A 115,343-nucleotide genomic window follows, 5' to 3' on the forward strand; every position below is an offset into this window, starting at 1 on the left:
GCAAAGCGGTGAGAGCAAGCCTATTTCGCAGCAAACTCTGCTGGGCTCAGCTTTGCAGCAAGTGGGCTTTAAGCTTTTACATACTAAAGAATTAACTCATAAAAAATACTCCCCTGAAGAGGTGGCCTACTATACCGCCAAGTATGGGCAGCGGATTTTTAACCTAGTTTTTAGCGGGAATCAAGCAGCATTTACTCAAGAGCTTATAAAAGCTTTAGCCAAAGGCAAAAAAAAGAAGAATCTGCCGAAATTTACCTATCTTAAATCTAAGCAGGTAAGACAAAACGCTTATAGCACTTTAAAAAAGGAGGAGTTGACCCTTTTAAACCATCAAGCAGAAATTGTGCATCGCATCAAATCGGACAACAAGACTTTAGACGCCGAAAAGCCTAAAAAAACGCTTGAGCTCATCCAAAAATTATATCCTTTCTCAAATGAGGAGGAAAAAAAGCGCTACTTTGAAGAAGAGAAAAAGCTTTATCTGTCGCTTAGCGCTAAATTAATCGGCCTAGTTTGTGCTTCTAGGTTAGAGAAAAAAGGGCATCTATGGGGACAAAATCCAAGCCTCCCTTTAAGGCCTAAAGCTGAAGAAAAGAAAGAGGTAGAAGATTCAACACCTGCTATTTCCCATCCAGAGCCTTGCCAGAATTCCAACTTTTCCGAATCTAGCAGTGGAGGAATTGCTAAAGATGAATATCGTCAGCTAGGCGAAGATGCCACACACTTGGTGATGGCTTCGCAAGGAGGAAGAGCAACGGTAAGCCACATGACACAGGGCCCCCGTTCTCAATCCGCCGTCGTGGCAGGTGCATCTGAAGAAGTGTCTAATAAGTTAGCTGAAGGAGTGTTTAGCAAAATCCCAAAGTAAATTGCCTATCAGAAAAACGTTTTCTTGATGGGCCTAATTGCTGTGAGCATACTCTTAAAGATTATAGGGTTCTTTATCCCGCTTTTCGAACCAAGCCCGGACCTATTAACGTCCAGGCTAGTGCTAGCCAAGTTCATTTAGGGGAAAATGCGACCCTGCTTATAAATCCCGTCGTTCAATACCATGAAGCAGCGCTGTCTACTAAGTTGACAGCAGGGGAGCTTAACAAACGTCTAAAGGACTTGCTGCATTTGGAGTGCCCCTGCTGCATAAAAGATTTAATTGTGCAAGGGCATAAATATTTAAAAGAAGTAGAAGAGGAAGCTGCTCTGCATGGGGTCTTTTATCTAGCCACGGCTTATGAATTACATCACAACCTTAACATCCAAGAATATAGTTTTGATCGGCAGGCACTCGATGAATACCTGGACAGCCTGGAGGAAAAGTTAGAGAATGGAAAAAGCTTACTCCATTATTTTGCAGAACTGGAAAATAGCAGTATTTTTATCTATCTCTTTAAGGAAAGGCAAAAGGCGAAATCTCAGCTCGACACCTTAACTGGAAAAGTGATCAAAGAAACCCCTTTACATTTAGCTATCAAGAGGGGATGTACCTCTGTGGCCCAATTTTTGCTTGAGCAAGGAGCAGATATCAAAAAAGGGCGATATGGTGAACATGCTAAAACCGTGTTGCATGGAGCTGCAGAATATGGGCGAGAGGAAATTGTCGACCTTTTGCTTCAGCACAAGGATATTCAAGAAATCTTGAACCTACCGCAAGGAGATAAAAAGTATACCGCTTTGCATTTAGCAGCTGTCAAAGGACATTTTTCCATTTTGCGCAAGCTTATTGATTGTGGCGCGCATACTGAACAGCAAGACCTGCTTTCTCGTACTCCTTTAGAAGTTTTGCTTGAACATGAGAGCTTAGATTTTAAGGTGCAAGAGGAATGCGCTTGCCTTTTATTAAGCAAAAAAACGCCCCCTTTTTTCCAGCTAGATAATCCTAAACTCACACAGTGTTTTATCAATGCTCTTAAGCAGGGTCTGTTATTCGTCGCGCAAAGATTGGCGGAGAATGGATTGCCCCCCTTAAAAGAGCAAGAGCACTCGTTTTTAGAAATTGCTGCACACGGGGCCTTTCAAAAAACATATACCCTGTCCCCAGAGCCTATAGAGATCCCTCAGGAGAAGCGCTCTGCTTATATTCGCATGATTCGCTGGCTGCTTGCGGAAAAGAAGGTAGATCCCAATCAGCCATTCAAAGACCGCTCTGATTTTTTGATCCATCAGGTTTGTTATGCGGGCTGCAGTGAGCTTCTTTCGCTTCTTATTGAATTGAAAGCAGATTTGAAAAAACTCGACAGCTCGAGCTCGCAAAACAGTGCTTTGCATCATGCTTGTCAATCGCTCACAGATTGTGTGGGGATCGTGCGCCTTTTGCTGGGATATGACCCAGCTCTTCTGGAAGCCAAAAATATTTATGGCCAAACGCCTTTACACCTAGCAGCCCTTAGAGGAAATGTAAAAAGTGCGGAATACTTGCTAAATCAAATTGCCGAACAAAGAGAGCTAAATCAGCAAGACTACCAGGGAAATACCCCTTTGCATTTAGCTGTGATTGGTGAGAGGACAGCATTTAATCTAGCTAAAGAGAATTATGTTAAAATTGTTGAAGCTTTATTAAAAAAAGGGGCCAACCTAAATATCTTAAATCGGGAGCAAAAAACGGCCTTAATGCTTGCTTTTGCAAGTGGAAGCGAAGCTCTTATACAGGTGTTATCCCAAGCAGCTCTACTTCCACAACAGCTGATTAACTCTCTTCGGAAACTTTATCTTTCGCAAAAAAAATTATCGATTTTTAGAATCAAGGCAGAGGAAGAGTGGGAATTTGAAGTGCCTTTGGAAGAAATTTATGTGCGTTTAGGCATGATTGAGCGTGAAGAAAGAAAAGCACGCGACCAGGCACTTGGTAAGCATTCTGATTACCTACAAGATGGCCGCATCCAGACTTATGAAACTATCTTCGAGCCTAAGCAAAATATTGAGCTTGAAAAGCTTTTCGAACACCAAAGCCTTGCAAAAAGAGGCCCTAAAAGAATTTACCTCCAAGGAGCTGCAGGAAGTGGTAAAAGCACCTTATGCCATTATATCGCTTATCGCTGGGCCAAAGGAGATCTTTGGCAGGAAATTTTTTCTTACCTCTTTTGGATTCCTTTAAGAAATTTTACTAAAGAGAAATATCCCGCTGATAAAGAGTATACTCCTGCTGATCTGATTGCTAGAGAATATGCTGGCAAAATCGATCCAGGGGTGATCGAAGCTTGCATACACAATTCTGCTCTTCAAGAAAAAACACTGCTTATTTTAGATGGTTATGATGAGCTTAGTGCAGATGCCCAACGAAACATCAGTCTTGCTAAAGCCTTCAAGGAGTTAAAAGTTTTATTTCCCCATATTTTAATCACCTCAAGGCCTGGAGGCTGCTCTTTTAACCGCTCTTGTGATCTAGAGCTTTTAGGGTTTGATAAAGAAGGGATTGGCCGTTATATCGATAGATTTTTTAAAGAAGTTCAAGCAGAAGAGAAAAAAGTAAAACTCTATCATCTATTAAACACTTCTCCGCAGGTTTTGAGTCTAGCGCATACTCCTATTAACTTAGCTCTGCTTTGTTGCCTCTTTAACGAAGACCCAGGATTTTTTGATTCTAATCATTCCATTACGATGACTGCCATTTATGAGCGGATGGTTAACTGGATGTATAAATGGTTTCTCTTACGAAGGGTTGATCTGAGTCAATCTAAACAAACCAAGGAGAAAATCTTTGAAGAGAAAGACCTACGCCATAATTCAGAAGTGTCCACAATTGCCACTGCTTTTGAAGACATGGCTTTTTTTGCCATGGAAAAAGATAGCCTTTATTTAAGCAGGGAAAAAATTGATGAAGTTAGAGGCGACAGTATCACCTCTAACGAGCTTACAGATTGCGGGCTTATGCGTATCCCTGCAGCTGAAGAAAAAGGGTATTTTATTCACTTAACCTTCCAAGAATTTTTAACCGCTTCGAAAATTGCCAATCAATACCTCAAGGGAGAAAGACAAGCATGCCGCAACTTTGTACGTCAGTATAAGTTTGAGCCTCGCTATAGCCTAGTTTTACGTATGATTGCTGGCTATCTTTCTAACTCTACACCAAGCGAGGGGGGTTATTCGGATTATAGTGCCCTCCAGGCCTTTTTCGATGATCTTTTTGCTGAGCCTCACGACCTAGCTGTCAGAAGCGAACTCCATTTGATTGCCGAGTGTTTTGAGGAATGTCAAAATCCAAAAGAGGTGAGGCAGTATAAAGGCTTTATTAAGATGGTAATAGAGTATATTAAACATCTCTCCTTGATAGGTTTAAATTTTGAACGGTTGCTCAGGAATAAAAATATTCTTAATCATCCTAAGATGATCGGTTCTATCGGAAGATTGCTATCTGGCCCACAGACCAGGAAAAACATGCTAAGTAACTTAGCAAGCATCATAAAGACAGGGAGCAAGCTAGCCTCAGAAACAGTGGGATTTATTACTGAAGTTCTCAAGGACCCTGATAGTGGTTCTACTGCCAAATGTTGGGCTGCAGATATTCTAAGCACAATGACAGAGCAAGGAGAGGAGCTTCCTAAGGAATCGGTAGATTCTCTCATTCAAATTTCCAAGGAGAGCAATCAAATTTCCAAGGAGAGCAATTCTTTTGTCAAGATGCCTTTTACCAATGCTCTAGGAACTGTGGTGCAACAAGGAGGTAAGCTTGCTAAGGAGGCGCTAATAGCCCTTACCCAAATTCTCAAAGAGGGCGATTTTGGGGATAAATTTTGGGCTGCCTATGTTCTAGAAGACATAGCAAAGCAAGGAGGCAAATTCGCTAAGGAGGCGTTAACAATCCTTGCCACAATTCTCACAGAAGGCGATATTGAGGACAAAATTTTTGCTGCCTCTTCTCTAGCAGCAGTAGGAGGAGAGCTTGCTGAGAATGGGCTAGATGCCCTCATTCAAATTTTCAAAGAGGGCAGTGTGGATGACAAACTTTCTGCCGTACATGGCCTAGAAAAGGTGGCAAAGCAAAGAGGCAAACTGGCTAAGAAGGCGCTAGCTGTCTTTGCCCAAATTCTCAAAGAGGAAGAGCCCGCTGTTAAAATTTCTACTCTCAATTCTCTAAGAATGATGGCAATGGATGGAAACAAGTTGTCTAAAGAAGTTTTAGATGCACTCCTCCAAGCCCTCAAAGAAGGAGATTCTGATGCCAAACGCTCTATTGCCATTACCCTCAGTAAAGTGGCAGAGCAAGGAGGTAAGCTCTCTGAAGAAATGCTAGCTGCCCTTTTCCAATTTCTTGAGGAAGGGGATTCAACTGCCAAAATATATGCTGCCGAGGCTTTAAAAAAACTGGCCGAGCAAGGAGATAGATTTCCTAAAAAAGTGCTAGCTGCCTTTTTCCAAATCTTCAAGAAGGGCGATGCTTTTGTTGCGCATTCTGCTGCCCCTGCCCTAGCAGCGTTGGTAAGCCAAGGAGAGGTGCTGGCTAAGGAGGGGCTAACTGCTCTCATTCAAATTCTCAAGGAAGCTAAAGGGGAAGATGCCTTTGCCATAGATTATGCTGCCTCCGCCGTTCTAGCAATAGCGGTAGAGCAAGGAGGAGAGCTAGCTAAGGAGAGTCTAGCTGCTCTCATTCAAATCCTCAGGGAGGGCGACGATATTGCTAAATATTATGCTGTCTCTTTTCTAGAAGCGGTGGCAAAGCAAGGAGGAGAGCTGGCTAAGGAGAGCCTAGCTGCTCTCATTCAAATCCTCAAGGAGGGTGACGATACTGCTAAATATTGTGCTGTTTCTGTTCTAACAACGGTGGCAAAGCAAGGAGGAGAACTGGCTGAGGAAGCGCTAGCTATTCTCATTCAAATTTCTCAGAAGGGCGATGATCCTGCCAAATCTGATGCTGCCTGTGCCCTAGCAAAAGTGGTGAACGAAGAGGGAGAATTTGCTAAAAAGGCGTTAGCTGCTCTCATGCAGATTTTCAAGGGAGGAGACGATCCTATCAAGGGCTCTATTGTCTCTGTTTTAGCAGCGGTAAACGAAAGATGTGAGCTTGCTAAAGGAGTGTTAGCAACCTTTATTCAAATACTCAAGGAGGGAAATGATTTTGCCAAATATTATGCTGCCGGTGCTTTAAAAAAAGTGGCCATGCAAGGCGGCAAGCTTTCTAAAGAGGCGGTAGACGTTCTCATTCGCGTTCTCGCGGAGGGTCGTGCTCTTCCCGCATGTTCTGCGGCTTCTGCCTTAGCTGCTGTGGCGATCCAGGGAGGGAAATTTGCCAAAAAGGCGTTAGCTGCCCTCACGAGAATTTCCAAGGAGGGGAATTTTTTTTCCAAATTTTATGCTGCCGATGCTCTAGAAACAGTGGCAAAACAAGGAGGCAAGGTCCCTAAGGAAGCGGCAGAGGCGGCCATCCGCATTCATAATAAGAAGGATGGCAAAAACAAGTATGCTATTGATTTTTCAAAAATGATAAAGCCTATTGATTTTCTAGGAAGAATGATAGAGCAAGGAGGTGAGCTTGCTAAGGAGGCGTTAGCTGCTCTCATGCGCATATTCGAGGAGGATGAGAGTTCCAGAATTTCAATTGTCTATACTTTAGAAAAAGTTGATAGAAATACTTTATTAAAAATCAGTATCGAAGCATTTCCTTTAGTTGCTATGGTTTGTTTCTTGACTGCAGATAGTTTTTCAGTTAAAGATTTACAACTTCAAATTACGGACAAAAGAACCACTTATTTATCCAAGCCTATCCGAAAGCTTAGCTATGAGCAAATAAGAGAAAAATTACCTACAGAGCTTGGTGAATGGCGGAAACGATTAGACATTCTTAGCCAAAGGGGTAGTTTTAAAAAGCACTAGCCAAACCTAATGCTAAAGGGGATGGTTGGGGTTATTCTTAAAGTATGGCCCAAAGACCGAACCTTTTTAAACCGATTAGCCTTCTTTCCCACCTACAACCGCCTTTTAGTTCGTCTCTACTTACCAAACAAGGCGGAGACGAAAAAGAAAATAAAAGTTTAAGGCTTGAAAAGCGAAAAATGATGGCTTAAAAACGCGCTTAGAGAGCTGCCACTAAAGCAAAACCAGGCTGAATTCAGCCTGGTTTTAGTAGGAAAATTAAGAATGAGGGGTTTTCTTCCCTTCGCGTGGGCGATAAGGGGCTCCTGAGGAACGGGAGTGTGGACGGCGCCTATCACGGAATCTGTTAGTAGATTCTCTGGAAAATCCGCTTCTTTTTCTCTTATGCTGAGAGCCTGTTCTTTCGATGTCTTGAGGAGAAATTCCAATATGCTCAGGTCCTTCCACTTTTTTATAGTCTAGCAATAACGAAAGCAGATTGACGCTGATCTCTTCTATAGGCATTTCTTTTTGCAATTCTGTCAAAAGCGCATGGGCTTCTTGATCGAAATGGCGCTGTTGTACTTTTTTCAGGAACTTTTCTGCGAATTTGCGTTTTACTTCTTGGAGGGTAGGAATGGCTTGGTATTCAATATTTCCGCCGTGTTCCCGGAAAATATGCTTTAAGCTGCTGACTTCGCGAGGATTCAAGAGGGTAATGGCCACCCCTTTATTGCCTGCGCGTCCTGTGCGCCCAATGCGGTGCACATAACTTTCTGTTTCGTAAGGGAGGTGATAGTTGTAAACATGGGTGACGTCCAAAACATTTAATCCGCGGGCGGCTACATCTGTGGCGGCTAATATTTGAAAGTCATTTTGCCTGAAACCATCGATAACTCGTTGTCGTTGGGGTTGTTCCATGTCACCATGCAATCCTCTTGCCGCATACCCTCGGCTGGTTAAAAAAGAGGAAACGCGGTCGACATCTTTTTTAGTTCGGCAAAAGATGATAGACTTAGCTTCTTCTTGGGCATCTAACAGGCGGACAAGCGCGTCGTCCCTTTCAGATTCATGGATCACATAACAAAGTTGCTTAATGTTTTGGCTAGCTGTTTCTTTTTTGGTGATTTTGACAAATTCAGGTTCGTGCAAGAATGTTTTAGCCAATTTTTGAATAGGAAGGGGCATAGTGGCGGAAAATAGAAGCGTTTGTCTTTTTTTTGGCAAGAAGGTGAAAATTTCTTGGATATCTTCCAAGAAGCCCATATTTAACATTTCGTCAGCTTCGTCAAGCACTACAATCGGAGGAGAAAAGTGGCTTAAACGTTTGGATTTAAGCAAATCTAAAAGCCTACCAGGAGTAGCGACAACCACTTGTGCGCCCCTTTCAATTCCCTCGATTTGCCGTTGGATCGATTGTCCTCCATAAACGGCGATGGTGCGGATTCCGCAATACTTGCCCAAACGATAGAGTTCGTCGCTAACTTGAACCGCAAGTTCACGCGTGGGAGTCACTACAAGCAGGCCCACACCTGCGGATTTATCTAAGCTATTGAGGGAAGGAATCCCAAAGGCAGCGGTTTTTCCAGTCCCTGTCTGGGCTTGAGCCACCACATCTTGCCCGGTGAGAAGAAGGGGGATAACTTTTTCTTGAACAGGGCTAGGATGCGTGAAATTTGCTTCAGCAATTGCTTTCAGCAAAGAATCTTTGAGGCCAAAATCGGTAAAAAGCATTGTCGATTGAGGAATTTGTGAAGACGTTGTATCTTTCATTGTAACCATTTTTCCTTTAAAGTGGTTTTTACGAGGCGTAATATCTCCTCCTAGCGAAAGGAGTTGCGCTTCCTGTTTGAACCTCTTGGTGATCAAGGGACATCTGGGTTGACTCGCTGAGTTCGCGAGAGTCGTGTGAGAATTACGATTTATTTTGATGTAAGAAATAATCTTACAAGGTTCTTTAATTTTTTTAAATACTTTTTTTCTTGTTTTCTTATTAAAAAAATTAAGTAAATTAATTGAGTTTTTTTATTGGGAATTAAAATTCCTCTGTTAGAAGAAAATTAGAGAGAGGACAGCTAGAATCTGACTTGAAAAATCATGGTGGACAAAGGAGCCAGTTGAAAGCTAATTCCCTCTCTTTTTCCACGCGCGTCTAGATGAATACGGGGGTGGGGATTTAGTTTTCCGGAACCCCCATATTTTTCATGATCCGTATTGAAACATTCTGTAATCCAGCTCACATTGGGTAACCGGATAAAATAATCGGAATGATAAGCGGGGGTAAAGTTATGGACACATAGCAGCACGCCCTGATGACTTTTGCGCAAATAGCAAATCACACTATTTTGCGTATCGCTAAAATCGACCCACTCAAATCCGGTGAAATCGAGATCTCTTTCCCATAACTCTGGGGAAGAAAGATAAAAATGGTTCAGCTCTTTTACTAAGGTTTGCATGCCTTGATGAAAAGGATAGCGCAATAGATCCCATTCAATTTCACCTTTGCAAGCCCATTCATTCCATTGGCCGATTTCGCCTCCCATGAAAAATAATTTTTTGCCAGGCTGGCACATGGTATAACTAAATAAAAGGCGCAAGTTGGCAAACTTCTGCCAAATGTCTCCAGGCATTTTGCTAAGAAGGCTATTTTTCCCATGCACTACCTCATCATGAGATAAAACAAGGATAAATTTTTCTGTAAAAGCGTATAAAAGTCCAAAGGTAAGATCGCGGTGGTGATGACTTCTGAAAATCATATCTTTGGAAAAATAGCGCAAGGTATCATTCATCCATCCCATGTTCCATTTAAAATCAAATCCTAGCCCCCCCTGTGCCACCGGATAGGTGACCGCAGGGAAAGCGGTAGATTCTTCGGCAATGGTATAGACACCGGGGAAAAATTGATGGACAACCGAATTAAGGTGTTTAAGAAATTCGATAGCTTCTAGATTTTCTTTTCCCCCATACTGGTTGGGAATCCATTCTTGTGGTTCTCGCCCATAGTCTAAGTAAAGCATGGAGGCCACTGCGTCCACACGCAATCCATCCACATGCATTTTGTCAAACCAGAAAAGGGCATTGGCGATCAAAAAGTTAGAAACTTCATGTCGGCCAAAATTAAAGATATAGGTATTCCAATGAGGGTGAAGGCCTTGGCGAGGGTCGGCGTGTTCATAAAGAGAAGTGCCATCGAAACTTCCTAAAGAAAAATCGTCGGTCGGAAAATGGCCCGGCACCCAATCGAGAATGACCCCAATCTGATGCTGGTGGAGATGATTGACAAACCACTGAAAATCTTCAGGGGTGCCATAGCGGCTCGTCACTGCGTAAAATCCAGACACCTGATAACCCCATGATTCATCTAAAGGGTGCTCTTGGATGGGCAAAAGCTCTACATGCGTATAGCTCATCTCTCGGCAATAATCTGCGAGTTTGACGGCTAACTCTCGATAATTTAAAAAATAGCCATCCCTTGTCTTCCAGGATCCTAAATGAACTTCGTAAATATTAAAAGGGCGGGGGGCATTTTTCTTTTGGACGCGCTGTTCCATCCATTGTTGATCTTGCCATTCAAAACGATCCACATCGACAATTACAGAAGCTGTGGCAGGACGCAGCTCATTCCCTAAAGCAAAAGGGTCAGCTTTAAGTTTTAACTCTCCTGCTTGAGTGCGGATTTCAAATTTATATTTTTCCCCTTCCTCAATGCCGGGAATGAATAATTCCCAAATTCCGGAGTCGCCTAAGGCTCGCATCGGATTTGTGCGCCCATCCCAATGGTTGAAATCCCCCACCACCGACACAGAACGGGCAGAAGGAGCCCATACTGCAAATCTTGTGCCTTTGTATCCTTGATGTTTGATTAAGCGGGCACCCATCATTTGATAGAGCTTATAATGGACCCCTTTACTAAACAGGTACTGATCCACTTCCCCAATGGTAGGTGCAAAAGTATAAGGGTCGCCTCCACTTAAACCATTTTGATGAAAAACTTGGTAATCTGTGGGGTGAAGCGTATTTGGCACAGTTAATTCAAAAAGGCCAGCTTGATGGATTTGCACGGCAGAAACAGCTTGGTCTTGAATTTTCAAATGAATGTCTTTAGCCCCTGGCCTCCATACTCGGATCACTTGGCGGTCATTTGATAAGCGGTGCAATCCTAAAAATTGATGGGGATCATACGCCTCGCCAGCGAGTAAAGAATCGAATTGAGGGTGAGTAAAAGGAGAGATGAGGGTGTCCATGCTTTTTCCATTTGATTAACTTAAGCCGCAGGTTAGCTTATTTTTGAAAATTATCAAAGAGATAAAGTTGGTCTGACAAGACTTCAAGAGGAGCGTGGCAGGAAATAAAAGAGCCTTTTTCTGCAGGAGTAGTGCGCAAACGCATTCTTTTTAAGGGGCTTTGCAAATTAAAATGGAGGGTTTGGTTCGCACTCGAATATAAAATGACCCGTCTTAAAGTTTTTTTGCTCCATTCAAAATGGATAGTGCCAATCCCTTCAGCCTGCCAATTAACAGCTCTTCCACAATGAAATTCGGGAGGAAGAGAAGGGAGCAAGGAAAGGGTATTTGGCTCTATTTTCATAAAAAGAGACCGGATCAGTTGGGCCCCTTGTTTTAGCAAATAAAGGGGGGACAAATGAGAAGGGATGGGAGGAGATTTAAATCCGAGATGCTCTAAGTCTTGTGAGCGAGGAGAAAGGATCCCTTCAAAGCCAGCAGCGAAAAGAGGGAAAAAGGCTTTCAAGATTTTTTCTGGTTGCTGTTGGAGGGCATTTTCGCATGCTTGTAGCAAGGAGGGGTGAGGATTTTCTGGAATCTCTGAGAAGGGGACAAGGGAGCCAAGTCGAAACCAATGGGGAAAAATTTCGGCAAAATTTTTGCGTCTTTTAATTAAGTCCCAATCTTGCGCTTTATGATTGCCAAGCGAGAGTCTTTCCGTTGGTGGATGAGGTGCGAGCCAAACAGAAGATTTAAAAACAATGGCTTTTGGTTGGCTTTGACAATCAAAAGAGGGAGAAAAATTTAATTCAAAGCCTCTCTCTTGAACAATTTTAATAGAGCCATCGTTTTCAGCAAAAATGCGATAGTCGAAGTATCCTTCGCTGGCATGGCCCCAAACCTTGATTTCTCCTTTTTCCAAGTCTTGTTGAATGGTAAATTCTTCCACAGGACCTGTTAAATCCAATTTGACCCGCCCAATATATTCAGGGGAGCTATTAGCGAGAGAGCTAATATGAATCAAAGTGGGAAAAATTTGAAACCGCAAGGCGGTGTAGGGAAGGAGACAAAAAGTTCCGGGAAGATGTGAAAAGGGACGCAGCCGCTCAGCGATCGAAATTTTCATGGGTTAGACTTTGCGTACAAATTTTCCAATAAGGCCTTGTGGGGTGTTTTCTACTAAATCTACTTCTAAAAGTTCATTAGCTTGAAAATCGCCAGCTACCCAAACATTTAAAAAGTTTTCGGTATGTCCCGATATTTCTCCAGGGCGAGAGGCATGTCCAGCTTCCGTTAGCAGGGTCATCCTTTTTCCGATAAAACGTTCTCGAAGCAAGTAAGCTTGGTGCTCTGCTGCACGCAAAAGTTCTTGTTTACGCTTTTTTATGATATCGACAGGCACTTTATTGGGCATTAAGGCCGCGCGGGTGCGCTTTCGCTCGCTATAGGGGAACATATGAACCTTCGCAAACTGAACTTCGCGCATAATTTCCAGCGTCTCTTCAAAATCTGTCTCCGTTTCTCCTGGAAAACCGACAATAATGTCGGTAGTGAAAGTAAAGTCAGGGTCTGCTTGTCGCAGACGATCAATGGTATTGAGAAAGATTTGCCGTGTATATTTACGATTCATCCGTTTAAGGATCACGTTTGATCCTGATTGTAAGACAATATGCATCGAATGGCATGTTTTTGACCCGTTTAAGACCGCTTCAGCTAATTCATCGTCAATTTCGTCTGGATCAATGGAAGAAATACGCAATCGTTCCAAGCCAGGCACTTGATCGACAGCTTTGACTAAATCCACTAGGCGATAAGGGGGCATCCCTTCAGCTGGATTGCCATCAAAATCCCCAATATTGATCCCTGTTAAAACAATTTCTTTGTAACCGTTAGAAATAAGTTCTTTCACCTCAGCCACAATCTCCGGAATAGTGCGCGAGCGAGAGCGGCCTCTGACATAGGGAATGATGCAATAAGTGCAAAATTCATTACACCCGTCTTGAACTTTGACGAAGGCGCGCGTATGGGCGTCAAAATTTTTTATCGAAAATTCCGGGACTTCCTCTTCAGGAAAAAGAGTCTGGATAAGCTGTTCTTTTTCTTTGTTAAGAACAACGTGTTCCACTCCTTGAATCGATTTAAAAATTTGGGCGTTTTGTTCGGCTGCGCAACCGGTGACCACAATCTTTGCCTGGGGGTTTTCTTTAGATAACTGGCGGACGTCGTGTTTGCTTTGCGAATCAGCTGTTTCTGTCACCGTGCAAGTGTTGACAATGCAAACATCTGCTTCTTCGCCTTCCCTAGCCGGGCGGTATCCTAGCGCAATTAATTGATCTTGATAGGCTTGGGATTCGTATTGATTTGTGCGGCAGCCTAAGGTCGCAATTTTAAATGTTTTTTGGGGTGAAGTAGATTCGTTCATTCAATCAAAAAGTTCTCAAATTAAAAAGATTACAGCATAGCAGAGATGAACCGAGGGTGCAAGATAAAATTGAATATATTTAGAAATTTATATCAATAATTTGATAAAATATAAATTAGTTAAATAGAGGCAACTATGAGCGATAATTTAGATATATTATTTAGTACAAAAATTGACCAAGACGTTTTAAAAACCCACCGGTTGTGTGTGCATAAAATAAAAAACCAAGGGCGTGTAATAGAGCTTTTACCTAACAAAAAATTAAGCTTAGGAGAAAAAATACGTTCAATTTTTGATTCCCTCTTTGGCATCCAGCAGCGCCAAGTTGTTAAATTTTGCCTTTCTTCCCCAGCCTTAGAGAAAAAAATAGTGGCTATAGCTATTCCGGAAGAATTAGAAACTTTCAAAAAGAATGTGGCTTGCATCCAAGATTGGATTACAGCTTATAATAAGCGCATAGGAATCTTTAAATTTCTTCTTGGGATTCGGCCTATGCCACCTCTTACCCAAAGATTGAATGCTAAATTATCCACATTAAAAGGGGATAATTTACCTGAGCCTCTCCCTTCGCCTGATTTTAAAGCTCACCAAGTATCCTTAGCCTCTCCTCAAAAAGAAGCCTATGCCATTTTAAAAAGTTTTTTAAGAGGAGAAGGAAAAAATAGGGGAGGGCACCCTGTCACAATAGAGGAGATCCATCGCTATACTTACGAAGAAAAAGAAGAAAAGCATGATTTTATTCAATGGCTTTTTCCTTCCTCACAACCGTCTGCTTATAACCCCCACGCACCCGTTTTAACCGAAGACCTTCTGGACGAGTTGGTGCGAGACGAGGAGGTGATGAAAAACCTTAAAAAATCCTTTCTGGTCATGTTAGATTTTTATGGATTAAAGTACGAAAAGGGAAAAGTGGACAAAGCCTCCCATTTTGAGACGCGCACTTTTTGGATTCGCCCCGGGGATCATAACCATCAACGCATCACCCGCATATTAGAATGTTTAGGTAACTTTGGTTTGATTGAAGAAAAAAAGAGTTTTCTAGATTTTTTGAGAACTTTAAAAAATGAATTTCCGCACGGAATTTCGGAGGTAAGTTTCAAATATTGGGAAGCAGCATAAATAAGAGGGGAGGGCTTGCTCCAAGGAGTCGTTTAAAATCTTTCAGCCTTGTGTGTAAAGCATCGGTTGGAAGGCAAAATAGAACCTTCTCTATATATTTATTCACCATCACCCTTGAAAATTTCCTTTTCCTCTGCCTTATCTCAAATTTTTCTAAACATCCTCGCCATGCTTGCCAGGCATTCCATTTGTCGCCAAAGGAAGATTCCGTCTGCGTATCATAGGCGGACCTATAATAGGGGATAGGAGGGGAATCACTAAGCAAGAAAAATCAAATCAAGGCTCTTTTTATGGAAAGCTAAGGGTTCAAATCCCCCTCGCCTAAAAAGACTTACGCACAACAGCTACGCCAAAGCTTTCATAGTCCTCAAGATGTTCGAAGACACAGAGGCCGTCAGGAGAAAAATTTCCAATCACTATTTGCCCGCCGCGGCTGGTCATTTCTTTGCAACGTGTATGGCCCCCTCGACTCTGCGTTAAATATGCGCTCCCCAGAACTAATATATCGTATAAAGATACAAACGGCAGCGTCTAATACATTGGGGAGTTCATATTGTTTGGCTAATGGAACGATAAGGGGGTGTTGATCGATCTCGCTCCTTTCGATTGGATTTTTTGTCATGAGTACCCATTGAGATTTGGGAGCCGCTTGGTGGCCATATTCTTTAATTACAAGTTCCCAAATATCCTTAAATTGGATGGCATATCCTTCTTTAGGAGCCCTAACAAGCTCTCCCAAAGTTGCTAAAGTAAGCGGCTTCCCATTCAGGGTTTCAGGGATGAGAACAAGAAGGTGAGTTTCTTCGATTTTTTTTTCCGGCCAAAAGGGACAGGGATTTTTGAGGACCTTATGGATCTCTCTTGGGAGGGGTGGCACTTGCCCAACATCTCCGAAATATCTTGCCCATTGTTTTTTACCAAAGGCAATTCTGGAAAGCAGGGTGTCCCATAGGTTTTCATCATTTGCTAACATTTTCCAATTTGTGCTCACTCGAAGGCACCTTCCGAGCTGGGCACTATTCAAAAAAGAAAAAACTTTGAGGCTTATCTCTTGAGGAAGTAAATAGGTAAAATCCACTTTAGCCTCTTTGTCATTTTCGAATGGCACAGGGTGCTTTCCTTCCTCCCCAAACTCTCTAATGGTATAATTAAACATTTTAAGGCTTCCTTAATAAAGTATACCCCTATTTTAAAGCTTTGAGCTTTAAGTTTGAATAGGGAATGAAGAAACAAAGATCCACAACTCTTTTTATTTTCCGGTTTAGCCCCATGAGTTTTAGGCTGGTCTAAGGGGGACGTGGATAAACACAGCTGCTCTTCAGCTTTTTTGAAATTTACTTGAGTCAATAATCTTGTAAGTTTTACAAGGCGGTTTTCATGATTAGGGTGTCCGGCTTACCGTTAAAAGGCTTTTTTACTTTCTCTGCCTCTTCTACGCTTCTATTTTTTTAGAAAGTTGCTCGTTTGACGCTTGCAAATCCATAAGTATTTCTAATGTTTCTTGCTTTGTAGCTAAGATATTTTAAATTTTAACCATTGTAACATTTATTCTTAGCTATTAAGGTTCTAATAGTAAATTGTTTTACAGTTGTCTAGATTTAAACGAGGATTTTAAAAAAAATAAAATTGTGAATTAATTAAAATTAACAGGATACATTAATTATTTGATTAATATAAAAAGAGTTGATAGAAACTAAGATTTTAATTAGGCTTATTTATAAACGACTAAGAGAATAAGAGCACATCAGAAAAACAGCTCGTCTAATTTCTAACCTTCCTTATCTCCTTTGCCATCGAAAAGCCATATAGCGGAATTAAAATAAGGTCTATTTCTTTCCATAAAATAAGATGGAATCCAATTTTAGGGGGGGAGGTATGTTTCCACAAGATTATTCTGCCATCCAACGGTTAGAAAATACCGATTGGGAAACTCTTAAAAGAAAATATGTCATGTCTATACGCCCGGAAGGGTCACAGCTGCAGGCTGCCCAGCAGATGCAAAAACATATAGAGGATCGTGATATAGTCGACTATGCCAGCTATCGAGAAGCGATCTTGAGAATATTTCCCGCCTCTTACTTTAATTTAGCTGCCGAAATAGCAGGTGACATCGCAAAAACAGGGGACGGGGGTTATACCTTTACGGCCACCTGGTACCAATTTATCGTCACTCAGAAACCAGCTCAGCTGCCTACAGCTCTAGAAAAGTCGCAAAAATGTATCGTGATGATTAAAGCTCCGGGAAGTCGCAAATTAAGCTCCGACATCGACACTTCTATTTTTACTGCCTTTGAAGGAGAAAGTGCCTTTTTTGAGCGGGCTGCCGAAAGAATTAAAGCGCGAGGGCCCGATTTTAAAGGGCGGATCACCAACGCGGTGATTGAGGGTTTTTATACCATTTCCGAAGAGCTCTTTAAGAAGACTTCTGCTTCCCATCGAGATTCCAATGCCTACTTAGATGCGCTCGCAAATGATCAAGAAAACTATCCAAAATTTCTGAACGACAATGAAAATAACCCTTCCATTCAAGGAAAGAGGCTTTTTTCGGAAGAGGAATTTACCTCAATATTTAAAGAGTTTAAATATAAAAAGCACGTGCAAGAAATGGCTGCCAGTTTATTTTCTCTGCGCTGCGGCTTGGAAAAAGAGGAATGGCAAGCCTTTAAAGAGCTGGTCAAGAAAAAGCTAGGCAAAATTCTCCGATCAGAATTGCCTAAACAGGAAGGAGAAGCCCATATTGCCAGCTGTCAGCACGATTACGACACAATTTTTCAAGAGGTAGAAAAATTACATGAGAATCATTTAGCAAGCCTAAATGCTAAAATTCAAGAGTTAAACCAATTGGATCCCCTACCGGTATGCGGGCAAGACATCCCTATTGCGGCTCGGAATAGACTCTATGTGGAGTATTTAGAAAAGTGCGCAGAGTGCTATGAAAAAATCCTCGCTTTAAAAAGCGCAAAAGGGCCTTTAAAAAATGAGCTAGAGGCAAAAAAGCAAGCCTTAGATGAGGAGTTAAATGCATTAGAAAAATTAGATAAAAAGAGTTCACATCGGCGTATCGTAGAGCTTGTTAAAGAATTTCAAACCAACTGCGCTTTATTAGAAAAAAGGTGCCAAGAGTTAAAAGCTTCCCTGCAGCAGAATATTCTAGACATAGCTCAGTTGCAAGTAAGTTATCAATTTTCTCAAATCTTAGCCAGCACATTTGCCTATGAAGCCTATGTGGGCCGTTCAGCTATCTACCATGTGGTGAATGAGCAAAGCGGCAAAAGCTTGCCCATCTCGCAGCAGACTCTCCTCGGTTCAGCCTTGCAGCAAGTGGGCTTTAAGCTTTTACATACTAAGGAATTAACTCCTAAAAAATATCCTCCTGAAGAGATTGCTTATTATACCGCCAAGTATGGAAAAAGACTTTTTAGCTTAGTCTTTAGCAGCCGCCATGCGGAACTTGAGGAGGATATCCTCAAACTTTTAGTGAAAGGGAGAACAGGAGAGGATTTCCCTAAATTTACCTATCTTAAATCTAAACAGGTAAGGCGCAATGCCTATAGCACTTTTACCCGAAAAGAGTTAGCTCTGCTAAACAGCCAAGCAAAGATCATTAATCAAATAAAACTAAACGAGGCGATTTTAGAGGCGGAAAAGCCTCGAAGAACGCTTGAACTCATCCAAACATTATGCCCTTTTGCTACTGAAGAAGAAAAAAAGCGTTACTTTGAAAAGGAAAAAAAACTTTACCTATCGATTAGCGCTAAATTAATCGGCCTGGTATGCGCTTCTAGATTAAAGAGCAAAGGCTACTTATGGGGTAAAAACCCGCTGATCCCTTTACCACATACAACAGAAGAAAAGAAAGAGGAAGAAGCTTCCTCCCCTGCTATTTTCAACCCACAGCCTTTTCAAAATTCCAATTTTCCCCCATCTAGCGGAGGGGGAATTTCTAAAGATGAGTATCATCAGTTGGGCGAAGATGCCAAAAACTTAGTGGCGGCTTTTTCAGAAGGTGAAGCACAGGTCAGCCACATGGAACAGGCCCCTCGCTCTCAATCCGCTGTTGTGGCAGGCGCTTCCGAAGAAGGGTTTAGCAAGTTAGTGGAAGGAATGTTTAAAAAAAGCCCAAAGTAAAGCGCCCATCAGAAAAACATTTTTTTGATGGGCCTAATTGCTATGAGCACACCCTTAAAGATTATAAGGCGCTTTATCCCGCTTTTCAAACCAAGCCAGGACCTATTAAAGTCCAGGTTAGGGGTAGTCAAATCCGCGTAGAGGAAAAAGCCAGCCTGTTTATGCAATCTAATCCCGTCATTCAATACCATGAAGCAGCACTGCCTGCTAGGTTGGCAGCAGGGGAGCTTAACCAACGCTTAAAGGATTTGCTGCAACTCAAGTGCCCCTCCTGTCTGAAAGATTTAATTGTTCAAGGGCATAAATTTTTAAAAGAAGCCCAAGGAGAAGCTTTATTGCATGGCGTTTTTTATCTAGCTACCGCTTATGAGTTGTATAGCACGCTTAACATACAGGAATATAAATTTGATCACCAACCACTCGATCAATATCTGGACACATTAGAGAAAAGTTTAAAAGAAGGTGAAAACTTACTGCATTATTTTGCGGCCCAGGAAAATCTCAGCATTTTTGGCTATCTTTTCTCTGAAAGACCAAGCATAAAATCTCAGCTCAATGACTTAGCAGGAGAGGTGATCAAAGAGACACCTTTACATGTGGCTATCAGGATGGGATCTATCTCGATTGCGCAGTTTCTGCAGGAACAGGGAGCAGATATCAAAAAAGTCGGGGATGGCCAATACGCTAAGACTGTGCTACATGTGGCTGTTGAATATGGACAAGAGGAAATCGTCGACCTTTTGCTTAAACATAAAGACATTCCAGAAATTTTAAATGCCTCCCAAGGGGAGAAGGGGTATACTGCTCTGCATCTAGCAGCTGCTAAGGGGCATTTTGCCATTTTGCTTAAACTTATTAACTGCGGGGCACATACTGAATTGCAAGATGTATTCCATCTTACCCCTTTAGAAGTTCTACTTGAGCGAGAAAGCCTAGATTTTAAGATGCAAGATAAATGCGCTTGCATTTTATTAAGCAAAAAAGGGCCCTCTTTTTTCCAGTTAGATAATCCCTCACTTAAAATATGCTTTAGGAATGTTCTTAAGCATGGCTTGCTCAATATCGCCAAAAAACTTGCTGCTAATGGGCTGCCACAACCGGAAGAACAAGAATGCTCGTTTCTAGAAATCGCCGCCGAGGGAGCTTTTCCACAAACAGATGCTCATCCTAAAGGGATTTTTCAAGAGAAGCACACGGCCTATATTAAACTGATTTATTGGTTACTTAGAGAAAAGAGGATGGACCCTAATCAAAAATTCAAAAGCCGCTCTGACTTTTTGATCCACCAAATTTGTTATGCAGGCTGTAGCGAACTACTTTCTCTTTTTATTGAGTTAAAAGCAGATTTAAAAATACTCGATAGCTCTCAGAATAATGCCTTACACTACGCTTGTCGCTCTCCCACAGATTGCGCCGATATTGTCCGCATTTTGATGGGGTACGATCCTGCTTTTGTGGAAGCTAAAAATAGCGACGAGCGTTTACCTTTACATTTAGCGGCAATGACAGGAAATGAAAAGAGCGTTCAATGCTTATTACGCCAGCCGCCAAATCAAATCCAGCTTGATCAACAAGATAAAAATGGAAATACCCCTTTGCATCTAGCTGTCATGGCGGGAGGGGTAGCTTCCCCTAAAGCCAAAGTTCATTACTGCCAAATCATTGCAGCTTTGGTGGAAAAAGGGGCTAACACAAATACCTTAAATAAGGAGAAAAAAACGGCATTAGAGCTTGCTTTAAAAAATGGAAACGATGTCCTTATACAAGCTTTAGTCCAGGCAATCCAAAATCCACAATATGTGGCTAATTCTCTTCGGAATCTTTATCTTTCTCAAGAAACCCTGTCTATTTTTAGAATTAAAGCGCAGCAAGACTGGGAGTTTAGAGTTCCTTTAGAAGAGATCTATGTGCGTTTAGAAATTATTGAGACACAAGAAAGAAAAACACGCGACCAAGCTCTTGATAAACATTCTGATTATATCCACGATGAGCGCATTCCGATAGGTATTATTGAGACTCAAGAAAGAAAAGCACGCGACCAAGCTCTTGATAAACATTCTGATTATATCCACGATGAGCGCATTCCGATAGGTATTATTGAGACTCAAGAAAGAAAAGCATGCGACCAAGCCATTAATGAATATTCTTATTATAGTTATTTTTACGATAAACATTCTGATTATATCTACGATGAGCGCATTCCGTCTTTTGAGACCGTCCTCGAACCTGAGAAAAGTATCGAAATCGAGCAGCTCTTTGAGCACAAAAGTCTTAAAAAAGAAAAAGCTAAAAGGATTTATATCCAAGGTGCTGCTGGAATTGGCAAGAGCACTTTATGCCACTACATCGCTTATCGCTGGGCAAAAAAGGATTTGTGGCAAGGCCTCTTTTCCTATCTTTTTTGGATTCCTTTAAGAAATTTTACTCTAGGAAAGTATCCTGCTAATCAAGACTATACTCCCGCTGATCTGATTGCGAGAGAATATGCAGGCAAAATTGAGCATAGGGCCATCGAAGCTTGCCTCAACGATACTACTTTCCGAGAAAAAACCCTGCTTGTATTGGATGGTTATGATGAACTCTCCTCAGACGCCCAAGCAAATACCAGTCTTGCTAAAGCCTTTAATGAGCTAAAAGAGTTATTTCCCCATATTCTGATCACCTCAAGGCCAGGCAGCTGCTCTTTTAAACGCTCTTGTGAGTTAGAACTATTAGGCTTTGATAAAAAAAGGATCGATCATTACATCGATCGGTTTTTCACCCAAGTGCAAGCAGAAGAGAAAAAAGCAAAACTTCACCGCCTATTAAAGAGCTCTCCTCAAGTTTTAAGCCTTGCGCACACTCCGATTAACTTAACCCTGCTTTGTTGCCTTTTTAATGAAGATCCAGAGTTTTTCGATGCTAATCAACCCATTACCATGACTGCTATTTATGAACGGATGGTTAATTGGATGCATAAATGGTTTATGTTGAGAAGAATTGACCAAGGCCACTCCACGCAAAAGAAAGAGGATATTCTGAGATGGAAAAATTTGCGCGACAATGGAGAAGTGAAAGAAATTGCCGCTGCTTTTGAAGACATGGCTTTTTTTGCTATGGAAAAAGATACCCTTTATTTGGAGAAGGGAGAAATCGAGGAATTTATAGGTAACGCAGCAATCACCTCCAATGAGCTCATAGATTGCGGACTGATGCGCATCCCTGAAGAAAAAGGGTACTTTATTCACTTAACCTTGCAAGAGTTCCTAACCGCTTCAAAATTTGCTAATCAATACCTTAAAGGAGAAAGAAAAGCATGCCAAAAATTTGTACAAGGCTGCAAGTTTGAGCCTCGCTATGCCCTGGTTTTGCGCATGATTGCGGGCTGTCTTTCCCTTGCTATCTCAAGTAATCGGCGTTATTCAGATTCAAATCCGCTACAGCCCTTTTTTGATGACCTTTTTGCTGCGCCTCAAGACTTTACTGTCAGGAGCGAACTCCATTTGATTGCAGGCTGCTTTGAGGAGTGCCAAAATCCGTCTATAGTGAAGCAGTATGGTGGCTTTATTGAGCTTGCGAAAGACTACATTATCCATCTCTCTTGCTTAGGTTTAGACTATGGACGGTTGCTTAGAAATAAAAACCTCCTTAATCACCCTCAGGTGAAATGTGCGATCGGAAAATTGTTATCCGATCCTCAGGACAGAGAAAATATGCTAAGGAACTTACTAGAAATCATACGAACTGGGCAAACGTTAGCTCCAGAAATAATGAAATTCATTGTTCGAATTCTTAAAAAGCCGGATCGCGGATTTGCTGCTTTCGATGTTTTAGAAGAAGTGGTAAAGCAAGGAGGAGAGCTTTCAGAAAAAGCACTAGATACTCTCATCTCACTTCTTAAAAAGGGCGGCTTTGATGCCCCAAGCTCTGCTGCTCGTGCTGCCCGTGCTCTAGGAAAAGTTGTGCATCAAGGAGGCGAATTTGCTGAAAAAGCGGTAACTGCTCTCATTCGAATTCTTGAGGAAGGCAAGCCTGTAGCCTATCATCTAGCAGAAGTAGCAAAACAAGAGGGCAAGCTTGCTGAGAAAGCGCTAGCAGCTCTCATCCAACTACTTGAGAAGGGAGATTTTAATGCCAAATGCTCTGCTGCTAATGCTCTGAAAGAAGTGGCAAAGCGGGGAGGAGCGCTTCCAGAAAAAGCGCTAGCAGCTCTCATCCAACTACTTGAGAAGGGAGATTTTAATGCCAAATGCTCTGCTGCTAATGCTCTGGAAGAAGTGGCAAAGCGGGGAGGAGAGCTTCCAGAAAAAGCGCTAGCAGTCCTCATCCAACTTTTTGAAGAGGGCGATTCTAATGCCAAATGCTCTGCTGCTAATGCTCTAGGAGAAGTAACAAAACAAGGGGGCAAATTTGCTGAGAAAGCGGTAGCAGCTCTCATCCAAGTCCTCCAGGAGGAGGGCGGCTTTGCTGCCAAATGCTCTGCTGCTAATGCTCTAGGAGAAGTAGCAAAACAAGGGGGCAAGTTTGCTGAGAAAGCGGTAACTGCTCTCATCCAATCCCTCCAGAAGGAGGGCGACTTTGCTGCCAAATGCCCTGCTCCTAATGCTCTTGGAGAAGTAGCAAAACAAGGGGGCAAGTTTGCTGCGAAAGCGGTAACTGCTCTCATCCAAGTCCTCCAGGAGGAGGGCGGCTTTGCTGCCAAATGCTCTGCTGCTAATGCTCTAGGAGAAGTAGCAAAACAAGGGGGCAAGTTTGCTGAGAAAGCGGTAACTGCTCTCATCCAAGTCCTCCAGGAGGAGGGCGGCTTTGCTGTCAAATGCCCTGCTGCTAATGCTCTTGGAGAAGTAGCAAAACAAGGGGGCAAGTTTGCTGAGAAAGCGGTAACTGCTCTCATTCGGATCCTTGAGGAGGGCAAGCCTGTAGCCTATCATCTAGCAGAAGTAGCAAAACAAGAGGGCAAGCTTGCTGAGAAAGCGCTAGCAGCCCTCATCCAAGTTCTCCACGAAGAGCTGGAGAAGGACGATTATGAAATCATATGTTCTGTTGTCAATGCCCTAGGAAGAGTTGCAGAGCAGGGAGGAGGGCTTTCTGAGAAAGCGCTAGCAGCTCTCATCCAAGTTCTCCAGGATGAGGTCGAGTTTATGGCCAGACTTCTTGATGCCAATGTCCCTCTGGAGAAGGACGATTATGAAATCATACGTTCTGCTGTCAATGCTCTAAAAAGAGTGGCAGGGCAGGGAAGAGAGCTTCCAAAGAAAGCGTTAGCAGTTCTCATCCAAATTCTCCAGGAGGAGGTCGAGTTTATGGCCAGACTTCCTGATGCCAATGTCCCTCCGGAGAAGTACGATTATGAAATCATATGTTCTTCTGTCAGTACTCTAGGAGAAGCGGTAAAGCGGGGAGGAGAGCTTCCAGAGAAAGTGCTAGCAGCTCTCATCCAAGTTCTCCAGGAGGAGGGCGAGTTTATGGCCAGACTTCTTGATGCCAATGTCCCTCTTGAGAAGGGCGATTATGAAATCATACGTTCTGCTGTCAATGCTCTAGAAAGAATGACAAAGCGGGGAGGAGAGCTTCCAGAGAAAGCGCTAGCAGCTCTCATCCAAATCCTTGAAGAGGGCGATTCTAATGCCAAATGCTCTGCAGTTAATGCTCTAGGAGAAGTGGCAAAGCGGGGAGGAGAGCTTTCTAAGAAAGCGCTAGCAGCTCTCATCCAACTTCTTGAGGAGGGCGATTTTTCTGCCAAATGCTCCGCTGCTAATGCTCTAGGAGAAGTGGCAAAGCGGGGAGGAGGGCTTCCAGAGAAGGCGCTAGCAGCTCTCATCCAACTTCTTGAGAAGGGCGATTCTAATGCCAACTGCTCCGCTGCTAATGCTCTAAAAGAAGTGGCAAAGCGGGGAGGAGAGCTTCCAGAGAAAGCGCTAGCAGCTCTCATCCAACTTGTTGAGAAGGGCGATTCTAATGCCAAATGCTCTGCTGCTAATGCTCTAAAAGAAGTGGCAAAGCGGGGAGGAGAGCTTCCAGAGAAAGCGCTAGCAGCTCTCATCCAACTTGTTGAAAAGGGCGATTTTTCTGCCAAATGCTCCGCTGCTAATGCTCTAGGAGAAGTGGCAAAGCGGGGAGGAGGGTTTCCAGAGAAAGCGCTAGCAGCTCTCATCCAACTTGTTGAAGAGGGCGATTCTAATGCCAAATGCTCCGCTGTTAATGCTCTAGGAGAAGTGGCAAAGCGGGGAGAAGGGCTTCCAGAGAAAGCGCTAGCAGCTCTCGTCCAAATTCTCCAGGAGGAGGGCTATTTTGCTGCCAAATGCTCCGCTGCTAATGCTCTAAAAGAAGTGGCAAAGCGGGGAGGAGAGCTTCCAGAGAAAGCGCTAGCAGCTCTCATCCAACTTGTTGAGAAGGGCGATTCTAATGCCAAATGCTCCGCTGCTAATGCTCTAGGAGAAGTGGCAAAGCGGGGAGGAGAGCTTGCTGAGAAAGCGCTAGCAGCTCTCATCCAACTTGTTGAGAAGGGCGATTCTAATGCCAAATGCTCCGCTGTTAATGCTCTAGGAGAAGTGGCAAAGCGGGGAGGAGAGCTTTCTAAGAAAGCGCTAGCAGCTCTCGTCCAAATTCTCCAGGAGGAGGGCTATTTTGCTGCCAAATGCTCCGCTGCTAATGCTCTAAAAGAAGTGGCAAAGCGGGGAGGAGAGCTTCCAGAGAAAGCGCTAGCAGCTCTCGTCCAAATTCTCCAGGAGGAGGGCTATTTTGCTGCCAAATGCTCCGCTGCTAATGCTCTAGGAGAAGTGGCAAAGCGGGGAGGAGAGCTTGCTGAGAAAGCGCTAGCAGCTCTCATCCAAATCCTTGAAGAGGGCGATTCTGATGCCAAAAAATATGCTATTGATGCTCTAAAAGAAGTAGCAAAGCGGGGAGGAGAGCTTTCAGAGAAAGCTCAAGCAGCTCTCATCCAACTTGTTGAAAAGGGCGATTCTAATGCCAAATGCTCCGCTGCTAATGCTCTAGGAGAAGTGGCAAAACAAGAGGGCAAGCTTGCTGAGAAAGCGCTAGCAGCTCTCATCCAACTTGTTGAGAAGGGCGATCCTAATGCCAAATGCTCCGCTGCTAATGCTCTAGGAGAAGTGGCAAAGCGGGGAGGAGAGCTTCCAGAGAAAGCGTTAGCAGCTCTCATCCAACTTGTTGAAAAGGGCGATTCTAATGCCAAATGCTCCGCTGCTAATGCTCTAGGAGAAGTGGCAAAGCGGGGAGGAGAGCTTTCTAAGAAAGCGTTAGCAGCTCTCATCCAAGTCCCCCAGAAGGAGAGTCGTTCCTCTATTAGATTTGCTTCTCTCTCTGCTATAAAAGACATAGCACAAAGAGGAGGTAAGCTTCTTGAGAAAACGCTAGCTGAAATCATCCACATTCTCCTGGGCCAAGAAGGCTATGTGAGATATGATTATGACAAAAGGCATGCTGCCGATGCTCTAAAAGAAATCAATAAAAAGGCTTTATTAAAAATGAGGGTCGAAGCATTTCCTTTAATTGCTATGGCTTGTTTCCTTACTGAGGATGGCTTTTCAGTTAAAGGCCAGCAACTTCAAATTTCTGACAACATAACAACTTATTTGAGTGAGGATAGATTAATGTTTAGTTACGAGGAAATAAGAGAAAAATTACCCACCGAGCTTGCCGTATGGCGGAAACGACTAGACAGCCTTAGTTCTACTGAGAGTTCTCAAGGAACTACAGATCGACTTTGATGTCAAAAGAAATTGCTTTCACAGCTCTTAGATTACTGACACAAAGAGTAGGCCTTTTAGTTTCTTAGTTAAAAAGGTGTCTTAAAGCGCCTATAGTTATTACCAAGAGTGACCCATGTTTTTAATCCTAGATAAGGAAGCCAGGGCCTATGAACCTATTCCAGTATTCGATTGACCCAAAAGAGGATAAGTCCAAAACTTAAAAAACCCTTCCAGTTTTCAGCCTTCTTTCCCAACGGACAACAAGCCTTCTAAGCTTCCTTTGGAGCCAAGCTATCGCTCTTTCGGCTTGCCAATGCTTTCTTAACACCTATGAAGCGATCTTTTTCCAGCTTTCCTATCTTCCTGTACCGACATCAAGGGATTTAAGCAGCTTTTCTCTTAGCTCCCTAGAATTATAACCTTTATCTGCTTCAAAAATGGGGAATAAGTCCATTTCTTTAGAGAATGTAGCCGCCAGGCCATCCACTGAATCAAGTAACTTTTCTACTTGCTGTCTCTCATCTCCCTTAGCACAGGTTATTTCAAATGCCACCGGACTTCCTTCATTATTTATAAGAGCGAGTTTTTAAGCATAATTTTCAGTATAAGTATTTGTTTATAAGAAACTTAAGGAGTATAAAGATTGCTTGGAATAGCAGAAGATGGGTACACTATGAATAGTCAACATTAAGGAGGTTGCTGTGCGGGCTTCATATAGGACTGACTTATCGGATGCAGAGTGGAATCTGATCAAACATTTGGTAGAAAAGCCAAGAGTAGGATTCCAAGAAAAATACTCTCGAAAAGAAATACTCAATGCGATTTTTTATATTACACGGGCTGGATGCCAATGGAGAAATTTACCTCACGATTTTCCTCCTTGGCAGGCAGTATATGGGAACTTTCGGAATTGGGAAACGAGGGGCGTCTTTGAGCAAATTAATACAGCCCTGCATGAGCAATTGCGGATAAAAATAGGAAGAGACAAAGAGGCGACTGGAACCCTCATAGATAACCAAGCAGCCAAAACTACCGAAAAAGGGGGCCTTGCAGCGGTTACTGTGCGGCCAAAAAGGTATTTGGGAGGAAAAGATATATTCTTGTTGATACGAAAGGCTTGCTCTTACAAGCAAAAGTCACTGCTGAATATGCAAGCGACAAGCAAGGCTTAATAGAAATTTTGCAAGAAAAAAAATATCCCTCCGTACGTAAAACATGGGGAGACTCTGACTATTCAAGAAGTGATCTGAAGACTATAGCTAGCCAGCATGGAGCTGAATTAGAGGTTATTAAAAGGCCTCCCGAAAGAATTTGCGTCTATAATGAACAATGGCAAGCTGAATACCTTCCTATAGAAAGAGAGTTTACAATCCTTCCTCGAAGATGGGTGGTCGAAAAAACCTTTGCGTGGATGGGGAGAAACAGGCGACTTAGCCATGCTTATGAGTGTTTGCCGTGCCTTAGTGAGTCCTATCTATACATCTGCATGAGTCGATTAATGTTCTCTCGATGGAATAAAAAATTATGCTTGAAAACTCGCTCTTAGCTTAAAAATTTCCATTGCATGCAAAAATATATGAACATTTCCAATTGGTTTTGAATGGTTTTCCTATTTTGTATTTACCATCCATCCCGAAAATTTGTCTAAAAAATGCAAAAAACTCTCCAGGTGTTCGGGAGGGAAATGATACTTTTCTTCAGATTTATAGAGAATTTTTCGAAAGCATTCTAGCCAAACTTGTCTGGCATTTTCGTCTATCGCAAAAGGAAGATGTCGTTTGCGCATCATGGGCGGCCCATATAATTGGTGATAAAGAGGGGGGCCACCAAGCAAAAAAACGAAAAAAGCGGCGGATTTTTTTGAGGCTTCTAGCATGTCCTCGGGAAAAAGAGATCGAATGCTTGATTTTTCTAATTCGGCGTAAAAATCTTCAAGCATTTTGAAAATATTTTCCTCTCCCATCTTGGCATAAATCTCAGGACTTAAGCGAATATCTTGCGGAGGGCCTCCAAGAGGGATATAAGGGTGGGGACTAGTCATCGCGGAGCTTCCTTGTTCATTTTCTCGAAACATTTTAGCACAAGTGAGGTTTTGAAAAATAGATATTGCGAAAAAAATGTCTCCCCTCCTACTTTGTGACCAAGAAATGAATTTTTGCAAATTCGAGGAGAAAATATGTATCAAGAAGCCGTGCCTTACCGAGTCGGTGATGTCAGCATGCAAGGTTATCTGGTTTATGATCCCACGAGTAGGGAAAAAAAGCCTGCTATAGTCATTGCCCACGCTTGGAAAGGGCAAGGTGAATTTGAACGAGAAAAAGCCAAGCAATTGGCTAATCTTGGGTATGTTGCTTTTGCCGCAGATGTCTACGGGGAAGGAAAAACAGCAGAATCGGATGAGGAAGCGGCGGCTTTAATGGCTCCTCTTTTTGTGGAGCGCAAAACTTTGCGCGAAAGAATTAGAGCAGCTGTTAGGGCTGTCAAACAATGTCCTGCCGTAGATCCTAATAAAATAGGGGCTATAGGATTTTGCTTTGGAGGGTTAACTGTTATTGAGCTTGTGAGAAGCGGAGAAGATATTCGGGGAGCGGTGAGCTTTCATGGGATATTGGGGGATACACTTGGAGGTAAAAAAGCCCGCCTTGAACCCCTGGCCAAAGAGATCAAAAGTGCCTTATTGATTCAACATGGGTATGAAGATCCCTTAGTATCCTCTAGCGATATTGCGGCGATCCAAAAAGAATTAAATCGGGCAAATGTCGATTGGAAAATGGACATTTATGGACACACTTCGCATGCTTTTACTAACCCTTCGATGAGGGATACGGAGCATGGGCTTGTGTACAACGCAAAATCTAGTCAACGCGCATGGACTTCTATGCGCAATTTTTTTGAAGAAATATTTAAATAAGGGTTCTCATGAATATTCACGCATCGATTACTTGGATATATGCACTTTTCGTATTGATCGGAGGAATGATAGGATATGTAAAAGCCCAAAGTTTAGCTTCCTTGGTGATGGCGGCTGGATTTGCAGCTTTATTAGGATTTGCTGGTTGGTTGATGTGGAAAAGTCGACGAGAAGGCTATTACTTGGCGATTGCCTTGATCGCATTTTTAGGCCTTTTTTTCCTCTATAGATTTTCGATGTCCATGAAGTTTATGCCAGCTGGTTTGATGGTGCTTTTAAGTTTAGCCACAGGAGCTGCTTTTGCCTTTTTAAAAGAGAGAGGGGAGTAACTTAAAATGTAAGGTGGGAGGCTTTATAGGTTAAAAAGCTTGTTTTCGTCTGTCACCTTCCTTTTTTATTTCAACTTAACAAACCGGGATAAGTGCCCTGGGCTTCAGATCTGTCAGCTTGTGAAATAGTGGATAGAAAAGGTCAGGAGCTCAACTGGATATAAACAGAAGCTATCGTTATCCGCTCCGCTATTAGGATAAATGGTGAATCTCTTTTTAGGGACGGGGTGGGAGAAAGGGGGTGTGTACAACCCAAATGTTGTCTCTTCGCTTTAAACAATTTATTGGCAAAGCAGAGTGTCTAAAGGAGTAAGACACCCTTTGAAAATTTATTTGGCGCTTTCTACTCCCCCTGCTGGCTTTTGCGCTTCAGTTTGCGCTTTCTCCTCTCTTAAGCGTTGCTTTTCCCGTTCAGTAAGGGCTTGAAGTTCAGCAAGATCACTCATGGTAATATTATCTTTTCTCATTAAGCTGAGCAATTTTTCTCGTACGAGCGAGCTTTCAATCGAAAGGGTATTTTTAAAATTGGCGTAAAGGACTTTTTTAACATCAAGTGTGATAATAGCTTGTTCGAGTTCTACTTTGTGGGACCACATGGGAACTTTTTTGCGACTATAAGCCCTCTCTTGCAGTTCTTGCAGACGTTTTTGATCTTTTGCAATTAAATCTTCAATCTGCTTATAAAAAATTTGTTCCTCTGCCTGAAAAGAGAGAGAAGAGGGATGTGCCGCTTGGAGAGCGGAGCAATTAAATAGCCCGTAGCAAGCTGTTATCGCTAAAGCTTGGAAAATCCGATTTATTTTCATCATCTATCTCCTTTATTCTTCCTATTTAAAAATTCCTATTCTTAGGGTTTATCCTATATTTTTTTCCAGTTTTTTTAATAAGACTCGATCGAGATCTATGCTGGATTTAATATTAATAGAAAGTGTATTCTAAAGCACCCATTCATTCATTATTAATAATAGAGGTACATATGAGCAGCGCTTCCGCTCGGGGATCATGGGGTTCGCGAATTGGTTTTATTTTTGCCGTAGCAGGTTCGGCTGTGGGGCTAGCAAATATTTGGAGATTTCCTTACTTGGTGGGCAAACATGGGGGAGCCGCTTTTATTCTTGTTTATATTCTGAGTTTGCTGTTAATTGGATTTCCCGTTTTTGTAGCGGAAATTTTAATTGGACGTGCCACTCAAACAAGTCCAAGCGGGGCTTTCCAAAAATTAGGAAGATCGGCTTTTTGGTCATGGACTGGAAAAGTCACGGTATTCACCGGGTTTATTGTGAGTTCTTTTTACAGCGCTGTGGCTGGATGGATTTTTGGCTACTTTATTGAAGCTTTAAAAGGAAACTTAACTGTATTTTCTTCGACCGAGGCTGTGGCCCATTATCACACTTCTCTTATGCAAAATCCGTGGTGGGGAGTGTCTTTTCATTTTGTTTTCATTTTACTTTGCAGCATGATTCTCTATTTAGGCGTTAGGAGAGGGATTGAAAAATGGAATAAGTTTCTGATGCCTCTTCTCTTTGTAGTCTTGATCATTTTAGTCATCAAGGGATTGAGTTTATCGCATGCCCAAGAAGGTCTTCGCTTTTTATTTCATCCGGATTGGAGTTTGTTAACCCCTGCTGTGCTTTTAACTGCTTTAGGGCAAGCTTTCTTTACCTTAAGCGTAGGGCAGGGAACCATGGTGACATACGGCAGTTATCTTTCAAAAGAAGAAAATATCGTGAAAAGTTGCGTGCCGATTTTATTAATGGATACTCTTGTTTCAATTTTAGCGGCAATGGTTATTTTCACCATTGCTTTTTCTGCTGGGGTAGAGCCAAGCTCGGGTCCGGTCCTTATTTTTCATACTTTGCCTTGGGTGTTAAGTCAAATTCCCGGCGGCTATTTGGTGGGTGTGCTTTTCTTTTTAATTGTAGTGTTAGCAGCCCTCACCTCCGAAATTTCGGCCATGGAGCCTACGATTGCTTATCTTATTGATGAAAAAGGATGGAATCGCCATCTTGCTGTTTGGGCATGCGGAGTCGGTGCATTTCTTCTTGGTATTCCAAGCGCTTTGTCGTATAGTTTGTTAAAAAATACCACTTTTTTTGGAATGCCTTTTGTGAGTTTAATGGAAGCTATTTGTGGGTATATTTTGATTCCTGCGGGTGGGTTTTGTGCCCTCATCCTTTTATCTAATCGTTGGGGCATATGGAACGCCCTAGAGGAATTAAAAGCGGGATCGCACGATTTTTTTAAGCGTTATCCATGGATTTTATCTTACTTTTGGTTTTGCTTTCAGATTTCTGCTCCTATTTTAATGGTAATTATTTTTCTTGAACTCATTGTTAATAATTTTCTTTTAAAATGATGACACAAAACTATATCAAATCTTCATTTTGCCAGGAAGATACCACCTTTGAAGCTCCTTTGCGCCCCCCTACGCTTGCAGATTTCATAGGGCAAGATCCGATTCGTGAAAGATTAGAAGTAATGATTGGAGCAGCCAAACAAAGGGGAGAAGCGCTTGGCCATTGTTTGTTTAGCGGTCCTCCCGGGCTTGGTAAAACCACTTTAGCCAATATTTTGGCAAAAGCCATGGGAACTAACATCATTGTGACCTCAGGGCCTCTCATTGAGAAAGCGGGAGACTTGGCCGGTGTTTTGACTAATTTAAAAGAAGGGGATATCCTATTTATCGATGAATTGCATCGCTTGCCCCCTGCAACAGAAGAATATCTTTATCCTCCTATGGAAGATTTTGTATTAGACTTAATGATTGATAAAGGGCCCAATGCACGGAGTATCCAATTAAAACTTCCCCGCTTTACGCTAGTGGGGGCCACGACGCGTGTGGGTTTATTAACTTCTCCCTTGCGTTCTAGATTTGCATTTTCATGCCGCTTAGATTATTATGAGCCCAAAGTTTTAGAGCAAATCCTCGGGCGTACCGCGCAAATTTTGCATATGACCATCGATCAGGAAGGATTAGCTGAAATTGCAAATCGCTCCAGAGGGACCCCCCGCATAGCGAATCATCTGTTAAGATGGGTGCGAGATTATGCCCAAATGCGGGCAAATAATTGTGTGACGCTACCGATTGTAGCTAAAGCCCTAGACATGTTAGCGATCGATCAGATCGGCTTTGACGAAATGGATAAGAGAATTTTAGAAGTTTTAATTGATCACTACGATGGTGGCCCGGTGGGATTAAATACACTTGCGGTTGCAATTGGAGAAGAAAAAAATACAATAGAGGAAGTGCACGAGCCTTATTTGATCATGAAAGGGTTTATCAAGCGTACACCCAAGGGGCGTGTTGCAACGGAATCTGCCTACAAACACTTAGGAAAATTAAAAAAGAGAAGGACGAAGAATTGATGAAGATCATGCGTAACCTACTGCTTTTATTGGCAAGCTTGTCATTTTCCATTTCCGCACAAGCGGGAATATGGGAAGCTGTCACAGGCCTTTTATGGAAACAAAGCTCCTCAGCTCAACCTTTGGTGAATGTCTTGATCGTCCATGATCAACCTAGCATAATCCTGGAAGTTAAGGGAAAATACCAATTGTACGATCCCCACGAAAATTCGCACATTAGTACCCGTTTTTTAGGCAAGCGTAAAGCGGTTGAAGCGGTGTCTGGCGGATTAAAATGGGGAGAAGAATTTCCTGGAATTCATCAGTTAAAAGTTATTCCAGATGAACCTACCACAGTTTTGAGCGTGGATGGGGTGGAATATCCAGGTTCTTTGCTTGTGTATGATATTGGGGGAACGATCAGTATCGTCAATCAAGTTCCGCTTGAAAAGTATCTGGAAGTGATTTTAGCACCCCAATTTGTTGATCCGCTATCTGAAGAAGCGCTTGCAGCAGTCGCGATTATTGCTCGGACCTATGCATACTATCAGCTAGAGAACCCCAAAAATCCTTACTGGACGGTTGAAGGAAGCCGGGTAGGATATCAAGGAAATGGGGCGACCCGTTCTCGTAGCCTAATGGCAAAAGCTATTAAAGCTACGCGGGGGATGGTGTTGAGTCGGGCAAAAGGGAAATCTGAAAAAGTATTGGCTCCTTTTGCTGCACAATGGGGTTCAGGATCAGGTGGAAAAGCTACTGGACAGCAACATTCTATTTTTTCCCGCATTACCCTTTTTGAAGCTGAAGAAATGGCTCGCAAAGGGGAAAATGCCGCGCAAATCTTGGCCAAGGCATTCCCAAATGCAACCATCGAGCTAATTAAGTAGACATTTTAAGGCATTTGAGTTTTCAAATGCCTTTTAGTTTTTTAGATACCAAACTTTATGACTGATTCCCCCTATCAACTTTCTTCTTACCATTTTGACCTTCCCCCAGAATTAATTGCCCAACATCCTTGCTATCCTCGCGATCATTCTCGCTTGATGATTGTAGATAGAAAAGCAGGCTCATTGAGTGAGCTCCCCTTTTATGAACTCCCCCATTTATTGCAAAAAGGGGATAAACTCATTTTTAACAATACTAAAGTGATTCCAGCCCGTTTATTAGGTAGAAGGACAACGGGAGGGCAGGCAGAAGTTTTCCTTAAAACCCAAAGAAGCGAAGGCGTTTGGGAAGTTTTAGTGAAGCCAGGCAAGCAATTAGGGAAAGGCTCTAAGGTCGTTTTTAGCGAGACATTCTCTTGTGAAGTTATTGAAGTGCTTACAGGAGGAGCACGCTGTGTGCGATTTTTTTACGAAGGGGATTTTCAGCAAGCTTTAGAAAAACATGGCAAAATTCCATTGCCTAAGTATATTAAAAGAGAACCAGATACCCAAGAAGATGGGGAAAGTTATCAAACTGTCTATGCCGCTCATCCTGGCGCTGTCGCAGCCCCCACAGCTGGATTGCATTTCACGCAGCCCTTATTGGAACAATTAAAAACCCAAGGAATTGAAAGAATAGAACTGACTTTACATGTGGGCTTGGGAACTTTTCTTCCCATTAAAGTAGAAGATATCCGAAAGCATCAAATGCACGAGGAATCTTTTATGATTAGCGATGAAGCAGCCATGCAATTAAATGAAGGCTTAGCAGGGCGCCTAATTTGCGTAGGCACCACGAGTTGTAGGGCTTTAGAATCCGCTGCAGGACGTTCGACGATCATTCAGCCAGGAGAGTATTCAACAGATATCTTTATTTCTCCCGGATACAAGTTTCGCAAAATGCAGGCGTTGTTAACGAATTTTCATTTGCCCTGTTCTAGCCTTTTAGTTTTAGTAAGCACCTTTGCGGGCCACGAGCTCATTCGAGAGGCCTATCAAAAAGCTGTGAAAGAAAAATTTCGTTTTTATTCTTATGGCGATGCTATGTTGATCCTCTAATTCGTCCCCAGCTTTTTTTGAGCTGCTCATTTGAATGAAAATCTTTCTTTACCAAAGCATCTCACATACAGACTTTAAGAGCGGTAGGAAATTCACAAAAAATTAATATTTTTGTGAAAAATTAGGGGAATTAAATGCGACTATGAGAGCTATCTAAAAGTTTTTTTGCAGGCGTTCCTCCCCTTATCCTTTGTAACCCAATCAGATGAACTATATTATGACGAACTCCCAAGGATCAGCTGAAGTTCCTTACTTGGCTATTCTACTCGGCATTTTTTAAAGTAATTTTAAACAATTAAGAGAAGTTTTTATACGGCTACTCTTTCTTTCTTTCTTTCTTTCTTTCTTTGCTTCTTTGTCACTTAACCTCACAGATTCTTTAGTAACCAGCATTCTATGCCTAATGACAGCAAGCTTTCTCACGACAGCTACGGATGCTTATCTACTGCCAAAAGTTGCCATCGTTCAGGAAGATAGATTCAAAGCGGCTGCAATAAAGCGAAAGGAGAGAGTGAAAGGGAGCCATAGATTAGAGGCTAATAATGAGGCCAGAAAGTTATGCAAGAGGCTAAAAGGTATTATAGACGTTACCTTGAAGAAGCAGCAATATAGCAAATTAAGCAGTTCAGTTGGGAAGCAACTAAAAGAGTTAAGAATGGGAAGGCAAGGCGTAGAAAGCCAGATTAAGGTTTGGTTGCTAGCAATAAACCAAAGCTAGGGATACCAAGTGGCATAGGAGAAGAACTGTCTAGGAAGCATGTGGAATAAGGAAGTCTTGAAAGTTTATTATTTTATTTTTGTATTTATGCAGCAAGGTCCTCTAAAACCCTCCTTTTCTCTTATTTTGCTTCCAAAAGCAAGGCTGAATAAGGAAGCATTTCATAAAATTCCCTATCCACAGCCTTGGTTGGGTTTTCTACAAAATCTTCCGGGGAATCTTTTCTTGTATTGACCACCCAGTGCCATTTATAGGGGGAAGGGCTTACTGGAAGATGGACTTTAAGGGGAGCGTTGCTTGCATTAAATGCCGCGTATAAGGAGCCCTCTTTATTTGGGCTTTTAAGAGTAAAGGCAATAAACCGGTTGTCGAAGTCCCATTGGGGCTGAAACGGTTCTATTCCATGCCAATCGATATCTTGGGGGGTTAAAAAAGTATTCCTTTGTAAAATAGGGCGGGTATGCCTAAAATGGATGAGCCCTTTATAATAACGGTAAAAGGCTTTGTTAGCATTTAATTGCTCCCACAAAAACCAGTTGTACTCGTTGTCTTGGCACCAGGTGTTGTTGTTTCCTTTTTTTGTATGCCCATATTCATCCCCCATTAAAAGCATTGGAACTCCTTGCGAGAGCATTAAGGCTAAATGGAAGTTGCGCATTTGTCTTTCGCGCAATTTAAGGATCTTCCCCTCTTTGGTGATTCCTTCAGCCCCACAGTTCCAGCTGTCATTGTCATTTGTGCCATCCCGATTATTTTCTCCGTTGTCTTGATTGTGCTTGAAGTTATAGCTGACAAGGTCTCTCAGTGTAAATCCATCGTGGGCGGTTATAAAATTAAGGCTACTGGTGGGGGCTCGCCCTTTCCCGTACATATCGGAGGATCCAGATAGGCGAGTGGCAAATTCCCCTTTTTGCTGAGGGGTTCCTTTAATAAACCTTCGGATACTATCGCGATAGCGTCCATTCCATTCGCTCCATCTGTTTTTTTGGGGATAAAAGTTTCCTACTTGATAGAGCATGCCAGCATCCCAAGGTTCTGCAATCAGTTTGGTTTGGGACAAAATAGGATCTTCGGAAATGGCTTCGATTAAAGGGGAAAAGGGGGTAGAAACGCCTTGTTCATTTCGCGTTAAGGCTGAGGCTAGATCAAATCGAAAGCCATCCACCTGCATTTCAACAGCCCAATAGCGTAAGCATTCCAGAATGAATTCTCGTACGATTGGGTGATTGCTATTGAGAGTGTTTCCACACCCGGTATAGTCTTTATACTGTCCTTTTTCATCTTGTAGGTAGTAAATTTGGTCAGCGAGGGCTCTAAAGCAAAATTCTGGATTGTTTTTTCCCCCTTCTGCTGTGTGATTAAAAACCACATCGATAATCACCTCTATTCCATGCCGGTGAAGCTCTCTAACCATCGTTTTGAAGTCTTGAATGGCACTTCCAGGGGCGGGATTAGAGGCATATCGATTCATGGGGGAAAAGAAATTAACGGTCGAATAGCCCCAATAATTATAAAGTTGTTTTTTCTGCAGGGGAAAGAGCGTTTGGTATTCATTTTCATTAAATTCTTGAATAGGGAGAAGTTCAACCGCGTTGATGCCCAAATCTAATAAGTAGGGGATTTTCTCCACGATGCCCAAAAATTGTCCAGGGTAGGCGACTTGGCTGGAGGGATGCTGTGTAAACCCTCTTACATGCATTTCATAGATGATAAGCTTATGTAAAGGATGGCGGGGAGACTCGATATTTTGCCAATCAAAAAAAGGCAAGGGGGGAATGGCTCCTAAGGGAGCATAAGGCTTAGCTTCTCCCCAACTAGAGGGAGAAGCTAGGGATTTGGCGTAGGGATCTAGCGCCGTCTGGTAGAAAGTGCCATCCTCTTTTTTTATTTCAAAGGCATAAAGGAGGTCAATAGGGGGAGGTTTTACATAAATATGCCAAACTTCTCCCGTTTGAAGTAGAGGAATGCGAACGATGGGTGCCTCTGAAGAGTTGGCAAACAGAAGCAGGGTGACCGAAACTGCTTGATGAACAAAAATGGCAAAATTGGTGCCTGTACAATCGGTCGAGATCCCCAAACGAAGAGGAGTTCCTTTTTCTACTTGCAATGAGAGAGAGTTTAACACGTATTGGCCTTAGGTAAACAAATGGGGGATACCTTGTGTATAACCAAATAAAATTTTCTTTGCAAAATTTTTTTATATTATTTTAAGAATGTCATTTAATTGGCTTGATTAAATTGCAGTTTATTGGCAGAAAATAATATAATACAAAAACAGGAAAGAATGGTTATTGTTTGTTTGAATTTTAGAGACGATTTTAACGTTGGGCTTAATTGAAGTTGCTCAGAAAACAGTTTACTTTTAAACGACAATCTTGCATCTTAAACTTTTTTAAGAACTGATTCTTACCCGAAAATTATGAAAAACTTTTAAACTGTAACCCTAGGTTGCAGCGTAACCTTTAGGAGGTTGTGTATGTCGTTTGAAAATGCTAAAGAGAATCTTAAGGAGTTTGGAAAAGAACTTGGTTTAGAGGGGTTAGAGTTTGATGAAAACAATACCTGTATTTTAGGGATCGATGACGAGTTTTCGTTGCATTTAACTTATGAACCAAACTCTAAAAGACTCTATCTTTATTCTCCGCTGCTGGATGGTCTTCCACGCGACGACAAAACAAAATTGCGTCTTTATGAAAAGTTACTAGAGATGTCCATGCTTGGTGGCCAAATGGCTGGAGGAGGCGTGGGTGTAGCGGTGCAAGAGGAACTTATTTTAATGCACTGCACCATCGATATGGAGCATGCTGTTCCATCGGCGTTAAGAGCATTTGCTCCTCTGTATGTGGAAACAGTTGAAGGCTTACGCAAGCTATGCACAGAGATTTCAGAAGGTAGAGATGTTGCTTCCAAGCCAAAAGAAAGCGAGATGCTTCCTGGTGGCGGATTGCCTGGTGGCAAACAAGGTCCTGGATTTATCAAAATCTAGATCTATTAGCTGCTCTAAAAGTGTCGCTGAGTAAACACTTTTTTATTCACCGGCACTTTTTTAGGCATCACGCGCCACAATCCTCCTTTTTAGGTTAACACCCTAAATCTTCATTTTTACACTAGAATCTAACCACCCTGAAAAGCCTATCAGAGAGGATTAAGGAAGCATTTTCCATAGGGCCTTGTTTTCCCACTTTTCCTGCTAACCAAGGAAAATTCCTTGCTTTTTTTCGATGGACGCTTAAGAGCGCTTAAATCCCTTTAAATTGCGTTGAGGATCATCATTAAGAGGTGGGATTAAAGGAGCTAGGCCTAAAGAAAAGAAGACAGAAGCAGCAACCAAAAACTTTCTTCTAGTTATTTCCTATTTTTAGGGCTGCTTTCGAGAAATTTTTTTGGCCAAGCAAGGCTTAGAAAGGATGAGGTAAAAGAGAGCATTTTCCTGGTTTTTGATTTTCTGCCTCAGACCTACCCTGACGGTTTTTAGTTTTTCTCTCGAAAAGGGATATTTATTTTTTGGAGTGGTAAAGCCGCAGAAGGTTCAGGACTGTTTTTGATCGCCCCTATTTTTAAAGATCAGTTAAATGCATATTTACCTTGATTTTGCTAGTTATATTATTTATGTTATAAAGCTGCAATTATATCAATCAACATCAGGGCTTCAAGCATTAAAATTGGATAACAATTGAGGGTTTTAATCCCTGGGCTCTGAGATTAATAGAAGGAAAAGTTATGAACCATCTTTATCTTGCAGGACATCTCGGAGCAGATCCAGACTCACGTTTTACTCCTGGTGGGCAAAAAGTGACCACTTTGCGTATTGCCACAAATTCTTACCAGAACGGGCAAGACGTCACCACTTGGTGGAGAGTGACATGTTGGGGAGATAAGTTTGATAAAATTCTCCCCCATCTAAAAAAAGGAAGTGCGGTCATTGTCACAGGCGAAATGAAAAAGCCTGAAATTTACACAGATAAGGAAGGCCGTCCCCAAATTGCTTTGGAAGTCACCGCTGAAAGCATTCGCTTTAGCCCTTTTGGAAAATCTGAGAGAGGAGAGAGAGAAAGTGGAAGCCAGCAAGGGGGATTTGCTCCTAAACAACAAAGTCGGCCTGATTTTGGCGAACAGACATTCCAGCCAAGCGGGGCAGGAGCTTATGGGCATAATGCTTCTTATGAAAGTTTTGAAGATGAAGACTCCAAGCTTCCTTTCTAAGAGGGGGCTTGTTCCCAATCCCATAAAGTAGGCTGCCAATATCCGTCTGACAGTTTTTCTAAAGAAATTCCTATCAGACGGAGTGGCGTCTCCTTTATATGAATTTTTAAGAAAAAATCACGCGCTTCTTCCCAAATTGTTTGCTCATCTTGCGTGTGGCTAAACAGCAAGCGGGAACGGGTAATGGTGCGAAAATCGCTATAGCGCAACTTGAGAGAAAAGCCACGCGTTCTGGTTTGATGCTTCTTTAATCGTCTGCACACTTTTTGGACGAGCTCTAATAAGACCTCGAGCAAGATAGCTGAATCTGTGAGATCCGTTTCAAAAGTTGTCTCCGCTCCAATAGATTTGGGGAAATACTCTTCTCCATCTACCGGCCTTTTATCAATCCCCTGCGCAGCTAGATAAAAATAGTAGCCACGCGTTCCATAACGATCGATTAAGGTCTCTAAACCCATTTCTTGCAGATCGGCAATCGTATAAATATGATCCTCGAGCAAGGATTTTTCTGTTTTAGAGCCAATGCCAGGGATAGCTCCAATCGGGAGCGTGGCAAGGAAGGCGGCTTCTTCTCCGGCTGGAATTTCATAAAGGCCGTTTGGTTTAGCCCGTGAAGAGGCAACTTTAGCTATCAATTTATTGCTGGCAATGCCTATAGAGCATGTTAAGCCGGTGCGTTGCAAGACCGCTTCTTTAAGAGCCCTACCGTACTGCTTCGAGGACAGGGTGGGATCGTTTTTCAAAAATGATACATCTAGATAAGCCTCATCGATACTCACCATTTCTAAAAGGGGGGAGTATTCGGAAAAAATCTTCATCACTTTGGAAGAATACTCCCGATAAAGGGTGTAGTCTCCTTCTAAAAAGATAGCATGGGGACACTTTCTTTTTGCTTCAAAAAGTGACATGGCAGAGTGCACCCCATAGGTTCGCGCCTCATAAGAGCAGGTTGAAACGACGCCTCGCTTATCCGGAGAGCCTCCTACAATCACGGGCTTACCTTTCAAAGAAGGATTGCGCAGGATTTCAATGGAGGCAAAAAATGCATCCATATCGATATGAAAAATAATGCGAGGATTCATGCGACTATTTTTGCAAGGAGAGGGGTAAACCTCAAGAGAAATGTCAAGCGAGGTTGATAGAAAGCAGAATGCTTGGGGCAAAATTCTGGCATTCTTTTTGAATAGGTTAAGGTACAAGTAAAGGATGCCCTTTTTCCACTCAGGTTAAAGCATGGCATCTCTTTAACTTCTAGATTCTTAAAAAATTTAAGGTCGGAGGTAAAACATGAGCGAGAAAAAAATGAGAGGTGAAAAAGGGGATAAAGCAGCCAAAGAGCCCTTTGAAGAAAAAGGCTCTGTTGCGCCCGAAAAAAAAGAGGAGCCCTCGATTTCAGAAACGCGCCAAATTCAACGTGGGTTAAAAATCCAAACTGCTGAAGGATGGAAAAGAGAAAGGCGCAAAGAAAAAATGCCCGCTAAAAAAGGGTAGCCTGGAAGGGAAGGGTCGAGTATGATGAGGCAAAGCTTGTGATGAAGGAGCTTAAAATTGCGCATTGTGATAATTGTTCAAGCACGCATGGGATCGACTCGATTGCCCGGAAAAGTTTTGAGACCTGTATTAGGGCAGCCCTTATTAGGCTATTTGATTGAGCGTTTAAAAGCTGTTTCTCGAGCGGATGATCTGGTGGTAGCCACCAGCACTCAAGCTGCTGATCAAGCGATTGTAGAGTTTTGCCAAATGGCAAAAGTTCCCGTGGTGCGAGGAAGCGAAGCAAATGTCTTAAGTCGGTATGTCCAAGCTGGTCAATTTGCCCAAGCGGAGGCTGTGGTGCGTATCACGGCGGATTGCCCTATGATAGATCCCCAAATTGTGGATCAGCTGATTACTTTTTATCGAGAGCATGCCGATCAATACGATTACGTGACAAATGCTTTGACACGTACCTTCCCTTACGGGATGGAGGTGGAAGTCTTTTCCTTTAAGCAATTAGAAAAAGCGGCTTCTTTAAATCCAAGCTTGGTCGAACAAGAGCATGTCACCCCTGTCTTTTATTTTCATCAAGAGCGTTATCAGATATTTAATGTAAGCTTTGAGAAAGACCTTTCTCGCTATCGGTTAACCGTCGATACTCCTGAAGATTTTCAATTAGTCCAACGAGTGATTGAAGCCCTTTACCCAGCTAACCGGTTGTTTTCTTTAAAGGATATCCTTTTACTTCTTCAGCAACATCCAGAATGGTTGCTTCTCAATGCTCAAATCCAGCAAAAAAGTGTGAAAAAAGATGAAGCAAATAGAAAGAATTCGATTTGAGTGTGTCCTACCCTCCAATGAAAATCAGGCGCGCCTAGTGATGCAATGGCGGAATGATCCTGTCACGCGCCACATGTCTTTTAACCAAGAAATGAAGAAGTGGGGTGATTTCTTACAAGAGTTTCAAGACCGCTATTTTGTTTGTCCAGAGCTTCCTTCTCTCTTTATCCTTGTGGAGGGAGTGCGCGCTGGATTGTTATCTTTTCATCCTATTTCTCACCCGCAGGGTAAAGCGTTATCTTGTTGCGAGATATCCATCCAGATTGCCCCTGAATATCGGGGAAAAGGTGTGGGTTCCCAAGCGCTTATAGCTATTCATCCGTGGATTTTGCAGCAAGGATTTCAAACGGTTTATGCGGCGGTCAAAGAGGAAAATTTGGCGTCTCAGAAAATGTTTTTAAAAGCAGGATATCATCCAATAGGACATTCAGAAAAGATTTTGCATGATTCCCCAATGAGTGTCCCCATTATTCACTATTTAATAGAGCTTTCAACTGCTTCAGCTAGCTCTCAAGTATTCATCATCGCTGAAGCGGGGTCGAATTGGCGCTTAGGCTCTCCTGGCAAGGATTTGCAAATGGGAAAAGCGCTGATTGCTGCTGCTGCCGAAGCGGGAGCTGATGCCGTAAAATTTCAAACCTATCGGGCAAAAAATTTGTACGTAAAAAATGCGGGTCAAATTGGTTATTTAGAGGGTTCAGGCTTTAAAGAAGACGTGTATTCTCTTTTAGAGAATTTCGAGATGCCTTATGAAATGCTAGAGGAATTAGCTCAGGAATGTAAGAAATGGGGAATCGAATTGATGTCGACCCCTTTTTCAAAACAAGATTTTCTTTCGATAGATCCTTTTGTGAAACGGCATAAAATCGCCTCTTATGAGCTAAATCACGTGCGATTATTAGAGTTAGCTGCTCAATCTGGTAAACCGCTTATCCTTTCTACCGGAGCCGCTACAGAAGCAGAAATCGAGTGGGCGGTGAGCACTTATCAGGCTTATGGAGGGCAAGATTTAACTCTTTTGCAATGTACGGCAGCTTACCCAGCGCCTTCGGAAAGTTTAAATTTGCAGGCAATTGCTTGGATGAGGAGCCGTTTCAAAGTACCTACAGGATTATCAGACCATAGTTTACACCCTTATTACGCGCCTATAGCTGCTGCCTCTTTAGGAGCCACTGTGATAGAAAAACATTTTACGCTCGATCGGCACTTGCCCGGCCCCGATCACGCTTACGCTATCTTGCCGCAAGAGCTGAAGGAAATGGTTAAAGCCGTGCGCGAAATAGAAAAAATGCGAGGGACAGGGTTTAAAATTGAAAACCCTGTAGAAACTGAGCTGCGCACCTTCGCGCGGCGTGGGTTGCAAGCAATTGTTCCTATTGCCAAAGGAGATCTCTTTGAAGAAGGGAAAAATGTCGAAATCCTTCGTCCAGGCAATCAAAGACCAGGCATTCATCCTAAGTTTATCACTCAATTGAGCGGAAAAAAAGCCACTCGTCCCATTTCAGTAGGGGAAGGCATTCAATATGGGGATTGGGAATGACAACATTAAAGGTGCTTTTAGTGGATTTAGATGGCACTTTAGCAGATAGCTTGCCTTACTTATATGATTTTTATCAGACCTTCTTGGCGCGCTACGGCATCAAGGGGTCTCAAGCAGAATTTCAAAGCCTTAACGGCCCCACCCTTGCGGAAGTGGTGCAGGCTTTAAAACACACCTATGCTTTAAAGGAACCCACGGAAGAATTAATTGAGCTTTACGAGCAAAGAGTGAGACAAGGCTATGCAGAAGAAATAGGGATTGCTCCCTATGCGAAGGAAACGTTACTGAATTTAAGAAAGCAAGGGGTGCGTTTAGGGTTAGTAACCTCCGCCAAAAGAGAATTCGCTCAGGCTTTTTTGCAGTCGCAGGGAATAGAGAATTGGTTTGCGTTTATTTGTGCGGGAGATCACCTTGTAAAGGGGAAGCCAGACCCTGAGATCTATGAAAAAGCTTGTGATCTCGCCGCTTGTGAAAAGCAACAAATTTGCGCCATAGAGGACTCAACAAATGGAGTAAAAGCCGCCATGGCGGCAGGCTTGTCAGTGATTCAAATTGATCTCCACCAAGCAAATCCGCGTATAGCTGGCAATTGGGAAGAGATCTACCAACTTTTAAAAAAACAGTATGAATTACCATTTAACACGGCTTAGCGCCCAGCATACAATTGAAATGGATCCCTCTTCCTTGGAAAGCTCGTTGTCTCAAGAAATTAGGCATGCGATTGATCAAGAGTGGGAGAGGGAAAGCCATATTCGGCCTATTTTCAATGGGAAAATTTTCAATGTGCTCGCTTGTAATCAGCGCACCTTAAGAGGGCAGTTTGTTGAATATAAAACTTACCTAGCTAAATTAAGGAACTCCGCTCTCAGCCCGTTTTTGCCTCTTCGAATTCTGGGAGTCACGGGAATCACAGAATGGAGAAATAAAATCTTAATCGGAAAGCGCTCTAAAAATGTGACTTTATACCCGGGTCATTACGAATTTGCGCCTGCAGGAGGAATAGGCTTAGAGGCTTTAAGGGGCAATCAGCTAGATCTAAAAAAGCAAATTTTATTAGAGCTGGAGGAAGAAGTGGGGATAGGCGCGCATTCAGTGGATGGAATAAATCCTTGGATCCTGGCGCACAATGAAGAGGGAGGAGACTATCAGATTTACCTAAAAATTAAACTCAAGGCCGAATCTTCTTTTGCCGAAATATCCCCTAATCCTGAGTATGCTTCCTGTCAGTGGGTGGAAAAAGATCAGCTAAGGGCTTTCTTTTTAAAGGAGGCTTGTCCTGTCGTTCCTCTCACCTACACCTTACTTCAACAGATTTAGCCACCAAAAAAAAGGGCTTTCCGCTATACTTCTTCTTTTTGTTGGCAAAAGGTCAGGTAATGAAATACAACAATTTTCAAGCGTTTGAAAAACATGTACGCCATTCTGCTCCTCAACATTTTTCTCCGATTTATTTGGTGATTACGGCCGATGATTTTGAACGGCAGAAAGCTGAAAACCTTTTGCGCAAAGAAATTCTAGGGAAGCAAAACACTGCGGCTGCTTTTATTCAAAGAGAAGCTGAGTCTTTAGCCATACAAGCATTAAAAGAAGAGCTCAACTCGGCCGATATGTTTGCTCCCCGCCGGATTGTGTTACTGCAACATTTAGAGGCTTTAAAAAAGCCTCAACGTGAATACTTGGAGGAATATTGCCTCCATCCTTCCTCACGTCTTTACTTAATTTGTTCAGCGGCAAGTTTTAATCGCGCCACCCAGCTGTACAAAAAAATGGAAAAAGCGGGTGTGATTTTAGATGTAGAAGAAAAAAAGCCGTGGGAGCTTGAAAAGCACTTGATCGAGGAGATAGTGACCAGTGCTCGCTTAGAAGGTAAAGCGATGGATGGCCAGGTTGCTCAGCTACTCATCAAGCAAGTTGGAATGAACCGTGCTCTACTACATCAGGAGCTTGAGAAGCTCTGCTGCTATGTGGGAAGCCGCTCAAATATCACTTCTCAGGACATCCAAGCGATTTGCGCAAGTGTGCCATCTGAAACCATCTGGCAGCTGGGAGATGCGATTTTTCAACGCGATATCAAAAGCGTCATTCGAATAGGTTTAGCCTTACTCGATGAAGGGACCCCATTTTTGATTTTGCTGCGTCAAATTCGTTCGCAATTTCAGACAAAGTACCAATTATGCTCGATGCATGCGTCAGGGGGGAATCTCGCCGATATTGCCGCTCAGTTTCCTTATATGAAAGGGGCTATTTTAGAAAAAAACCTCCAAATGGCCCGCACTTATGGCTTAGAGCGCTTCAAAAAAGGAATGATGCTCATCGATGAGACTGAGCTGCTTGCTAAAAATAGCGGCGCTGATTCTGCTTGCTTAGCAGAAAGGCTCTTGATTAAATTAACTTGCTAAAGAAGCGATCACTTAGATCGATACACCACAATGCTACGGATGGGCTTACGCCATTAAAAGCATTAACTTCAGCTTATCAATGGAAAGGGATTGTTTGGCGAAGCAAACACCAAGTGAGCGCTTGGTATTACCATCGTCACAAGCAAAGGAGAATTCGTGCTTAATTGGCCCTGTAGTATTAATTCTCTGTTTCATCATACAATTATTTTTATAAGGAATTATGTTAGGCTTAAGAAGGGCTAGCTGATCAAATATATAGAAACCTTTCATGGCACGATGCCAACAGCATTATGGCTTTTTTGTAATTGAGAGAGCAGCAAAGCATTCTTATGTTCTAAGTTTTGTACATTTTGCAAGCTTAATCCTTGCGCTTCTAATTGCTGGGGAATTTTCCATAAAAGGTGGAGCCTTCCTTCTCTAATTTCCCAAGTACATAGCTTCTTCAACCTTTCTAGAAATAGATCCTTCAAAATTCTTAATTCGCTATGGATCCACCCAATCCTAAGTAATGAGGTGAGGTGAAGTTTTCTTTGCAAAATCCCAAATGTCTAACCAACCATCTTTTGTGCATATAGCAATTTTTCGTTCGTCGTAATAAGCTCCAGCTAAGTTAAATGCAAAATCTGGAAAATTCTCGGGCCTATTGGGATACACGGATCCAAACGTTTTCGACTGGACAGAAGTATTGACAAGTGTAAGAGTTCCGAATACTTCCGGTACTGCTACAAAATGCTCCTTTTCTAGGAAAAGAAGCCGAACAGCGCTCTCTGCACAGTTATTTTCAACAGCGCCTAGGCCTGTATCCGGGTTATATAAAATGATACAACCAGAATTAAATCCTATAGCAAGTAATTCACCATTATACTCTGAGGCAGTTATAATTTTTCTTTCGCTCCCAAAAACTTTATCTAAATAAATAGGTTGCAATTGACCTGCAAATATTATTTTCCCAGTAGAGGCGCTCCACACCTTGCAATCGCGTCGAACCCCATCCTCACTTAAAGCAATCACCCGTTTTTTATCAAAACGTACAAGATGGTCAGCTAAAGAAAACGAAATATCGCCTTCTAACTTGGTAAAAGGAGGGGATTGGGATAAGCCATCTTCCAAATCATGATTAAAAAAATAGAAAGATCCATCCAAGCATTGGATAAACGCCTGATTATTGCGATAAATAAGAGTTTGAATAGAGGAAGATAAGGAAAGGGATTCATAGCACGTCGCTCCTGTTTCGACGTTCACAATCCTAAACTTTTTGCGTTGCGGCAGGATGAGTAGTAAAAAATTTTGGTCAAAATAAGCTTCGTCAAAATCCTTTAAGCAAGCGATAGGTTGAGACGCCCGTTTTTCCATAACATTCCAACGGTAGAGATGCCCCTCGCGGGTTAGCTGCATAATATGCTCGTCATAGCAGTGCACTAAGAGGGAGGTTTCATCGTCTTTATTATTGAAAGCTAACTGAACTGTATTTTTTCCAAGATGGTATATTTGAGCTGAACCTTGAGTAATTTTTGCAAAGACAAATTTCTTTCCAACTTTTAAATCATACGTTTCAGTTGGGACAAATTCAGGCAATTTATAAGTTGTGTGTGTATAAGCATCTTTCAACAATTCACGTTTGTTGTGTTGAACTTTTTTGCTAATTTCGTATCTTTTCTTAAAAATACTTTTCCAATTGTTTCCAAACTTTGTTTTTTCTGAATAGCTTATTTTTTTCCAATGCCGATGAAAAAGCCCTTTCCATACCGAAGGATTTTCCACTAACTCTTTCCAACTCCTACTTACTAAGGCAGCGATTGCAAGGTTCTTTGGTTCAAGCGGTTTCAAACATTCGGCTTTCACTTCATTTGGTAAAGATGAGAAAAATGTGTTTAAGCTTATTGTCATAATTTTCTTCCTTTTCGCAAAACTCAAAAAATTATAAATAATTTTAACATATTTTTCGAGCAAGTTTTAGAAATATTTAAAAATGACAGATTTTGTAACTCCCCACGCCCATTTATGCCGACACGGCCAATTTTTATCTTTCAACCTCTCAATTGTTTTATTTTTAGGGGGCTAGGCCCATGATATCAACAGATACAGCCATTTTTCAACATTTTTGGCTGTCGCTGCGTTAAGAAAATAAAATTTTTTCTACTTTTCATATTTAACATGGAAAACTTGCTTGGGTGAAATTAAATCCTTGGATAAAGGAGTTTCCAGAAGTTCTCTAAACAAGCGCAACGGCCTTACATCCAGATGATAAAAGGCGCGATAATGCTTAAAACATTTCATGCGCCTATTCTCCTTGCTAAAGAAGCGGTATAGGTAAAGGAACTTTTGACTGATAGGAGTGGGGCATTAAATAAAATAGACTAGAGGTACAGCGATGAAGGAACTTGGAGATAGGTAGGGTTTTTGTTCCAAGTGTACAAGTTATAAACTAGGAGAGGTGGTGCTCGCTTAATTTTAGAAAGGAAGAGCCTATGATGATTTTTTTTAATTACTTCTCCAATTTCTCGATAAAAACCCCATTTGTTTCTGTAGCGAAATTTAAATTAACCTTAAGCATGCACAGGGAGGACAAAATTATGCTCGATGCATGCGTCAGGGGGGAATCTCGCAGATATTGCTGCTCAGTTTCCTTATATGAAAGGGGCTATTTTAAAAAAAAACCTCCAAATGGCCCGCGCTTATGGCTTAGAGCGTTTCAAAAAAGGAATGATGCTCATCGATGAGACTGAGCTGCTTGCTAAAAATAGCGGAGCTGATTCTGCTTGCTTAGCAGAAAGGCTCTTGATTAAATTAACGTGTTAAAGAAAGCGATCCCTTAGATCAATACAGCACAATGCTACGGATGGGCTTACGCCATTAAGGACATTAGCCTCTGCTTATTCAAAGGAGCTCACCCAAACCCATCAATTTGGCTTTCTATGGGTTATAGGCCTGGCGGGCTTGTTAAGCATTAACCCATGAGAAAGCTTTCTTTCCAACTCTGCGTTTGATAAATTCCAATCGTTGAAATTAAACTGACGTCATTCAAAAAAGTTCCGAGTGAGAACCAAACCTTGTTAAAAATAAAATGCCACCTTCTATTTTATAGATAAGCAGAATATCATTTCTGACATGGCATTCCCTGTAAGTTGCCCAATTGCCCGTCAAATTGTGATCCCGCTATTTCGAAGGCAATGGTTTCTTTTTTACTAATAAACCCATAATTTCGTGAAGTTCAAGAAGAACATCCTTTTGGTGTTTATATTTCTTTAAATCATTTGTTGTTGAATGGGTTAATTCGATTTTAAACGTTAGGATCTATCCCAACAGTCTGCCAAAATTTTTCTATAGAATTACACTGCGTAAGACTTTTTCTTTTATCGACATCACTCATTGCTTTTTGCGTCTCAGCATTGGGTTCAGCATGAGGAATATTTGGCCTAACATACGACATAATAAACTCGCTGATGGTCATTTTTTTCTTAGTGGCGAGCATTTTAATATAGGTCCTCTCATCCTCGGAAACATTGATGGTGACTTTTACTCTATGTGAGTGCGAATGGGAAGCCATATCCTCCTCCTTTGGTTCATTAATTTTATTATTTCAACAACACTATGTATAGGCAAGCCTAAAATTAGGAAAATAGGCATCTAGGTTCATAAGCTGCTTCATAATAACTCATCCACTGGAATTGCGCTTATATAAGGAGAGCTTTATACGTTACTCTGAGACATTTAGCCTTAGGAATAGCTCTCCCTATAAGCGCAATTCCAGTAGGTGAGTTATTCATAAACTTTGGTGACATATTATTTGCATTATATCCTTAGGTTGACTAAACTTTTGTCGAATTAAAATATTTAAAGTGGACAAATGTATGTCTCCTGCTTTGCTTCTTTTGCCTAACCTGCTTGGGGAACTTCCTCAACATCAACTGTTCTTACCAGTCAGCGTAGATCAAGCAGTGGAAACTATCGATGGATTAATTGCAGAAAGCGAAAAAGCAGGAAGACGTTATCTAGGGCGATTCCAAACGAAACGGCCGGCTCGCGAAATTCCGATTGCACTTTTAAATAAGAATACTCCTGCCGAAGACTGCGATTTCCTTTTAGAGCCTATACGAAAAGGGGAGCGTTGGGGCCTTGTTTCTGATGCTGGGCTTCCTTGTATTGCTGATCCCGGTTATCTCTTAGTTCGAAGGGCCCGTCAATTAGGGATTTCGATTCAAACTTTTACAGGGCCATCAGCTTTTGTGATCGCTTTGATGCTTTCTGGGCTTCCAGGGCAGTCTTTTACTTTTCATGGCTATGTTCCCAAAGAGCCAGGGGATAGAGAAAAAAAAGTGAAAGAATTTGAAAATTTATCTATTCGTACCCATGCAACGCAGATTTTCATGGACGCGCCCCATCGTAACCAACATACTTTGGAAACGTTGCTAACTGCTATGCAAGAGACCACTCTTCTTTGTGTCGCTTGGGATTTAACTCTTCCGAGCCAAGGGGTTTTAACCCAGCCGGTGCGGAGTTGGAAAAAGATGCCTTTGCCCAATCTTGTTAAAAAAAATGTCGTTTTTTTGTTGCACGGGAATGCCTAAGTTGTTAATGAATCCTTTTAGCAAATAAGGATATTTTGGCCTTTCAGGCTGCATATAAGAAAATAAGTTTGTGTTAATAAAATTTTTACAGACGAAGTGTTTTTCAATCCTAAGCCCTTGGGAATAAGTTATATGGCTTAGGAAAAATTGCTTGAAAAAAACCAATTGCTCCTATATGAATAGGAGAGCAAGGCCAGACTTCATGAAAAAAACAGGCGATCGCCAGCAGAGCGATAGCTTTATTTTGAAACATAAAGAGAAAGAAATGAGACATATCAAAAGCGAACGACTTAAAAAACTCGAAGCAGAGCTTAGCGACCTTGAGCAGTGGCTTAAGCTCGGCTTGGTTCCTAAAAAAGACGTTGAAAAACATAAAGAAGAAATTGAAAACGTAAAGATCAAGCTTGAAGAAGAAAAAGAGCGTTTGCAATTTCTCAAAGAAAGTGGGGAAAGTGAGGAATATATTACTCCTAAACGTCCCCTGAACCGTGGAGCTTATACAGACATGCCTACCATTCCGGATATCGATATGGGGGATACAGCTGCAGGTTTGAATGACACAGGGTTTGATATGGAAACAGAAGCTAGCGAAGTGGAAAGTTCTGTGATTGAAGAAAGGGATGAGACAGAGCTTACTGAGGACAACCAGGAAGATGATGATCGAGGAAGCGCAGCAGAATTTGATGAGGATGATGAATCCTATTTTAGCGACCGGAATCGTTGGAAAAGAGGTGGCATCATTGATCCCGATGCAGACGACTGGTGATTAAACCCCGATCTTTTATTGGAGAGCCAAGCTCTCCTCGCCCTTGATTTTAAGCATGCCCATCCAAAAAAAACAGATTAGCCTCTATTTTCATATTCCTTTTTGTTCTCAAAAATGCGATTATTGCCACTTTTACGTTTTACCGGATAAAGATCTTTTTAAACAGCAGTTGATGGAAGGACTCGAGCTGGAATGGAAAAAGATTTTACCTCTTCTTTCTGACGCTCACCTTGTATCCATTTATTTTGGAGGGGGCACTCCTTCTCTCTTAGGGGTCGAATCACTGGCAAAGATTCTGTCATGGATAGAAAAAGAAGGCTTATTAAATCCAGAGGCAGAAATCACGCTAGAAGCAAACCCTGAAAATGTCAATCTGCCCCTTATGAAAGGATACGCTCGGGCGGGAATTAATCGCCTTAGCTTAGGAATTCAAACTTTTGATCCCGAATTACTAAAGATCCTGCGACGCACCCATACGACAGAAAAGGCCCTCAGGGCTGTTGAAGAAGTTTCAGAGGCTGGCATTAAAAATATTTCAGTCGATCTGATGTACGATATTCCCTACCAGACTTTTGACCAATGGGCGCAAACTTTGCAACAAGCCGTGCAGCTTCCCATTACTCACCTTTCTTTTTATAACTTGACGATTGAGCCTCATACGAGTTTTTATAAACGGCGAGCGCAGCTTCGCAAAGCGCTTCCCGATCCTGAAACCAGTTTGGCTATGCTAACGCATGGCATAGAGTATCTTAGCTCGCATGGGTTGCAGCGGTATGAAATTTCAGCCTTCGCGCGACAATCTTGCTATTCCAGACATAATTTAGGATATTGGACAGCCCGCCCCTTTTTAGGTTTAGGACCCTCTGCCTTTAGCTATTGGGAAAAGGAGCGTTTTAGAAACATTGCGCATCTTGGAAAATATTTAGAATATTTACGAAAGAATGAATCTCCTATCGATTTTCGAGAAAAGCTTAAATATCAAGAACATTTGCAAGAACTGCTTGCTGTAGAGCTGCGCTTAATGAAAGGGGTCAATTTGGCAGAATTTCAAAGCCGGCATGGGAATATCACCCACGTCATGCTTGAGACCTTGCAGGACTTGGTCGAATCCGAATTGCTTCAGAAGCATGGTGACATATTCACTCTTACCGAAAAAGGGAAAAATTTTTACGATACAGTGGCTTCCGAATTAGTGGGAAGTGAGGACTAAACCGGCCGGTTAAAAGGCGATAAGGGTCGCTAGGAGTGTCATGCAGTTTTTTGCGCACAGTAAAAAGCTTTTCTAGTTATACGCTTAGTGCCGTTCCCGGCCTCTTGCCAAAGTTTTTAAACGGCTGCCTAATTTCTCTATAAAATTGCCCCTAGATCGCTTTAAATTGTTCACTTGCTAAATGGTGACTGGCATAACAAGTTATTTAAACTTTTCCTAAAGACCGATCGATTGAGGCTTTAAAAGGGATATTCAGGCAAAGCTTCCTGGTCAGCGATCCATAAGGCTTTATGGGCGGGGGTTCCAATGCGCTGAGCAGGCAGATGATCGGGATTATAAGGGGAGGTCAAGATGTGTTTAAGCATTTCTTTTTTTCCTTTTCCTAAAACGTAAACTGCGATTTCTGAAGCGCTATTAATGCAATCAAAGGTAAGGGTCATGCGCCAGGTATTTTTTTGAGGAACAAAATTGGCCACAACTAAGCGATCGGTGGCATGAAGCGCGTGTGTTTTCGGAAATAGGGAGGCTGTATGCCCATCTTCCCCCATTCCTAGCATAAGCAAATCAAAAGAATGATTGGGCACCTCTTTTTCGATCAGTTTTTCATAAGCTAAGGCATTTTGCTCGATATTTTCTTCCGCCCGCATGCGGAAAACATGCTCCGCTTTCAGCGGAAGAGTGCTAAAGCCTGCTTGCATGGCCATATGGTAGTTGCTTTCAAGGCTAGAAGGAGGCACGGCGCGCTCATCGCTCCAAAAAAGTTTGACCTGCTCCCACCGCACTCTTGGCCGATTTTCAGGCGCACTTAAACGTTTAAATAAAGCGGTTGGGGTTGAGCCCCCCGATAAAGCGACATGAAAAAAGCCTCTCTTTTTGATCGCATTCTCAGCAAGTGCAATGAAATGCTCTGTACAAAAATCGAGAGTTTGAGTGGAGTTGCCAGGGATGATGATATCGCGTCGTTCATCAAATCCTAAAACATCTTTTTTCCAAAAATAATCAGCCATGTATTCCTCTTAATCAGGGGTATTTTAGCGGGTTTGAGAAAGCATTAAAGGCATATTGTAGTAATGTTCACTTGTAGCGTAATGAAAGGCTTCCTTAATGAAATTAAACCCTCCTTGTAAGTTGGGTGGAGATAAGGTAAAGGGAAGCTCACATTTTTCAAGGGCCGCCATCCGAACATCCACTTGCTAAATCAAGCGCCATTTTCTACCCTCTCTCTCAATAAGAAGGTCTGCTTCTTGGGGCCCCCACGTTCCGGCTTCATAATGGGGGAAAGGGTCATTGTCCTGTGTGTGCCATTGCTCTAAAATAGGAGTAAAAAGGCGCCACGAGGCTAGAACTTCATCTGCTCGAGCAAATAAGGTGTTGTCACCGGCTATGCAGTCACAAATTAAACGTTCGTAAGCTTCCGGTGGGGTAGAGCCAAAGTAGGAACCATAGCGAAAATCCATTTTGACAGGTTGGATTTGGTTATTCAAGCCAGGGATCTTACAATTCATTTTAAGGGAAATCCCTTCATCAGGTTGTATGCGGATGACAAGCACATTCTGGTCGATTTGCTTTCCTTGTCCATTAAACAAAAATCCAGGCGCGCGGTTAAAAGTGATGGCGATTTCTGTGACGCGTTTAGGCAATCTTTTTCCTGCTCTCAGATAAAAAGGGACACCAGCCCAGCGCCAGTTGTCGATAAACAACTCCATAGCCACGTAAGTTTCTACTTTTGAAGTAGGAGAGACGTTGTTTTCTTGTCGATACCCAAGGACTTCTTGTCCATTAATGTAGCCCTTGCCATACTGTCCACGCACAATATAGTGTTTAAAATCTTCCATAGGGAAGGGGCGAACTGCTTCTAAAACCTTCACTTTTTCACTTCGGATAGCTTCCGCTTTAAGGCTTGTGGGGGGCTCCATGGCAACAAGAGAGAGCAATTGCATCATGTGATTTTGCACAATGTCTCGCAACATGCCTGCTTCCTCAAAGAAATGCCCTCGGCTTCCAATTCCAATCTCTTCCGCTACGGTAATCTGGACGTGTTCAATGTGTCGGTTATTCCAGAGGGCCTCAAAAATGGGGTTGGAAAAACGGAAGACTAATAAGTTTTGTACCGTTTCTTTGCCAAGATAGTGATCGATACGGTAAATTTGATTTTCGGATAAGTATTTAGAGATTTCGCGCTGCAGCACAACCGCAGAACTTAAATCATGCCCGAAAGGTTTTTCAATGATCATCCTCGACCACATCCCATTGGGATGATTTTCCTCATAAATGAGCTGGTGCTGACGTAATTTTTCCACAATCACAGGGAAAAAACTCGGTTGCGTGGAAAGGTAAAAAACGCGATTCCCTTTAGTTCCCAATTGCGTATCCAGTGCTTGAAGAAATTCTCTGAGCCGATCATACCCCTGATCATCGTCAAATTCGGCCTGATGGTAAAAAATTTGCTTGCTAAAATTGTCCCACAGGCTTTTATCAACGGGATTGACTCGAGAGTACTTATTGACAGCCTCGAGCATTTCCTCGCGGAATTGCGCATCCGTTTTTTCCCGGCGAGCAAACCCCACGCAGGCAAAATGGGGGGGAAGCTGACCATCACGTGCAAGGTTGTAAAGAGCAGGGAATAATTTACGCGCTGTGAGATCTCCGGTGGCTCCAAAAATAACTAAAATGCAAGGATCTGCCGTTTTAAGGGAACGCGTGGACTCTTCTAAGGGATTTTTAGAGGGCGTTGTCAAAGAAGTATTCATCTCAATTTCACTTATGTTAAATTCAATGGGGTATTCTGTCTCCTTCGGCAGGTTACACGATTCTGATTTCCAAGAGAACAGGATTTTATAGCGAGTGGGATGATTTGCACAGCAAACATGGCTGGCTGCCCCCTATAGTTATTAGGGGACCTAGATTGGTAGGTAAAAATTTCTCATTAGTGGTAAGTTAATGCCAGCTTAGCATAAGCTAGCTTTCTGCGGTATTATGAAGAAATTTTAACAAGCATTGCAGGCATTGTGGATATTAAAAATACACCTGACACCTGGTTAAGCAACGATAGTGTCCTTTTTATAGGCATCCTAAATACTCTTCCAATAAGCTTGAGCTGTTTGGCCTTTTTTTCTGCAGCTTTTTCTTTTCAATTTATTTTGTTCAATCCCATGCCCTTGGATTGTTTGGTAACGAACACCCCAATGGCTGTAAGAATGGTAAGTTCAAGGGAGATAATTTGCTTTCTTAAAGTGGATCGAGCTTTTTTAAAGAAACGACTCTATTCTCTACAATAAAATCTGCCTTGAAAGGGGCGATATAGCTTCACTTTTTTTCATTTAAGCGAAGGGCTTCAGGTTTTTTTTATCTTCCAATCCGATCCCTATTTTTTAAGATTATTTTTTAACCCTTCTCTAAAATTCAGCTGGGTTTGATGCTAAGCTTCTAATTTGTTAAAAATAGCTGTGAATAATTGTTAAGGCTTATAGGGGAGAGGAGGATACCAATTCCTCGGCTGGCAGAATGGATTGCGGCAGCCACTATTTTTTGGAGGCCATCCTTGCTATAATTATTTCATTCAGCAGATCAAGCGAGAGAAGTTGCCAAAAGCTAAATTAGGGCTATTAATAGTTTAAATAGATGGCATTTTTGGCCTAAGGGCTTCTAGAAAAATTTAAATGGCTCTCCATTTTTTTAGAGCTCTTAAGGCTGAGTGCTTGATAATTCTCAAAAACACAAAACTTTATCATCGAAATTAACATGCAAATCTCTATGTAATTTCTATTAAATTTTTTGCTTTGTCATTGACTCTTAATCTTTCTTATAATTATAATATTTTTTCCAATAATTAAAGTAAGATAACTGCAATGCGCATAAATATTAGCTTTTTAGTAAAAGCAGACCAAGTGTCTGACTATATCCCCGGTATAAGTACCGTCACTAATTTGGTTGATTTATTTCAAAAATTTGTGGTGCTTCCATCGAAGCAAAAGGCAAATATTTCAAAAAGCCATTACTATACCTATTTACAGCAAAAAAGCTTTTCTCGCTGTCTTGTATTGCTAATCCCCGTGATAGGAAACATTATTATTGCAGTCGATGATTTTGCTAAGAACAACCCCAGCCATGAAGATGCTAATCTTGCAGTTGCTCAGCCGGCTCCTGTTTCTGCTCCCCAATCTTCTTCAAATTGCCGTTCTCCAGAACCTGCTGAAGGGCTTGCCACGGATATAGGCCGCCATCAAAGCAGGAATTCAAAAAGCGTGGTAGTGGGGAAAAGAGAAGTTAGGGCGAGCAATGCAGTTCAGCAAGACTATTCCCAAGCCATCCTCATGGCAGGTTATTCTGAAGCAACAGTTCGACAAATCGCAGCAGAGGTATTGAGAAAAAGCCCAAAGTAAGTAGCCCATCAGAACAATGGTCTTCTGGTGGGCCTGGCTGCTGTGAACACCGTCTTACAGAATCGCTTATTGCTTTTTATCCCGCTTTGCAAACCAAGTGTGAGCTTAATAGCTCTACGATGAATGCAGACCATATCTCTTTATTGGGCCAACATGCTCAATTGAAAATGAAGCAGACTGTTAACCAATATCATGTAGGGCCATCCTCCAAATTGCCAGAAGCAGAGCTTCACAAAAGGTTAAACGATTTGCGGAAATTGAAGTGTTTGCACTGCATAAAAGTTTTAATTGTCCAAGGGAATAAACTTTTAAAAGAAATAGAAGAAGAGGCTTCTTTACATGGCGTATTTTATTTAGCCACCGCCTATGAATTATATCGCAACCTTAATATCCAAGAAGGTATCTTTGATGGACAGGCATTTAATCAATATCTAGACAAGCTAGAGAACCGCTTAAAAGAAGGAGAGAACTTACTGCATTATTTTGCGGTTCATGAAAATAGAAGCATTTTTATTTATCTTTTTGCTGAAAGGCCAAATATAAAATCTCACCTTAATGTCTTAGCTGGAAAAATAGTTAAAGAAACGCCTCTACATGTGGCTAGTAAGGCAGGGTCTATATCTATCGTAAATTTTTTACTTGAACAGGGAGCAGATGTAAAAAAACTCGATAGCTTACAGAATAATGCTTTGCATCACGCTTGTCAGTCACAAAAAGATTGCGCCGATCTCGTTTACATTCTACTGCGATATGATTCTACACTTATAGAGGCTAAAAATAGCGAAGACCAGACGCCTTTACACTTAGCCGCCTTGACAGGCAATGCAAAGAGTATGGAATACTTGTTAGGACAGCTTGCAGTACAAGCTAAGTTGGGTCATCAAGATAAAGAGGGAAACACTCCTTTGCATTTGGCGGTTATTGGAAAAGGAAGGCCTTCTAAACAGGTGACGGGGGATTATGCCAAAATTATTGTAGCTTTAGTAAAAAAAGGAGCTAACCTACATGCCTTAAATCATAAAAAACAAACGGTCTTAGCCCTTATCTTTGAAAATAAAATTATCACAAAGGCTTTAGTTCGAGCAAATCTAAGTCCACAAATCCTGGTTAGCTTTCTTCAAGATTGTTATCTTTCTCAAGAAACTCTTTCTATTTTCAGAATTAAAGCACAGCAAGATTGGGAGTTTAAAGTTCCTTTAGAAGAAATCTATGTGCGCTTAGGCATGATTGAGCGCAAGGAGAGAAACACTGATGACCAAAGATTGAATAAACATTCCGAGTATTTACAAGATGCTCGCATTCCGACTTATGAAACTATTTTCGAGCTCAAAGAAAAGATTGAAATCGAACAGCTTTTTGAGCATGAATGCCTTAGCAAAGAAGAAACTAAAAGAATTTACGTTCAAGGGACTGCTGGTATTGGTAAGAGTACCCTATGCCACTACATCGCTTATCGGTGGGCAAAAGGGCAACTCTGGCAGGGCCTTTTTACTTATCTTTTTTGGATTCCTTTAAGGAATTTAACTTTGAGGAAATACCCCGATAATAAAAAGTATACTGTGGTTGATCTAATTGCAAAAGAGTATGAAGGAAAAATCCCTCGTAGTGTATTTGAAGCTTGCTTAAATGATGCTACCTTTAGAAAAGAAACTTTACTTATTTTAGATGGTTATGATGAGCTTTCTGCAGATGCCCAAGCAAACACAAGCCTAGCTGCAGCGTTTAAGCAGCTAAAAGAGTTATTTCCCCATATTTTGATCACCTCGAGACCTGGTAGCTGCTCTTTTGAACGTTCCTGTGAGCTAGAGCTTTTAGGCTTTGATAAAGAAGGGGTCATTTGTTATATCGACCGATTTTTCAAACACGTTCAAGCCGAAGAGAAAAAAGAAAAACTCTACCATTTATTAAACACCTCCCCTCAGGTTTTAAGTCTGGCCCAAATTCCGATTAATTTAACCCTTCTTTGTTGTCTCTTTAATGAAGACCCACAGGTTTTTAATAGTGAACAATCCATTACTATGAGTGCGATTTATGCACGCGTAGTTAACTGGATGTACAAGTGGTTTCTCTTGAGAAGGATTGACTTGTGCCAATCTACACAAACCAAGGAGAAAATTCTTGAAGAGAAAAACCTACGCCATAATTCAGAAGTGGCCAAAATTGCCACGGCTTTTGAAGAGATGGCTTTTTTTGCTATGCAAGAAGGCACCCTTTATTTAAGCAAGGAAGCGATCGATGACGTTAGAGGCGATGACATCACCTCTAACGAGCTTACAGATTGCGGGCTTCTTTGTACCCCTAAAGGGGAAGAAAAAGGGTATTTTATACATTTAACTTTTCAAGAGTTTTTAACCGCTTCAAAAGTTGCCAATCAATACCTTAAAGGGAAAAGGCAAGCATGCCGAGAATTTGTACAAAATTACAAGTTTGAACCCCGCTACGCTCTCGTTTTGCGCATGATTGCCGGCAGCCTTTCCCTTGCTACTTCAAGTAATCGTTACTATGCGGATGCGCTCCAGTCTTTTTTTGACGATCTTTTTGCCGCACCACAAGACTTAGCTGTCAGCAGCGAGCTTGCTTTAATTGCTGAGTGTTTTGAAGAGTGCCAAGATCCTACCGTAGTGAAGCAGTACGAAGGCTTTATTGTGCTTGTAAAAGACTATATTAAATACCTCTGTTTAAAAGGCTTAGGATTTAGACAATTACTTAGAAACAAAAATCTTCTTAACCATCCCGAAATAGTGGGTGTTGTTAGAGAATTGCTATCCGACCCAAAGACAAAAAAAAATATGCTAAAACTCTTACTATGCATTGTGAGCACAAGACTAAGCTTAGCCTCAGAAATAGTGGGATTAATCATTGAAGAGCTTAAGGATCCTAAAAAAGCTTCTAAAGCTAAAAGGCTTGCTACCTATGTTTTAAAAAAAGTAGCACGGCAAGGAGTTGAGCTTTCGGAAGAAGCATTAGCGGTTCTCATTCAAACTCTCAAAGAAGGCGATAGAGAGACTAAACATTCTGCTGCCAGTGCCTTAGGAGCAATAGCAATAAAAGGAAGTGAGCTTTCGGAAGAAGCATTAGCGGTTCTCATCCAAGCTCTCAAAGAAGGCGATAGAGAGGCTAAGCATTCTGCTACTAGAGCCCTAATAGCAATAGCAAAAAGAGGAGGTGAGCTTCCGGAAGAAATATTAGCTGTTCTCATCCAAGCTCTCAAAGAAGGCGATAGAGAAACTAAACATTCTGCTGCTAGAGCCGTAATAGCAATAGCAAAAAGAGGAGGCGAGCTTCCTAAAGAAACGCTAGCTGTTCTCATCCAAGTTTTGAAAGAAGGCAATAGGAGGACTAAAGTTTATGCAGCGAGTGCCCTAAAAGCAATAGCAAAACAAGGGTGTAAGTTTCCGGAAGAAATGTTAGCAGCTCTCATTCAAGCCCTGAAAGAAGGCGATGGAGAAACTAGAAGTTCTGCCGCCTGTGTTCTAGAAACAATAGCAAAAAGAGAAGGTAAGCTCCCGGAAGAAGCGTTAGCTGCTCTCATTCAAGCCCTGAAAGAAGGCTATGTAGAAACTAAAAGTTCTGCCGCTTGTGTTCTAGAAAAAATAGCAAAAAGAGAAGGTAAGCTTCCGGAAGAAGCGTTAGCTGCTCTCACCCAAGCTATTAAAGAAGGCAATGAGGAGACTAAATATTTGGCTGCCTGGGTTCTAGGAGCAATAGCAAAAAGAGAAGGTAAGCTTCCGGAAGAAGCATTAGCTGCTCTCATCCAAGCCCTGAAAAAAGGCGATGGAGAAACTAAACGTTCTGCTACTAGATCCCTAATAGCAATAGCAATGCAAGGATGTAAGCTTCCGGAAGAAGCGTTAGCTGCTCTCACCCAAGTTTTGAAAGAAGGCGATAGAGAGACTAAGCATTCTGCTGCCAGTGCCTTAAGAGCAATAGCCGAAAAAGGAGGAGGACTTTCGGAAGAAGCGTTAACTGCTCTCATACAAGTTTTGAAAGAAGGCGATAGAGCTAAACGCTCTGCTGCTAGAGCCGTAATAGCAATAGCAAAAAGAGGAGGTGAACCTTCGAAAGAAGTGCTAGCAGCTCTCATACAAGTTTTGAAAGAAGGCGATAGAGAGGCTAAACGCTCTGCTGCTAGAGCGGTAATAGCAATAGCAAAAAGAGGAAGTGAACCTTTGAAAGAAGTGCTAGCAGCTCTCATCCAAGCTCTCAAAGAAGGCGATGAAGGGGCTAGAGGTTCTGCCGTTTATGCCCTAGGAGAAATAGCAAAACAAGGAGGAGAACCTTCGAAAGAAGTGCTAGCAGCTCTCATCCAAGCTCTCAAAGAAGGCGATGAAGGGGCTAGAGCTTCTGCCGCTTATGCCCTAGGAGAAATAGCAAAACAAGAAGGTGAGCTTCAGAAAGAAGCGTTAGCTGCTCTCATCAAAGTTCTTAAAGAAGGCGATAGAGAGAATAAAATTTATGCTGCTAGTGCTCTAGGAGAAATAGCAAGACAAGGAGGTGAGCTTCAGAAAGAAGCGTTACTAGCTCTCACCCATGCACTTAAAGAGGGCGATGGGATGACTAAATTTTGCGCTAATAGTGCCCTAGAGGAGCTAGCTGAAAAAGGAGACGAGCTTCCAGAAGAAGTGCTAGCCGCCCTCATTCAAGCACACAAAGAAGGCGATAGTACAACTAAAGTTTGGGCTGTCGACACTCTAAAAAAAGTTGATAAAGATGCATTATTAAAGATGAGTAGTAAGGCATTTGCTTTAATCGCTGAAGTTTGTTTCTTTATTGAGTATAACTTTTCAGTGAAAGGCCAGCAACTTCAGGTTTCCGATAAAAGAGCAGTTTGTTTATCCGGGCATACATTAAAGCTTACCTATGAAGAAATAAAGGAACAGCTGCCTCTAGAGCTTGCCGTATGGCGAAAAAGGTTAGATAATCTTAGCGCAACTGAGAATTCTTAAGAACTTATCGATCAATACTAAAAGAAGTTGCTATCATCCCTCTTCGAGCGTGTAGAAAAAATGCCAAGCCTTTTTCTTTTTAGCAACCTTTAAGGGCGTATTACAAAATGGGATAGCCGCTTTTTCCTTATTTAATTCAGTAGATCATGAGAGAGAAGTAGTTTAAAAGATAAGTTATGATAATTAATGGATCAAATAAACGATATTATTGGCCTAAGCCTTTCTAAAAAATATTTAAAAAATAATTTGCTAATTGGTGTTTAGTTTTTTTCCTTTGTCATTGACTCTTAACCTTTCCTGCAAATATAATATTTTTTCTAATAACTAGATAAGATAACTACAATGCGCATAAATGCTAGCTTTTTAGTAAAAGCAGACCAAGTATCTGACTATATCCCTGGGTTGAGTACCATCGCTAACTTGATCGATTTATTCCACAAATGCGCGGTGCTTCCGGCAAAGCAAAAAGCAAACATTTCAAATAGCCATTATTACACCTATTTACAGCAAAAGGGCTTTTCTCGCTGTGTTGTGCTGCTCATACCCGTAATAGGAAATGTTAGTGTAGCCATCTATGATTTTGCTAAAAGTAAATATAAACATAAAAACGCTGCGCTTGCGACTGCGCGGCCAGTTCCTCCTTCTGCTTCCCAAGCTTCTCCAAATTGCACTCCCCCTGAATCTATTAAAGGGCTTGTTGTGGATACTGGTCGCCAGCTCGGCAAGCATGCAAAAAGCTTAGTGATGAGCAAAAGAGAAGTTAGGGTGAGCAATGCAGTTCAGCAAGACTATTCTCAAGCCACCCTTATGGCAGGTTGTAATGAAAAAACAGCTCAGCAATTAGCCATAGGGGTTTATGAAAAGCAATCTCAAGGAAGTAGCCCATTGGTAGAATGGTCTTCTGATAGGCCTGGCTACTGCGAACATAGCTTTAAAGAGCCTTTTATGGCTCTTTATCCCCATTTAACCCAACCTGGGCCCCTCAAGCCTCTGGCTATTGTTAAAGATAATCAGTTAGCAGGGTCAAATTCTCACATGCATATATACTCTAGCTCTGTTATTCACTATGGGATGCGGCCCTCTAGGTTATCAGAAGCAGAGCTTCACAAAAAGCTAAAGGATTTGCAGCAACTCAGATGCCCTAGCTGCATAAAAGATTTGATTGTGCAGGGGCATAAATTTTTAAAAGAAATAGAAGAGGAAGCTGCTCTGCATGGCGTCTTTTACCTAGCCACCGCTTATGAACTACATCTCTCCCTTAACATACAAGAATATAGTTTTGAGCGGCAAGCACTTAATCAATATCTAGGCAAGCTGGAGAACAGCTTAAAAGAAGGAGAAAGTTTACTGCATTATTTTGCGACTCATGAAAATAGAAGCATTTTTATCTATCTTTTTGCTGAAAGGCCAAATATAAAATCTCACATGGACACCCTAGCCGGGAACCTAGCCAAAGAAACGCCTTTACATATAGCTATTAAGAGCGGATCTATACCAATTGTGCAGTTTCTACTTGAGCAGGGAGCTGATGTAAAAAAACTAGACAGCTTACAGAATAATGCTCTGCATCACGCTTGTCAGTCAAAGAAAGATTGCGAGGATCTCGTCCGCATTTTGCTGCAATACGAGCCTGCCCTTATGGAAGCTAAAAATGGGGATGGCCAGACCCCTTTACGCTTAGCCGCATTGACAGGCAATGAGAAAAGTGTGGAATACTTGCTAGGCCAATTTGCAGTAGGGGCTAAGCTGGATCATCAAGACAAAGATGGAAATACCCCCTTGCATTTGGCGATTATTGGAAAAGGAAGCTCTTCTAAACAGGTAGCGGGGAATTATGCCAAAATTATTGTAGCTTTAGTAAAAAAAGGAGCTAACCTCCATACCTTAAATCATAAAAAACAAACGGTCTTAGCTCTTATCCTTGAAAATAAAATTATCACAAAGGCTTTAGTTCGAGCCAAACTAAGTCCACAAATCCTGGTTAGCTTTCTTCAAGATTGTTACCTTTCTCAAGAAACCCTTTCTATTTTCAGAATTAAAGCGCAGCAAAATTGGGAATTTAAAGTTCCTTTAGAAGAAATCTACGTGCGCTTAGGCATGATTGAGCACAAGGGAAGGAATACCTGCGACCAAATTCCGAATGGGCATTCCGAATATTTACAAGATGCTCGCATTCCGACTTATGAAACTATTCTCGAGCCCAAAGAAAAGGTTGAAATCGAACAGCTTTTTGGATACGCGCCCCCTATTAAACAAGAAGCCCGAAAAATTTACGTTCAAGGGACTGCTGGTATTGGTAAGAGTACCTTATGCCACTACATCGCTTATCGCTGGGCAAAAGGGCAACTCTGGCAAGCCTCCTTTACTTACCTTTTTTGGATTCCCCTAAGGAATTTAACTTTGAGGAAATATCCTGATCATAAAAAGTATACCGCGGTTGACCTGATAGCAAAAGAGTATGAAGGAAAAATCCCTCGTAGTGTACTTGAAGCTTGCCTAAATGATGTAAATGATGAAAGTGATAATAGCTTTAGAAAAAAATCTCTTCTTATTCTAGATGGTTATGATGAGCTTTCTGCAGATGCCCAGGCAAACACAAGCTTAGCAGCAGCTTTCAAGCAGCTAAAAGAGTTATTTCCCAATATTTTGATCACCTCAAGGCCTGGCAGCTGTTATTTTGAGCGCTCTTGTGAGCTAGAGCTTTTAGGCTTTGATAAAGAAGGCGTTAATCGTTATATAGACAGATTTTTTAAACACGTTCAAGCCGAAGAGAAAAAAGAAAAACTCTACCATCTATTAAACGCCTCTCCCCAGGTATTAAGTCTGGCACAAATTCCTATTAACTTAACTCTTCTGTGTTGTCTCTTTAATGAAGATCCACAGATCTTTGATAATGAACAAACTGTTACGATGAGCACTATTTACGCGCGGGTAGTTAACTGGATGTATCAATGGTTTCTTTTAAGAAGAATTGACCAACGACAATCCAGACAAACTAAAGAGCAAATTTTGGCAGAGAAAAATCTGCGCCAAAATCCAGAAGTAGCCTATATTGCGGCCGCTTTTGAAGAGATGGCCGATTTTGCGATGAAAAATAATACCCTTTATCTAAGTAAGCAAGAAATCGAAGATTTTAGAGGTAACAAAATCTCATCTAATGAGCTTGCAGATTGCGGGCTTATGCGCATCCCCGAAGCGGAAGAAAAAGGGTATTTTATCCATTTAACCTTCCAAGAGTTTTTAGCCGCTTCAAAAGTTGCCAATCAATATCTTACAGGAGAAAGACAGGCATGCCAAGCATTTGTACAAAATTACAAGTTTGAGCCCCGCTACGCTCTCGTTTTGCGCATGATTGCCGGCAGCCTTTCTCTGGCTACTTCAAATAATCGCCGCTATGGGGGGGCGCTTCAGTCTTTTTTTGACGATCTTTTTGCTATGCCGCACGACTTAGCTATCAATAGCGAGCTTGTCTTAATTGCAGATTGTTTTGAAGAGTGTCAAGATCCTACCGTAGTGAAGCAGTATGATGGCTTTATTGAGCTTTTGAAAGACTATATGAAGTATCTCTGTTTACAAGGCTTAGGGTTTGAACGATTTCTCAGCAATAAAAATCTCCTTAATCATCCCGAAATAGTGCGTACTATCACCGAATTGTTATTCGATCCACAGACAAATCAAAACATGCTAAAAATCTTAGTACGTACTGAGGGAGCCGGACTAAGCTTAACTTCAGAAATAATAGGAGTGATTGTTGAAGAGCTTAAGGATCCTAAAAAAGATTCCAAAGCTAAAAGGCTTGCTAGCTATATTTTAGAAGAAACAGTAAGGCAAAGAGGTGAGCTTCCGAAAGAAGCATTAGCAGCTCTCATCCAAGCCTTCCAAGAAGGCGATAGAAGGACTAAAGTTCGTATTTTTAGTGCCCTACGAACAATAATAAACCATGTTGGTGGGCTTTCCGAAGAAGCGCTAGCGGCTCTCATTCAAGCTCTTAAAGAAGGGGACAATTTGACTAAAGATTGTGTTGCCTATGCCTTAAAAGAAGTGGCAATACAAGGAGGCAAGTTTGCTAAAGAAGCACTAGCGGCTCTTATTCAAGTTCTTAAAGAAAGTGATAATTTGATTAAAAGTTGTGCTATTAAGGCCTTAGGAGCAATGGCTATACAAGGAGGAGAGCTTGCTAGAGAAGCGTTAGCGGCCCTCATCCAAGCCTTCCAAGAGGGTGATAGCGAGATTAAAGATTGTGCTGCTAGCGCTCTAGGAACAATAGCAAAGCAAGAAGGAGAGCTTGCTAGAGAAGCCTTAGCAGCTCTCATCCAAGCCCTAAAAGAAGACGATAGAGGGACTAAAGATTCTGCTGCTAGTGCTCTAGGAACAATAGTAAAACAAGGAGGTGAGCTTTCGGAAGAAGGGTTAGCGGTCCTCGTCCAGGCCCTCAAAGAAGACGATAGAAGGACTAAAGATTATGCTGTTTTTGTCCTAAGAGCAATAGCAGAACAAGGAGACGAGTTCCCGGAAGAAGGGTTAGCGGTTCTCATCCAGGCTTTTAAAGAAGGCGATGAAGAGACTAGACGTTCTGCTGCTGGCACCCTAGGAGCAATAGCAACACAAGGAGGTGAGTTCCCAGAAGAGGGGCTAGCGGCTCTCATCCAAGTTCTTAAAGAAGAAGATAGCCTGGCTAAAGGTTATGCTGATAGTGCTCTAGGAAGAATGGGACAGCAAGAAGATAAGCTTTTGAAAGAGGCGCTAGTTGCTCTCATCCGGGCTTTTAAAGAAGGCGATGAGGAGACTAAAAGTTCTGCTGCTGGCACTCTAGGAGCGATAGCAAGGCAAGGATATGAGCTTCCGGAAGAAGGGCTAGTGGCCCTCATCCGGGCCTTCAAAGAAGGAGATAGAAGGACTAAAGATTGTGCTGCTTTTGTCCTAGGAGCAATAGCAGAACAGAGAGGTGAGCTTCCGAAGGAAGGACTAGCGGCTCTCATTCAAGCCTTTAAAGAGGGCGATGGAGAGACTAAACGTTCTGCTGCTTCGGGTTTAAGAGAAATAACAAAACAAGGAATTGAGCTTCTGAAAGAAGGGCTAGCCGCTCTCATCCAAGCTCTCAAAGAAGGAGACAACTTGGCTAAAAGTGAGGCTGCTAGAGCTCTAGGAATAATAGCAATGCACGGATATGAGCTTCCGAAAGAAGGACTAGTGGCCCTCATCCAGGCTTTTAAAGAAGGAGATAGAAGGACTAAAGATTGGGCTACTTTTGCCCTAAAAGCAATAGCAGAACAGAGAGGCGAGCTTCCGGAAAAAGGGCTAGCGGCTCTCATCCAGGCTCTTAAAGAAGACGATAGTAATGCTCAACGCTGGGCTGCTAATGCCCTAGAAGCTATAGCAATACAAGGAGGCGAGCTTTCGAAAGAAGTACTAGCTGCTCTCATCGAAACTCTCAAAGAAGGAGATAATTTGGCTAAAGGTGAGGCTGCTAGTGCTCTAGAAACAATGGCAACACAAGGAAGTGAGCTTTCGAAAGAAGTACTAGCCGCTCTCATCGAAACTCTCACAGAAGGCGATAGAAAGACTAGAGCCTATGCTACCGATGCTCTACAAAAAGTGGATAAAGACACATTATTAAAAATGAGTCGTAAGGCCTTTGCTTTAATCGCTAAAGTTTGTTTCTTTACAAAGAGCAGCTTTTCAGTTAAAGGCCAGCGAGCGCAAATTTCCGACAAGAGAATAACTTATGCATGCGAAGAGAGGTTAACGCTCACCTACGAGGAAATAAGGGAACAACTACCTTTGGAGCTTGCTATATGGCGGGCGCGACTAGACAGTCTTAGCCCGACTGAGGTTTCTTAAGAGTCCATCAATCAATACTAAAAGAGGTTGCTATTGCAGCTCTTAAAACATGGCGCAAAAGGTTAAGTCTTTTAATCTGAGCTTCTCAATAAAAAAGTGCCTTAAAAGTGCCTAAGCCTGTTTAAAAAATGAAAAAGGCTTGACTCAAAGTATCCTTAAAGAATCGGCATTAAAAAATAAAGATTTTTTAAGGATATGTCAAAAGCCCATGGAAATATATTTTGTGCTACAGAGGCAATTAAATGCTAGTCTACGCAATTCTCCTCATACTAAGATGAATGAAAGCGGAAGAAATGGAAATAAAAGATATCAGCTAAATTTCCGAACAAAAAATAAAACCTAGCTCAGCTTCTAATGCCTTGTTTTGTTCGAGGAGAAGCTAGCCAAACAGCCTTGCAATGTATTTGGGGATCATCGGCAAGGCTAAGCTCAAAATACGTGGCAGCTAGCCACAGAAGCTGGCCTCCACATTTAAGGCTGTGACTATTAGCTTTAATCTTTCCTTTTAACGTTAACAGCATCAAGCGAATCCTTGTTATTCCTATCATCAGGATGTAGGAGGGTGTATGGATAGCTCCGTTATAATGTGAAGCTAATTCAAAAAATCTCCGGCTCCTCTATTATGGATGTACGTTTAAGTGCTGCGGTAGCAGCTCCTTTTTGACATCAGCTTCGATAATGGGAGTCATTGAGAACTTTCCCTAGAGCTAAGGTGATCTAGCCGTTTGCGCCATACAGCGAGCTCCTTAGGTAGCTTTTTTCTTATTTCCTCATAGCTAAGCATGTGCTTATCTTCCAAGAAATAAACTTCCCTTTTGTCAGAAATTTGAACCTTTTGCTCTTTAATTGAAAAGCTATCCTCCGTAAAGAAACAAACCCTAGTGATCAAAGGAAACGCCTCTATGGCCATTTTTAATAAAGTTTTTTTATGGATAGCCTCTAGAATAGAGATAGCCAAGCTTTTAGCATCAGAATCACCTTCCTTGAAAATTCGTATGAGAGTAGCTAGCGCTTCGTTTGGAATCTCACACTCTTGTATCGCTATTGTTCTTAGCACAAAGGCCGCATTTCCTCTGGCAACAGAATTGCCATCCTGGAGAATTTGGATAAGAGAATCTATCCCTTCCTTAGAAAACTTTTTTTCTAGTTTTATCATTGTTGCTAAAGCATTGGCAGTATGCGTTTGAGTATCAAAATCGCTTTCTTTAAAAATGCGAATAAGAGCAACTAACGATTCTATAGGAAGCTTTCCCCCGCTTTGTATCACTTCTCCTAAGGCATGTGCAGCAAGTTTTTTTGCATTAAGGTCGCCTTCCCTGAGAATTTGGCTAAAAGCATCTATTACTTCCTTAGTAAACTCACCTTTGCTTTGCACTACTGCTTTTAAAGCATTGGTGGCACATTTTTTGGTGTTAGAATCTCCTTCTTTCAAGAAGTGGATAAGAGTATCTACGGCCTCTTTAGGAAGCTTGCACCCATTTTGTGCTGCCGCTCCTAAAGCATTAATAGCAAAATTTTTGGCTGCTACTGAATGTAGGGCATCAAGCCCACCACGATTGATGTATTGGGGAAGAACTTCCATTGGTGGAAGCTTGCCTCCGCTTTCTGGCCTATTACCTAGTGCGTGAGCGGCAGGCTTTTTGGGAGTAGAGGTGGCCTTCTTAAGGAATTGGATGAGAGCATCCACTGCTTCTTTAGGAAGCTTATCTTTCTGCTCTACTATTACTCTTAGAGTGTCGGCAGCACGCTCTTGGGCAGCAGGATCGTTTTCTTGGAGAATTTGGATAAGCGCGCCTATCTCTTTCTTAGAAAGCTTGCCTCCTAGCCTTACCATTACTTTTAGACCATGAATGATATGCCTTTTGGTAACATATTCCTCCTCTTCGAGAAGTTTGGTGAGAGCATCTATTGCTTCTTTAGCAACCTCATCTCCTTGTGTCCCCACTGCACCAAGGGCATCAGCAGCATGCCTTTTGTCACCGTTCTGGCCCTTCTCAAGAATTTGGATAAGAGCATCTACGGCTTCTTTAGCAAGCTCATCTCCTTGAGCCCCCACTGCTCCAAGGGCATCAGCAGCATGCATTTTGTCACCATGCTCGCCCTTCTCAAGAATTTGGATAAGAGCATCTAAGGCTTCTTTAGGAAGCTTGTTTCCTAGCTTTGCCATTATTGATAAGCTCTCAATAGCGCAACTTTTTGTAGCAGGGTGGCCTTCTTTAAGGATGGGGATGAGAGCATCTGCGGCTTCTTTGGGAAGCTTGCCTTGATTTTCTGCTACTGTTCCTAGGAGGTCGGCAGCATAGCGTTTTGTAACAGAATCCTTTTCCTTGAGAAGCTGGATGAGAACCTCTACTAATTCCTTAGTAGGCTCGCTTTCTTTTGGTATCAGTACTCCTAGAGCATAGGCAGCAAATCCCTTGGTATAAGGATCTCCCTCCTTAAGCAGTGAGATGAAAATATTTAGCACTTCTCTAGGAAGCTTCTTCTCTTGTGGCATCACTGCTCTTAAGGCCGCCACAGCAAACTTTTTGGCCTCAAAATCGTTCTCCTTAAGAATTTGGATAAAGATGTTTACCACTTCCTTAGGAAGTTTGATTCCTTGTCCTATTATCCTTTTTAGAGTATCAACAGCAAACCTTTTGGCCTCAACATTGCCCTCCTTAAGAATTTGGTTGAAAGCATCTCCCACTTCCTTAGAAAGCTTCTCTCCTCGTTGTAACAAGGCTTCCATAGCATTCATTTTAGCTAAAGGATCGCCCTTTTTAAGAATTTGGATGAGAGCATCAAGAGCTTTTCTCGAAAGCTCTCCACCTTGTTTTGTTATGGCCTGTAGGGCATTAGCAGCATAACCTTTAGTCCCTTCATCGCCTTCTTTAAGTGCTTGTATGAGAGCGTCTAGTGCTTCCTTAGCAATCTCGCCTTCTTGTTGTACCAATGTTTTTAGGGTATGGACAGCACCCATTCTTTCAAGAGAATTGCCTCTTTGAAGAATTTGGATGAGGGCATCTAATGCTTCCTTTGCAAGTTCCCCTCTGTTTTGTGCTACAGCTCCTATGCCATTAACAATAAATACTCCTGCAGCATGATTCTTCTCTTTGAAAACTTGAAGAAGGGTATTTAACACTTCTTTAGGAAGCTTGTCTTTGCCTTGTGCCACTGCTCTTAGAGCATTGGTAGCAGAACTTTTGGCCTTAGAATCGCCTCTTTGAAGAATTTGGATAAGAATCTCTATCGCCTCATTAGAAAGCTGATTTTCTTGCTTGGCCATCTTTTCTACGGCACTAAGTGCATATTGTTGGGCAACAGAATCGCCATCCGGAGAGTGGAGAATTCTAATAATAGATTTCACTATTCCAGGAGCTAGCCGTTGCCCAGATCCTACGAGACTTATTAAGGTCCTTAGGATATTTTTCTTCGTCTTAAGACCAAGTAGTAATCCTCGGATAGTCCCTATTATTTGGGGATGATTAAGAAGGTTTTTATTCCTGAGCAAACGTTCAGAGCCTAAACCTAACCCAGAGAGGTGTGGTATATAGTCTTTTACAACTTCAATGAAGCTCTTATACTGCCTCACCAGAGCAGGATTTTGGCACTCCTCAAAGCACTCCGCAATCAAATTGAGTTCACTTCTGATAGCTAGGTCTTGAGGTTCAGCAAAAAGATCGTCAAAGAAGGATTGTAGGGGATTTGAAACTAAATAAAGTCGATTACCTGAAGTCAAAAGAGAAATATAACCGGCAATCATGCGTAAAACTAGACTATAGCGAGGATTAGGCTTATAGTCTCTCACAAAATTTTGACATGCTTGCCTATTTTCTCCCGTAAGATATTGATTGGCAACTTTTGAAGCGGTTAAAAACTCTTGGAAGGTTAAGTGAATAAAATACCCTCGTTCATCAGGAATGCGCATCAGTCCACAATCTATAAGCTCATTAGAAGTGATGGCCTTACCTCTAAAGTGATCGATTTCTTGCTTACTTAGATAAAGGGTATTATTTTTCATCGCAAAATCGGCCATCTCTTCAAAAACGGCCGCAATATTGGCCACTTCTGGGTTTTGGCGCAGGTTTTTTTCTGCCAAAATGTGTTCTTGGGTTTGATTAGATTGGCTCTGGCCAATCCTTCTTAAAAGAAACCACTTATACATCCAGTTAACCATGCGCTCATAAATGGCAGTCATCGTGATCGATTGATCGGTATCAAACACCTGAGAGTCTTCGTTAAATAGGCAACAAAGCAGGGATAAGTTAATGGGAATATGAGCCAGGCTCAAAATCTGAGGAGAAGAGTTTAATAGATGGTAGAGTTTTTCTTTTTTTTCTTCTGCTTGAGCTTGTTTGAAAAATCTATCGATATAACGGCTGATGCCTTCTTTATCAAAACCTAAAAGCTCTAACTCACAAGAGCGTTCAAAAGAGCAGCTTCCAGGCCTTGAGGTGATCAGAATATGGGGAAATAACTCTTTTAGCTCCTTAAAGGCTTTAGCAAGACTAGTGTTTCCTTGTGCCTGTGAAGAGAGTTCGTCATAGCCGTCTAAAATAAGCAGAGTTTTTTCTCGAAAGGCAGGATCGTGTATGCAAGCTTCGATGACTCGGCGATCAATTTTGCCTTTATATTCCCTAGTAATCAGATCAGCTGGAGTATACTCTTTACTATCCGGATATTTTCTTAAACTCAAGTTTCTTAGGGGAATCCAAAGGAGATGAGAAAAAGTCCCTTGCCAAAGCTCCTCTTTTGCCCAGCGATAAGCGATATAATGGCATAAGGTGCTTTTCCCAATACCAGCTGCACCTTGGATATAAATTCTTTTAGTTTCTTTTTCTGCAAGGCTTTCGTGTTCGAAGAGCTTTTCAAGTTCAATATCCTGCTTAGATTCGAAGATGGTCTCGGAAGTTAGGATGCGACCATCTTGTAGGGAATCGGAATGTGTATGTTTACCAAGTGCTTGGTCGCGTATTTTTCTTTCTGCATTCTCGATGATCCCTAAACGCACGTAAATTTCTTCTAAAGGGACTTTAAATTCCCAATCTTGCTCTGCTTTGATTCTAAAAATTGAGAGGGTTTCGTGAGAAAGGTAAAAGCTTTGAAGAGAGCTAGCTAGAAATTGTGGACTTAGGTTTGCCTGAACTAAAACGTCTATAATAGCTTCATTTCCCTTTTTATAAGCAAGCTCTAAGGCCGTTTTTTTCTCATAGTTTAAGGCATTTAGGCTGGTTCCTTTTTTCACCAAAGCTTCCACGACTTTGCCATAGTGGTCCTTGGCTTTAGTAGAAGATTCGTTCCACCCCAGGATCGCTAAATGCAGGGGAGTGTTTCCCTTTTTGTCTTGATGGTCCAGCTCAAGTTGTTCTTCAATTTGATCTAGCAAGTATTCCAAGCTCTTTGCATTTCCCGCAAATGCAGCCAAGTGTAAAGGTGTCTGGCCTGCGCTATTTTTAGCTTTCCTAAGGGTTGGATCATGTTGCAGTAGAAGCTCAACGATATTGAAACAATCTTTTTGAGACCGGCAAGCATGATGCAGAGCATTATTTTGATCACTATCAAGTTTTTTGAAATCCGCTCCTTGATCAAACAGGAATTGCACGATAGGTATAGATCCTGTCCTGATAGCCATATGTAAAGGCGTTTCTTTAGCTGTTTTTCCAGCTAACACATTCAGGCCTGATTGCGTATTTTGCCTTTCTGCAAAGAGATAGATAAAAATACTGAGATTTTCCTGGGCGGCAAAATAGTGCAGTAGGTTTTCTTCATTTACTAACCTTTCCTCCAAGCTGTCCAGGTATTCATCTAGTGCTTGCCGATCAAACTTATATTCTTGTATGTTAAGGGTGCGATATAATTCATAAGCTGTGGCTAGATAAAAGACTCCATGCAAAGAAATTTCCTCTTTTGTTTCTTTTAAAAATTTACACCCTTGCGCAATTAAATCTTTTATGCAACCAGGGCATTTCAGTTGCTGCAAATCCTTTAATCTTTTTTGAAGTTCTATCCCTGACAGCCTAGAAGTGGGCGTACCATGGTAGTGAATGACAGAGCTAGAGTGTATATGCATTTGAGAATTTGCCCCTACTAACTGATTATCTTTAACAATAGCTAGGGGCTTGGTGGGCTCAAACTTGGTTGATAAATGGGGATAAAGAACCATAAAGGACTCTGTAAGGCTATGTTCACAGCAGCTAGGCTCATCAGAAGGCCATGGTTCCAATGAGTTACTTACTTGAGGTTGTTTTTCATAGATTCCAGTTGCTAATTGCCCTGCTATTTTTTGAGTTGCTATTTCTGTCGTTTTTAACACTACTTCTCCGGGATAACCTGCCGCAACTATAGATAGAGAGCTATCTTCCTGGGTCGCTCCACTTATGTATGTTCCTCCTTTACCCATCACCACGCTTGTTGCATTCCCACTTAGCTGACGGTTTTTATCTATGGCCATTCCTTTTCTATCTAGAGGAACCTGTTCCTCGACAGATTCAGGAACCTTGGGTGCTACCTGAGACATTGGAGTTGGAGTAGAAAGAGGGATTGAAGATTCTCTCTCTTTCTTTTCTTCAAATTTATGTCGTAAAGGAATGCTTGGATTTTGTCCCCATAGATACCCTTTCTTGTCTAACCTAGAAGCGCAAACTAGGCCGATTAATTTAGCACTAAGTGATAAATAAAGTTTTTTTTCGTTTTCAAAGTAACGCTTTTTTTCCTCTTCATTTGAGAAAGGATATAATTGTTGGATGAGCTCAAGCGTTTTTTTAGGCTTTTCGGAGTCGAAAGTCTTGCTGTCTGATTTGATGCGATGGACAATTTTTGCTTGGTGGTTTAAAAGAGTCAACTCTTTCCCTTTCAAAGTGCTGTAAGCGTTTTGCCTTACCTGCTTAGATTTAAGATAAGTAAATTTCGGTAGATCCCTCCTTTTTTTGCCTTTTGCTAAAGCTTTTACAATCTCATCTGTAAATTCGGCATGATGCCCACTAAAAACTAGGTTAAAAATCCGCTGCCCATACTTGGCGGTATAGTAAGCCACCTCTTCGGAGGAATAGTTTTTAGCTAATTCTTTAGTATGTAAAAGCTTAAAGCCCACTTGCTGCAGGGCTGAGCCTAACAGTGTTTGTTGTGAAATAGGCTGGTGCTCACCGCTTTGCTCATTCACCACATGATATACAGCCGAGCGGCACACGTAAGCTTGGTTGGCAAACGTATTGGCTAAGATTTGTTGAAGATGGTAGTCTGTTTGCCAACGCGCTATATCTTGAATGTTTTCACGCAGGGAATTTTGCAAATCCTTGTATTTTTTTTCTAATAAAGCGCATTTCTTTTTCTTTTTGTCGATGAGTTCTTGAGTATCTTCATCGTCAATATTATGATCATATTTATTCAAGACAGCTAATTCTTTATCTAATGCTTGCTTTACTGCCTTTAATTCCTTTACTAAAGGTTCTCCCTTACTTTTTAAAGCTAGGATCTGGTTGCGGCAGGTCGTAGATTTTTCTAGATGCTCTACATAAAGTCTATTGAAAGCCGCACCTGGAATATCTTGTTCGCCTACCGGTAAGGGGTCTAATTGCTCTAACTCTTGAATTTTAGCATTTAGCTTTGCTAAATGGTGGTGATATAAGTTTTCCACTCCTTGAAAAATGGTGTCATAGTCCTTCTGGCAAAGTGAAATGTGGTTTTCTAAACCATCTTTAGACAATTCGGATGTAAGCATTTTGCTTAGTTTTTTCTGAGCTTGCTCTTTAAATTCCTGCCACTCTTTTTCTTCCAAGCTATAGCGCAGAGAAAATAAGCTGGCAGCCATTTCTTGCACATGTTTTGTATATTTACACTCTTTAAATATTTTGGTAAATTCTTCCTCAGAAAAAAGCCTCTCTCCTTGAATGGAAGGGTTGTTTTCTTCGTCGTGCAAGAATTTCGGGTAGGCTTCTTGATCGTTTGCTAACGTATCGGTATAGGCATTCGAGCCTCGCTGGGAAGAAGAGGTCCTTTTAAATAGTTCTTCCGTAATTTCATAAAAGCCCTCAATCACAGCGTTGCTAATCCGCCCCTCAAAATCGGGTCCTCCATTTTTAACTCTCGCAGCTGCATGCTCAAAAAAAGAATCTTCCCCTTTAAACTCACTGTAAATAGACGTATCGATATCGGAAGTTAATTTGCGGCTTCCCGGAGCTTTAATCGCAATGATACACTTTTCGGACTTTGGTATCCCAGTAGGTAACTGAATTGTTTTCTGTGTGACTATAAAATGATACCAGGTCGCCGTAAAGGTATACCCGCCCTGCGGAGTTTTTGCTAGAACGCCAGTAGGCTCGGCGTTTAAGTTAAAATAAGTGGCAGGAAATATTCTTAAAATCGCTTCTCGGTAGCTAGCATAGTCTACTATATCGCTATCCTCGATATATTTTTGCATCTGCTGGGCAGCCTCTAGCTTGCACTCTCCCTCTAAACGTATAGTCATGGTGTATGCACTTTTAAGGGTTTCCCAATCGGTATCACCTAACCTTTCAAACCGTTGGATTGCTGGAAAATCGTGTGGAATAGACATAATCAACTCTTTGGCTAAATAGGATGTTTAATGAAAAATACGCTTTAAAATCTGAAAGGGGCCTTCATTCATTCCCGCTCTCTTGTTTATCAAAGGCGAAAAGCTAATTAAAATTTTAGTTTCATGCAAGTTTTTTTAGCTAAAGTCTGAATTTTTGATAAAGTATCTTTAACAAATCCTACTTAAAAGGATTGTAGCAATACCTGCACCTCATTCCTTCGATAAGAAAAAAAATGGAATATTCGCAGGGCTATCTGTAGAAGCTAGAAGACTTTCAACAAGATATTTAAAAAAAATGGATATATGGCTGGAAACTCAGGCAACCAATTTAAATTATCTTTTTCTTTCACCAAGCAAATGATAAGGGAACAAAAAAGGCTTTCATAAGTTTTGCTAAAGGCACTTTCTTAAGATTTTAGTTTTTCAGCTAAAAAAACTTGCATGAAACTAAAATTTTAATTAATTTTTCGCTTGTAATGAGTAAGAGAGTGGGAATAAATGAAGGCCCCTTTCAGATTTTAAAGCGTATTTTCATTAACCATAGTATTTAGCCAAAGAGTTGATTATGTCTATTCCACACGATTTTCCAGCAATCCAACGGTTTGAAAGGTTAGGTGATACCGATTGGGAAACCCTTAAAAGAGCATACGTCACGAATATAAACCTGAAGGGAGGGGCCCAGTTAGAGGCTGCCCAGCAGATGCAAGAGCATATCGAGGATCGCGATATAGTAGATTATGCTAGCTACCGAGAAGCAATTTTAAGAATTTTTCCTGCCACTTATTTTAACTTAACTGCCGAGCCTACTGGTGTTCTAGCAAAAACTCCGCAGGGCGGGTATACCTTTACAGCGACCTGGTACCAATTTATTGTCACGCCGAAAACGATTCAATTGCCTAGAGGTTTGGAAAGGGCACAAGAGTGCAAAATTGCGATTAAAGCTCCGGGAAGTCGCAAATTAACTTCCGATATCGACACCTCTATTCTCAGCGAATTTAAAGGGGAAAACTCTTTTTTCGAGCATGCAGCCGCAAGAGTTAAAAATGGAGGACCCGATTTTGAAGGGCGTATCACCAACGCTGTGATTGAGGGCTTTTATGAAATTACGGAAGAACTATTTAAAAGGACCTCTTCTTCCCAACGAGATTCGAATGCCTATACTGATACTTTAGCAAACGATCAAGAAGCCTACCCGAAATTCTTGCACGACGAAGAAAACAACCCTTCCATTCAAGGAGAGAGGCTTTTTTCTGAGGAAGAATTTACCAAAATTTTTAAAGAGTATAAACAACGGAAGCACTGGCAAGAAATGGCTGCCAGCTTATTTTCCCTGCGCTATAGCTTGGAAGAAAAAGAGTGGCAGGAATTTAAAGAGCAAGCTCAGAAAAAACTAGGCAAAATACTTACATCCGAATTATCTGAAGACGACTTAGGAAGCCACATTTCACTTTGCCAAAAGGACTATGATACCATTTTTCAAGGGGTAGAGAACTTTTACCACCAACATTTAACAAAACTAAATGCTAAAATTCAAGAGTTAGAGCAATTAGACCCCTTACCGGTACGTGAGCAAGATATCACAGTCGCGGCTCTTAACAGGCTATATGGGGAGCATTTAGAAAAATCTACGACCTGCCGTGGAAATATCCTAGCTTTAAAGAAAGATAAAGAACCTCTACTAAAAGATTTAAGGGCAACAAAGCAAGCATTAAATAAGGAATTAGCTGTCTTGAATAAATACGATCATAGTATCGATGATGAAGACACTCAAGAACTGATCGAAAGAAAGAAAAAGAAATGCGCTTTATTAGAAAAAAAATGCAAGGATTTGCAAGGTTCTCTGCGTGAAAATATTAAAAAGATCGCTCAATTGCAAACTGACTATCACCTTCATCAAATCTTAGCCAGCACATTTGCCAACGAAGCCTATGTGTGTCGCTCAGCGGTTTACCATGTGGTAAATGGGCAAAGTGGTGTTAAAGACCTTGCCATCTCCCAACAAACCTTGTTGGGCTCAGCCTTGCAGCAAGTAGGCTTTAAGCTTTTGCATACTAAAGAACTAACTCATAAAAATTATTCTCCTGAAGACGTGGCTTACTCTACCGCCAAGTATGGGCAGAGGATTTTTAACCTAGTCTTTAGTGGACATCAAGCTGAATTCCCTCAAGAGATCATAAAAGCATTAGCGAAAGGGAAAAAAAGAAAGAATCTCCCAAAATTTAGCTATCTTAAATCTAAGCAGGTAAGGCAAAACGCTTATTCCATTTTAAAAAGGGAAGAGTTAGCCCTTTTAAATAACCAAGCAGAAATTGTCCATCGCATCAAATCAGACAACAAAATTTCAGATAATGAAAAGCCTCAAAAAACGCTTGAGTTAATCCAACAATTATATCCTTTCTCAAATGAAGAGGAAAAAAAGCGTTACTTTGAAGAAGAAAAAAAGCTTTATTTATCGCTTAGTGCTAAATTAATCGGCCTAGTTTGTGCTTCTAGATTAGACAAGAAAGGGTATCTATGGGGGCAAAATCCAAGGATTCCTTTGTTAAATAAAGAAAAAGAAAAAAAAGAAGCGGAATCTTCAGCTCCTCCTTCTAGTCCTATTTCAGCGTCTCGGGTAGCCCCCAAGGTTCCAGAATCTGACGAGAAACAAGTCCCTATAGGCAGAAAAGGAATGGCTACAGATAAAAACCGTCAGCTAGGTGGAAATGCGAAAAACGTGTTGATGAGTGAGGAAGGAACCTACACAAGCGGGATAGTTCAGCAAGATGACTCCGTATCTATTGTTGGAGGAGGTTATTCCGGCGAAGTATTTTTGGAAGCCATAAAAATGGCGTATGAAAAAAAAACAGGGAAATAAGCCACCTATTAGGCCCGCGCTCTCTGAAGAGCGCTGGCTGCTGCAAGCACAGTCTTAGAGAGCCTTTTATGGCACTTTATCCCGATTTGCCAGCTAGGCCTGAGGCTGCCAATCCTCAGGCTATTGTTGTAAATCCCCAGTTAAAGCAAAATGCTCAGATGACTGTGCAATCTTTTGCTATGGTTCACCCTCAGGGGATGTCCACTTCTAGGTTGTCAAGGTCAGATCTTCATAAAAGGTTAGGGAATTTGCTGCAACTAAAATGTCCTTGCTGCATAAAAGATTTAATTGCACAAGGGCACAAGTTTTTAAAAGAAGGAGAAGAGGAAGTTGCCCTGCATGGTATATTTTATCTAGCCACAGCTTATGAATTATATCGCACCCTTAACGTACAAGAATATAAGCTTGATCGGCAAGCACTAGACGAATATCTGGACAGCCTGGAGAAAAGGTTAGAAAATGAAGAAGCCTTACTGCATTATTTTGCTGCCTATGAAAACAGAAGCATTTTTATCTATCTCTTTGCCGAAAGGCAAAATATAAAAGGTCACCTCGATGTCTTAGCCGGAACATCAGTCAAAGAAACACCCTTACATGTGGCTATTAGGGTAGGGGCAATATCTATCGCACGCTTTTTGCTTGAACAGGGAGCAGATTTTAAAAAGCTTGATAGCTGCCAAAATAACACTCTGCACCATGCTTGCCAGTCTCAACAAGATTGCGTCGATATCGTCCGCATTCTGCTGCGATGCGATTCTACACTTATGGAAGCTAAAAATAGCGCGGGCCAAACACCCTTACACTTAGCCGCATTGGCAGGAAATGCAAAGAGCCTGGAATATTTGCTAGATCAAATTGCAGACACGGCTGAATTGGGCCTACAAGATAAAGAGGGAAACACCCCCTTACACTTAGCGATTATGGGGTGGAGTGAAACCTCTATTAAAGGCAAAGATCACTACTGCAAAATCGTGGGGGCCTTGATAAAAAAAGGATCTAACCTAACTCTCCTAAATAAGGAGAAAAAAACGGCTTTAGCGCTTGCTTGCGGAAATAAAGCTATTATACAGGTTTTGGTTCAGGCAAAACTAAGCCCACAAATTCTGGCTGGCGCTCTTCAAAGCTTTTACCTTTCTCAAGAAATCCTCTCAATTTTTAGAATCAAAGCAGAGCAAGAATGGGAATTTAAAGTTCCTTTAGAGGAAATCTATGTGCGTTTAGGGATTATTGAAAGTAAAGAAAGAAAAGCACGCGACCAAGCCCTAAATAAGCATTCCGGCTACCTTCAACATGAGCGTATTCCGACTTACGAATCTATTTTTGAGCCTAAAAAAAATATTGAAATCGAAAAGCTTTTCGAGCACGAAAGCCTCAAAGGAAAAGATCGTAAGAGAATTTACCTTCAAGGAGCAGCGGGAAGTGGCAAAAGTACGCTTTGCCATTATATCGCTTATCGGTGGGCAAAAAAGGATCTCTGGCAGGGCCTCTTTGCTTACCTTTTTTGGATCCCCTTAAGAAATCTTACCCTAAGAAAGTATCCTGCTGATAAAGAATACACCCCAGCTGATCTGATTGCGAAAGAGTATGCTGGCAAAGTCGATCCCAGAGTGATTAAGGCTTGTATAAGCGATCCAGCTTTCCGAAAAGAAACTTTGCTTATTTTAGACGGTTATGATGAATTATCCTCTGATGTCCAAGCAAAAACAAGCCTAGCCACAGCTTTTAAGGAGCTAAAAGAGTTATTTCCCCATATTCTGATCACCTCAAGGCCTGGAAGCTGCTCTTTTAACCGCTCTTGTGAGCTAGAGCTCTTAGGCTTTGATAAAGAAGGGATCGGCCGTTATATTGATAGATTTTTCGAACAAGTCCAAACAAAAGAAAAAAAAGTAACCCTTCATCGCTTACTAAAGATTTCTCCCGATATTGCAAGCCTTGCTCGCATTCCCATTCACTTAACTTTGCTGTGTTGCCTCTTTAACGAAGACTCAGAATTTTTTAATTCTAAACAGCCCATTACCTTGGTAGCTATTTATGAACGGATGGTTAACTGGATGTATAAATGGTTTATGTGGAGAAGGATCGACCAAGGCCTGTCCAGCCAAACCAAGGAGAAAATTCTAGAAGAGAAAAATCTTCGTCATAATCGAGAAGTCGCCAAAATTGCCAATATCTTTGAAGGCATGGCTTTTACCGCTATGGAAAGAGATACTCTTTATTTGGAGAAAGGAGAAGTTGATCGCTTGAGAGGTATCGAAATCACATCCAATGAGCTCATAGATTGTGGGCTTATGCGTATCCCTGACGAAGAAAGAGGGTATTTCATCCACTTAACCTTCCAAGAATTTTTAACCGCTTCAAAAGTTGCCAATCAATACCTTAATAGAGAAAGTCAAGCATGCCAAGAATTTGTGCGAAATTACAAGGTTGAGCCCCGCTACGCTCTCGTCTTACGCATGATTGCTGGCTATCTTTCCTTCATTGCCTCAAGTAATCGATGCTATTTGAATTCGAATGCTCTTCAGTCTTTTTTTGACGATCTTTTTGCTGCACCACAAGACTTAGCTATCAGTAGCGAGCTTACTTTGATTGCAGAGTGCTTTGAAGAATGCCAAGATCCTAGTTTAGTGAAGCAGTACAATGGCTTTATTGAGCTTGTAAAAGACTATATTAAGCATATCTGTTTATTAGGGTTAGGCTTTGAACGATTGCTCAGGAATAAAAATCTCTTTACCCATCCTGAAATAGTGAGTACCATCAGAGAATTGTTATCCGATTCTAAGACAACTGTAAATATGCTAAATCCCTTAATAAGCGTTGTGAGATCAGGAATAAGCTTATCTTCAGAAATAGTAGGATTGATCGTTAAGAAACTTAAGGATCCTAAAAAAGATTCTGATGCTAAAAAGTATGCTACCGTTGTTCTATTAGAAGTAGCACGGCAAGGAGGTGAGCTCCCGAAAGAAGTGCTAACCGTTCTTATCCAAACGTTCAAAGAAGGCGATGCTTTGCTTAAAAAGCATGCCGTGAAGGCCCTAAAAGCAATAGCAAAACAAAGAAGTGAGCTTTCGAAAGAAGTACCAATTGCTCTTATTCAAACTTTTAAAGAAAGGGATAGCATAACTAAAGTTTGTGCTGCTAGTGTCCTAAAAGCAATGGCAAAACAAGGGGATGAGCTTCCGAAAGAGGTGCTGGCCGTTCTTATCCAAACGTTCAAAGAATGCGATGTTTTGCTTAAAGAGTATGCCGTGAAGGCCCTAAAAGCAATGATTAAACAAGGAAGTGAGCTTTCGGAAGAAGCTCTAATCGCTCTCATTCAAGCGCTCAAAGAAAGCGATAGCACAGTTAAAGTTTATGCTGCTAGTGCTCTAAAAGGAAGAGCAAAACAAGGAGATGAGCTATCGAAAGAAATGTTAGCCGCTCTTATTCAAGCTCTCAAAGAAGGTGATAGCACAGCTAAAGTTAGGGCCTTAAGAACAGTGGCAAAACAAGGAGATGAGCTATCGAAAGAACTGTTAGCTGCTCTTATCCAAACGCTCAAAAAGGGCGATGCTTTGCTTAAAGAGCATGCTGCTATTGCTCTAGAAGCAATAGTAAAGCAAGGAAATGAGCTATCGAAAGAACTACTAGCCGCTCTCATCCAAGCTCTCCGAGAAGGTGATAGAACGACTAAACGCTATGCTGCTCGTGTCCTAAAAGCAATGACTAAACAAGGAAATGAGCTATCGAAAGAAGTACTAGCCGCTCTCATTCAAGCTCTCCAAGAAGGTGACAGTAAGATTAAAGGCCATGCTGCTCGTGTCTTAAAAGCAATGACAAAGCAAGGAAGTGAGCTTTCTAAAGAAGTGTTAGTCGCTCTCATCCAAGCTTTCAATGAAGATTATAGCGAGGCTAAAAGCTATGTTGCTCGTGCCCTAAAAGAAATAGTAAAACAAGAAGGCGATCTTTCAAAAGAAGCTCTAACCGTTCTCATCCAGGCGCTCGAAAAGGGCGATAGTAAGACTAAAAGTTATGCTGCTGAGGCCCTAAAAGAAATAATAAAACAAGAAGGCGATCTTTCAAAAGAAGCTCTAACCGCTCTCATCCAGGCGCTCGAAAAGGGCGATAGTAAGACTAAAAGTTATGCTGCTGAGGCCCTAGGAAAAATAGTGGAGCAAGGAGGTGAGCTTCCAAAAGAAGCATTAGTAGCTCTCATCCAAGTTTTCAACGAAAGTGACAGTATAGCTAAAGTTTGTGTTGTTAGAGCCTTAGAAGCAATAGCAATACAAAAAAGGGATCTTCCAAAAGAATCGTTAGCAACTCTCGCCCAAGCTCTTAAAGAAAGCGGCAGTATGATTAAAAGTTGTGCTGCCGGTGCCCTAGGAACATTAGCAAAGCAAGGAGGTGAGCTTTCGAAAGAAGCGCTAACTGTCCTTATCCAAGCCCTCAAAGAAGGCGATAGCGCAGCTAAAACTCGTGCTGCTTATTTTTTAGGAGAAATGGCAGAGCAAGAGGGCGAGCTTTCGGAAGAAGCGCTAGCAGCTCTCATCCAAGCTCTCAAAGAGGGCGATGATTGGACTAAACTTTGCGCTATTCGTGCCCTAAAAATAGTAAAACAAGAAAGTGTGCTTCTGAAAGAAATCTCAGCAGCTTTCATCCGAGCTTTCAAAGATAGTAAGCTCAAAACTTATGCTGCTAATACGCTAAAAGCAATAGCAATACGAGGCGGTGAGATTCCGGAAGAAGTACTAGCTACCCTCATCCAAACACTCAAAGAAGATAATAATCTGATTAAACATCCTGCTGCTATTATTACCTTAGAAGCAATAGCGGAACAAAAAGGTGAACTTCCGAAAGAAGCATTAGTCGCTCTCGTCCAAACACTCAAACAAGGTAATGATCTGACTAAACGTTCTGCTGCTGAAGCACTAGAAGCAATAGCAAAACAAGGAGGTGAGCATTGTAAAGAAGCGCTAGCTGCTCTTATCCAAGGGCTCAAAAAAGGAGACAGCAGAACTAAAGATTATGCTGCTAGAGCTCTAAAGAAAGTTGATAAAGTTATTTTATTAAAAATGGGCAGCGAGGCATTTGCTTTAATCGCTAAAGTTTGTTTCTTGACTGAGAACTGTTTTTCAATTAAAGGCCTGCAACTGCAAATTTCCGATAAAAGAGTAACTTATTTAGGCAAAGATAGATTAACGTTTACCTACGAGGAAATAAGAGAAAAGCTACCTGAAAAGCTTGCTGTATGGCGGGAAAGCTTAGATAATCTTAGCACAATGGGAAGCTTTTAACGAACCGCAACTCGAACCTGATGCCAAATGGGCTGTTGTTAAAACATTGTCTTAAAAGACAAAGGCTTTTCGCCGATCACAAAGAGGGTAGGTTGATATCGAATCTGTCATTTTTTCTAGATAAATCAAACTAATATTCAAGATTTTTGCTTATAATTGACATTTAACCCTCTCTTTTAGTATATTATTTTTTTAATTTTTATACTAAGATTATCCCAATGCGTATAAATGTTAGCTTTTTATTAAAAGCAGACCAAGTATCTGACTATATCCCAGGGGTGAGTACCATCACTAACTTGATTGGTTTATTCCAAAAGTATGTGATGCTTTCTCTAAAGCAAAGAGGAGATGTTTCAAAAAGCCGTTACTATAAGCATTTACAGCAAAAAAGCTTTTCTCGTTGCATTGTGTTGCTAATCCCTGTGATAGGAAATATTATTATAGGAATTTATGACTTTTCTAAGAGGAAGCATACCTATAAGAATGCTGTATTTGCAGCTACTCAGCCGGTTCCTCCTTCCGCTCCCCAATCTTCTCAAAATTGCAATCCTTCTGAATCTGATATCGAAGGGCTTGCTATAGATGAAGGCCGCCAATTAGGCAAATATGCAAAAAGCTTAGTGATAGGTAAAAAAGAAGCTAGAATAAGTAAGGTGGTTCAGCAAGGCTATTCTCAATCTACCGTTATGGCAGGTTATGCTGGAAAAGCTGCTCGGCAATTAGCAACACAGGCCTATGGGAAACAATCCAATGTAAGTGGTTCCTTGGAACTATGTTCTTCTGATGAGCTTGACAACTGCGAGCACAGCCTTACAGAGTCTTTTATGGCTGTTGATCCCGATTTGCCAGCGAAGCCTGGGTTTGTCAATCCCCGAGCTAGTGCTAAAAAAATCCATTTAGGGAAGCATGCTCAGCTGCATGTAAATGCTAATTATACCATTCAATGCCGTGCAGCACAGCCCTTATCTCAGGCAGAACTAGATCCTCAATATCTGATTAACTCTCTTCAAAAGCTTTATCTTTCACAAAAAACTTTATCGATCTTTAGGATTAAAGCGGAGCAAGAGTGGGAATTTAAAGTTCCTTTGGAAGAAATCTATGTGCGCTTGGGCATTATTGAAAGTAAAGAAAGGAAATTACACGACCAAGCGCTTGATAAGCATTCTGGCTACCTGCAAGATGAGCGCATTTCGTCTTATAAAACTATTCTTGAGTCTAAAAAAAATATTGAAATCGAAAAGCTTTTCGAGCATGAAAGCCTCAAAGGAAAAGATCGTAAGAGAATTTACCTTCAAGGAGCAGCGGGAAGTGGCAAAAGTACGCTTTGCCATTATATCGCTTATCGGTGGGCAAAAAAGGATCTCTGGCAGGGCCTTTTTGCTTACCTTTTTTGGATCCCCTTAAGAAATCTTACCCTAAGAAAGTATCCTGCTGATGAAGAATACACCCCAGCTGATCTGATTGCGAAAGAGTATGCTGGCAAAGTCGATCCCAGAGTAATTAAGGCTTGTATAAACGATCCAGCTTTCCGAAAAGAGACTCTGCTTATTTTAGACGGTTATGACGAACTATCCTCTGATGCCCAAGCAAACACAAGCCTAGCTACAGCCTTTAAGGAGCTAAAAGAGTTATTTCCCCATATTCTGATCACCTCAAGGCCTGGAAGCTGTTCTTTTAACCGCCCTTGTGAGTTAGAGCTCTTAGGCTTTGATAAAGAAGGGATCAGCCGTTATATCGATAGATTTTTCGAACAAGTCCGCATAAAAGAAAAAAAAGCAATCCTTTATCGCCTATTAAATAGTTCTCCCGACATTGCAAGCCTTGCTCGCATTCCCATTCACTTAACTTTGCTGTGCTGCCTCTTTAATGAAGACCCAGAATTTTTTAATTCTAAACAGCCCATTACCATGACGGCTATTTATGAACGGATGGTTAACTGGATGTATAAATGGTTTATGTGGAGAAGGATCGACCAGGGTTTGTCCAGCCAAACCAAGGAGAAAATTCTAGAAGAGAAAAATCTCCGTCATAATCAAGAAGTCGCCAAAATTGCCAATATCTTTGAAGACATGGCTTTTTCGGCCATGGAACGAGATACTCTTTATTTTGAGAAAGAAGAAATTGATCGCTTGAGAGGTACCAAAATCACATCCAATGAACTCACAGATTGTGGGCTTATCCGCATCCCAGAAGAAAAAGGGTATTTTATCCATTTAACCTTTCAAGAGTTCTTAACCGCTTCAAAAGTTGCCAATCAATATCTTACGGGAGAAAATAGGCAAGCATGCCAAAGCTTTGTGCGAGAGTATAAGCTTGAACCTCGCTATAGCCTAGTTTTACGCATGATTGCTGGCTATCTTTCCCTCGCTATCTCATGTAATCGGTGCTATTTGAAGTCGAATGCGCTCCAGACTTTTTTTGACGATCTTTTTGCTAATCCGCAAGATTTAGCTGTCAGTGGCGAGCTTACTTTGATTGCAGAGTGCTTTGAAGAGTGCCAAGATTTTAAGAGGGTGAAGCAGTACGATGGCTTTATTGAGCTTGCAATAGACTATGTTAGGCATCTCTGGCTACTAGGTTTAGACTATGAAAAATTGTTTAGGAATGAAAATTTCCTTAATCATCCCAAAATAGTGCGTACTATCGAACAATTATTATCCGATCCTAAAACAAGAAAAAATATGCTAAGCATCCTAATAAGCGTTGCGAGCACAAGAGTAAGACAGAGCTTAACTTCAAAAATAATAGAATTGATTGCTGAGGAGCTTAAAAGCCCTGAAAAAGTTTCTTTTTACAAGCGGCCTATTATCCATATTTTGAAAGAAATAGCAAACCAAGGAGGTGAGCTTTCTAAAGAAGCGCTAGCAGCTCTCATCCAAGCTCTTAAAGAAGGCGATAATCAAACTAAAAGTTATGTTGCTAGTAATCTAGGAGCAATGGCCCAACAAGGAATTGAGCTTTCTAAAGAAACGTTAGCTGCTCTCATTCAAACTCTTAAAAAAGCCGATCCTCGGTCCAAAGGTTCTGCTGCTAATACTCTAAGAGAAATGGCAAACCAAAGAGGTGAGCTTTGTAAAGAAGCGTTAGCTGCTCTCATCCAAGCTTTTAAAGAAGGGGATTTTTGGTCCAAGAATTCTGCTGCTAATGCTCTAGGAGAAATGGCAAACCAAGGAGGCGAGTTTTCTAAAGAATCGTTAATTGCTCTCATCCAAGCTCTCACAGAAGGGGATAGTATGACTAAAGGTTGTGCAATCCGTGTCCTAGGAGAAATAGCAAACCAAGGAGGTGGGCTTTCTAAAGAAGCGCTAGCTGCTCTCATCCAAGCTCTCACAGAAGGGGATAGTATGACTAAAGGTCGTGCAATCCGTGTCCTAGGAAAAATGGCAAACCAAGGGGGCGAGTTTTCTAAAGAAGCGCTAGCAGCTCTCATCCAAGCTCTCAAAGAAGGGGATAGTATGACTAAAGGTTGTGCAATCCGTGTCCTAGGAGAAATAGCAAGCCAAGGAGGTGAGCTTCCGAAAGTAGTACTAGACGCTTTCGTCCAAGCTCTTAAAGAAGGCGATGCTCGAATTAGGATCTCTAGCGCGTGCGTTCTATTTTTAAGAGAAATGACAAACCAAGGAGGCGAGCTTTCTAAAGAAGCGTTAGCTGCTCTTATCCAAGCTTTTAAAGAAGGCGATAATGCAACTAAATTTTGTGCTGCTAGGGCTCTAGAATCGATAGTAAAACGAGGAGGTGAGCTCCAGGAAGAAGAGCTAGCTGCTCTTATGCGTGCTTTTAATGAAGGCGACAACACAACTAAAAGTTCTGCTGTATGCGTTCTAGGAGCAATATCAGAACAAGAAGGTGAGCTTCGGGAAGAAGCGCTATACGCTCTCATCCAAGCCGTCAAAGAAGGTGATAGAAAGGCTAAGCATTATGCAGCTAGGGTTTTAGGAACAATAGCAAAACAAGGAGATGTGCTTCCGAAAGAATCGCTAGCCCTTCTCATCCAAGCTTTCAAAGAAGGGGATGCTACGACTAAAAGTTCTGCTGCTCATGTCCTAAGAGCAATAGTGGAACAAGGAGATGAGTTTTCTAAAGAAGGGCTAGTTGCTCTCATCCAAGCTCTCAAAGAAGGCGATAATGAAACTAAATGCCATGTTGTTGCTCCCCTAGAAGCGATAGTGAAACAAGGAGGTGAGCTTTCTAAAGAAGCATTAGCTGCTCTCATCTATACACTTAAAGAAGGTGAGGAGCTGACTAAAGATTATGCTGCTAGAGCCCTAGGAACAATAACAATGCAAGGAGGTGAGCTTTCTAAAGAAGCACTAGATGCTCTCATCCATGCCCTTAAAGAGGGCGGGACTAGATCTAAGTGTTCCTCTGTGTATGCCTTAAGAGAAGTAGTAAGGCAAGGAATTGGGCTTCCTAAAGAAGTGCTAGCTCCTCTCCTACAAGCTCTCAAAGGAGGCGATGAAGAGACTATGCATGGGGCTGTTTGCGTCTTAGAAGTAATGGCAAAACAAGGAGTTGAGCTTCCTAAAGAAGTACTAGCTCCCCTCATCCAAGCCCTCAAAGAAGGCGATATTGTGACTAAAAAATTTGCTGCCAAAGCTCTAAAAAAATTTGATAAAGCCACATTATTAAAAATGAGCAGTAAGGCATTTGCTTTAATTGCTGAAGCTTGTTTCTTTATGAAATATAACTTTTCAGTTAAAGACCTGCGATTGCAAATTTCCGATCAAAGAATAACTTATACATGCGAAGATAGTTTAACACTCACCTACGAGCAAATAAGAGAAAAACTGCCTAAGAAGCTTGCTGGATGGCGGAAAATGTTAGATGATATTAGCACGGCAGGAAGTATTCCAAGCCCTGTAGATCGAGTCTGATGCCAAATGGACCGCTGCTGCTCAGCAAGAGCAATCGGAGATTCTTAAGAGGGCAAGACTAAATAGCCCTTCTCCGTTCTTCCCAGCTTTTCTTATATAGGATGGAATAGGAAGCCCTAGCGATAATGGAGAAATTAGAGGCAATAGGGGAGCCATTGCTCTCCGTATGGGTAAATAAGGGCAGCAGCCCAAGCCGAATTCTCTTAGTAGCTCAGTCGTTGGCTATTTATAATTATTGTAAAAGTTTTAACTTATCGGCGGGTATTTGGCTAAATGATTAAATTCTTATCAGAATAAATGCTCTTCGAAATTAGGGGGGAGGAAAGCTGGAGGCTCATGTGGGCTGTGTCCCAGGGCGCGTATAGCATCAAATTGCTCATGCTTAATAGGTATGATCGATAGCCTAGAGCCTTTATTTAAAAGGACTATTTCCTGAAGTATCAGAGAGTCTTTAAGGTCCATAAGAGAAACAAAATAAGGGAATTTTTCCACATATTCAACCTCCACCGTAGCCCAAATTGGATTTTTAAGGGTGGCGCGTTTGTCATAGTAAGGGCTTGCAGGATCTAAAGCAGTTAAATCAAATAGCCCTGTTTTGCAAATGCGGCAAATCCCTGCCACGCCTGGGGGGGCTACATTTGAATGGTAGAAAAGCGCTAAATCACCTACCTCCATTTCATCTCGCATATAATTGCGCGCCTGATAGTTACGAACGCCATCCCATAGCGTAAAGCCGTCTTGCTTTAAATTATCAATAGAATAAACAGAGGGTTCAGATTTCATCAGCCAATATTTTATCATTGCTGCTTACCCTGTAGGTTAATCGTTATTATTCCCACTATACATTTTCACTTTTTAACGTCAATTTTTTGAGGTTTGATTCTTTTTATGATCGAGGTAATTTTGCAGAATGAGAACAGCTGCCACAGCGTCAACTACTTTTGAACGTTTTTTTCGATTGAGCGCCCCTTCTCGTAAGGCACGCTCTGCTTGGACGGTGGTTAAGCGTTCATCCCAGGTGAGGATGGGGATAGAAATAACCGTTTTGAAAAGCTCAATAAAATGTAGGACTTCATCTGCTTGAGACCCTTTTTTGCCGCTCATTAAAAGGGGCAGCCCTACGACAATTTCTTCGATCTCACACCCAAATTTCTTCTGGATGGCCAGCAATTCGTGGTGGAGCTTTTCCACGGTTTTTTCCACTTTTTTCTCGGTGGTGACTGTTTGTAAAGAACTGGCTATAGTCTGACTTTCATCGGATATCGCCATCCCAATGCGAGCCAATCCGTAATCCAGAGAAATTATCCGTTTGGGAAGGGGTTTGTTCATGCTGTTTTTTCCTTATGCATTTGAATCACGGCTTCCACAAATTTTAAAAAGAGAGGATGAGGCTTTGTGGGTTTTGATTGAAACTCGGGATGAAATTGTACACCTACCATCCACCGATGGTTTTGGATTTCTACAATTTCACATAAATCTTCCCCAGATAAAGTTCCTGTTAACCATAATCCTTTTTCTTCCACTTGAGTGCGATAGGCATTGTTGAATTCGTACCGATGCCGATGCCTTTCGTGAATAATCGATTGCTGGTAAGCATCGAAGGCTTTACTGCCTGGCTTAAGCTGGCAAGCATGAGATCCGAGACGCATGGTGCCTCCGAGGTCTTGAACGGGCTTTTGCTCACTTAATAGGGAGATAATGGGGTTTGCCGTAGCAGGCTCCATTTCTGTTGAATTGGCATCTTTTAAATGAAGGACGTGGCGTGCAAATTCGACCACCATCACTTGCATTCCTAGGCAAATACCAAAATAAGGGATATTATTCTCTCTGCAATATTTTGCAGTTAAGAGCTTTCCCCTCCAGCCGCGCTCTCCAAATCCTCCCGGCACTAAGTAACCGTCACAGTCTTGAAAACTTTTGATAGAGGGATCTTCCTCTACTTTTTCTGCTTCGATGGGCACAATTTCAAGTTGATATCCCGTATGGATGGCTGCATGATGGAGCGATTCAAAAACAGACTTATAGGCGTCGTGATGTTGCACATATTTTCCTACGATGCCCACTTTTATTTTGCCTTGAGGATGGCGAATTTTTTCAAGGATCTCTTCCCAGTCTTTGAGCTCAATAGGAGGGTTGGGTAGGTGGAGTTGCTCACAAATCATGGCATCGAGTTTCTGCTCATGCAAGTGTAGGGGCACTTCATAGATGCTAAATTCCACATCTGCCTCTTCGATCACGGCTTGGAGCGGCACGTTGCAGAATAAGCTGATTTTTTCTTTAACTTCTTGCTCTAAAGGGTTTTCACACCGGCATAAAATGATATCGGGAAAGAGTCCAATTTCGCGCAAAACCTGTACTGAATGCTGTGAGGGCTTGGTTTTAAACTCTTTGGCAGCTTTTAAAAAAGGCACATAAGTGAGGTGGATATTTAGGCACTTGCCTCTATGTTCAGAGTGAAATTGTCGAATGGCTTCTAAAAATGGTAGGGATTCAATATCGCCGACAGTTCCCCCAATTTCTACTAACACCACGTCAATGTTTTCTTTTTGATTGGCACATTGCAGGATGCATAATTTGATTTCATCGGTGATGTGAGGGATCACTTGAACTGTTTTGCCAAGGTAATCTCCTCGCCGTTCACGCTTAATCACTTGATGGTAAATTTGACCCGAGGTGGCATTAGACGCTCTTGAAAGAGGAGAGTTTGTATAGCGATAATAGTGTCCAAGGTCCAAATCGGTCTCAGCTCCGTCATCTGTGACGTAGACTTCCCCATGTTGATAAGGGCTCATTGTCCCAGGATCCACATTTAAATAGGGATCGAGCTTGAGCATGGCGATGTTCAAGCTTTTTTTTTCCAGTAGCATCCCAATAGATGCTGAAGTCAGCCCTTTCCCTAGGGAAGAACAGACCCCTCCGGTGATGAAGATGTATTTTGCTTGCATAAGAGAAATTCAACTTTTTTAATATCTGTGGGTTCATCAATACCGATGCTCATACTATCCACCACAACGGTTTTAATGCGGTAGCCATATTCTAAAATTTTGAGCTGTTCTAAATCTTCGGAGAGTTGGAGAGGGGTAGCCGGAAGCTTGGTATATAACAATAAAAACTCTGTCTTATACCCATACACTCCGATGTGTCTATAATAAGGAGTTTCTGGTTGATAGCCTGGCTTTTTTGAAGAAGGAATGAGGGTCCGGCTGAAGTAAAGAGCATCTCCATCTTGGCGGCGAACACATTTCACCACTGCAGGATCTAAGGCTTCTTCTTCTGTTTTAATGGGCGTAACGGGAGTTGAAACCACCACTTGCTCATCCGCTCGGAGAGCTTCAATCACTTTTTGGATGACTTCAGGTTCAAGAAAGGGTTCATCTCCTTGAATATTGACCACATAGGGAACTTGTTGGAGAGAGGGATTTTGACTGATGACTTCCGCTAAACGGTCGGTTCCATTGCGGCAATTTTCAGAGGTTAGATACGCTTTTCCTCCAAATGCATGCACATGCTCTAAAATACTCTGGCTATCTGTTGCCACTATCAGGTCGTCTAGCTGTTTGCAGCGCAGGGCATTTTCGTAAGTTCTTTGGATCACGGTTTTACCCGCGATTGGAATTAAAAGTTTCTCGGGTAGGCGTTGGCTTTTTAAGCGAGCAGGTATAATTCCAACAACTTGTAAGGGTTTTTTCATAAGAGGCCCGACCTTATTTTTTAGCATTTAAAGGATCATACACGATTTGAGCCATTCCTTCAATTATTAGTTATTTAAAATTAAATATTTATGGGGTATTAGAATGTTGCGAACGTAGCTTGAAAATTGGGGAGAGTTTTAGCTGCATCGCACACTCCCCAACGAAAATGTTCCCTTAAAAGCTAGGGAGCATCCCTTTGAAAGAGAATAGAGATTATCTTTTGACGATAAAATTCGAGAAAAGTAAAAAGCCTCTTTGATAGCGTTAGAGGGCCCCTCTTTTAGTCGTTTGATTAAAAAAGCTTTGAAATTAGAGCCTTCGTAGCTTTTTGTAGGCTGTTCCAGCCATGCTGCTACTCAACATAGCGAAGGAAAATAGAAAGGGTTTCCAATTTTTAGGCTAATGCTTTTTAGTTTGCTCTAATCTGGCTTTGAATTAAGCACAGCTGTGCTTCCGCCCTTTGAAAATCTTCTTGCGCTATCAACTCTTTAAGTTCTACCACACTTGCATAAATCTCGGTTTTTAATCGTTTAGATAAAGAGGGGAATAATTCTAAATAGGAGGGAAGAGCTTCTTCAATAAAAGGCTTCAATTCCTTTTCCACCAAAAGGTGAGCCTGAGTATGAAGGTTTTTCACAATCTGATTGCAAGCAAATAAAAGATCTTGAATATGCATGCTCGCCTCGAGCAAGCCTGCGGAATTCTTTGAAGATTCTTCAAACTGTGCTCTCCAAATATCTCGCTCTAAGGAAGAGGCTTGAGAGGAATGCGGGGTAGAAGAATGAGAGCTTTCTTGGTTTTTCAATATAGAAGCGCGGAGGGTCGTAATTTTTTTGTCTAAATAAGTGATAAATTGGCGCCGCACGAGGCGAAATTCAGGAGCTTCACTACGTCTAAGAGCTTGGCGGCGATCATTTTCTAGCCATTTGTAAATGATCTTGGACCTTAAGCCCGTTTTTTTTAAATAAGCATTAATAATATCTAACTGGTCGAGGTTGAACTCTTCAGCTAGGGTATTTTTCATTTTTATTAAAAAATTTAATTGGGAAGGAAATAGATTCATATTTTTATTTTCCTTTTGCTGCGTTGATCAAGTTGATAGAAAAAATTTTACATTTTTTCTCCCCCATGTGTTCGACTATGTGTACTAAATTTAATAAACGAGCGAGAGGGGATTGGGTTATATAATTAGGTATCTCCACATTAAATTCAAAAATTGAAAGTCCCGAGATTCCAAGTGGCCTAAATTTAACCTTAACGCGCTTTTTAAAACATTGCTCAAGTGCAGGTTCAGGGCTAAGCCTTGGAGATATGATCAAAAGTTGTGTATGAGGTAAAAAAAAAGAGAGCGCATCCTTAAAATGTTTTTTACCACAAAAAAATAGAAAGGAGTGCGCCCATGGAAGATTTTCGTTTTTCTTCAAAAAAAATGCTATCGACAAATGAGCAAAGTAACCCTCTCGAAGAAATTCTTCGTAAAGGGGCTCAAAAATTGTTGCAACAAGCTGTTGAACTTGAAGTACAAGAGTATCTAGAACTTTACAAACAATCTAAGAAATCTACTCATCAATCCCTAGCTGTAAGAAATGGTTATTTACCAGAAAAAAAACATTCAAACAGGCGTTGGTCCAATTGCGATTCGCCAACCTAGAGTAAGGCATAGAGGCGATGGCAAGTTCACAAGCGCAATTCTGCCACCTTATTTGAGAAGGACACAAAGTATAGAGGCCGTTATTCCTGTATTGTATCTTAAAGGCATATCCACCCTGGATTTTCCGCAAGCTCTAGAGGCAATTTTGGGAGAAAATGCTAAAGGACTATCGCCTACAAATATCGTTAGATTGAAAGATTCATGGACAACAGAATATCAAAATTGGCTCAAAAGTGATTTATCCGCAAAAAAGTATGCTTATATCTGGGCAGATGGGATTTATTTTAACATTCATTTAGAAGAAGATCGACCTTGTGTTCTGGTTCTAGTAGGTGCTTTAGAGAATGGAAATAAAGAAACTATAATGATTTATGTTGGTCAACGAGAAAGCAATTTGTCTTGGAAAGAAGTTCTACAAAATTTAAAGCATCGAGGTCTTAAAGAAGGGCCAAAACTTGCAATTGGAGATGGAGCACTTGGCTTTTGGGCTGCTTTAGAGGAAGAATTTCCAGCAACAAAGCAGCAATGATGTTGGGTACATAAAACAGCCAATATTTTAGATAAAATGCCAAAGAGTGTTCAAAAATATGCCAAAGAAATCATTCATGAAATTTATATGGCTCCAAGAAAAATGGATGGGCTAAAGAAGTTCCTTGGAACGTACGAATCAAAATATCCAAAAGCCTGTGAAGGCTTAAAAAAGGACAAAGATCAACTATTTAGTTTTTATGATTTTCCAGGCATTCATTGGCAACATATAAGAACAACAAACCCAATTGAATCAACATTTGCAACAATTAGACATCGCACACGACAAACTAAAGGGTGTGGATCGAGAACAGCGACTCTTGCAATGGTTTACAAAGCTATCCTTAGAAGCACAAAAACAATGGCGAAAATTAAAAGGTCACGAATTGATTAGCAAACTGATTTTGGGTGTGCCTTTTAAGGATGGAGAAGAAGTTTTTGATATGAAAAATACAGCTTAATTTTTTAAAGGTTGGATGCGTGTTTAGACGTTCAAAACACAACTTTTGACAATATCTCTCGCATGTATTCTAAATTCATAAGCAAGGCGTCTTCCAGGCTAAGCTTCTTTTTCCTGCCGCTATTAAAATTTCTGCTTTTTATAGATTGCTCTAAATGTTTACCATCTTATTGAATGTAGAGCGTTTAACACCTGTTAGACGACGAAATTTTTCATCGTCTAGGTCCTTCACTATTTCAAATTTCATTGCACCTCGCTCCCCTAAAATAAAAGGAGTATACCAAAAGAATTTAATTTCGAAAGAGTTCTAATGAAAAAAATAGGCTTTCAATTAATTAATAGCAAGCTTATGAAGAATGATCAATCGTCAAAAAAATGACTTGTTTGCTTTGACAGCGCTAAAACGACCTCTTCAAACTTAACTTGCTGTTTACCCATAGCAGAAAGGAAGTTATTCCAACGTTGCTGGGTTTCTTTTGCTTCATAAAATGCTCGCGTGAATGCAATTGGGCGCTGTAAAGGGGTTTTGCGATTTGCAAACACTTCGTGGATGGCAATGATTAATTTTTCAGATTTAATTTCATAAGCTCTTAAGATAGTCCATAGATCGTAAAAGTCTTTCATTCGAGTATTTACAAGAGCAAGTTTTACAATTGATTCTAGTTTTTCTGCTATAACAGTTTCTAAAGTGTAGCCTAGCAAGATTGGTTTTGGCATTTCAAGAAGTGTTGGATATTGAATTCGTTGAGGTTTAGGAATAATGACATCATTAAATCCAATGTCAATAAGAACAGGCATTTTTGTTGTGAATAACTTTGCCGAGAAACTACTACTTATACCATTGTAGTCCCCACCAGTTTGTGTATTACGAAGAATGAGTTTTTGCGCGTCAAAAATAATACCATCTTCTTCACAGGTCATTTCTGAAACTTCTGTAATGATACGTTTTAAATTATCAATCTGGTTAGAAGTTCTAGCAAGCAGATCGATATCCATAGTGGCACGATGATCGGTTGAATCCCAAACCTTCAATATGAGACCACCTTTAAGAAAAAATTTGTCGGCATACGGGCTAAGGCTAAGACGGTATAAAAATCGCTCCATAGCATAATAACGGAGGATTTCATCAAAGGGTCGATTTCTTTTTTCCGATAGATTTTTTAATCGCTGACGTATCGATTCACCAAGATTTTTTTTAGATTTTCCAACTAATTTATTCACTGACAATTGTCTCCATAATCGGCTTTAAAATCTTTTCAACTCGAAATAATTTTGCATATTCAAAAAGCTTATCTAAGTTCGTTTTTCTGCTATGCCAGTACATCTTCAATGCTTCAAGAACGACATCCATTCCGATTTTATTGCGGAACTTTACGCAGTCGACAAGGGTTTTTTCAACATCAAAAATCATAACCTTGCATCCATCGATTGCGTGTTTCTGTACACCTGTTGTCAATAGCCTTTGGCTGTACCAAAAATAACGCATGGGAGGGTAAGAGATCACAGGCTTGTGAGCTTGACTTGGCAGAGCAACATAGACGAAGTGAGGAATTTGTGTTGTAATTTCATGGAATGCCAAAGCTGAAATGAGACAAATAACCCCGCGGGGGATCTTTTTAGCTACTGGAATAAAGTCTGGCAATGAAGGATCTGGCATTTCAATCAGCCTATATAACCCTCTACTAATGACTTCCAAATCTCCTCTATCTCGAAGAGCATAAAGTTCTCGGCGATGTATGCCTAGTGCTATCGCCTCAGACATTGTGAGAATACCCCCTGCTTTTCGGAATTCTGCAACAGCTAGCTCAAGCTTTGATTTTTTTTGCATGGAACAAACTTGCGGATTATTTTATCTATATCCGCAATATTGTACCAAAATACTGAAAATGTCAAAAGGATTACGACAAAAAGGATAAATTAGTTGGGGCTGACTTAAGATAAAATTTTTCCAAAAAATAGTTGCGCTTAGGAACTTTTTGGGAGTTTTTATTTTCTATGGGGGTAATTTTTCGAAAAAATACCAAATTCGCCTCTTAAAATAACGTCAGTTCTCTAATTGCGCTTTAAGTCAACTCTTTTTTATTTTTCAATTCTCAATGTTTAAGTTCAAGCCTTCAAGTTCAAGTCTCAAAAGTCTCAAGGTTCTCTTTCTTTATTTTTTTTCTTCTCCTCACCTAAGCATGGTAGAGGCAAAAAAATAAAGAAGAGCAGCCTAAAAATTCACTTCTTTCACCGTATACTTTAAAAATAAAACTTCCACGGTTCTCTACGGGATCTATTTGAAAGCTTTTTTCGCAGGCTTTCGTCCCATTATACTTGGCGATCGAATTAGGTGGACAATGTTCGAAGCGAACTCTTAAGGTTCAACTGACGTTTCGTCCTTGCCTATCCTATGCGGTGTTATTTAAAATAATGTTAAATAATTAATTGAAGTTTTTTACGGCTGTGTTGAAAAATTCTCTCTAGCATCTTGCTAAAACCCCTTGAAAAAAAGAAACTCCTTGTGTTTTCCGACCAAAGAAAAAGACCAAGGAGTTTCTGATGCGCGAACGCAACTGGCAACAGTATAACAAACAACTCATTAATTGAGGGCCGTGAAGACTCAGCCCAGCCGCCATCTAAGCGGCTGGGGTGGGCTGATGCGAACGGCCTAATCAAAGGAGTATCAGAATGTCAAATGTAGCCACACATCAGAAAATCATAAAAAATAAATTAGGACTCTTAAAGCTAGCTGAAACTCTCGGAAACGTCTCCCAAGCATGTAAAATGATGGGGTATTCTAGGGATAGCTTTTACCGATATAAAGAACTATATGAAACAGGCGGCGAGCTAGCACTTCAAGAGATGACTCGTAAAAAGCCTTGTTTAAAAAATAGAGTGGATGAATCTGTCGAAAAAGCTGTGGTTAATTTCGCTTTTGAAAAACCAGCTTATGGACAGTTAAGAGTGTGCAATGAGCTCAAAAAACAAGGCATTTTAATTTCTCCAGGAGGCATCCGTTCTGTTTGGCTTAGATATAATCTTGAAACTTTTCAAAAGCGCCTTAAAGCCTTGGAAGCCAAAATGGCTCAAGAAAACATAATCCTGACAGAGGAGCAGCTCAAAGCTTTGGAAAAAGCTAAAGAAGAAAAACAAGCCTGCGGTGAAATTGAAACAGAACACCCCGGATATCTACTATCCCAGGATACTTATGATGTAGGCACTATCAAGGGATAGGGCGCATCTACCAACAAACAGTCATCGATACTTATACTAAGGTGGCTTTTGTTAAGCTCTATGATAGGAAAAATGCGCTTGTGGCCGCAGACATGCTCAATGATAAGGTAATGCCTTGGTTTGAAGAGCAAGAAGTCCGCGTGCTGAGGGTTTTGACAGACCGCGGCACAGAATACTGTGGAGCAAGAGAGCATCACGAGTATGAGTTGTATCTAGCCATCGAGGATATTGACCACTCTCGTACAAAATCCAAGCATCCCCAAACGAATGGAATTTGCGAAAGATTTCATCAGACTATCCAAAACGAATTTTATGCGATAGCCTTTAGAAAAAAAGTGTTTAAAAGTATACAGGAGTTACAAGAAGATGTAGATAAATGGATGAATGAGTATAATAACGACAGAACTCATACGGGAAAATACTGTTTTGGCAGAACGCCTTTGCAAACATTCTTGGAGTCAAAACTTCTTGCCCAAGAAAAAATGTTAGATAAGTTACAACCAACAGATCTAGCAACCGTAAGATAACTCGTGTTTGTCAGGTCAAGTATTGTCTAGGACAATTTAAAGTAGCTCCAGAAAGTGAGGCTAGGCCTCTTCGTAAATAGCTTAATATCTTTACTTTTTTCTTGAATGTTGACAATATCTTATTTTTTTCTTTAAAAAGAAATAATCACCCGCGTATGCTTGCATGAGGTTTGGGGGATTTTCAATCACTTAAATGGCCAAAAAATGGTTATAAAGCTATCTAGGGTTTCTTGTGAAAGCGTTTGCTTGCTTTTCGCAAAAGGCTTTTATTCTTATAATCTTTTTTACTAACCAAATAATTAATTTTCTTTTGAAATAAACGAGATTTAGCAAACGACAGTGGAAGGTTAGGGATGAGGATATGGGCAATATACCAGGCAGGCTACTTAATATTCAAAAATATAGACACTGGGCAAAATTCCATTCGGGTGCCTTCCCTTATCGAACGCATTTTTTTTAGCACCCTAGAAGTAAAAATAGAGCTGGAGAACGGCAGAGAGCTTTTTTGGTTAAAGAAGGGCGATCTCACCGATTTTTTGGAAAAAAACGAGATTAACATTTCTCCTTATGCCTCTGAAACAGAGCTAACAGATCTATTTCACCAGTTTGTCCGCTATCCCCAAATTGTAAAAGCAAAACATAGGCCTCAACTCCTCTTAGGAAAGTACTTAGGAGGAAGAATTAAGCTCGATATTTGGAGGCTAGATTCAAATGACCAAGGGATTAAAGAGGCGAGCCTTTTTGAATGGCTGTTTACCAAGACGGTTAAGCTTCCAATTTGGAACGGGAAAAACATTTTTACCTACTACGTTAAAAAAGAAGAACTCATTGAAAAATTAAAAATTCATCAAGTGAGAGTAGATGCCCAGATCTCCAATGAAAATCTACTGGATAAAATTAGAGCGCTAGCGATTCTCCCTCTGAATGCTTTTAAAAATGGTTTAATCATGAATGAACTGCTTGGGGATTTTTTTTACACCCACTCTGCCGAATCTTATACAAAGGCAGGCAAAAAAATTGAGGGAACGGCAAAGAATAAATTACATTTTATTTCAAAATGGGCCCCTTCTCCAAAACTTGCTTTAAAAACTTATGAGGGCTTGGAAGAAAAAGAATTCGCTAAAAACCTTCTTTTAATCCAAGTTTTCCAAAAAAAATATCAACTTTCTACCTATATCGACGCCGATGCGCTTGCCCAACGCTTCCATCTTCCCTTGGAAGAAGTTAAAGCAAGCGCAAAGAAAGGGGAGTTGGAGGCTTACTTAAGGTCTAAAGAAGCTCACCTGGCAAACCTGGAGGTGATGCTTTCTAACTACGCACGTTTATTTGAAAAACAACGGTTCTTCGAGAAATCGGGCTTAACTCCAGAAGTGCTAATGAAAATGATCCGCGCTTTTGCTAAAAGAGGACGTGAAGGGAGAAATCCCATTTTAGAAAAAAAGCCTTATTTGAACGGGCAAAAATATATTGGCTTATTTCGAGGAGAAAAACTGTATATGGCCAATATCACCGCTCTAAAAAGAATTAACGAAGGGGCTTTTATCGCAGCAACGAGGGTGTATAATCCTATCTCGCGAAGAGAAAAGGTTTTAAAAATCACTAAAACTCACCATTCCGAAATCGGCCAAGCGCAACAAGCTTTAAAAAACGAATACGACTTTCTGCACAACCTTCACAGGGGATTTCCTGGAAGAAAAATTCCAGGCATTCAAAAAGCTCCCTATGCCATGATTAACTGTGAGCAAGGCAGAGAAAAACAAGGCTTTTTGTTGGCTCCCAAGTATATAGGGGATACTTTTGATTACGACTACGCGAATATCATGAGTGACGAAGAAGTCATTCATGCTCTTTATAAGCTGCTGAAAGGTTTTGAATATTGCGTTAAGAAAAAAAACTTAGGACACGGAGATATTAAACCCGAAAACCTCCTCATCAGAAAAGTAGGGCAAACCTACGAAATAGACTTATCTGATTTTGGGGGTGCGCGTATTTTGGGACATGATCAAAGCCTAGGAACATTTACGCCCAATTATTTCCCTTATAACGATCTTTTTCTCCTGCAGGAGTATGGCACAGGGGATCCAGATAATCAAGAGCTATTTGATTATTATTTTAAATTAAGAGATGCCTATGCTTTGGGAAGTTCCATGTATTTTATTTTATCAGGTGGACATGAACCCTATCGATTAAAAGAGTATGATCAAACTGCTTACTGTCCCTATGGAGAAGAGTTGATCGCTCGAAGCGAGACTTTTGCACCTGGAAGGCACCCTCCGCCTGAAGCAGATTTCGATCGGGAGACCCTGCAACTAAAAGGAATCTCCCCTGAAATGATTGAACTTATAGAAAGGATGGTCCAATTAAATCCTAATGAGCGCATTGATATTCATCAAGCAGCGAAGAAATTTGATGCTTATATGGCGCTTAAAGGAAATATGCTTAAATTGTATTAAGGTTGCCAGCAATCTTTTTCTGTAGGCTGAAAGTGTTATGCCCTTTATTAAAAATTTTGGAAGTTCTAAATAAAAAAACATGCTTAATCTGGGTATGTGTCCTGCAAAAGAAAGTAAAGAGCTATTTAATATAGCCTCTCTTAAAAATCTATACTTTATCTCCCTAGTTTGTTATTTATCAAAATTAACACAGGATTTTTACTTTCGAATTGACATCAACTAAACCTCTTTTTAAATTGCCATTTAATGCCCCATAATTCCCCTTTAAAATCTCTTTCCTTTTGGACTATGGGATTTGTTAAGGTTCCAAGGTTTTTTTATCTATGTGTTGACTAAACTAAGTTTTCAACTTCATAATTAGGAGGCCTTATGTTTACCCCTGCTGTTTCTGCTCCCAGATCTGCTACTACTATCAGAGAAAAACCTTCCACCTTCCCTGTGAAATGGAATGAGCTGGATCTTCGGGCGGGCAAATTACCAACCACTATTATTAACAGTATTGTTACAAATCAATACTTGAAGGGCTCCCAACTTTCGTGCGTTACGGGCACAGAAGCCGGACAATGGAAAAACCGGAAAATTTTTATAGAAAAAGTGGCGGCGGACATTATTGCACAGTGCCCCAAAGATGAACCGCTAGTTTTTATTTCTCTAGGTGCTGATCGTCTGCTTACCGAATATATTTTAGGAAAAACGCTCATTGAAAATGGATTTGGTCAAATTTCCTTTTTGCTTGTGGATCCTGCCTATATTTTTTCGGAGAGAGAAGAGCTAAAAGTGAGGAGGCAGGTTTTAAAAGATTTTCGAGAGAAGATAGAGTCTGTTTATTTAAGGACTTATCAAGAGCATTTCGCGAAAGAACGGATACACTACCTTCCAAGAAGCCAAAATATTGCTAAGCATTTTCCTTCCTCTGCTAACGTTGTGGTGATTGAAAGCCTTCCTCCCTATGCTGAAATCATGAAAGATATACAAAAATATCACATGGAGGAGAAAGAACCAAAGGATCTTTTGGCGGGAAGTCGTATCACCCCACCCAGCCATGCAAACGCTGTCGCATTTATTCCCGCATCCTACGTAAGACAGTTAAAGCAAGTAGGAGTTACGCTAAGAGATTCTCTACCCCTAGCAATTTTTGAATCTGTTCAATCCTATTTTTACATGGATTGGGGCTGTAAAATTCAGCCAGATGGCACTTATCGGTTAAGTTTTTCGGGAGAAAAGCATTATCTTGAAGGGATGGGGATTTCTAAAAACGACAAAATTCAGCTTGAATCAGGAGAAATCATTCAAGCTGGACAATGGGTACCTATCCTAAGAACCGCCTTAGAAAAAAAACTTTCTGAACAAATCGAAAGGATTAAAGAGGGTAACCTCCAAAAAAGATTATCGCCAGAAAATTTAACGATGCTTTTAGAAAAAGTAAAAGAAGTTGCCACATTGTACATGGCGGGAATAGGCTGTTTTTTCTTAGCAGATTATATGCTAGATCGAGAGGAGGCCATGGAATTTATTGCCTCTCATGCGGGTCACCATTATCGTAAGGCGTTTTCTCTTTTAGCGGATGCAAACACGGGTTATAAAATTAGTGTAAATGAGATCAGTTAAAGCCTTTCCGCGCAGTCGGCTTCTTTTAAAAGAGGATTGGATGCGTCTTAGGGTGTTTATTCATGGAACTTTGGGAGGCTACGCAACTTTTATCTTCAAAAAAACTTTGTTGTGGCAATAACCAGGCTTGATGACACGAAAAAGATTAGCTTATGTAAAAGACAATAAAAATGAGGAAGTTCCAAAAAGAAAGCTCCCAGCTTTGCTAAAGCAGGGAGCTTTTCAGGCTTATTTAGATTTTCTTTTGCGTTCGTTTTCAGTGAGTAAACGTTTGCGCATGCGGATGAAATGAGGTGTTACTTCAATCAGCTCATCATCTTGAATATAGTCGATGGCTTGCTCAAGAGTAAAGCGGCGGGCAGGAGTTAAAATGATGTTTTCATCGCTGCCTGAAGCGCGCACGTTGGTTAGCTGCTTTCCTTTGATGACGTTAACAACAAGATCGTTTTCTCGGCTGTTCTCACCGACGATCATCCCTTCGTAAACATCATCTCCTGGGCTTGTAAATAGAACGCCCCGATCTTGCAAGTTAAAGCAGGCATAGCCGTTTGTTTTACCTGCGCAGATAGAGATTAAGACGCCACGATGTCTACTTGGAATGGCTCCTTTCCAGGGGGCAAAATCTTCAAATACCGAGGTTAGAATCCCGAGCCCACGTGTGACAGTCAAGAAATCATTGCGGTATCCCATCAACCCGCGCATGGGAATTAAAAACTCGATGGAGGTGATTCCATGTTCATTGGTGTGTAAGTGTTGTAATTCGCCACGCCTTTTAGAAAGCTCTTCAATGACTGTGCCCGAATATTCTTCGGGGACTTCGATATGGACCCTTTCCACAGGTTCGTGTTTTACGCCATCAATTTCTTTCACAATCACTTGAGGCTTTGATACGCTAAATTCAAAGTCTTCACGGCGCATCGCTTCGATTAAAACCGAAAGGTGGAGCTCTCCGCGCCCTGCCACCGTGATTTTATCTTGCTCGTCTTCTGATTCTGTAATACGGAGAGAAATATTCGCCTTTTTCTCTTTTTCTAGACGTTGACGGATTTTGTTCATGGTTACATGTTTTCCATCTTGTCCGACAAAAGGGCTATTATTAACAGTAAAATCTACGGACACAGTGGGTTCATCCAATTTAATGCGTGGGAGGCGCACGATTTTTTTGGGATCACATAAGGTATCTCCAATGGTGATCTCAGGAATTCCTGAAATACACACAATGTCGCCCACACCCGCTTCATTCATCTCCACTTTTTCAAGACCCAGATAGCCTTCAATACGGGTAACAGTGCAGCGCGATTCGGTGCCATGTTCATTAATATGGATAATCGGATCGCCTTTGCGGATGGTACCTTCTAAAATGCGCCCACAAGCTTGTCTACCGACATAGTCGTCATAAGAAATAGTGGCAGCTTGCATTAAAAACGGGTTTTCTAAACTTCCTTGAGGAGCTGGCACAGCGGAAACAATTAATTCAAATAGGGGCTTCATGTCTTTGCTTTGCTCATTTAGATGGTGCATGGCAAAGCCTGAAAGGCCAGAGGCATAGCAATAGCGAAAATCGAGCTGGTCATCTGAAGCGCCAAGCTCGGTAAAAAGATCAAAAGTTTTGTCCAGGACGCCATCGGGGTTTGCATGGGGGCGGTCAATTTTATTCAACACCACGATTGGGCGCAGTCCCATTTTGAGAGACTTTGAAAGTACAAACCGCGTTTGAGGCATGGGGCCATCTTGGGCATCAACCAGCAAAAGCACAGAATTAACCATTCCTAAGATCCGTTCCACTTCGCCAGAAAAGTCGGCGTGGCCGGGCGTATCGATCACGTTGATTTTGTACTCTTCCTTTGTCACATCGTCTAAAAAGTACAAAGAGGTGTGTTTGGCGAAGATTGTGATACCGCGCTCTTTTTCCTGATCATAGCTATCCATAACCCGTTCGGGAACGTGCTGGTTTTCACGGAAAATGTTAGACTGCCGAAGCAAACTGTCTAGCAAGGTTGTTTTTCCGTGGTCGATGTGGGCAATAATGGCGATATTTCGAATTTTTTCAGGTGAAAACATGGATCTCTATGGGTTGTACGTTTTTGGATTTTCCTATTCTGCCTGGGCGTGAATGGATTTTTTTCAAAATCTCAAATCTCCATCCAGCCGCATGAAAGGGAATTTTGAACTTAAAAATCATTTCTTTGGAGTGCTTAGAATACCTTTTTATTACATTTAAATCAAGAATTAACTAAATTAGTTTTTCAATAATTAATTTTCTTGAAAAAAGATAAGAAAACGGCTAAGCTCCTCTTGTTCAGAGTTTAAAAACCGAAACTTGCTTTTGAGCTTATAGAATGGCCCGTCGATCGAGAAAGAGTCGCTCGAGAAAGAAATGCAAGCCCAGGTGAAGCCAAGTGTGAAAGTTGACTGTTTTATGGAGGTTTAGGTGAATAGAGACAATCAGGACCAAGAGCATAAAACAGAGGGATCTCATTATCCGCAGGGGCATCTGCTAGATTCTAAAATCAGTCACGTAGATGATGTATTAAACGAAAAGTTGGAAAGAGCCTTTCACAAAGAAACCGCTCAAGTTTTGCTGCATGACGTGGCTAAAATTGCAAGTGAACACGACCCCATTGACTTAGCTTACGCGGTGAGTCGCCTTCCCCCACATGCAAGGGTGGTGGTTTATGAAAATTTGCCTGACCTCGCGGCAAAGATTATTTTCATGATTAATACGGGAAGTAGCACCCGCTCAGTTATTTTTCGAGAAATTGACGACGATGAAATTTTACAGTTGATCTCGGGCATGCCCCCTGACGAAGCTGTATGGATACTGGACGATATGTCTGATCGTCGCATTCGCAGAATTTTAGATCTTTTGGAACCGAAAAAAGCTTCCCGAATTCGAGACTTACAAAAGCACGATCGACATAGTGCTGGACGCTTGATGAGCAACGAATTTTTTGCTTTTCATATGAACACGACAATCGGAGAAGTCGCTGTTTGCATCCGCAATAATCCAGGCATTGAATTTTCCCGTAGCATTTTTGTGTTAAATGATGCAGGAGAGCTAGCAGGCTTCGTACCAGGGAGAAATTTGATCATTAATCCTGATGAAGTGCAGCTTAGGCAGATCATGGGGCCTGTGTTGCATAAAGTGACTGTAGATACTCCTCGAGACGAAGTTGTGGATTTGGTCGAAAGATATAAAGTTCCTGCTTTACCGGTAGTGAATCAAGACAATCATTTGGTGGGGGTGATCACTTATAATAACGTGGTGGAGGCCCTGGAAGATATCGCCGATGAAACCATTGCCAGCATTGCGGGAACGGCAGAAAGTGTGAGTGAACATGAACCTGTCTTTAAACGCTTTATGTGGCGTGCTCCTTGGTTATTGGTCACCCTATGCGCAGGGCTTGTGACCTCTACAGCCATGTCGCATTTTAACGATCGTATTTGGTTTGCATTCGTTCCTTTTTTTGTGCCCTTAATTACCGGGATGTCTGGAAATGTGGGGATTCAGTGCAGTACCATTTTAGTTAGGGGAATGTCCACGGGTGAGTTATCTCCAGGGAGCCGGGGAGAAGCGATCGGCAATGAAATGGGGATAGGCACTTTGATTGGTTCAATCTTTGGTTTAATTTGTGGCTTGGTTGTTTTTTTGCTTCATCATTTTGGGTTTCACGATTTGGGAACAGATCCTTTGATGCTTTGTATGACTGTCAGTTTTGGGGTTTTAGGAGCTTGTTTAACAGCCACGATATTGGGCACACTCTCTCCCTTTTTCTTTGTAAGACTCGGGGTGGATCCGGCGGTTGCTTCCGGTCCTATTGTGACAGCCTTTAATGACGTGCTGTCAACCCTGATGTTCTTTCTTGTCGCGAGGATTACAAATGTCTTGTATTCCCATTTTTATTATGCCACCAATGAGCCTTTATTTTAGGCCTATCAAGAGGCTCACATGGATGAAGGCTCGGACACTTATTGGCAGCTTTTACAGTTGAATCTTAAAGTCAAATACCGCAATTTTAAAGAATTTTGTACGGTTGTGAAGCGTTACTATGGTAACCGTCAATTTTTTCAATGCGATCTTCTTCTTTTATGCCAGTATCTTTGGCAAAATCCCTTTGCAATTAGCAAGAATTTTTTAATGCGCAAAGAAGAGAAAGAAATATATGCTTACGGAGAAACCCCTTTAACCAGCCTGGAAAAAATCGCGGCGGCTTGCCAGATCACTTCAAAGGATGTCGTGTATGAACTGGGGTGTGGACGAGGAAGAAGCTGCTTCTGGACGCATTGCTTTTACCAATGTTCTGTAATCGGCATTGATTTTGTTCCTGCTTTTATCCAAAAGGCAGAAAAAGTAAAAGCCAAATGTCATCTTCAAGCTATCGAATTTAGATGCGAAGATATGCTACAAACAGATTTTTCTAAGGGGACCTTATTTTATCTTTATGGGACCTGCTTAGAAGAGGACTTAATTAAAAAACTTCTCGAAAAATTCAAGTCATTACCTGCCGGAACAAAAATTGTGACAGTTAGTTATCCCTTAACTGATTATTCCCCTGATTTTGCTCTTATCAAAACTCTTTCTGTACCGTTTACGTGGGGAGAGGGGGATGTTTATATTCAAGTCAAATTGTAATAACGGGTAGGACTTGAAGGTTTAGCATAGACTTGCTGGCTTTCGCAAAATTAAACAGAATTGGAAGACAGCTATATCATTTCAAAAAGCAAAAAAAAGGTTTTTTGCCTTCTCCTGTAAATGCCATGGAAACATTTATCGCTGGATGAAGTAACTAAACCTTTTCTTATGAGGCTTGAAGTAAATTTTTATCCCCATGCGGATGGCTACGGTCGCCTTTATCAAAGAGGTGCGAATTTAAAAAGCCATCTGTTGATTGGATCAGATATTGATGAGAAGCTGACGGTTGTAGATAAGCTAACGAGGGAAGTGCTAATCGGTCAGAAGCAAAAGCTTCTGGCCTGGAAGGATAAAGCTCTTGCTCATCTGGGTATTTTGCCCAGGTGAGAATTAAACGTTACTGCCCATTTCTTTTAGGTTTGCGCTTGGACTTGCTCTTATAAATTAGATCCACAAGCATAGTACCCGTTTAAAGGTCCCATCATATGCTTGGGACCTGTCGTTTTGGTTCGGTATCCCTTTGTCATCTCTACTCGCCAAGGCCTTTAGGGCAGAGTTTTTATCAGTCTTGCAGAGTATTTCTAGCCTTAATAAAATAGCTTAAAGCGAGCCAAATGGCTTTTATATTGCTGGGAGGAAATAATGGCTATCAATTTTAGAAGGGCTGGAGGATCTGCTCAAGTGCCTCAAAACCCAATGCATAGTCAATATAAAATCCAAGAATATGAGCAATCTGGTGACTATGCGTCTGCTTTAAAGATAGCGCGAAATACCTATGAGGGGTTACTAAGGCAGGGATTCTCACAAGAAGCGGCGAAGACTTCCAAAACAGTCGAACGTCTAGAAGAAAAACTTTTAACTTTAGGATCGTTAAGGCTTCTTTTTGATGAAAATTATCAACCAAGAGGCAAGCTTCGGCAACTTTTAGAACTTGTAGGGATGGAACCCTTAAGCCAAGCAGAAAGCGCAATCGTGCAAATTAATCATTGGGCACAAAAAAATCTTCTGCGGCAAGGCGAGCGGTGGCAAGAGCAAGCAAGCAGGTTTGAAGAATTAAAAACGGCGATAAAGCCCCTGCTAAGTGAATTAGGATTTATAGAGGCTACCCTCCCACATTTTAAGAAATACGAAGGGGCTATTGTGCATGGGAGTCTCTTGCTAGAAGTACGCATTCGGCTTTACTATCTTGTAGAACAATGGTGCCAAGGTGTTAGATTCCCTTATCTTTATTTCTTAAGCGGGGAGCGCCCTTTAGAAGGGCAACATGAAAATATCGCTACTCTTATGCAAGAAGGTAAATCGCTATTAAAAATAAGAAAAGAGGGGGGGGAGCCTTTAAGATTTCCAAAAACAGAAGGCGAAATGGTTCGTCTCATTTGGGAGCAATCGGAGATTCCAGAGGAGATGCGAAAAGAAGTAAAAGTCCATTTTATCAATGCTCCCATGAAAAAAGATCTAAAAGATGGAAAATTTCTTCGGCCTACCACGAGTGATGCTGTAGAGGCTTGGGTAAAAGCTGTACCTCCTATTGGACGTTATTTAGCTATCACAAACGCTCCATATATTAATCGGCAGGGCCTAATTGCGCGAACAATTGCTCCTAAAGTGTATTGTTTTGATACAATCGGCGCGGAAGCAAATGAACAAGAAGAAGTGGCTATTTTTCTCGATGAGCTTGCTAGGTTCATTTTTCAGATCAAGCAAAATTACGACAATAAATTATCTACCTAACTGTGAACTTTATTATCCAAGCTAAAAATGTAATTAGTTTTCAGTATTTTAAGAATGTCCTTAAAAAGGAGAGGATTTCTTAAAGACTATCTACAAAAAGCTAGCTTAAGTTACTTAACCTCTTAGATATCTTCTACATATTCTCAACTAAACACTCGTAAATCTGGTATCTGTAATTGACTCGTCCTCCTTGCTTAACCGTCGAGATTTTCCTAGCCACACAAAAGTTCTTTCCATAATCTATCTTTGGGGTGCTATCCCAAATTTTTTTTAATTTTCTCCAACTGTCTCCCGCTCAATTTTCTATAATCAAAGTTTATTTCTGCTCTCATTCCCACTATCCAGAGGCTCTAATCTATCACGCTCCGTACAGCTTGTCGCATTAACTTTGTCACTGATCCTCAGGCTAAGGGGGCCACCTATTTTTAACTGCTTTTTTACGCTTTGGAAATCAACTATTTCAACTGAAGTGTTGCCGTTTCTGCCTAATGCCTCGGGCGAAATGTACTTTCCAAGGATCGCGGATGGTTACAGATAGAGCGCCTTTTTCTTCAAAGGCATGAAGGGGATGTTCACAGCTCTTCATGGAGGAGAATCGGGGATATGTCTCTTCCTTGGCATCGCGTGGGTAAAATATAAACAAGGTATTCAACCTTTCTCGCCTGCAAAATTGAGCTTGGTTCTGGGATCCGCCATGGATCTCTCATTTGAACAAATGTGCTATCCTATTCCCTTCATCTTCAGATAAATCGCTCGGATAGCCAGGCCTTTCCTCATATTTTATAGTATTTTTTGCTGAGAAAACTGTTAATAAAGTTTAATTAAAATTTTACTGTATATTTTATTAAGGCTTTGACCTTTAAAAATAAGGATAGCTAAAAGCCTGCTTTTTTACTTATGAGGTTTTTAATTTATATTTTTTAAAAAATAATTATATTGTTATTATTTAAATATGCCCCTTTTATTGTATTAATATTAACTCATATAAAAAATGAGGTGATCTATGGAACCTCTTGGTCACGCCCATATACAGCCTAATAGCGCCGAACCTGAAAAATTAAGAAGTTTAGCGCCTAAGGGCAGCAAGAGTGAACAACGTGTTCAACAGTACATTCAAAAAACCTTAGAAGCTACAAGCCACCAAAAAGAAGTTGAAGTTGGAAAAGTAAAAAGTGCTTTCGCTGAAGAAGCAAAGCTGAGCAAATACCGGGAGGAGTCGGTAAAAAAATTTCAAAAAGTTGGTGAGCATTATGGCGGAACTAAACTTCTTAACCTTAAAGGAATGACTTTTGTAGTTCCACTAGATGCAGAAAAAGTGGAACAGGGGTATCAGGAAAAAAAACAGGAAATTGCTTCACGCATTTCAATTATCGAAGATAGGGAGCATATCCAACAGGCTAGAAGCTGGCAAAATTCAAGCACCACAGTCGCAGATCTGCTTAAAGATGCCGAGTCTTTAAAGGGAACATATGCCGGGTTTTTAAGAGAAATTGCCTTCCAAAATAATGGTGAGGCGCATTTTGGCCCTGATGATATGTTCATTACCAAAAGCGAAAGCAGTTTGAGACGCAAAGTGAATGACGATATGAAAATATTGGGTAAAACAGAAGAACAATGTACCCAACAAGCGGGAGATTCCTTGCGGGGAACGGTTGTATTGGAAAAGCCTGAGAATATTACAGGTTTCGTAAGAGCATTCCAAGAAAAATGCCAAGAAAAAGGCTATGATGTCACATTTAAAAATGTCTGGAAAGAGGACAGATCTACTGGATATGTGGGTGTGCATGCTAAAGTAAAAATGGTGACGGACCAAGGAAAGACGGTGCTTGCCGAATTACAGCTTCACCTGCCGCAGATCTATGACGGGACCATTGCTTGCGTCAAAGAACAAAGCCACCATATCTATGAATATGCTAGAGAGGCCTACGGTCCAGGAAGCGAGGAAACAAGAAAGCCGCAGCCTCCTTCTTTCGCCAATGGAATAAGCAAGCTACAGTTTCTTAGTCACATGCTGGATATACAAAGAAAACCCTCACAAATAGGAAAAGTCTTATGAACAGTCATGCAAACAATTACAATTATCTTTATTTAGAGCCGGGTTATTACGCACGTTTTAACAAGGATGTAGGAAATAGCCAGCTGGAAATCTACCGTCCAAATACGAAAACCTGGGTAGCAGAAAACAACCCCAAAATGATCAGGCGTTTTAATCAAGATGGCTCCCAAATTAGCTATCAGGAATTTTTAGAACATAATAATGAAAAAAATAACCCATCCTTTGTGTCTAAGACTTAAGAGCCTGATTGTCCTCCTAGCTTGGCATTAAACGTTAGGAGTTGGCTTAAATGGCAAGGCTTAGCCATCGGCAAGGGGATACTCCTGCTGATGGCTACTAAGTCTGGCATTCTGCTGAAAAAGTAAGCCTTAATGGCTTAAAATAAGGGGAAGACACAACCGCTCTCTTTTCAGCGCATGTGGCTGTAGTGGCCAATTTACGCCTCCTACATGAGGCATCTTTCTCCTATTATCGTAAGGTTGAGCAAGCGTTCGCGATTAGCGTCAATTATTTTCCTCTTAGTTGATTTTTAAGGGGGAATCAGGGTGGCAGGAAAGCACATTCAAAAAGAAGAGGAATACAGAAGGACTAGCAGAATTTATCCATCCTCTTTACTTGTTTTTGGATGGTCCCAATCATTTGGTAAAAATGAGTTGGGGATGAGTCTAGCAATAAGATTTTGAGTCAGCCTTTGATGAGATAGCTTTACATCCTTTCCACCAAATTTGCACAAGGGCAGCACTAAAAAACTCCCAAATTCCAACAACAGAAGATAGCTATCGACGCCCCTTTCTCAGGCTATACTTAAAATAGCTGCCTTGATTCTTGTATATCCTAAAATTTTTTATTTTTAATTTTCCGATAGGCCTTTATTCTCGTGAAATCTAAGGGGTATTAACTTAATAAAGCCTATCCAGCCATTAAATAGCCAATAAGAGATAAATTGAATTTCAATTCAGTTGAGTCTTTTTATATATCCATTATTTCAAAAAATGCTGAGGCACTTTTGCTATCCTTCCCTTAGTGAAGAGTTGCTTTTTTTTCAAGCGAAGGGGGTTCCCTCATTGCCTCTCTCGATTTTGCGCTAAGATAGAGAGGGCCTAGCTTACTGAGAAAAAAAATATTCGCCGTAGGTTGCGGCCCATTAAAGAAAATATCGACTATTTTTTAATTTCCCCTGCAAAGTTAAAGAGGTTGCCAAAATATTGAGCAAAATAGAAGGAGAAGATATAAAAAAAGGGTAGAGGTTTCATGAGAAGAACTGTTGTGTGGAAATCCCTAGAAGATATCGGGCATTTCATAAAACATTGCGCGAAAAATAAGAGGTTACCGTTAAAGAAACCAGGACAAGTTAGAGATATGGTGGTGATGGAGCGTTTACATTCGCTTAAGAAGGATGGTCGAAGAAGAAAAAGCAATGCTTGTCCAGCTGTATAGCTCTCTTTCTCACAGATTTGTAAGGATACCTTATTAGTATCCAAGAATAAAGCCACTTTATCTATCAACATACCCTTTTTGCAGCTAGTTAGTATAGATAGAGGGAAAGAATCATTAAAATAAGGAGCGTTCAAATGAATTATAATTATCTTTATTTAGAGCCAGGCTATTATGCACGTTTTAGCAAAGATATAAAAAATAGCCAGTTGGAAATCTATCAACCAAATACGGGAATTTGGGTAGTAGAAAACAACTCCCGAATGATCAGGCGTCTTAATGAGGATGGCTCACAAATTAGCTACGAAGATTTTTTAAAATATATAAATGGCAAAAATGATTAATCATTTGGAAAACTCTGATGCTGATCCTAACTTTCCATTAGACTCCGGTGTTGAGTTTTAAATGGCAAGCTACAGCTAGAATTCAAGGGCGATTCCCTTGCACTAGCTGTGAATAGCCAATCTTTGAATAAAAAGCTTTGTGCTTATTTATTGCTGCTTCTCTGCCTAAATCCAAATTAAAGCCCTCGTTAGCTAAGAAAAAATAACCAGACCAAAATATAAACGTCTTATCGGTCTATCTCTTCTTTGTGATATCTCGAGAAGGTAGTTAAAGTCTGGGCAAAAGAGCTTGCACAAGATCAAACGGTTAAGAGGGGAGCCAGAAAAGAAATAAGTGGAAGAATGGCTAAAAGAGATGAAAAGTAGGCAGCGTCCTTCACCATTCCACGAAGGACTGGAAGGATGTTTATAATGAATATATAGAGAATCGTTTAAGTTAGTTTAAATACAAGTCAGCAAAAAAACTTGCAGTAAGAGCTGAAAAGATAGGAAGTAATCATTGGCACTTAATTTAAAACTGTGTACACCTTTTAATTGCACCGAGTTTTTCTAGTAGTTGCATAAACCGAACAAAGGAGATTTCCTTATGACAAGTTTATTTCTTGCTTTCTTGCCTTTATTTTATTACATCAACTCGCCCGTGATTGAAATGCGAGAACAACCAAACCAAGAGTCAGAAATCGTTTCTCAGGCGTACTTTGCTGAAGGAATTAAGGTTCTTGAAGAGGCGCACGACTGGATAAAAATTGAAACCACCGTGGATCATTATAAAGGGTGGATCAAAAAAGGCTCGCTTTGCCAAAGGCAAGATTCTTTCCTATCAAATTCCTCCACAACGTTTGCAAAGGTCAATCGATGTGCAGCCCATCTTTATAGCGTACAAGACACTGTCTATGGGCCCATCTTAACGTTGCCTTTTGAAAGCAAGCTAGAAGTTTTAGAGCCTAAAGAAGAATCCAATAGCCGTTGGATCAAAGTCTCCTTAGTCGATGGGCGTGAAGGGTATATTCAACGAGGGGATGTGGCGGTTAATCCAACTTTCGTAGGTCGTGAGCAAATGTGCAACTTAAGTTTGCAGTTTTTAGGCTTACCTTATACTTGGGGAGGCCGCTCTAGCTTTGGATATGATTGCTCTGGTTTTGTGCAAATGTTATATCGCCAAATGGGAATCTATCTGCCACGCGATACAAAAGATCAAATTAATTGGAAAGGCCTTACAGCTATTTCAGTAGAGGAGCTGTCGCCAGGAGATTTGATATTCTTTGGTTTAGCAGAGGATAAAATCCGCCACGTAGGCCTGTATCTAGGTAATAATCAATTTATCCATGCGACTGTCGCTGAAAATTTACCTTACATTCGTATCAGTAAACTATCAGATCCTGAATGGAACGGTTCGGGTAGGTTTATCTATCGTGCAGCCCGTAAGTTAAAAGTTATGAGCGAGGATTAGCGAACAACGCTTTATGCCTACCCTCGATCGTTACAAATGAGCGAAAGGAGTGGAAGATTTCCTCCTTTCTATTGCCGATCAAACTTTCGAGCAAATATCTGGTTTTTGGAATGATGAGGAGCCTATTTCGGTCCCGGATTTATGGAGAAATTCAATGAGCCATTTGGGAATTTAACGAGGATCTTGTGACAGGAAAAAATACGAAAAAAG

At 41.3% G+C, this 115,343-nt stretch carries 65 protein-coding genes and 4 pseudogenes; 43 read left to right on the forward strand and 26 right to left on the reverse strand.

Translation table 11 applies throughout. From position 1 onward, the window contains the following. Both PARA125_RS04395 and PARA125_RS04400 read left to right on the forward strand, forming a co-directional pair. Window positions 1-868, forward strand: an 868-nt coding sequence (locus tag PARA125_RS04395; protein WP_213157529.1) for a hypothetical protein, incomplete at its 5' end; no start/stop codon positions are given. A 284-nt stretch (window positions 869-1,152) separates the two neighbouring features. Next, window positions 1,153-6,801 carry an ankyrin repeat domain-containing protein gene (locus PARA125_RS04400; RefSeq protein ID WP_213157530.1) on the forward strand — a complete coding sequence of 1,883 codons (5,649 nt, stop codon included), beginning with the start codon at window positions 1,153-1,155 and terminating at the stop codon, window positions 6,799-6,801. Between the two features lie 258 nt (window positions 6,802-7,059). Here PARA125_RS04400 and PARA125_RS04405 read toward each other — a convergent pair whose 3' ends face one another. From PARA125_RS04405 to mtaB, 4 genes are all read right to left on the reverse strand, one after another. Further along, window positions 7,060-8,553 (reverse strand): DEAD/DEAH box helicase, encoded by a 1,494-nt coding sequence (locus PARA125_RS04405; protein WP_249274197.1) that lies wholly within the window; start codon window positions 8,551-8,553, stop codon window positions 7,060-7,062. Between the two features lie 302 nt (window positions 8,554-8,855). Next, window positions 8,856-11,024: a 1,4-alpha-glucan branching protein GlgB gene (gene glgB / locus PARA125_RS04410; protein ID WP_213157532.1), complete on the reverse strand. Its 2,169-nt coding sequence runs from the start codon at window positions 11,022-11,024 to the stop codon at window positions 8,856-8,858. Between the two features lie 37 nt (window positions 11,025-11,061). After that, window positions 11,062-12,129: a hypothetical protein gene (locus PARA125_RS04415; RefSeq protein ID WP_213157533.1), complete on the reverse strand. Its 1,068-nt coding sequence runs from the start codon at window positions 12,127-12,129 to the stop codon at window positions 11,062-11,064. Window positions 12,130-12,132: 3 nt separating this feature from the next. Further along, window positions 12,133-13,425 (reverse strand): tRNA (N(6)-L-threonylcarbamoyladenosine(37)-C(2))-methylthiotransferase MtaB, encoded by a 1,293-nt coding sequence (mtaB, locus tag PARA125_RS04420; protein ID WP_213157534.1) that lies wholly within the window; start codon window positions 13,423-13,425, stop codon window positions 12,133-12,135. 135 nt (window positions 13,426-13,560) lie between these two features. On the opposite strand from mtaB, the gene PARA125_RS04425 reads away from it, so the two are divergent. Then, complete coding sequence (locus tag PARA125_RS04425) at window positions 13,561-14,544, forward strand: opioid growth factor receptor-related protein (protein WP_213157535.1); 984 nt, start codon at window positions 13,561-13,563, stop codon at window positions 14,542-14,544. Window positions 14,545-14,938: 394 nt separating this feature from the next. Here the strand turns inward: PARA125_RS04425 and PARA125_RS04430 are convergent, their stop codons facing one another. After that, entirely contained in the window at window positions 14,939-15,700 is a 762-nt protein-coding gene (locus PARA125_RS04430; RefSeq protein ID WP_213157536.1) for an F-box-like domain-containing protein, read from the reverse strand. A gap of 719 nt (window positions 15,701-16,419) precedes the next feature. On the opposite strand from PARA125_RS04430, the gene PARA125_RS04435 reads away from it, so the two are divergent. Both PARA125_RS04435 and PARA125_RS04440 read left to right on the forward strand, forming a co-directional pair. After that, entirely contained in the window at window positions 16,420-18,672 is a 2,253-nt protein-coding gene (locus PARA125_RS04435) for a hypothetical protein (protein ID WP_213157537.1), read from the forward strand. Between the two features lie 161 nt (window positions 18,673-18,833). Continuing rightward, on the forward strand, window positions 18,834-26,381 hold the full coding sequence (locus PARA125_RS04440; protein ID WP_213157538.1) for a HEAT repeat domain-containing protein: 7,548 nt from the start codon (window positions 18,834-18,836) through the stop codon (window positions 26,379-26,381). Between the two features lie 337 nt (window positions 26,382-26,718). Here the strand turns inward: PARA125_RS04440 and PARA125_RS04445 are convergent, their stop codons facing one another. Next, a complete protein-coding gene (locus tag PARA125_RS04445) occupies window positions 26,719-26,916 on the reverse strand; it encodes a hypothetical protein (protein ID WP_213157539.1) in 198 nt (65 codons plus the stop codon). Between the two features lie 148 nt (window positions 26,917-27,064). Between PARA125_RS04445 and PARA125_RS10145 the strand changes: the two are divergent. Together PARA125_RS10145 and PARA125_RS04455 are read left to right on the forward strand one after the other, a co-directional pair. Then, a pseudogene (locus PARA125_RS10145) lies at window positions 27,065-27,292 on the forward strand (transposase); the annotation flags it as partial. Between the two features lie 78 nt (window positions 27,293-27,370). Further along, window positions 27,371-27,909 (forward strand): annotated as a pseudogene (locus PARA125_RS04455) (transposase); the annotation flags it as partial. Window positions 27,910-27,972: 63 nt separating this feature from the next. On the opposite strand, the gene PARA125_RS04460 reads toward PARA125_RS04455, so the two are convergent. After that, a complete protein-coding gene (locus PARA125_RS04460) occupies window positions 27,973-28,404 on the reverse strand; it encodes a globin domain-containing protein (RefSeq protein WP_249274198.1) in 432 nt (143 codons plus the stop codon). Window positions 28,405-28,539: 135 nt separating this feature from the next. Here PARA125_RS04460 and PARA125_RS04465 point away from each other — a divergent pair, with 135 nt between their 5' ends. Together PARA125_RS04465 and PARA125_RS04470 are read left to right on the forward strand one after the other, a co-directional pair. Further along, window positions 28,540-29,274, forward strand: a complete 735-nt coding sequence (locus tag PARA125_RS04465) for a dienelactone hydrolase family protein (RefSeq protein ID WP_213157542.1) — start codon at window positions 28,540-28,542, stop codon at window positions 29,272-29,274. Between the two features lie 8 nt (window positions 29,275-29,282). Beyond that, a complete protein-coding gene (locus tag PARA125_RS04470; protein ID WP_213157543.1) occupies window positions 29,283-29,603 on the forward strand; it encodes a TMEM14 family protein in 321 nt (106 codons plus the stop codon). A gap of 329 nt (window positions 29,604-29,932) precedes the next feature. On the opposite strand, the gene PARA125_RS04475 is transcribed toward PARA125_RS04470, so the two are convergent. Then, window positions 29,933-30,412, reverse strand: a complete 480-nt coding sequence (locus PARA125_RS04475; RefSeq protein ID WP_213157544.1) for a hypothetical protein — start codon at window positions 30,410-30,412, stop codon at window positions 29,933-29,935. A gap of 167 nt (window positions 30,413-30,579) precedes the next feature. On the opposite strand from PARA125_RS04475, the gene PARA125_RS04480 reads away from it, so the two are divergent. The 4 genes from PARA125_RS04480 to queA are packed head-to-tail and all read left to right on the forward strand — an operon-like array spanning window position 30,580 to window position 34,930. After that, complete coding sequence (locus tag PARA125_RS04480; RefSeq protein ID WP_213157545.1) at window positions 30,580-31,959, forward strand: sodium-dependent transporter; 1,380 nt, start codon at window positions 30,580-30,582, stop codon at window positions 31,957-31,959. Continuing rightward, window positions 31,956-32,969 carry a Holliday junction branch migration DNA helicase RuvB gene (gene ruvB, locus PARA125_RS04485; RefSeq protein ID WP_213157546.1) on the forward strand — a complete coding sequence of 338 codons (1,014 nt, stop codon included), beginning with the start codon at window positions 31,956-31,958 and terminating at the stop codon, window positions 32,967-32,969. Before PARA125_RS04480 ends, ruvB begins: the two co-directional genes overlap by 4 nt. An 8-nt stretch (window positions 32,970-32,977) precedes the next feature. Further along, complete coding sequence (locus PARA125_RS04490) at window positions 32,978-33,835, forward strand: SpoIID/LytB domain-containing protein (protein ID WP_249274199.1); 858 nt, start codon at window positions 32,978-32,980, stop codon at window positions 33,833-33,835. A gap of 57 nt (window positions 33,836-33,892) precedes the next feature. Further along, window positions 33,893-34,930 (forward strand): tRNA preQ1(34) S-adenosylmethionine ribosyltransferase-isomerase QueA, encoded by a 1,038-nt coding sequence (queA, locus tag PARA125_RS04495; protein WP_213157547.1) that lies wholly within the window; start codon window positions 33,893-33,895, stop codon window positions 34,928-34,930. 839 nt (window positions 34,931-35,769) lie between these two features. On the opposite strand, the gene PARA125_RS04500 is transcribed toward queA, so the two are convergent. Next, on the reverse strand, window positions 35,770-37,773 hold the full coding sequence (locus tag PARA125_RS04500) for a glycogen debranching protein (protein ID WP_213157548.1): 2,004 nt from the start codon (window positions 37,771-37,773) through the stop codon (window positions 35,770-35,772). A 351-nt stretch (window positions 37,774-38,124) separates the two neighbouring features. Between PARA125_RS04500 and PARA125_RS04505 the strand changes: the two genes are divergently transcribed. Both PARA125_RS04505 and ssb read left to right on the forward strand, forming a co-directional pair. Continuing rightward, window positions 38,125-38,634, forward strand: coding sequence for a CesT family type III secretion system chaperone (locus PARA125_RS04505; RefSeq protein ID WP_213157549.1), 510 nt, complete (start codon window positions 38,125-38,127; stop codon window positions 38,632-38,634). Window positions 38,635-39,368: 734 nt separating this feature from the next. Further along, the gene (ssb, locus tag PARA125_RS04510; RefSeq protein WP_213157550.1) at window positions 39,369-39,851 is read left to right on the forward strand and encodes a single-stranded DNA-binding protein; all 483 of its coding nucleotides are present in this window, start codon (window positions 39,369-39,371) and stop codon (window positions 39,849-39,851) included. Here the strand turns inward: ssb and dinB are convergent. Continuing rightward, entirely contained in the window at window positions 39,848-40,933 is a 1,086-nt protein-coding gene (dinB, locus tag PARA125_RS04515) for a DNA polymerase IV (RefSeq protein WP_213157551.1), read from the reverse strand. The two genes, ssb and dinB, sit on opposite strands and share 4 nt — an antisense overlap. Before the next feature lie 205 nt (window positions 40,934-41,138). On the opposite strand from dinB, the gene PARA125_RS04520 reads away from it, so the two are divergent. The 6 genes from PARA125_RS04520 (at window position 41,139) to holA (ending at window position 46,103) form a co-directional block, all read left to right on the forward strand. Then, window positions 41,139-41,342 carry a hypothetical protein gene (locus PARA125_RS04520; RefSeq protein ID WP_213157552.1) on the forward strand — a complete coding sequence of 68 codons (204 nt, stop codon included), beginning with the start codon at window positions 41,139-41,141 and terminating at the stop codon, window positions 41,340-41,342. Between the two features lie 66 nt (window positions 41,343-41,408). Beyond that, window positions 41,409-42,164, forward strand: a complete 756-nt coding sequence (locus tag PARA125_RS04525) for a cytidylyltransferase domain-containing protein (protein WP_349305687.1) — start codon at window positions 41,409-41,411, stop codon at window positions 42,162-42,164. Then, a complete protein-coding gene (locus PARA125_RS04530) occupies window positions 42,136-43,704 on the forward strand; it encodes a GNAT family N-acetyltransferase (RefSeq protein ID WP_213157554.1) in 1,569 nt (522 codons plus the stop codon). The genes PARA125_RS04525 and PARA125_RS04530 overlap by 29 nt, the downstream gene beginning before the upstream one ends. Next, complete coding sequence (locus tag PARA125_RS04535; RefSeq protein WP_213157555.1) at window positions 43,701-44,354, forward strand: HAD family hydrolase; 654 nt, start codon at window positions 43,701-43,703, stop codon at window positions 44,352-44,354. The genes PARA125_RS04530 and PARA125_RS04535 overlap by 4 nt, the downstream gene beginning before the upstream one ends. After that, complete coding sequence (locus tag PARA125_RS04540) at window positions 44,329-45,021, forward strand: NUDIX hydrolase (RefSeq protein ID WP_213157556.1); 693 nt, start codon at window positions 44,329-44,331, stop codon at window positions 45,019-45,021. Before PARA125_RS04535 ends, PARA125_RS04540 begins: the two co-directional genes overlap by 26 nt. 59 nt (window positions 45,022-45,080) lie before the next feature. Then, entirely contained in the window at window positions 45,081-46,103 is a 1,023-nt protein-coding gene (holA, locus tag PARA125_RS04545) for a DNA polymerase III subunit delta (RefSeq protein WP_213157557.1), read from the forward strand. Between the two features lie 501 nt (window positions 46,104-46,604). On the opposite strand, the gene PARA125_RS04550 is transcribed toward holA, so the two are convergent. After that, window positions 46,605-47,990 (reverse strand): F-box protein, encoded by a 1,386-nt coding sequence (locus PARA125_RS04550; protein ID WP_213157558.1) that lies wholly within the window; start codon window positions 47,988-47,990, stop codon window positions 46,605-46,607. A 249-nt stretch (window positions 47,991-48,239) separates the two neighbouring features. Continuing rightward, window positions 48,240-48,380 carry a hypothetical protein gene (locus PARA125_RS04555; RefSeq protein WP_213157559.1) on the reverse strand — a complete coding sequence of 47 codons (141 nt, stop codon included), beginning with the start codon at window positions 48,378-48,380 and terminating at the stop codon, window positions 48,240-48,242. Between the two features lie 303 nt (window positions 48,381-48,683). Between PARA125_RS04555 and PARA125_RS04560 the strand changes: the two genes are divergently transcribed. Further along, entirely contained in the window at window positions 48,684-48,902 is a 219-nt protein-coding gene (locus PARA125_RS04560) for a hypothetical protein (RefSeq protein WP_249274200.1), read from the forward strand. A 222-nt stretch (window positions 48,903-49,124) separates the two neighbouring features. Here PARA125_RS04560 and PARA125_RS04565 read toward each other — a convergent pair whose 3' ends face one another. After that, window positions 49,125-49,247, reverse strand: coding sequence for a type II toxin-antitoxin system YafQ family toxin (locus tag PARA125_RS04565; RefSeq protein ID WP_249274201.1), 123 nt, complete (start codon window positions 49,245-49,247; stop codon window positions 49,125-49,127). 136 nt (window positions 49,248-49,383) lie between these two features. Continuing rightward, window positions 49,384-49,650, reverse strand: a complete 267-nt coding sequence (locus PARA125_RS04570) for a hypothetical protein (RefSeq protein WP_213157560.1) — start codon at window positions 49,648-49,650, stop codon at window positions 49,384-49,386. 304 nt (window positions 49,651-49,954) lie between these two features. Between PARA125_RS04570 and PARA125_RS04575 the strand changes: the two genes are divergently transcribed. From PARA125_RS04575 to hemW, 3 genes are all read left to right on the forward strand, one after another. Next, on the forward strand, window positions 49,955-50,671 hold the full coding sequence (locus PARA125_RS04575; RefSeq protein ID WP_213157561.1) for an SAM-dependent methyltransferase: 717 nt from the start codon (window positions 49,955-49,957) through the stop codon (window positions 50,669-50,671). Window positions 50,672-50,945: 274 nt separating this feature from the next. Next, window positions 50,946-51,437, forward strand: coding sequence for a hypothetical protein (locus PARA125_RS04580; protein ID WP_349305688.1), 492 nt, complete (start codon window positions 50,946-50,948; stop codon window positions 51,435-51,437). Window positions 51,438-51,492: 55 nt separating this feature from the next. After that, window positions 51,493-52,647 (forward strand): radical SAM family heme chaperone HemW, encoded by a 1,155-nt coding sequence (hemW, locus tag PARA125_RS04585; protein WP_213157562.1) that lies wholly within the window; start codon window positions 51,493-51,495, stop codon window positions 52,645-52,647. A 239-nt stretch (window positions 52,648-52,886) separates the two neighbouring features. Here hemW and pgl read toward each other — a convergent pair whose 3' ends face one another. Genes pgl through zwf form a run of 3 tightly spaced genes read right to left on the reverse strand, consistent with a single transcriptional unit; the run spans window position 52,887 to window position 55,397 of the window. Beyond that, window positions 52,887-53,654 carry a 6-phosphogluconolactonase gene (gene pgl, locus PARA125_RS04590; RefSeq protein WP_213157563.1) on the reverse strand — a complete coding sequence of 256 codons (768 nt, stop codon included), beginning with the start codon at window positions 53,652-53,654 and terminating at the stop codon, window positions 52,887-52,889. A 24-nt stretch (window positions 53,655-53,678) separates the two neighbouring features. Beyond that, complete coding sequence (locus PARA125_RS04595) at window positions 53,679-53,825, reverse strand: hypothetical protein (protein WP_213157564.1); 147 nt, start codon at window positions 53,823-53,825, stop codon at window positions 53,679-53,681. A 15-nt stretch (window positions 53,826-53,840) separates the two neighbouring features. Then, the gene (gene zwf / locus PARA125_RS04600) at window positions 53,841-55,397 is read right to left on the reverse strand and encodes a glucose-6-phosphate dehydrogenase (protein ID WP_213157565.1); all 1,557 of its coding nucleotides are present in this window, start codon (window positions 55,395-55,397) and stop codon (window positions 53,841-53,843) included. A gap of 1,098 nt (window positions 55,398-56,495) precedes the next feature. On the opposite strand from zwf, the gene PARA125_RS04605 reads away from it, so the two are divergent. From PARA125_RS04605 to PARA125_RS04615, 3 genes are all read left to right on the forward strand, one after another. After that, complete coding sequence (locus PARA125_RS04605; RefSeq protein WP_213157566.1) at window positions 56,496-57,029, forward strand: hypothetical protein; 534 nt, start codon at window positions 56,496-56,498, stop codon at window positions 57,027-57,029. 119 nt (window positions 57,030-57,148) lie between these two features. Then, window positions 57,149-61,975: a HEAT repeat domain-containing protein gene (locus PARA125_RS04610; RefSeq protein WP_213157567.1), complete on the forward strand. Its 4,827-nt coding sequence runs from the start codon at window positions 57,149-57,151 to the stop codon at window positions 61,973-61,975. A gap of 342 nt (window positions 61,976-62,317) precedes the next feature. Beyond that, window positions 62,318-67,816, forward strand: coding sequence for a HEAT repeat domain-containing protein (locus tag PARA125_RS04615; RefSeq protein WP_213157568.1), 5,499 nt, complete (start codon window positions 62,318-62,320; stop codon window positions 67,814-67,816). A 685-nt stretch (window positions 67,817-68,501) separates the two neighbouring features. On the opposite strand, the gene PARA125_RS04620 is transcribed toward PARA125_RS04615, so the two are convergent. Then, complete coding sequence (locus PARA125_RS04620) at window positions 68,502-76,349, reverse strand: HEAT repeat domain-containing protein (RefSeq protein ID WP_213157569.1); 7,848 nt, start codon at window positions 76,347-76,349, stop codon at window positions 68,502-68,504. A 565-nt stretch (window positions 76,350-76,914) separates the two neighbouring features. On the opposite strand from PARA125_RS04620, the gene PARA125_RS04625 reads away from it, so the two are divergent. From PARA125_RS04625 to PARA125_RS04635, 3 genes are all read left to right on the forward strand, one after another. Further along, window positions 76,915-79,206, forward strand: coding sequence for a hypothetical protein (locus tag PARA125_RS04625; protein ID WP_213157570.1), 2,292 nt, complete (start codon window positions 76,915-76,917; stop codon window positions 79,204-79,206). A gap of 68 nt (window positions 79,207-79,274) precedes the next feature. After that, window positions 79,275-84,476, forward strand: a complete 5,202-nt coding sequence (locus PARA125_RS04630) for a HEAT repeat domain-containing protein (protein WP_213157571.1) — start codon at window positions 79,275-79,277, stop codon at window positions 84,474-84,476. A gap of 218 nt (window positions 84,477-84,694) precedes the next feature. Continuing rightward, window positions 84,695-89,350: a HEAT repeat domain-containing protein gene (locus PARA125_RS04635; RefSeq protein WP_213157572.1), complete on the forward strand. Its 4,656-nt coding sequence runs from the start codon at window positions 84,695-84,697 to the stop codon at window positions 89,348-89,350. A 288-nt stretch (window positions 89,351-89,638) separates the two neighbouring features. Here the strand turns inward: PARA125_RS04635 and PARA125_RS04640 are convergent, their stop codons facing one another. From PARA125_RS04640 to PARA125_RS04660, 5 genes are all read right to left on the reverse strand, one after another. Then, window positions 89,639-90,151 carry an EVE domain-containing protein gene (locus tag PARA125_RS04640; RefSeq protein WP_213157573.1) on the reverse strand — a complete coding sequence of 171 codons (513 nt, stop codon included), beginning with the start codon at window positions 90,149-90,151 and terminating at the stop codon, window positions 89,639-89,641. A 60-nt stretch (window positions 90,152-90,211) separates the two neighbouring features. Further along, window positions 90,212-90,679, reverse strand: a complete 468-nt coding sequence (gene ruvX / locus PARA125_RS04645) for a Holliday junction resolvase RuvX (RefSeq protein ID WP_213157574.1) — start codon at window positions 90,677-90,679, stop codon at window positions 90,212-90,214. Next, the gene (pyrG, locus tag PARA125_RS04650) at window positions 90,676-92,295 is read right to left on the reverse strand and encodes a CTP synthase (RefSeq protein ID WP_213157575.1); all 1,620 of its coding nucleotides are present in this window, start codon (window positions 92,293-92,295) and stop codon (window positions 90,676-90,678) included. Before pyrG ends, ruvX begins: the two co-directional genes overlap by 4 nt. Continuing rightward, window positions 92,247-93,041: a 3-deoxy-manno-octulosonate cytidylyltransferase gene (gene kdsB / locus PARA125_RS04655; protein WP_213157576.1), complete on the reverse strand. Its 795-nt coding sequence runs from the start codon at window positions 93,039-93,041 to the stop codon at window positions 92,247-92,249. The genes pyrG and kdsB overlap by 49 nt, the downstream gene beginning before the upstream one ends. 410 nt (window positions 93,042-93,451) lie before the next feature. Beyond that, window positions 93,452-94,105, reverse strand: a complete 654-nt coding sequence (locus PARA125_RS04660; RefSeq protein WP_213157577.1) for a hypothetical protein — start codon at window positions 94,103-94,105, stop codon at window positions 93,452-93,454. A 336-nt stretch (window positions 94,106-94,441) separates the two neighbouring features. On the opposite strand from PARA125_RS04660, the pseudogene PARA125_RS04665 reads away from it, so the two are divergent. Then, window positions 94,442-95,682 (forward strand): annotated as a pseudogene (locus PARA125_RS04665) (IS256 family transposase). Between the two features lie 359 nt (window positions 95,683-96,041). On the opposite strand, the gene PARA125_RS04670 reads toward PARA125_RS04665, so the two are convergent. Together PARA125_RS04670 and PARA125_RS04675 are read right to left on the reverse strand one after the other, a co-directional pair. Next, window positions 96,042-96,902 carry a nucleotidyl transferase AbiEii/AbiGii toxin family protein gene (locus PARA125_RS04670; protein ID WP_213157578.1) on the reverse strand — a complete coding sequence of 287 codons (861 nt, stop codon included), beginning with the start codon at window positions 96,900-96,902 and terminating at the stop codon, window positions 96,042-96,044. After that, window positions 96,895-97,509, reverse strand: coding sequence for a type IV toxin-antitoxin system AbiEi family antitoxin domain-containing protein (locus PARA125_RS04675; protein WP_213157579.1), 615 nt, complete (start codon window positions 97,507-97,509; stop codon window positions 96,895-96,897). The genes PARA125_RS04670 and PARA125_RS04675 overlap by 8 nt, the downstream gene beginning before the upstream one ends. An 842-nt stretch (window positions 97,510-98,351) precedes the next feature. Here PARA125_RS04675 and PARA125_RS04680 point away from each other — a divergent pair. The 3 genes and pseudogenes from PARA125_RS04680 (at window position 98,352) to PARA125_RS04690 (ending at window position 103,485) form a co-directional block, all read left to right on the forward strand. Then, window positions 98,352-99,424: pseudogene (locus PARA125_RS04680) on the forward strand (IS481 family transposase). Window positions 99,425-99,777: 353 nt separating this feature from the next. Further along, complete coding sequence (locus PARA125_RS04685) at window positions 99,778-101,877, forward strand: protein kinase domain-containing protein (protein WP_249274203.1); 2,100 nt, start codon at window positions 99,778-99,780, stop codon at window positions 101,875-101,877. A gap of 369 nt (window positions 101,878-102,246) precedes the next feature. Next, complete coding sequence (locus PARA125_RS04690) at window positions 102,247-103,485, forward strand: hypothetical protein (RefSeq protein WP_213157580.1); 1,239 nt, start codon at window positions 102,247-102,249, stop codon at window positions 103,483-103,485. A gap of 228 nt (window positions 103,486-103,713) precedes the next feature. Here the strand turns inward: PARA125_RS04690 and typA are convergent, their stop codons facing one another. Further along, the gene (gene typA, locus PARA125_RS04695; RefSeq protein WP_213157581.1) at window positions 103,714-105,546 is read right to left on the reverse strand and encodes a translational GTPase TypA; all 1,833 of its coding nucleotides are present in this window, start codon (window positions 105,544-105,546) and stop codon (window positions 103,714-103,716) included. A gap of 370 nt (window positions 105,547-105,916) precedes the next feature. On the opposite strand from typA, the gene PARA125_RS04700 reads away from it, so the two are divergent. The 8 genes from PARA125_RS04700 to PARA125_RS04735 all read left to right on the forward strand — a co-directional run bounded on the left by PARA125_RS04700 (window position 105,917) and on the right by PARA125_RS04735 (window position 115,133). Then, window positions 105,917-107,416: a magnesium transporter gene (locus PARA125_RS04700; RefSeq protein ID WP_213157582.1), complete on the forward strand. Its 1,500-nt coding sequence runs from the start codon at window positions 105,917-105,919 to the stop codon at window positions 107,414-107,416. An 18-nt stretch (window positions 107,417-107,434) separates the two neighbouring features. Then, complete coding sequence (locus PARA125_RS04705) at window positions 107,435-108,118, forward strand: class I SAM-dependent methyltransferase (RefSeq protein ID WP_213157583.1); 684 nt, start codon at window positions 107,435-107,437, stop codon at window positions 108,116-108,118. Window positions 108,119-108,286: 168 nt separating this feature from the next. Beyond that, a complete protein-coding gene (locus PARA125_RS04710) occupies window positions 108,287-108,505 on the forward strand; it encodes a hypothetical protein (protein WP_213157584.1) in 219 nt (72 codons plus the stop codon). A gap of 255 nt (window positions 108,506-108,760) precedes the next feature. Next, the gene (locus PARA125_RS04715; RefSeq protein WP_213157585.1) at window positions 108,761-109,849 is read left to right on the forward strand and encodes a hypothetical protein; all 1,089 of its coding nucleotides are present in this window, start codon (window positions 108,761-108,763) and stop codon (window positions 109,847-109,849) included. A gap of 1,003 nt (window positions 109,850-110,852) precedes the next feature. After that, complete coding sequence (locus PARA125_RS04720; protein ID WP_213157586.1) at window positions 110,853-111,905, forward strand: hypothetical protein; 1,053 nt, start codon at window positions 110,853-110,855, stop codon at window positions 111,903-111,905. Continuing rightward, the gene (locus PARA125_RS04725; protein WP_213157587.1) at window positions 111,902-112,144 is read left to right on the forward strand and encodes a hypothetical protein; all 243 of its coding nucleotides are present in this window, start codon (window positions 111,902-111,904) and stop codon (window positions 112,142-112,144) included. Before PARA125_RS04720 ends, PARA125_RS04725 begins: the two co-directional genes overlap by 4 nt. 1,332 nt (window positions 112,145-113,476) lie before the next feature. Continuing rightward, entirely contained in the window at window positions 113,477-113,683 is a 207-nt protein-coding gene (locus tag PARA125_RS04730) for a hypothetical protein (RefSeq protein WP_213157588.1), read from the forward strand. A gap of 586 nt (window positions 113,684-114,269) precedes the next feature. Next, the gene (locus tag PARA125_RS04735) at window positions 114,270-115,133 is read left to right on the forward strand and encodes a C40 family peptidase (RefSeq protein WP_213157589.1); all 864 of its coding nucleotides are present in this window, start codon (window positions 114,270-114,272) and stop codon (window positions 115,131-115,133) included. The last annotated feature ends 210 nt before the right edge of the window (window positions 115,134-115,343 follow it).

The sequence above is a fragment of the Parachlamydia sp. AcF125 genome (genome assembly GCF_018342475.1).
In the GTDB taxonomy this organism is placed as follows: Bacteria; Chlamydiota; Chlamydiia; order Chlamydiales; family Parachlamydiaceae; genus Parachlamydia.

What these genes read in the sequence shown, in the direction of transcription:
- PARA125_RS04405 (WP_249274197.1), bottom strand. Translation starts at nt 8,553, where the DNA reads ATGAAAGATACAACGTCTTCACAAATTCCTCAATCGACAATGCTTTTT.
- glgB (WP_213157532.1), bottom strand. Translation starts at nt 11,024, where the DNA reads ATGGACACCCTCATCTCTCCTTTTACTCACCCTCAATTCGATTCTTTA.
- PARA125_RS04415 (WP_213157533.1), bottom strand. Translation starts at nt 12,129, where the DNA reads ATGAAAATTTCGATCGCTGAGCGGCTGCGTCCCTTTTCACATCTTCCC.
- mtaB (WP_213157534.1), bottom strand. Translation starts at nt 13,425, where the DNA reads ATGAACGAATCTACTTCACCCCAAAAAACATTTAAAATTGCGACCTTA.
- PARA125_RS04425 (WP_213157535.1), top strand. Translation starts at nt 13,561, where the DNA reads ATGAGCGATAATTTAGATATATTATTTAGTACAAAAATTGACCAAGAC.
- PARA125_RS04430 (WP_213157536.1), bottom strand. Translation starts at nt 15,700, where the DNA reads ATGTTTAATTATACCATTAGAGAGTTTGGGGAGGAAGGAAAGCACCCT.
- PARA125_RS04435 (WP_213157537.1), top strand. Translation starts at nt 16,420, where the DNA reads ATGTTTCCACAAGATTATTCTGCCATCCAACGGTTAGAAAATACCGAT.
- PARA125_RS04440 (WP_213157538.1), top strand. Translation starts at nt 18,834, where the DNA reads ATGCAATCTAATCCCGTCATTCAATACCATGAAGCAGCACTGCCTGCT.
- PARA125_RS04460 (WP_249274198.1), bottom strand. Translation starts at nt 28,404, where the DNA reads ATGACTAGTCCCCACCCTTATATCCCTCTTGGAGGCCCTCCGCAAGAT.
- PARA125_RS04465 (WP_213157542.1), top strand. Translation starts at nt 28,540, where the DNA reads ATGTATCAAGAAGCCGTGCCTTACCGAGTCGGTGATGTCAGCATGCAA.
- PARA125_RS04470 (WP_213157543.1), top strand. Translation starts at nt 29,283, where the DNA reads ATGAATATTCACGCATCGATTACTTGGATATATGCACTTTTCGTATTG.
- PARA125_RS04475 (WP_213157544.1), bottom strand. Translation starts at nt 30,412, where the DNA reads ATGATGAAAATAAATCGGATTTTCCAAGCTTTAGCGATAACAGCTTGC.
- PARA125_RS04480 (WP_213157545.1), top strand. Translation starts at nt 30,580, where the DNA reads ATGAGCAGCGCTTCCGCTCGGGGATCATGGGGTTCGCGAATTGGTTTT.
- ruvB (WP_213157546.1), top strand. Translation starts at nt 31,956, where the DNA reads ATGATGACACAAAACTATATCAAATCTTCATTTTGCCAGGAAGATACC.
- PARA125_RS04490 (WP_249274199.1), top strand. Translation starts at nt 32,978, where the DNA reads ATGCGTAACCTACTGCTTTTATTGGCAAGCTTGTCATTTTCCATTTCC.
- queA (WP_213157547.1), top strand. Translation starts at nt 33,893, where the DNA reads ATGACTGATTCCCCCTATCAACTTTCTTCTTACCATTTTGACCTTCCC.
- PARA125_RS04505 (WP_213157549.1), top strand. Translation starts at nt 38,125, where the DNA reads ATGTCGTTTGAAAATGCTAAAGAGAATCTTAAGGAGTTTGGAAAAGAA.
- ssb (WP_213157550.1), top strand. Translation starts at nt 39,369, where the DNA reads ATGAACCATCTTTATCTTGCAGGACATCTCGGAGCAGATCCAGACTCA.
- dinB (WP_213157551.1), bottom strand. Translation starts at nt 40,933, where the DNA reads ATGAATCCTCGCATTATTTTTCATATCGATATGGATGCATTTTTTGCC.
- PARA125_RS04520 (WP_213157552.1), top strand. Translation starts at nt 41,139, where the DNA reads ATGAGCGAGAAAAAAATGAGAGGTGAAAAAGGGGATAAAGCAGCCAAA.
- PARA125_RS04530 (WP_213157554.1), top strand. Translation starts at nt 42,136, where the DNA reads ATGAAGCAAATAGAAAGAATTCGATTTGAGTGTGTCCTACCCTCCAAT.
- PARA125_RS04535 (WP_213157555.1), top strand. Translation starts at nt 43,701, where the DNA reads ATGACAACATTAAAGGTGCTTTTAGTGGATTTAGATGGCACTTTAGCA.
- PARA125_RS04540 (WP_213157556.1), top strand. Translation starts at nt 44,329, where the DNA reads ATGAATTACCATTTAACACGGCTTAGCGCCCAGCATACAATTGAAATG.
- holA (WP_213157557.1), top strand. Translation starts at nt 45,081, where the DNA reads ATGAAATACAACAATTTTCAAGCGTTTGAAAAACATGTACGCCATTCT.
- PARA125_RS04550 (WP_213157558.1), bottom strand. Translation starts at nt 47,990, where the DNA reads ATGACAATAAGCTTAAACACATTTTTCTCATCTTTACCAAATGAAGTG.
- PARA125_RS04555 (WP_213157559.1), bottom strand. Translation starts at nt 48,380, where the DNA reads ATGAAATGTTTTAAGCATTATCGCGCCTTTTATCATCTGGATGTAAGG.
- PARA125_RS04560 (WP_249274200.1), top strand. Translation starts at nt 48,684, where the DNA reads ATGCATGCGTCAGGGGGGAATCTCGCAGATATTGCTGCTCAGTTTCCT.
- PARA125_RS04570 (WP_213157560.1), bottom strand. Translation starts at nt 49,650, where the DNA reads ATGGCTTCCCATTCGCACTCACATAGAGTAAAAGTCACCATCAATGTT.
- PARA125_RS04575 (WP_213157561.1), top strand. Translation starts at nt 49,955, where the DNA reads ATGTCTCCTGCTTTGCTTCTTTTGCCTAACCTGCTTGGGGAACTTCCT.
- hemW (WP_213157562.1), top strand. Translation starts at nt 51,493, where the DNA reads ATGCCCATCCAAAAAAAACAGATTAGCCTCTATTTTCATATTCCTTTT.
- pgl (WP_213157563.1), bottom strand. Translation starts at nt 53,654, where the DNA reads ATGGCTGATTATTTTTGGAAAAAAGATGTTTTAGGATTTGATGAACGA.
- PARA125_RS04595 (WP_213157564.1), bottom strand. Translation starts at nt 53,825, where the DNA reads ATGGCGGCCCTTGAAAAATGTGAGCTTCCCTTTACCTTATCTCCACCC.
- zwf (WP_213157565.1), bottom strand. Translation starts at nt 55,397, where the DNA reads ATGAATACTTCTTTGACAACGCCCTCTAAAAATCCCTTAGAAGAGTCC.
- PARA125_RS04605 (WP_213157566.1), top strand. Translation starts at nt 56,496, where the DNA reads ATGCGCATAAATATTAGCTTTTTAGTAAAAGCAGACCAAGTGTCTGAC.
- PARA125_RS04610 (WP_213157567.1), top strand. Translation starts at nt 57,149, where the DNA reads ATGAATGCAGACCATATCTCTTTATTGGGCCAACATGCTCAATTGAAA.
- PARA125_RS04615 (WP_213157568.1), top strand. Translation starts at nt 62,318, where the DNA reads ATGCGCATAAATGCTAGCTTTTTAGTAAAAGCAGACCAAGTATCTGAC.
- PARA125_RS04620 (WP_213157569.1), bottom strand. Translation starts at nt 76,349, where the DNA reads ATGTCTATTCCACACGATTTTCCAGCAATCCAACGGTTTGAAAGGTTA.
- PARA125_RS04625 (WP_213157570.1), top strand. Translation starts at nt 76,915, where the DNA reads ATGTCTATTCCACACGATTTTCCAGCAATCCAACGGTTTGAAAGGTTA.
- PARA125_RS04630 (WP_213157571.1), top strand. Translation starts at nt 79,275, where the DNA reads ATGGCACTTTATCCCGATTTGCCAGCTAGGCCTGAGGCTGCCAATCCT.
- PARA125_RS04635 (WP_213157572.1), top strand. Translation starts at nt 84,695, where the DNA reads ATGCGTATAAATGTTAGCTTTTTATTAAAAGCAGACCAAGTATCTGAC.
- PARA125_RS04640 (WP_213157573.1), bottom strand. Translation starts at nt 90,151, where the DNA reads ATGATAAAATATTGGCTGATGAAATCTGAACCCTCTGTTTATTCTATT.
- ruvX (WP_213157574.1), bottom strand. Translation starts at nt 90,679, where the DNA reads ATGAACAAACCCCTTCCCAAACGGATAATTTCTCTGGATTACGGATTG.
- pyrG (WP_213157575.1), bottom strand. Translation starts at nt 92,295, where the DNA reads ATGCAAGCAAAATACATCTTCATCACCGGAGGGGTCTGTTCTTCCCTA.
- kdsB (WP_213157576.1), bottom strand. Translation starts at nt 93,041, where the DNA reads ATGAAAAAACCCTTACAAGTTGTTGGAATTATACCTGCTCGCTTAAAA.
- PARA125_RS04660 (WP_213157577.1), bottom strand. Translation starts at nt 94,105, where the DNA reads ATGAATCTATTTCCTTCCCAATTAAATTTTTTAATAAAAATGAAAAAT.
- PARA125_RS04675 (WP_213157579.1), bottom strand. Translation starts at nt 97,509, where the DNA reads ATGCAAAAAAAATCAAAGCTTGAGCTAGCTGTTGCAGAATTCCGAAAA.
- PARA125_RS04685 (WP_249274203.1), top strand. Translation starts at nt 99,778, where the DNA reads ATGAGGATATGGGCAATATACCAGGCAGGCTACTTAATATTCAAAAAT.
- PARA125_RS04690 (WP_213157580.1), top strand. Translation starts at nt 102,247, where the DNA reads ATGTTTACCCCTGCTGTTTCTGCTCCCAGATCTGCTACTACTATCAGA.
- typA (WP_213157581.1), bottom strand. Translation starts at nt 105,546, where the DNA reads ATGTTTTCACCTGAAAAAATTCGAAATATCGCCATTATTGCCCACATC.
- PARA125_RS04705 (WP_213157583.1), top strand. Translation starts at nt 107,435, where the DNA reads ATGGATGAAGGCTCGGACACTTATTGGCAGCTTTTACAGTTGAATCTT.
- PARA125_RS04710 (WP_213157584.1), top strand. Translation starts at nt 108,287, where the DNA reads ATGAGGCTTGAAGTAAATTTTTATCCCCATGCGGATGGCTACGGTCGC.
- PARA125_RS04715 (WP_213157585.1), top strand. Translation starts at nt 108,761, where the DNA reads ATGGCTATCAATTTTAGAAGGGCTGGAGGATCTGCTCAAGTGCCTCAA.
- PARA125_RS04720 (WP_213157586.1), top strand. Translation starts at nt 110,853, where the DNA reads ATGGAACCTCTTGGTCACGCCCATATACAGCCTAATAGCGCCGAACCT.
- PARA125_RS04725 (WP_213157587.1), top strand. Translation starts at nt 111,902, where the DNA reads ATGAACAGTCATGCAAACAATTACAATTATCTTTATTTAGAGCCGGGT.
- PARA125_RS04730 (WP_213157588.1), top strand. Translation starts at nt 113,477, where the DNA reads ATGAATTATAATTATCTTTATTTAGAGCCAGGCTATTATGCACGTTTT.
- PARA125_RS04735 (WP_213157589.1), top strand. Translation starts at nt 114,270, where the DNA reads ATGACAAGTTTATTTCTTGCTTTCTTGCCTTTATTTTATTACATCAAC.